We start from the raw sequence: 115343 nt of genomic DNA on the forward strand, positions 1-115343 counted from the left end.
GACGCCTTGCGTCAAGCTGGCGACCAATTCCGAGATGTACGCGCGCATGGCTGACGACATGGATCTGAACTGCGGCGACATCGTCACAGATGGCGTCAGCATCGAGGCCAAGGGCGAGGAATTGTTCGAGATTCTGATCCGTGTCGCCTCGGGCGAGAAAACCAAAAGCGAGGAACTTGGATTTGGCGGGGTCGAGTTCGTGCCCTGGCAGATCGGCGCAGTGATGTAGCCTGCGTCACGCCCTTGGGGAGAGGGGCAATATGGGAGAAGACATGACAAAACTGGTCGATATGAAGGGGATCGAAAAGTATTTCCCCGGCGTGCACGCGCTGAAATCCGTGCAGTTCGATCTGTTCCCGGGCGAAGTTCACGCGCTGATGGGCGAGAACGGGGCCGGGAAAAGTACGCTGATGAAAATCCTGTCGGGCATCTATCAGCGCGATGGCGGTGATCTGGTGATCGGGGGTCAGTCGGTCAGTCCGACCACCCCGCGCGAAGCGCAGGATCTGGGTATCGGCATCATCCATCAGGAACTGAGCCTGATGAACGATCTGACCGTGGCGCAGAACATCTTTATCGGACGCGAACCGCGCAAAAGCTTTGGGCGTTTGGATGAGGCCGCGCTGAATGCGCAAACGGCCGAAATCTTTGCCTCGATGAACCTGAATCTGGACCCCAGAACGCTGGTTGGCAGCCTGACCATCGCCAAACAGCAGATGGTCGAGATTGCCAAGGCACTGTCCTATCGGTCCAAGGTTCTGATCATGGACGAACCTACTGCGGCCCTGAATGACGCCGAGATTGCCGAGCTGTTCGTGATCATTCGCCGCCTCAAGGCCGAAGGCGTGGGGATCGTCTATATCAGCCACAAAATGGATGAGCTGAAGCAGATCGCCGATCGTGTCACCGTCATGCGCGACGGCGAATATGTGGGCACAGTTGGCGCCTCCGAGACACCGATCAGCCAGATCATCGCGATGATGGTGGGCCGCGAGGTGAACGAAGAACCGCTGGACGTTCCCGATCTGGGGGGTGCTGAGGTCTCATTGGAAATCAAGAGTCTGACCCGCGGTAAAGAGATCAGGGATGTCAGCTTTTCCGTTCAAAAGGGCGAGATTCTGGGCTTTGCCGGTTTGATGGGGGCAGGGCGCACCGAAGTTGCCCGCGCCATATTCGGGGCCGACCCGAAAGAGGGCGGCGAAATCCGGGTGCATGGCAAAGAGGTGTCGATCAAATCGCCCAAAGACGCCGTGCGCGCCGGGATCGGATACCTGTCCGAGGATCGCAAGCATTTTGGTCTGGCCACGGGTATGAACGTGCGTGACAACATCGCCTTGGCGTCGATGGACCTGTTCACCGGGACCGGAGGGGTTCTGAACGACAGTGAAATCAGCACCACCGCCAAAGGCTATATTGCCCAGCTGGGCATTCGCACCCCGTCAGATGTGCAAGAGGTGCGGCTGCTGTCAGGCGGCAACCAGCAAAAGGTTGTCATTGCAAAATGGCTGCTGCGCGATTGCGACATCCTGATCTTTGACGAACCGACTCGCGGCATCGACGTGGGTGCAAAGTCCGAGATCTACAAACTGCTCGAAGAACTGGCCGAACAGGGCAAGACCATCATCGTGATCTCGTCGGAACTGCCCGAGATCATGCGGCTGAGCCATCGTATCGCGGTGATGTGCGAAGGCCGCCTGACCGGCATCCTGCCCGGCGGAAAAGACACCACTCAGGAAGACATCATGCATCTGGCCACCCAGCGTGAGGCGGCGATGCAGGTAACAGGGACAGTCCAATGACCACAGCTACGGATATCGACAAAAAGAAACCCCTTGCGGGTCTGTCGGAAAGCGGCGCCTATCAAAAGCTGCTGGCCTTCGCCAGTCTGATCGCATTGCTGATCGGGTTTTCAATCGCGTCGCCGAATTTCATGCAAACCTCGAACATGATTGCGATTCTGCAGGCGACCTCGGTGAACGGAGTTTTGGCTGTGGCGGCCACTCTGGTCATCATCACCGGCGGGATCGACCTGTCCGTGGGGACGCTGATGACCTTCTGCGCAGTGATCGCGGGGGTCGTGCTGACCTATCTGGGAATGCCCTTGTTGCTGGGCGTCGCAGCAGCGATTGCGGCGGGGGCTTTCTGCGGGCTTTGCTCGGGTACATTCGTGGCCAAGATGAAAATCCCGCCCTTTATTGCCACACTAGGCATGATGCTGATCCTCAAGGGTCTGTCGCTGGTCATCTCGGGCACACGACCGATCTATTTCAATGACACGCCGGGATTCGACCAAATCTCGCGCGGGTCACTGATCGGAGAAGTGTTTCCGGCGCTGCCCATCCCGAACGGCGTGCTGATCCTGTTTCTGGTGGCGATTGCGGCATCCTACATCCTCAGCCGCACGGTTCTGGGCCGCTATACATTTGCGCTGGGATCGAACGAAGAGGCAGTGCGCCTGTCCGGTGTCAACACGGATGCGTGGAAGATGCGCATCTACGCTCTGGCGGGTGCAATCTGCGGTATCGGCGGCATCCTGATCGCTTCGCGCCTGAACTCGGCCCAGCCAGCGCTGGGTCTGGGGTATGAGCTTGAGGCCATCGCGGCTGTGGTGATTGGCGGCACGTCCCTGTCGGGTGGGCGCGGCACCATACTGGGCACGCTGATCGGGGCGCTGATCATGGCGGTGCTGACCAACGGACTGCGCGTGCTGTCCGTGGCGCAGGAATGGCAGACCGTTGTCACCGGCGCGATCATCATTCTGGCCGTCTATGCCGACATGGCGCGGCGCAAGAAATCCGGTTGAACAAAGCAAAGACACAACGACAAACAGTGGAGGAGAAAAACATGTTTACACGTCGTTTCCTATTGGGTGCGCTCAGCGCGGCCACGATTGCGGGCCCGGCCTCGATGGCGGCAGCTGAGGATATCTATATCCCGCTGGTCTCGAAAGGTTTCCAGCACCAGTTCTGGCAGGCGGTGAAGTCAGGGGCCGAACTGGCCGCGGATGAATACAACGTCACCATCACCTTTGAAGGCCCCGACAACGAGACCATGGTAGACCGCCAGATCGACATGCTGGCGGCAGCGCTTGCCAACAACCCCAAGGCCATCGGCTTTGCGGCACTGGACAGTCAGGCGGCAATCCCGCTGCTGAAGCAGGCCAATGACAAGGGTATTCCGATCATCGCCTTTGACAGTGGCGTCGACAGCGACATCCCGCTTTCGACCGCAACAACCGACAACCTTGCAGCGGCCGGTCTGGCCGCAGACAAGATGGCCGAGAAACTGGGCGGCAAAGGCAAAGTGGCCGTTGTGGCACATGACCAGACCAGCCGCACCGGGATCGACCGCCGCGACGGTTTCGTCAATCGCATGGCCGAGAAATACCCGGACATCGAAGTTGTCACCGTTCAATACGGACAGGGTGACCACCTGAAATCGACCGAGGTGACCAAGGCGATCCTGACCGCGAACCCGGACCTGAATGGCATCTTCGGCACCAACGAAGGCTCGGCCATCGGTGTGGTGAACGGTGTGCAGGAACTGGGCACCGAGGGTCTGGTCATCATCGGCTATGACAGCGGCAAGGCCCAGAAAGACGCAATCAAAAGCGGTCTGATGACGGGTGCGATCACGCAGAACCCGGTTGGCATCGGCTATGAAACGGTCAAGGCAGCGGTTGCCGCGCTGAACGGTGAAGAGGTTCCATCACTGATCGACACCGGCTTCTACTACTATGACGCGTCGAACATGGACGACCCGAAAATCTCGGCCGTTTTGTACGACTAAAGCTTTGGGGTTTTACCTGTCTAAGGTGAAACCCGAAATGCTAAAAAGACACATATAGCTCACGGTAGACTGGTCCGCCTGTTTCAGGCGGGCCGGTTTCCGTTTGGGCTTTGGTCCCCGAAAACCACGGTCGGTGCAATTCCGCCGGAACACTCATTTTGGGATTTCATGTTTTTCGGATAATTGTGTTAGGGTTGCGCCCATATTCTCAAAATTCATTTAAAGGTAGTTGATCCATTGCCAGATACATCCAGCAGCGTATTCAGAATGCGTCCATTGGAGAAGGCGGATCTAGAGGTCATTACACCCTGGTTTCAGAACATTGATGATCTGGCCAGATTTGACCGCACGTCCCGCATTCCATTCAACCAAGCCCAAACCGAAGATTCATGGTCCGATGCGTTTGACCCGTCCGGCAGCAAGGGAAAATCCTGGTTCGTCGTCGAGTCGGCAAATGGTGACCTGCTTGGGCTAACTGGTCTTGAGGCGATTTCGCCCATCAACCGCGACGCCATCATGGCCATGTTTGTCGAAAAATCATCGCGGCGTCTTGGAATTGCGATACGGGCAACCGCGCTATTGGTTGACTTCGCATTTCGGCAGCTTGGCTTGAACCGGCTAACGTCCTACTATCGGGATGACAATCATATCAGCCGTGATCTGGTAGAACGGTTGGGATGTCGGGTTGAAGGGACCATGCGGCAAGCCTGGTATACGGATGGGGCATTTCACGATATGGTCGTGGTCGGCATTCTCAGGCAGGACTGGCTGGACCGGCGCGCGGCTTTGGCGCAGGAGCTTGACCCGAAAACGGTCGTGACGTTTGGATCAGGCGACGCATCGACGTGGTCCTGGCCTCCGCAAATCGGCAATGGTTCGTAACAGGTGTGATTTTGCTCTCAGATTGCAAAAGCATTTCTTGTTATAAAATGACGGCAGGGTTCGAGTACGGACGACCAGACGAGTATCTATTGTGAACACTTCAAGTTCAAATCCATCAATTACACAAAAGCTGGGCGCGGTCTTGTTCGCCGATGTTGTCGGCTATTCTCGCCTCATGAGCGAGAATGAGCTCGATACATATAACGCGCTGAAATCACTGATGACGCAGCTGGAAGAAACCTGCGCGGCCTTTCAGGGCCGCGTGGTCGAGGTGCGCGGGGACGGCGTTCTGGCGCTGTTCGAAACGGCCACCAGCGCGGTGGAATTCGGTGTAGAGCTGCACCGCATCGCCAGCCAGCACAATCAATCCCGCCCCGATGATCAGCGAATCAATTTCCGGGCCGGTGTGCATCTGGGTGAAATCCTGATCGACGATCGCGGCATCCATGGCGACAACGTCAATATCGCCGCCCGACTTCAGGAAATCGCGGAACCGGAACGGGTCTATGTCAGCTCAGCTGTCTATGATCAGGTCTGCAACCGGCTGCGTTATGGTTATGAGTTTCTGGGGCCCAAGCAGCTCAAGAACATCCTCTCGCCCGTCTCGACCTACTGCGTCCGCAGCGAGGTCGCCGGGGCAACAATGGCCGGGACAATGCGTCCGGATGTGCCGGGCGACATTCTGGAACGCCCCGATACGCCCTCGGTCGCCATTCTGCCTTTCAGCAGCCAGGGCGGGGACGAATCCGACAGCTGGATTGCCGAAGGTCTGACCGACGACATCATCATGAACCTGTCCAAGTTCCGCAATCTTTTCGTCATTGCGCGGAACTCGTCATTTTTCTTCAAAACGCAGTCCATGTCGCCAAAGGAGGCCGCGCAAAAGCTGAACGTGCGCTATGTCGCCCGTGGCAGCGTCAGACGCTCGGCCAGCCGCATTCGCATCTCTGCAGAACTGGTGGACGCAACCTCGGAACGAACCATCTGGGGTGAGCGGTTTGACCGCAAGATCGACGATATTTTCGATATTCTGGACGAGGTGACAGAATGCATCGTCGCGGCCACAGCTGTGATGATCGAATCCCACGAAAAACAGCGCATGATCCAGTCGATCCCATCCGATCTTGAGGCATATGGGTCGGTGTTGCAGGGCCAGTATCATATTTTCAAATACACCCGGAACGACAATCGCAAAGCGCAGGATTTCTATCAGTCCGCTTTGGCGCGGGATGAAAACTATGCCCGCGCCGCCGCTGCGTTGTCACGTACGCTGAATATCGACTGGCGGTATTCCTGGACCGAGGACCCCTCAAGCGCGCTGGATCAGGCGCTGAGCTTTGCGCAGCGCGCGATCGAGCTGGACCCGACCGATGCCCGCGGTTTTGGAGAGCTGGGCTATGTGCATCTGTACCGCAAGGAACATGACGCCGCGCTACAGTCTTATCGCCGGGCCTTGGCGCTTAATCCCAACGATGCGGATATGCATTCCGACTTTGCCGATGCTCTGGCCCATTCGGGCGACAATGAAACGGCGATCACGCATATCCAGCAGGCGATGCGGCTGAACCCCTATTTCCCGGATCAGTACCTGTGGCATCTGGGTGGAGCCTACTACAATCTGCGCCGCTACGACGACGTGATTGCAACCGTCAACAAGATGAACAACCCGACGGAGGGGCAGCGGATGCTGGCCGCCAGCTACGCCCAGCTGGGTCAAACCGACCTGGCCCGTCAGATCGCGGACAAACACCGGGTTGCTCATCCCAACTTCTCGCTCGAACGTTGGGGCGCGGTTCTGCCGGATCGTCTTGAAGAAGACACCCAGCACTTTGTCGAAGGTCTGAAAAAGGCAGGGTTCTGAACAGAAAAGGGCGCGTGAACAACGCGCCCTTGGTCTGAAACTTGAACAGCCGGGCTTAGTCGCCGCCGCGCGCCTTGGCCCCGCTGACCTTCGCGCCGCTGACTTTGGCACCCGAGACCTTGGCCCCGGACACTTTCGCACCGCTCACCTTGGCACCCGATACTTTGGCGCCGCTGATTGCAGGACTGTCAAAGCCGAAATAGATGTCGAGCAGAACCTGTTCGAACTGGCCAGTCATCACGTCCATGCGGATGGTGAAATCGGCCTTGTCATAGTCCCAGACGCGGATATCGTTGGCCATCTGGTACTCGGCAGAAGCAACGCCTGAAAGAGTGGGCGAGACAGGCGCACGAGCCCCTTGAGTGTCTGGCGCGTTATCCATCGTGGCTGTTTCACCCTCACCATGCACAAGGAAAATGCAGGGCTCAGGCAATTCATAGTACGTGCCTTCATAGGCAAAGCCATAAATTCTGGCGAACCGGGCATCATCATCCAGTTGTTCGGCCAAATGATTGTTTTGACCGCGCCGTTTTCCGGGCTTGTCCGTTTCTTTGAATTTCTGTTCGCCCAGACCAAAGTTACCATCCTGTAACCAAAGACCTTTCTGGGTACCACGTCTAACCTTGATGACCGTGCCGCGTTTGAATTGCGTTTTGTTGAACCATGAATTGTCACCGTCATCTGCAACTGTGTAGATGCCGTTCTCTGACTCTTTGGCCTGGTTCTTGACCAGCACACGATCCCCGGCATTCAGCGGCACACCATCGACGGTGTCACCCTGCAAAGGGTCGAGCGGTGCCGTGGTCGCCGCTTTTACCTTGGTCTGCGTGTCGATTTTAATCTCTTCGACTGTTCGCCCAAACAATAACACTTCTGAAAAACTGAGAAGGGACTCAGACATAACACTCTCTCCCAATTGTGGGAGCGACGGAGTCCGAACCCTCATCTCCCCCTTTTTAAAATGCACCCGAACAAGAAAATCCGGGCTTATTATCCAAAAATCATCCTAGGTTTGCATGCCACAAAACGGTTCAAAAATAAAGGGAATTGGTCATTCACCCGGCACCTGCGTACGGACCGAGTTTGAGTGGCTGTCTTCTTCGGGATCAGGCACGCGCGGTCCTGCGGTTGTCAGGCCGATATCGCGCATTCGAAAGTTCCCTTCGATGATGCGGCGAAAGGCACCGCCGGTGATTTCCTGATCAACGGCCAACAGCGCTTTTTCTACCCCGAAATAGCTGAGCATATCCGCATCCAGACGTTCCCATGCATCGGCCAGATAGGTGCCAAGGTAATCCCGCGCCTCAAGCAGAGCGACGCGAAACCCTTCGGGGTTTTCTGCATACCTGGCGTCAAAAATGCCCTGCATCACCTCGCTGTAATTGGGCGAGTCCTCCAACTGGTCAGACAGGTGTTCTTCTTCGGCCGAGATCAGGTCATGCACCAGCAGCCGTTCGTGATAGATATCGACAAATATGTCGAACATGGCTCCGGTCAGCGGTTCTGACAGCGCGTGTTCGCTGGACCATCCTGAAGCGAACTCTGACAGCGATCGGGTATTGGCCGCCATACGGATCTGGGCGTTGTCCGACAATTCGGCAAAGCGGCTAAGACGATTGAACGAATACAGGTTTCCCTTCGTGTTCTCCAACAATGCGTCAACCACGGACCCGAAATGCAACGACGCCAGCAAAGCCACCAAATCTGCGGCAGATTCATGAAACCCGTAATACTCACCCCCCGCATCCCCGTCCGAGGGCATTCCGATCACGCTGTAAATGATGGCATGCCCGATTTCATGCGCGACCACATCGAAGTTCAGACTGTAGGGGCGGTATTCATTCCCATGTTCATGTGTTCCCCCGGTTTCCAGAAAGCCCCATCCGATATGCGCATTGTCGAGGCTGGGCAGCAGCGATAACTCCAGCCGGTCGAAATCCCGCGCGAAATGCCAGGGGATCGGGCGGTCGAAATAGCCTTGCCAGACATCCATGGTAAAATGGGCCGAGCCAAACAGATGGGCCGCTTCGAATGCGGGATCGGACGGATCTATATGGATGAAATTGCCAAGCTCATCCGGCATGGCAGGGGGATGAATGTATCCATCCCAGGGGGGTAGATACATACCGGGTCTGTTGGGCCCCGGAACAATCGCCCCATAGGGCGTGGTTTTTCCGACCGGGTTGACCGTGTACATGCGCGGGCCTGACGGACCCGGGCCAATACTGCCCTGCGGGGCGGAAATTTCGACAAGTTCCAGCGGTGCATCGGGTTCCAGAAAAGGAGACTGAGGGTAAAGTAAAAACCGGGTTCCCGGCTCCTCCTCGATCTGATCAGGGTCGTGCATGTAATACCCTCCGGTGCCGGGCCCCTAGTCGCAGGACCTCTGGCGATACAAATACTCGGCTTTTATCAATTCATAAAACGCATCGCGCCCGGTCAGACCCAGCGCCACTGCGTAAGAGTCAAGATCATCGGGCACCTCCTGGTCAAGATGAGATTCAAAATACCAAACCAAAAGGCTTAACCGATCCACGTCGGACTGACCGGCGGAACCGGTGTATCGGGCCTTGTTCCGGGCCCGGTCGCGCAATTCTGGATAGTCGTCCGACAGACGTAGCTGGGTCAACAGCTGCGTCTGTAACCTGTTGGCCCGCGCGGCGATGGCGGCCTCGGTCTGGGCACTTTCAGTCAACATTGCCTCATAGCGCTCGGGGGTCAGATCGTTGTCTTCGATCCAGCCCATCAGATCAGCGCGTCGTGTCAAACCCGCGGCGCCGCGATGGGCCTCCATCTGTCGGATCAGATCGGCACGGTCGGGCGTCTGACCGCGTCGGGTGGTCTCTTCGCGGGCCAGCAGCGCCAAAACGGCGCGGTCGCGAAATGAGGTATAAAGGTCAGGCCGCAGCCGCAGCTCATCGATCACGGCATCCGCATCTGATGCGGTTTCTCCATCGACGCGCGACCGCAGCGCCTTCCACATCACCGTTGGTTCGGTTCGGACCGTGTCAATGGGGGGCAGGGGAGTGCCTGCCAAATGATCAGCCATCTTTTGCAGCATGGCGACCGCATCCGTCGCCTTTGCATCAACGCGCCCATCTTTCAGCCAGTGCGCAAAATCATCCACGCCTGGCTGATCCTGAAGGGACCCAAGGATATCCGACCAGATGCGTTCGCGATAGTGCAATGCCTTTGCGCGGCTTAGCACTTGCGTGGCTGTATCGGGCGGCAATACACCGTCGCTTTGGGCCTTTGCCACCGTGGCCCGGATCGACACCATGGGTTCGCTGAGAGGTTGAAACCCAAGCTCAGCCGGGCTGTGCAGAACGGCCACTTCGTCATCATCCTGCAGCACATCGCTGCGGTAATCCTCAAAAATGGCACCAACACCGATCATACCGAAATCAGCCAGTTCGGCGGCGCGCAAAGCGCCCATGCTTGCACTGCCAAACACGGGGATGCCCTGTTCCATCGCCCAGAGAATTTCCTTGTGCCAGACCGAGGGCACGCCGTCGAAAAACCCATCGATAATGCCTATGGCCGGAGGGTTTTCTTTGACCACCCGATAGACATCCCCTTGCCGGACAGGCGGCAACAGCCTTGCATCCAAATGCTGGGACACGGCCTTGGGCGACAGGGTAGGGCCGACAAAAACAACGGGCTTCATAACTGACCTGCCAGAATACGCTCGGCCCGGGGGCCCGCTACATAATCGGGATCGTCATGGGGGGCCTCAAGACCCGGGATAACCGCACGCACCACGGCAACGTCAAACTCGGGCCGCGACAGATCGACCGAGACAACCTGCGTGATCCCAACCGCAGCCAGCCGTTGCAACAGCACGGCAAGGTCCTCTTCGAAAGAGCCTGTCGCAATGGAAGGACAGTCAAGAAAGCTCTGATCCGCTTTGGTGTCGTCGATCAGATCGCGTATGTATTGGGCCCGCTCTGTTTTCGCCTGATCGGTAAACTCAGCCGGGTCCAGATCATCACGCGCACCCGAGATATATGTCAGCCGCGTCTGGGCGGCCTCGGTCACGGCGCGCAGAAAGGCGATGGCCCGATCCGGGTGGCAGCCATCCCCGATCCCGATATGCCCCGGCTGTCCGTCGGACTCGCAGATCACACAGCGAAAACACGCAACCCCGATGTCCGAGGTCGTGTCCCAAACCCCAATCTCCAACCCTGCCTTTTTGATCATGCCGATCGCTTCAAGGCAGAGCGGATGGTCAACGCTGCTCAGATCAAGACGTGGCAGGCCCGGCTGATGACTCCATAGGGTAGTGGCATCCCGCTCAATGAGTTCGCAAATTGCGTGGCAGGTGGCCTCGATCCGGTTATTGCCCGAGGCCAGCCCGTTGGTCGTGCGTGGGAAAGCGCCTTGCCCTCCGGCAGGTGGCGACGTCGTATAATCCGTATCCACCATTTCCAGCGGCACCCAACACGGCTGATCCGCGGCCAAATCCGTGCCTTGAACCCAAAGTGTATCGCGGTTCGGATCAAATCGCCCACCCGTCACCCGGGGCAGGCCCGCGACGTCAACCACGGATGCCTCTTCGTTCAGATCTGAAAACCGGGCCAGACGCTGCGGGGCCTGAACACGTTCGGCATGCCACGCTTCAACCGCCTCCATCACGCCCGAGGCTCGGGCGGCCACCAAGGACAACCCTTTGCCCAGCGATACGGCGACGGACCTCGAATTGGGACGGGACACCATAACAGTCGGTAATCCAATCCGGTCCAGCCCGGTCAGGTTTGCGATCCGGGTAATGCCCATGGTTTTGAGAAACGGTTCGACGATCTGCAACGTCTGTTCAGGATCACGCAGCCTGTGTGTGTCCAACACATACTGCTTTTGCGAAATATCGGGCATAATATGACCTTGCTGAAATTCATAACCGCAACGTCAAAATCTCAGCGCCGGGCCAGTCTTTGTCTGTGCAGGATGATGGATCGCCGTGATCCGGTCAACTATCGCGTATATCGGGTAACGCGTATTATGTTAAATATATCGGGATAAGAACAAATCTACCGTGCTGCCGCGCTCGACCGTCTATCTTCGGCTGATAAGCTGGACACGCTGGTTCGGTGATCCCGCCGAAATCCGGGTTTGACTTAACCGGTTTGGGCATACTGATCACCGCAGGATTGGTATGGGGCTGGTATGGCTCAACCCCGACCACAGTCACCGGCGAAAGCATCATCGTGCGCCGCGCCGGGCTTGAAACACTCAGGAAATTGCCGATCTGACCCAAAGCGTCGACAACGCGCAGCACGAGATTGAGATCCTGCAACAGGCGATTGAACAGAACTCGATCCTGCGCTCGTGAACAGAACTCGATCCTGCGCTCGCCCTTTGCAGGGCGGATTGTCGAAGTCGGCAAAGGCGTCGGCGACCTTGTCAGCGCAGGCGAGCAGTTGCCCAAGCACCGGATTCCTCACGCCTGGCATCAGGTGAGGCAAACCTGACACTCAAAGCGATGGACGCTGGGCCGGGGCTGGTTTACCAGCCATGAATTGACGCGTAATAAGCGACCACCCAAATCAATTGGGCAACGGGTTTGAGGAGGCCGATCCATGACGGCGCAGCAGCAGCGGATTTCGATTCAGGACGCCTTTGCGATGGCCATGTCGCACTATGAGAAAGGCGCGCTGCAACAGTCGGTGTCGTTGTTGTCTGAAATCGTCAAAACCGCACCCAACCACGCGGACGCGCATCATATGCTGGGGCTTATTGCGTTCCAGACCGGCCAGAGCGATCCGGCGGTCAAGGCGGTGGCGCAAGCCATTCAACTGCGCCCCGACAATGCAAATTACCTGGCGAATTACACCGAGATTTTGCGCAGCGCAGGACAGCTGGACCAAGCCCGGACCACTGGTGAGCGGGCGGTACGTCTGGCCCCGGGGCATGCCGCCGCGCATTCGAACCTTGGCTTGGTCTACTACGACCTTGAAGAGCTGGAATCGGCCCGCCAGGCGCAGGAACGGGCCCTGGCTATATCGCCGGAATTTGACCGCGCACTGAATAACCTCGGCAGTATCGCCCGCGATCTGGGTGATCGTGCCAAAGCGACCGAGCGGTACCGGCAGGCCCTGCGTATCAACCCGGCCTCCTCCGAGACGGCAAATAACCTGATTTCCGTCCTGATCGAACTCGAAGACGTGGAGGCGGCGCGTTCCGTGGCCCAATCCCACGCCAAATCCGCACCGCACGATCCCGAGCTTCATCGCAATTTCGGCCGGATCTTCATGCTGCAAAGCGATCTGGACAAGGCCGAGAACGCATTTCGCAATGCGATTTCCCTGGATGGAAAGAAAGCCGACAGCTTTGTGGGCCTCTCGCAGGTTCTGTTTGAAAAGAACCATCCGAAACTGGCCCTGATCGAAGTCGAGCAGGCCCTGTCGCTGGACCCTGATAACGCCGCCGCCTGTCATCAAATGGCTTTGGTCAAGGCGCATCTGGGGGACGTAGAGGCCGCCAAGCGCCTTTATAACAGAGCGCTTGAGCTCAAACCGGACATGACCTCCAGCCGGCTGGCTCTGGGGCATCTGGCAATGGAACAGGGCGACTTCGACAGCGCGCGCGCAGTGTTCAATGCAGCAGCTGACGCCTCGGATGATCCGCTGAGCGCACAGATCGCGCTGGTGCGGCTGGACAAGATCACCGAAGACAGCCCCGTCTTTCAGGCGCTTGAGGCCGCGTTACCAAAGGCCGACGCAATGCTGCCGCAAAAGGCCGTATCCTATCATTTCGCGATGGGCGACAGTTATGAAAAGCTCAAACGCTATGACGAGGCGTTCGCGCAGTTCGAAAAAGGGGCCAAGCTGAAACGGTCGCTGATCGACTACGATCCGGCCGAGACCGAAAAGCTAACCGAGGCTCTGATCGCAACTTTCAACGCAGATCGCATCGCCGAACTGCGCCGCAGCGCCATTCCAAGCGCGAAGCCGATCTTTGTACTGGGCATGCCCCGCTCTGGCACCACTCTGACGGAATCCATTCTGGACGCCCATCCGCTGGTCACAGGGGCTGGCGAGTTGAACGATCTGCAGCAGCTTTTCGGCAACCTGCCCGACGGGCGCACCAATGTCCCGCAGGCAATTGCGGGTATGACAGGCGCTGACCTGACCCGGCGGGCCGAGGATTACGTCGCCATGCTCACGCGGCTTGGCGCCGATGCGCCGCATGTTGTCGACAAAATGCCCGCGAATTTCCAATTGGTCGGTCTGATCCACGCGTTGATGCCCAATGCCAGCATCATTCACATCACCCGCGATCCGCTGGATATCTGCCTGTCCTGCTACACCCGCCTGTTCGAACGCAGCCAGCTACACAGCTATGATCAGGTTGAGCTGGGTCAGTATTATAATTCTTATGTGCGGCTGATGCAGCACTGGCAGGCTGTTCTGCCCGAGGGCGCAATTCATACGATCCGGTACGAGGATCTGGTCGACGACATTGACACGGTCGCGCGCGGAATCACCGATTTTTGCGGGCTGGAATGGTCGGACAACTGCCTTGAGTTTTACACTGGAAAACGCCGGGTACGCACGGCCAGCGTTCAGCAAGTACGCCAGCCGCTTTATGCCACCTCAAAAGAGAAATGGCGCCGCTACGAGGCCCACTTGCAACCGCTGATCGAAACAATTGGGGATAACCGCCTCTGACCGTCTTTTACCGCGGGCAGTGTGCGTTTGCAGTGAATCCTACATCCTGAACCGGATTGCGTCCGCCTGGGCAGCCGTCTCACCAGTATAGGCCCGCACTGCTTTGTCCAACAAATCGGAAACGGTCCGTTCCAGATAGGTCAAAAAATCCCTGTCCTCGATGGTACGCAATGCGACGTCCTGCGGCAGGAACCGCCGCATCTCCGAAGCAAACGCGCCTTCCTGCAAATACGCGGGCAACATGGATTTCGTCCTGTCTATGCGCTCGGGGTAATCCTGAAGACCAAATTCATCGACCCGTGCCCTAAGCCAATCGGGGTTCAGCGTAGCCTGATTTTGTTGCAGCCAGCCAAGGTCCCAGATATCGCGAAAGCGAATGCGCCTTTGATGCACAGACGCCGGAAGCGAGACGAGCTTGTTCGAAAATATCTCGTCCTTGCTCATCGTGGGAACCAGAAGATTTCCAAGACCGGTCGGGAGCACCGGGTAATTGCTAAGGATGGCTTGGGCATCGCGGGTCTGCGCAACCATTGTTGCGATGTCGATCTTGATCTTCTGCCGCGGCAGGTTCCTTCGGCCGGAATCCGTAATGACCGAGATCTGCCAGGTGTCCACTTCGACGGGTCGGCCATCCTCAGTCCGCGCCTTTGGATCGCGCACCGACACCTCAAGCCCATACCGGGCCGTCAGATGTTTTTCGAGCGCCGCCCCAACGCCGTCGATTTGCGCCTGACTAAAGTCCGGTCCTCCGGTGAAATCCAAGTCCTCACTTAACCGGTTGCCACCATAACACAGACGCAGGGCAGTCCCGCCATGAAACACCAGATCTTTCAGGAAACCCTCGCGATCCAGACACCACAGGATTTCATAATGTATCAGCTCTTTGGTCACGACAGGCGCAAGGCCGGCCATGTCAGGCTGTTCCCTTAGGGCCAGCGTAACCAACGCCTTCAGGTCAACCTGCTCAACCATCGTTCATCACGTCTTCATAGGCCTCTTCATCAATCAAATGCGTGTTGCGCCCGACACGCAGCAAATCCCGCCGAGCGGCGGTAGGTGTGGCAAGACGCAAGGGCCGACCCACATCCACCGTGTTTTCCAAAATGTCCAAGGGGCTGCGCTTGGTGTTCGTGAACTCTATGCGGCCAAAAGGGGTTTGAAATACCCCGGACCGGCCTGTGGTCATCACAGTAATTCCCGCCAGTGGTATCTGAGAAATGATACCATACTCCGACAAAGCAGATTCCAGGCTGAGATAACAATAGCTGCCCCTGCGGATGGCGACAGCGATCTCTTCGATAAGGTCGACGCCTGTCCTGTTTGATCTGGTATGGACAAAAACACCATTGGCCGCCCGCACGAGGTCACCCGACTTTATCAGGCGTTCAAGCCCCTTGCGAAAAGCCCGATCCGTGTCATCCGGGAACAATTTGCGCAAGTCAGCTGTGGTAAAGACCACCCGGCCCTTACGTCCCCAATCTGATAAAATCCGATGCGCGTCTGTGCTTTTCATAGATCAAGTATACCTGAATATCCCTTTTATGGGATATTTTTGTATACTTGTAAAGAGCATCGTCGTGACCTGACCATCCCGCCTTTGACGGCAGCAAACGTCAACCGAACGTCTGGGTGTTGACTCCGTTATCGACCTGCCCTTAATTTCTGTTATGACAGAAATAACAGATATATCCGAATCGTCCGCCCGATCCAAATTCATTTTATATTGGGGCGACATGGGCAGCCAATGGGGCGTGAACCGTTCGGTCGCGCAGATTCACGCGCTCTTGTACCTCAGCGATACGCCTTTGAATGCCGAACAAATCTCGCAAGAGTTGGGCATTGCCCGGTCGAACGTATCAAACTCGCTCAAGGAACTGGTCGGATGGCGGCTGATCCACCGTGTTCCGGTTCCCGGTGATCGACGCGAGCATTTTGGCGCTGAAACCGACGTTTGGGAGATGGCCCTGCTCATCGCCAAAGGCCGCAAAGAGCGCGAGATTGACCCCGCGATGCGCGCCATTGATTTGTGCGTGTCGCAGGCCGAGACGGAACGGAATCTGAATCCCGTCGTGCTTGAGCGTATGCAGAACATGCAAGACTTTTTGAACACCGCAGACAAATGGTCGGATCAGATGTTGTCTGTGCCGAAATCCAAACTCTCGACCTTGATGAAAATGGGCGACAAGGTCGTCTCTCTTTTGAAAATTGGTGGAAAGAAAACCAAGACGTAAAAAATTTTGGATACTTATTTCTGTTTATACAGAAATATCAGGAGATATTGAATGATGTACCAAGACAGTTTCTCGCGACATGCAGTCGGAACCGAAGACACCCGCTTTCGCGACCTGATCGGTGCCGCCGCATGGTCCACTCTGCCCCGATCCGTACAGCGCCGGTTTGGCCACCGCCTGAGCGATGGCGCAAGCGTGGTTTACCAGGGCAAGGTGATGTCCATGCGCATGTCATTCATGGGCAAGGTATTGGCGCAAATCGCCAGGCTGATCGGTGGCCCCCTGCCAATTGACACAACCTGCGTCGGGCAACCCGCTATTGTCACCGTGACTGAAGATCGCGCGGGCTGTGGCCAGTTCTGGGTACGCCAATACGGCCGCAAAGGAGGGTTCCCGCAGGTTATACACAGTTCAAAACGCTTCGCAGGTCCAACTGGGATCGAGGAATACATCGGGGCCGGTATTGGAATGGCCCTGCGGGTCAGCGCAAATCCCAAAGGTATCCGCTTTCACAGCGTGCATTACTTTTTGCACATCGGGTCCCGCAAGATGCGGCTGCCCCGTTGGTTGCAACCCGGTCATCTGACCATAACGCATGAGGACAAGGGCAATGGGCAATTCCTGTTTTCCCTATCCCTGCACGGCCGCCTGTTCGGAGAACTCATCCGGCAAGACGCCCTTTTTCACGACAGATAAGGATTTACCATGGACAACCCCCTGCTTTGGACATTGATCTCCATCCAGATTTTCATGGGCGCGTTTGACACTCTGGTGCATCATGAAGGCACAGAAAGGTTGGCCTGGCGTCCTTCACAAAAGACCGAGCTGCGCCTGCATGCGATCCGCAATGCCTTCTATGCGGTCATCTTCCTGTCTCTGGCCTGGTTTGAGCCTCATGGCGCATTTGCCATCGCATTGACCGCGATCCTGATCCTTGAGGTGCTGATCACCCTTTGAGATTTCGTAGAAGAGGATCTGACCCGCCGTCTGCCCGCCACCGAGCGGGTCAACCATACCCTTCTGGCGCTGAACTATGGTGCCATTCTGGCATTGGCCGCGCCCTATCTTTGGGCGTGGTCCGCCCTGCCTTCGGCCCTGATACTGGTCAGCTATGGGGGTTGGAGCGCAATGGCCACGCTGGCCGCGCTGGGTGTCGGTCTGTTCAGCTTGCGCGATTTTATGGCCGCTGAACGCAGCGCGCGGCTGGTCACTGGCGAACCTGCGGCACTGGTCGCAAGCCTGGCGCCCCATCAGCACCTGCTGATCACCGGAGGGACCGGCTTTATTGGCCAACGGTTGGTGCAGGCGTTGGTCGTGGCGGGGCATCACGTCACCATTCTGACTCGCAACCCATGCCGGGCCGAGGGCCTGCCCCACCCGGTGCGTCTGATCTCTGATCTTAGCCAGATCAGCACTACGGAACGCTTTGATGCCATCATCAATCTGGCCGGAGAACCTGTGGCGAATGGGTTGTGGACGGCCCGCAAGCGAAAGCGCATCATCCAGTCGCGGGTTTATACAACGCAGGCACTGAATGCCCTGATCCGACGGCTGAACCACAAACCGTCCAGCCTGATCAACGGATCGGCGGTTGGCTGGTACGGGCTTGGGGGTGACGAGCCTCTGACCGAGGCCGCACCCCCCTCCCCCGCCTTTGTGCATCAGGTCTGTGACGCATTGGAAACGGCGGCCAGCGCGATCGCAGAGCAAGGGGTGCGCGTTGTCTACTTGCGCATTGGGCTTGTTCTGGGCGTTCAGGGCGGAATACTGGGCCGCCTGCTGACCCCGTTCGAGTTTGGCGGCGGTTGCCAATTGGGGGACGGGCGGCAATGGATGCCGTGGATTGAATTGGATGACCTTGTGCGGGCCATCGCCTTTACCCTGTCGCGCCCGGATATCAGTGGCCCTGTCAACGCAACGGCCCCTCATCCGGTGCGAAACTCCGATTTCACCCGCGCACTGGCCAGGGCACTGCGCCGCCCTGTCTTTTTGCGGGCACCCGGCTGGTTGATCACTTCGCTTGCAGGTGAAATGGGGCGCGAAACCCTATTGAGCGGTCAGCGTGTCCTGCCTAATGTGTTGCAGGCCAAAGGCTTTGTTTTCATTCACCCGTATCTGGCCCCTGCCCTGGCCACGCTTACGGGGGCAAAAGTGGTCAAAGGCCACCCTGCCCCTCAAAAGCGGCCAATCTAGCGTGACCCTTGCCACGCAACGCCGGGCTCCAACTGATAGCCCCACGGCAATCCGGCGTTGCGCCACCCGTTGACTGAGCGGCGACCAGAAGCGTCCCTGTCGCCCTCGAACCCTTCAATCAGGTTCCAGACATTCGTGTAGCCCGCCTGGGCCAACAAGCGCACAGCAACCGCCGATCGCGCGCCAGACCGGCAGGTGACAAAGATCGGTTCGTCTTTGGATTTTCCCTGTTCGGTCAGAACAGCATCGAATTCCACCACCAGATTGGCGTTGTTCCGCATCCGGTATTGACCGCTGACCGGGTCCACCTGATGTGTCACAAGACCCAGCGGGATGATCTTGTCCAAGCCCTCGGGATGGCCGACAAACGAAATCTCGATTGGATCGCGCACATCCACGAACAGGATGTCCGGATCGCGCTGCAACGCGTTATGTGCCTCGGATGGGGTCAGATACAGCCCCAGCGGGGTGCGTTGCCGATCCGACAATTGCCCCGGATCGACCTTGGTTTCTATCGGATTGGCAGCCAGCAAAGGCGAGCCAAACAAGGCGCTGGCCAATCCCAGTTTCAGAATCGACCGCCGTGACGGATAGACACGCCCTGTCATTGGCTGGCCTTTTTGTCAGTGCACAAACCCAGCATTGCATAGATCGGGCAGAACTTGATGAAGGCCGTCACAACGAATACCGCGCCCAGCCAACCCCAAAGCCCAATGGTTCCGGTCAACGCCAGAACGATCAGGGCAAAGCCCAGAATCAAACGCAACACCCGGTCAATCGAGCCTACATTGGATGTGAATTGCATGGTCGAATCTCCTTGATCATCTGACCGGAGAATCGCAGGTTTCCCGCGGGCGATATGTGACCAGATCACACAGACCCAGTTTTGGCATGAAACCGCAGGGCTGCGCGGTCCTGCAAATGGATCACCCCCCGTTCCAGCGACACCCATCCGCGATGTTCAAAATCCTTGAGGATACGGGACATGACCTCGCGCGCGCTGCCAAGCTCGGTTGCGATGCGTTGATGCGTGGTATGGATTTCTGGCGCATCCGCGCTGCGCTCCAGCAACCAAAGCGCCAGCTTCTGATCCATCCGGTTCAACAGCAGGTCATCAATGACCTGGGACAGTTCGACTATGCGCTGCGAAAAGGCCATAAAGACAGCCGCCCGAAACGCCTCATCCTCGGCCAGCAACGTGTTGAACCGTTCCCGACCGATGGCCAGCGCAGTCACGGGCCCCTCGGCATAGCCAAACCCGGAATAAGGTATGTCGGACAGCATGCATGAGGTCGTCATCACACAGCTTTCATTCGGCCCCACACGATACAAAACGACTGTGCGGCCAGATGGGCTGGTCTGTTCAACACGAACAATACCCGCCCGCACGATCAGGAACACCTCACCATAGGCTCCAGGGGCGAACAGCCGAGCGCCGTCCTTGATTTCGATCTGCTTTCCCTCAGCCTCAAGCCGATCAAGGATCGCGTTGCTCCAGTGTTGCAAAGTCATGGGGTTGCCCGTTTTTTTGAGCTCTGTTCCACCGGTTTTACTCGACCAAAACCGCCTTTTGAACCCGCTGAAATTCGACGAACCGACACAGCGCTATTGCCCGGCCAGTTTGTGACGATGACCACGGACGAAGATGGCCGCAGTTCACAATCAACTTTCAGTTCTGTGGCGAATTTCTTCACACTCCAGTTTGATTTGAAACCCTTCTGATAGTTGATCCGCAACGCAGGGGTTTGACCGCTCGATCAGGTTCGCAAGTCGCTCAACGATCTTTGCATTGCCACGATCAATGCGTCCCGCTCTGCCGCCAGTTCCCGAGTGGATCGGCCGTTTGCTTCGCTTTGAACACCCTGCACCAGCGTCTCGATGACCTCATCCGTGAGGTGGGGCTGACCCAGATCGTCCCACCACCCGTTGAACGTATCGCGGAAATGGTCGCAAAATGCGCGCAGGCCGCCATCACCCGCACCGAGGTTGAACAGCATCGTAGGACCCATGGCCGCCCACCTCAGACCCGGGCCGGCCCACATTGCCTTGTCGATGTCTTCGACCGAGGCCACGCCTTCCACCGCCATATGCACCGCTTCGCGCCAGACGGCGGCTTGCAGGCGGTTGGCCACATGGCCGGGCATTCCCTTATTGATCCGGATCGTGACCTTTCCGATATCCTGATAGAATGCCTCTGTACGCTCCAATACGCCCTGCCCTGTCCGGTCATTTGCTGTCAGCTCCACCAATGGGATCAGATGAGGCGGGTTGAAAGGGTGGCCCAGGACCAACGGCGCCGGGTCGGCCCAACCGGCCTGCAAGGCCTCTAAGGTCATTCCCGACGTGGAGCTGGAGACAATCGCATCCGCGCCTAAGGCGGGCTCGATTTCGGCATAAAGCGCGCGTTTGATCCCGGCGCGTTCGGGCACGTTTTCCTGCGTGAAAGCCGCGCCCTCAACCGCCTCAGCAGCGGTGGTCGCAAAATACAGCGCGTCTGGTGTGCCGCGCTTGGTCAGTCCCAACTTGTCCAAAGTGGGCCAGGCGTTTTCGATCGCGGCGCGGATGGTTTCTTCGGTGTCCGGTGCGGGGTCATACACGGTGACCGAGCGGCCTGCGGCCAGAAACAGGGCCGCCCAGCTGGCCCCGATCACTCCGCCCCCAAGAACAGCTGTATGCGAGACATCAGACATCAAAATAACCCGGGATTTAGGGGGGACGCGGCGGTCATGCCCCCGTCGACAGTGAAAAGCTGACCGGTGGCAAAACCTGCCTCGTCTGACGCCAGCCAAACCGCCATTGATGCAATATCACGCGGCTGGCCGAACCGGCGCGCAGGATGCCGCGCAATCGCGTCGCGTTTTGCGGCAGCGGGATTGTCTGCAAGGTCGAACCCGGCTTCTAGCATGCCTGTGTTGATCCAGCCCGGGCAAATGGCATTGCACCGAGTTTCCGGGCCATGATCCACAGCGATGGAGCGTGTCAGCCCGTGAACAAAGGCTTTTGACGCGTTGTAAAGCGCCATGCACGGGTCCGCGACCTGACCCGAAATTGAGCCGATATTGATGATGCTTGCACCGGGTTGCATGGTCGGGATGAAAGCCCGGCAACAGTTAAAAACGCCCCGGCAGTTCGCATCGACAACCAGGCTCCAATCCGCATCTGTACTGTCGGTCACTGTCTTTTCGACCTGCACCCCCGCGTTGTTCACCAGGATATCCAAAGCACCCAGATGATGGGCCGCCTGATCCACTGCAGCCGGGTCAGTTACATCAAGGCTCAGCCAATCACAGGGCAAATCCGCCGGCCCTGCCCCGCGCCCACAGGTGGTCACCTCTGCGCCTTCGGTCAGAAAAGCCTCGACAATGGCGCGTCCGATCCCCTGGCGTCCGCCGGTGACAAAAGCCCGCTTTCCAGCCAGCCGCATCATAGCCGCATCTGCTGAACCTGCGCGCTCAGCCCGCCGTCCAGAACCCAGAGCTGGCCGCTGGCATAGCGCGCCTCGTCGCTGGCCAACCAGTTGACGAGGTTTGCGATATCCTGCGGCGTGCCGTAGGTGCGCATGGGATGCACGTCGCGGACCGCCTGCTGCAACTGATCGATGGTCTGGCCACCCCCGCCCGACCCGTCACCGGTAAAAAAGCTCTGCAGCATGGGCGTGTCGATATACCCCGGACAGATCGCATTGACCCGAATACCTTCCGGCCCATGATCGCAGGCCATGGCCCGGGTCAGCGCGTGAACGGCCCCTTTGGTGGCGCAATAGGCGGCCAGACCGGGATCGGCGATGAACCCGTCATATGAACCGAAATTGATCAGTGATGCCGAGTGACCCTCTTTCGCGGCTACCCGCATCAGGGGCAGCGCATGTTTCGAGGTCAGAAACGTGCCGGTCACGTTGACCGCGAAAGAGCGGTTCCATTCTTCAAGGGTGGTCTCCTCGATGGTCTTTTCGATCTCGATCCCTGCGGCATTCACCAGAATGTCCAGCTTACCCTGTTCCTTGCGAACCTGCCCCATCGCGGCGATGGTTTCGGGTTCCGACGTAACATCCAGCTGGACAAAACGGCTCGCCGACTCACCCGCATTTGACATCGAGCCGCTTTCGCTGAGGTCTGCTGCGTAGACGACCGCCCCTTCCTGTGTCAGCCGATCAACGATGGCGCGTCCAATGCCGCCGCGCCCACCGGTCACAAGCGCCACTTTGCCTGTCTGCATGCCCATCATGATGTTTCTTCGGTGGGCGGATAGCGATAACGCGCGGCGGCCACAGTCCAATCCATATGGTTGCGCACATATTCCTGACTGGCATCACGCGGCGGGTTATAGTCCCATGGCTCGCACGCACCTGCCTCCATCGCGGCATGCAGGGCGCGGCGGGATTTTTGGGTTCGCATGACGTCCTGCCGCAGCGCGGTACTGTCCCAACGCTCGGCCACCTCAGCCGCGAAACCGGCGGCAACGGCTGCATAATCCGGGTGAACGGCAAGATTGGTCCGTTCCTCAGGGTCGCGGGTCAGGTCATATAATTGCGGCGGGTCCACGTCGCAATGGATGTACTTCAACGTTCCTCGCCGGATCATGAAAACGGGCCAGGGCGTCATCTCGGCGCAGTATTCAGCAATCGCTTCGTCCTCTGCTGCAGGTTCGCCGCGCGCAAGGGGCATGAGGGATCGGCCATCGATAGGCTCGCCCAGCATATCGCGCCCACCCCCGGCGAGTTCCAGAAATGTCGGCAACAGATCGACAAGGGAACAGGCATTGGAAACCGATCCCTGCGCCACATCGGGACCGGCAAATATCAGCGGTACCCGAGCCGAGTGTTCAAAGAAGGTCATCTTGTACCACAACCCTCGCTCACCCAGCATGTCCCCGTGATCAGCCGTCACAATGATCACCGTGTTGTCGATCTGGCCGGTCTCCTCCAACGCCTTGACCATCGCGCCGACCTTGCTGTCGAAATAGCTGACATTGGCCAGATAGGCACGACGGGCGCGGCGGACCTCTTCCTCGGTCAGTGCGACGGTCGAGGCCTCGATCCCCTCCATTACCCGGCGTGAAAACGGGTCATGCTGGTCCAAAGGCAGCCCTTCGGGCATGTCGATCTCATCATCGTTGTAGAGATCCCAGAATTCCGGCTTGGCCACATAGGGGTCATGCGGGTGGATAAAGCTGGCCACCAAACAGAACGGCGTAGCCCGCCCCGCGGCATGATCGCGGCCCCGGTCTATCAGCCACCTTCGGGCGGCGAACTCAACCTCGTCATCGTAGTCGGTCTGATAGGTGGCGACGGCCACGCCGCTTTCCTTGACCGTCTGCATGTTGTGGTACCACTTGTCGATCCGCTCATCATGGGCCTCCCAATCGGGGGTCCAGGCGAAATCCGCAGGATAGATATCCGTGGTGATGCGGTCCTGAAACCCGTGCATCTGATCGGGGCCGACAAAATGCATCTTGCCGGACAGGCAGGTGCGGTACCCCAGTGATTTCAGGTAATGGGCAAAGGTTGGCACGCTGGCTCGGAATTCAGAGGCATTGTCATAGGCCGCGATCCGGCTGACCAACTGGCCCGACATGAAAGCAAACCTTGAGGGCGCGCAAAGCGGCGAATTGCAATAGGCCGCATCGAACCGCACCCCCCGCGCCGCCAGCGCATCTATGTTGGGTGTTTTGGCGGTTTTATGGCCATATGCGCCGATGAAGTGTGGGGCCAGCTGGTCGGCCATCACGACGACGATATTGGGCCGCGTCACGGGGACACCTGCGCATAGGCATCCAGAACCAGCCCGTGGAAATGGTGCACGGCATGTTCCGACTTACCCGACCCCGACGGGTCTGAGACGATCCGACCCTGGGTAAAGGCAGGTGCCTCCATCCCGCGCTGCACGCTTTCGACAAGGCTGATGTCTTCAACCTGGAGCACTTCGTCCAGATAGCGCATGGCATCTACCTCCATTGCGTCGGGTTCGGGTGTTTCAAGGAAGAAATCATAAGTCTCCAAGGTGCGATCAGGGCCCACCGGGATAATGTTCAGCACAATCATGCTGGACCTGCCGGGATAGCGCATCAGGCACGTGGTCGGCCAAAGCCACCAGACCGCGTGGGTTCGCACTGTCGCGTTTGAAACGTCATAGGCGGAATTGGGGCTCTGCCCGGCCTCGGCCATATGGCTGGAATAGATGCCGTAGGTCGTAACTTTGTAAGTATCCATATCCACCAGATCGCAGAAATCCTTGTGCGCGGTTGGGCAATGGTAGCATTCCAGAAAGTTATCGACGACGTTTTTCCAGTTCGACCGGATGTCATAGGTCAGGCGCTTGCCAAAGGTAAGCTGCTCAATATCCGGTGCCCAATGGCGGATTTCGGTTTCCAGATTGCCCGATTGCGCGGCCAGCGGTGCGGCGTCGGGATCGAGATTCACAAAAATGAACCCAGCAAACACGGCGACCTGCACCGAATCCAGGCAAATTTCGCGCGGGTTGAACCCCTCCAGATGCTCGGTCTCAGGCGCGCGGACAAGCTGGCCATCCAACTTATAAACCCAGGCATGATAGGGGCACATGATGCGCGTGGTTTCACCCTCGCCGCTTAACAACTCGTGCGCGCGGTGTTTGCAGACATTGTAGAAGGCCCGCAGCTCGCCCTCACGATCACGCAGGACAGCGATGGGGTGCCCTGCGATCTGCGTCGTCACATAAGAACCCGGCGTGCGCAGTTTTTCCACGTGGCAGACCCACTGCCAGGACGTGGCGAGGATGGCCTTGCGATCGACCTCATACCATTCTGGGTCAACATATGCTTCTTTGCGCAGCGAAAGGGCACGGTTTGGGTCTGGATCGTAGCCCTGTTTGATAATCTCAAACGCGCGCTGATCTGGAAGCTGAGCCATGTGCTGTCCTTGTGACGAGAATCAGAATTTCTGCCTGTCAGCATTTCCCGTATCAGCGTCAGAGGCTTTACATGGCTGGCCATCTGTTGTTCTTAATTCGCCACACCCCTGGGGGCGCGGTGCATCGGCCACGCCCGGAACTCGAACGGTATACGGCCTTGTATCCGGTCTTTGCTGGGGGGAAGACCAAACCGATCCTTATAGGCGCGGCTGAAATGGACCTGGCTGGAAAAGCCGCTGGCAAAGGCGATCTCGGACATGGTCAGATCGGTCTGCGTGACAAAGCCCCGTGCCCGATCAAGGCGAATATCGCGATAGTACAACCTGGGGGTTTTGCGCACACATTGGGCAAATAAGCGATCCAGTTGCCGATGGGACAGGCCCACGCGCTGACAGACATCAGCAATCGACAAGGGGTTCTCAAGGTTGGTCTCCATCACCTGAATAGCCGCCCGCACGGCGGAAGGCACCGAATTCCCCAAAGGCTCAGCGTCTTGGGGAAATTGCCGCGCGCCATGGCCGCGCACCGGCGGTGCAAACACATAGCGCGCGGCAGCATTGGCCAAGGCGCTGCCATGGGATTGCTGAATCAGATGTAACGCCAGATCAAGTGACGCCGCCCCACCGCAACAGGTCACACGTCGGCGATCAATGACCCACAACGCCTCGCTGATACCGGTGTTGGGGAACAGTTCCTGAAACGAGTCTATGTGTTCGTAATGCACTGTTGCCGTATAGTTTTCCAGCAAACCGGCGCGGGCCAGAATGTAGGCACCGGTATCTATGCCCCCCAGAATGGCCTGCCGCTTGGCAGCATCTCTCAGACACGCACGTAACGCAGAAGAGACATGCCGCTCCGGTTCCCAACTGCTAGAGACAAAGACAATATCGGCCTTGTTCATTTCCGCTTTGGTGAACCCGCTGGTCCTGATATCCACGCCGTTACTGGCAACCACCATACCCCCGGACTCGGATACGATCTTCCAGCGGAACAGTGGCATACCTTCCAGATAGTTGGCGGCACGAAACGGGTCGAGAAACGACATCGTGGCAGCCATGTTAAAATACGGCGTGACCGCGATCCGCAATTCGGTTGTTTTTAGAGTGTCATCGTGACCAGCCATTGTGTCAGCTCCGATTGACTGAGCTGCAACCGTAAATGGCATGGCCAGTGATGTAAAACTAATGGCGAGATAAATTCACTGGGAAGAAACGCCCGTCCCTTCAGCCCTCACGCAGACCCAGCTTGGACAGCAGCCGGTCGCGTTTCATCAGCCACCAGCCAGCCTCAATCGGCCAGAGCGCATGATTGTCGCCCTCGCCCAGCTGTGCGGCGGCGTGCAGCGGCCAGTTGGGATCGTCCAGCAACTCTCGGGCAAGGGCGATCATGTCGGCATCCCCGCGTTCGATCACCGCGTTACATGTGTTGGTGTCCCACAGAAACCCGACGGCCATGGTCGGCATGTCTGCCTGTGCCCGTACCTGCGCGGCAAAGGGTACCTGAAAACCCTGGGTGATTGTCATCCGCTGCGGGCGTTCTTTGCCCCCGATCCCGCCCGAGCTGCAATCGATCAGGTCCACCCCCGCAGATTTCAGTGCTTTGGCAATGTCCACAGTGTCTTCGATGGTCAGACCGGCCTCAAGCCAGTCGGTGGCGGACAGTCGAAAAGCCAGCGGCAAATCCTCGGGCCAGTTTCGGCGGATCGCGCGCGCGACCTCAACGGCGAACCGCATCCGATTTTCGGCCGTTCCCCCCCATTTGTCGTGCCTTTGGTTGGTGATTGGGGACAGGAATTGATGCACCAGAAAACCATGGGCCGCGTAGACCTCAATCACTTTGAACCCCGCGCGATGGGCGCGCCCGGCGGCGTTACCGAAGGCTTCGATGACAGTTTCGATGTCCTCTTCGGTCATCTCACGCGGGGTCGGCCATCCATCGGCATAAGGCAGGGCCGAGGGTGCAAATGCGGGCCACGCCTCTTCGCCCCGGTCTGAGGCGTCCACATCATCCAGTGGCGTTTCCCCGTGCCAGGGGCGACGCTCAGACGCTTTGCGACCCGCATGGCTCAGTTGTATCCCCGGCACTGCGCCTTCCTGTTCAATAAAGGCGCTGATGCGTTTCAGCGGTTCGACCTGGCTGTCATCCCACAGCCCCAGATCGCCGACAGTGCGGCGTCCGTCGCGCGTGACCGCGGTGGCCTCGGCATAGACCAGCGCCGCACCACCCATGGCAAACCGTCCCAGATGCACAAGATGCCAGTCATTGGCCTGCCCTTCCTGCGCGCGATACTGGCTCATTGGGGAGACCGCGATGCGGTTCTTGAAGGTGACATCGCGAAGCTGGAGGCTGCTGAAAAGATTGGGCATTTCGTTGTTCAAACCTGTTCTTACGCCTCTGCGGCGGTCGGATTAATCCTCAATCATGCTGGGTGTCTGGCCATAGGTCCTGTCACGCAGCATGGCGTTCGACACGGACAGCAGATGCGATTGCATGACCTCGGCAGCGGCCTGACTGTCCCGCGCTGCGATGCTGCTGAACAGCTGCTCGTGCTGTTCGCCCAGACGCACGAGTGTCGAGGGCGAGTAATGTGTTTCCCGTTGTTGGGTCCAGGCCGATTGCTTGCGCACGGCGCGGATTGAATCATAGACCGTCAGGAACAGCGGGTTATGGGCAAGCTCGGCGATCTTGTAGTGAAACACGTCATCCGCGACCCCGTAGGCCTGAGTATCTGCCGCGTCCAAAGTGGCCCGCGTTAGCTGTTCCAGCGTGCGCAACTCTTTGGCCGTGGCGCGCTGTGCCGCAAGGGCCGCAAGGGCCGGTTCGATTTCCAGTCGCACCTCCATCACATCGCGGGGCATCACCTTGGCCGCAACGGTGCGAAAGGGACTGGCACCCACAGCAGGGGGCGGCGACACAAATGTACCCTGCCCGTGCCTGCGAAACACGGTGCCGTCTTCCTCAAGCTGGTCCAGAATGCGACGCATGCGGGCGCGGGTCACGGCCAGCGCCTCGGCCAAGGCGCGTTCAGGCAGCAGTTTGCCGTTCTTCAGGAAATCGCCAGTGTCGATCCCCGCACGCAGGGCAGCGGTCAGCTCGGTATCGGTAGGACAGGTCCCCAAGGTCAGAACGCTCCGATCAGGTCGTAAAACATGCGCAGCGACGTAAGCATCAGGAAGCCCCCAAAGGCAAGGCGCAAAGCACGTTGCGAGATCGTATGCGCAATGCGAACCCCCACATGGGCAAAGCTGGTGGTCAGCGGAATGATCAGCGCCGCGGCGATCAGGTTGACATAACCGACGGAGAATGGCGGCAAGCCGGTTTGCCCCAGCCCCGTCGCCGCATAGATCAGCGCCCCCGGTAGGCCGATAACGAACCCGATCGCGGCCGAGGTCCCAACGGCGCGGCGGATGTCATAGCCCAGAAAGTTCAGAACCGGCACACAGACCGTACCGCCACCAATGCCCATCATTGCCGAAATCGCCCCGGCAAAGACACCGGTTGCGGCCCAGACACGAGGCGAAAAGCTGCGCGGCGTGTCGGAGTTGCCGGGTTTGCGAAAGATCATGTCCAGCGCCACCAGCGCGGCGACCGTGGCGAAGACGGCCACCAGAATATAGCCGCTGACCACACCGCCCAGCAGCCCGCCGATGATCACGCCCACCAGAATGGCCGGAGCCCAGCGTTTCAGCAGAGCCATGTCCAGTGCGCCGCGTTTGTAATGGCCCCAGCTGGAGGACAAGGCTGTAAAGACGATGGTGGCCAAAGAGGTCCCGACCGCCACCTGCATGGTCAGCGCCGGATCGCTGCCGGTCAGGGACAGCGCGAAATACAGCGCCGGGACGATGACGATGCCGCCGCCAACCCCCAGCAGGCCAGCCAGAATGCCACCGAACACGCCGGCGGCACCCGCTATGGCGATCAGGGTCGCAAGGGTTGAAAGCTCAATCCCGCCCATGCATCACGCGGGATCGCTGGCCAGCGAGCGGCTGACCCGCCCCTCGGCCCGCCGTTTCGCTTCGGCCTCCGCAATCGCGGCATCCAGTGCGGTCCGGTCGGGGTTGCCCGAAAAATTCTGTTCGCTGGGCATCGCCTCGACAAAATGCAGATACCGTTCTCCGGCCACATCATACAGCCGCCGCAGCTCGGCCAATGGGTCGGCGTGATCGTCGCTGCGCATATCCAGCCACGCGTGCGATTGACCCCGGTGGATGACCAGACCGGCGGCTTGTTTGCCGCGCTTGTCACCACCTGCGCGCTCGCCCGCCTCCATCGCGGTCATGAGGCGTTCGGGAAAGGGCATCGCGGTCTCGGCGGCGTAGGTTTCAAAGGTGGCATCCACAACGTCCGGCCCGGCCAGCATATTGCCCGCAACCGAATGCTGCGCCCCGATCCGATGCCCGGCCCAGTCGATGCAATCTGCCCCGGTAAAGGCGGCGAAGCGCCCTTGGCTGTCCATCAGATGCGCCTGGCGTGCAGCGCGCCCCTCGTCGCGCTGCACAAGGTCATCGAGAACATCCTGGGCTGCTTCGCCTGCCTCCAGACGTCTCAACCCTTCGGTCCCCCAGACCGGGTTGGAAAACGCCTGAGAGGCAATCGCGCTGCGCGCGCCAACGCAGGGCACCCGCGCTCCGCAGGCGAAGAAACGGCTGGCCACGATCAGGCCAATGGCACCGGTTTCGGGGTCTTTTGCGATCAGGGAATAGGTCATGTCACCGCCCCACCGCATAAGCCTGCATCAACCGCGGCGTCGCCGCCGCGCGCAGGGTTCCATCCGTTTCGCGCAAGGCGGCGGTCAGGCGGCCCACCGTCCATGGCTCGGCCACGGTGACTTTGTGGCCGCGCGCGCGCAGGTCCTCGATCACGGTCTCGCCGAAACTCGCTTCGATCATCATCTCGCCGGGGGCGGCGGCACGGGGATAGAACGAACCCTGAAAGTGCATCGAATGGAACAGCGGCGCGTCCATGCATTCCTGCAAACCCAAGCCGAAATGCACAAAGCGCAGGAACCAGATCAGCTGCCACTGATCCTGCTGATCGCCGCCGGGTGTGCCGAACACCAGTTGCACCCCGTCCTTTTCCGCCAAACTGGGCGTCAGCGTCGTGCGCGGTCTGCGCCCGGGTGCCAGAGAGGTTGGCAGGCCCGGTTCCAACCAGAACATCTGCGCCCGGCTATTCAGCGGAAAACCCAGCCCCGGAATGACCGGCGAGCTTTGCAGCCACCCGCCCGAGGGCGTCGCGGCCACCATGTTGCCCCAACGGTCGATCACATCCAGATGCACGGTGTCACCGCGTTTCTCGGATAAGTGCGACATGGTGGGTTCCCCCGCACTGGCCCCGGTTCTGGCCGAGAAATCGCGCGCCGCACGGGCGATATAGGCGTCGGCCAGATGTTCATATCCCGGCACCCGGCCCGGGCGTTGTTCCTGCGAGGCATCCGCAGTGATCAGCGCGCGCCGTTCGGCAGCGTAAGCGTCGCTCAGCAGATACTCCATCGGGATGTCGCTGTGATCGGGATCACCGTAATAGGCCTCGCGATCCGCATAGGCGAGCTTCATCGCTTCGATGATTGTGTGGACGAATTCGGCCCCGTTGGGGTCCATCGACCCAAGGTCGATGCCCTTAAGGATCGCCAAGGCCTGCAACAGAACCGGACCCTGGCTCCAGGCGTGGGTCTTGTGGACGGTCCAGCCGTGATAGTCGTAGGTCAGCGTATCCTCATAGGTCGCCTGCCAATCGGCCATATCCGCGCGCGTCATGACACCGGCGTTCCGCTGGCCTGAGACATCCATGATCTTGGCATCGGCCAGATAGTCAAAGATGCGGTCGGCCACGAACCCTTCGCGCCACGCCCGGCGGGCGGCGTCGATCTGATCTGCGCGATCCTCATGGGCAGCCTCGGCATCCGTCACAAGCCGCTCATAGGTCGCCGCCAGCGCGGGGTTGGCAAAGTTGCTGTGCGGCTCGGGGGCTTTGCCATCCGGCATCCATGTTTCGGCAGATGAAGGCCACTCGTCCTCAAAGAAGTCAGACAATCCATCAATCGTGTGCGCGACGCGCGGCAGAACCGGGTGGCCGTCGCGGGCATAGGCGATGGCAGGCTCCATCACTTCGCGCAGCGGCAGTTGCCCGTGATCGCGCAGCATCAGCATCCAGCCATCAAAGGCTCCGGGGATCACGGTCGCCAACAGGCCCGAACCAGGGATCAGGTTCAGGCCCAGCCCGGTGTAATGCTCAATCGTTGCCGCTGCGGGTGCGGGGCCTTGCGCGCACAGCACCTGCGTTTTACCGGTCTTGGCCGAGTGGAAAAGGGCTGGCATGTCGCCTGCCGGGCCGTTCAGATGCGGCTCGACCACTTGCAGTGTCATCGCGGTGGCCACGGCGGCGTCAAAGGCGTTGCCGCCCTTTTCCAGAATACCGAACCCCACAGCCGAGGCGATCCAGTGGGTCGAGGTGACGACGCCGAAAGTGCCTCGGATCTCGGGGCGGGTGGTGAATTCAGTCATGGTAGCTCTCCGAAATCAATGTTCGCGCGGGTCCAGCGCATCGCGCAGCCCGTCGCCCAAAAGGTTGAACCCCAGCACCACGAGGAAGATCGCGATGCCCGGCCACATGGCCATCCACGGGGCCTGGTTGAGGAAGTTCTTGGCGGTGTTCAGCATCGATCCCCAGCTTGGCGCGGGCGGTTGCTGGCCGAGGCCAAGGAAAGATAGCGACGCCTCGGCAATGATGGCGGTGGCAATGGTCAGCGTCGCCTGCACCAGCACAGGTGGCAGCACGTTGGGGAAGATGTAGCGGCTGAGGATTTTCAACGTCGGCAAACCGATGGCACGTGCCGAGGTCACGTAGTCTTCGGCCCGTACCGACAGGACCTGCCCTCGGGTGAGGCGGATGAAGATCGGGGTGGCCGACAGGCCAATCGCAATCATCGCATTGGTCAAAGATGGGCCCAGAAACGCCGCCAGCGCGATGGCGAGGATCAGGAACGGCGCGGCCAGCAACGCCTCGGTGCAGCGTGAGATGATCGCGTCAATCCAGCCGCCGAAATAGCCCGCGACGATGCCCAGCGGGACGCCCAGAAGGACGGCGATTCCGACCGAGACCACGCCAGCCAGCAAAGACGCCTGTGCGCCCCAGATCATGCGGGACAGCACGTCCCGCCCGATCTCATCGGTGCCAAACGGATGCGCTGCGGTGGGTGGTTTGCGCACCGCGCCCCAGTCGGTGGCCGCCGGGTCGGGCACTGGCAGGATCGGGGCCAGAAGGGCGATCAGCACAAAGAACGTGACCAGAAAACCGCCCAGCATGGCGCTTTTGTGGGTGCGGAATTTCTTCCAGACCCGGTTTTCGGGACGCCGCGCGAGGATGGGATCGGCTAGGGCCATGTCAGGCGTTCCTCAGACGGGGGTTCAGCAGCACGTAGGCCACATCCGCCAGCAGGTTCATCACAATGAACCCCACGGCCGTGACCAGAACGATGCCCTGCACCACGGCATAGTCACGATTGAACACCGCATCGACGACCATCTTGCCGAAGCCGGGGATGGTAAAGATTTGCTCGGTCAGAACGGCGCCTGCAATCAGCTCTCCGAACAGCAGCGCGGTCAGCGTGACAATCGGGGTCAGCGCATTGCGAAAAGCGTGTTTCAGAACCACGCGGCGTTCATAGAGACCCTTGGCGCGCGCGGTGCGCACGTAATCGGATTTCAGCACGCCCAGCATCGCCGACCGTGTATGCCGCATCAGTGTCGCGGCCAGCGCGGTGCCCAATACAAAGGCGGGCATCAGCATGGTGGTGATCGATTTCACCGGGTCCTCGGACAGCGGCACATAGCCCGAGGCTGGCAGAAGGTTCAGTTTCACCGACACCAGCAGGATCAGCATGATCCCCAGCCAGAAATTCGGAATCGACAGCCCGGACAGGGCCACGATATTGGCGATGTAGTCTGTCACGGTGCCTTTTTTGACTGCGGACAGGATCCCAGCGGGTATCCCGATCACCAGTGCAAACAGGATCGCCATGACGGCCAGTTGGATCGTCACCGGCAGCTTTTCGGCAATCAACTCGGTCACCGGCTGATTGGTCCGCAGCGAAATCCCCAGATCGCCCTGCAACGCGTTGCCCACCCATGTGAGGTATTGCACCGGGATCGGATCGTTCAGGCGGTATTTCTCGCGCAGGAATTCCAGCACTTCGGGATCGCGCTCCTCACCTGCCATGGCAAGGACCGGGTCACCGGGCAGCAGTTTTTGCAGGCTGAACACAAAGACCGAGATCAGCAGGATCGTCGGGATCGCAATCAGAATGCGGCGGAGGATGAAAGACAGCATAAGATCAGGGCTTTCGGTCAAAGGTACCCGCCCGGCCACAGGACCGGGCGGGGGGTGAGAGGCTTATTTCTCCAGCTTCACGCCTTCCAGACGGATCATGCCGTCGGGGTAAGGGGTGAACCCTTTGAGGCCATCATCCAGCGCCCAGATCCATGTCTGGTGGTAGAGGTACACAATGGGCATATCCTGCGCCAGAATGTCCCGCGCGCTGTCATATTCCGCCTTGCGCGCATCGAAATCGGTCGAGGCGCGGGCGTTGTTCAGCATCTCATCCACTTTCGGATCGGAATAGTGGCTGTCATTGATGCCGCCGCCGGTGGTCATGAACTGGTGGATATTGCCATCGGGGTCCACGCGGCCCGACCATCCGATCTGGCTGGCCTGATAGTCACCGGCGCTTTGATCGGCCAGCAGGGTGGCGAATTCCTTGGACGTGATCTCGATATTGATCCCGGCCTCGGCGGCCATGGCCTGCACCACCTGCATCAATTGCAGCGGAACGGTGGTGTTGGGCACCTGAACCTCAAGATCGATGCCGTCGGGATAGCCCGCCTCGGCCAGCAGGGCCTTGGCCTTGTCCACATCGCGCGCAGGCACCGGGTGATCGGCGTCATACCAAGGGGACGTGGGCGGGAAAGGTTGGTTGCCCGGTGCGAACGCACCCTCGAACACGACTTGGTTGATTGCATCGCGGTCCAGAGCGTAGCTGAGCGCCTGACGCAAACGTTTGTCATTGCCCCAAGGGTTGTCGCCCTTGTCGCCATTGTTCACGTTCATAGTAATGCCTTGATACCCCAACGAAACAGCGCGTTCGACGTTGATACCACCATCGCCTTCGGCCTGCGCCAGATCGGTCGCGGCCAGACGTTCCAGCATGTCAATGTCACCCGATTGCAGGTTGGCCAGACGCACAGTGGTGTCCGGGATCGGCAGGAAGGTGACGCTATCGAAATGGATTTCTTCCGCGTTCCAATAGTCGGGGAACCGTTCCAGCGCGATCCGGTCCTGTGCCACGCGTTCCTTGAATTTGAACGGGCCGGAGCAGACCGGGTTCAGGCCAAAATCGGCCCCGGCCGCCTTGGCTGCGGTGGGGGAAACCATCATGCCCGACCGGTCGGCGAATTGTGCCAGAAGGGTCGCATCAGGTGCGGCCATGTTGAAGCGGACGGTATAGTCATCGACCACATCCACACCGGTGACCGATTTCAACTCGGACTTGCGGCGCGATTCCTCAAGGTTTTGCGAGCGGTCGATATTGTCCGCCACGGCCTGCGCGTTGAACGGCGTGCCGTCATGGAACACCACGCCTTCGCGCAGCGTCATGGTCAGGGATGTGCCATCCTCGCTCCATTCCCAGCCAGTCGCCAATTGCGGGATCAGTTCCAGATCAGGGGTGATGTCGACCAGCTTGTCGCACATCGAGGCATAGACAATGCGCCCCACGAAAGTACGTGACTGATCAGGGTCCAGCACATCGGCATCCGATTGTAGGGCGATACGCAGATCGGCAGCCTGGGCGGATAGTGCCGTGGCGCCAAGTAATCCGGCTATCAGTCCGGTTTTCAAGACATTCATGATAATTCCTCTCTGTTTTTGGCAGAATTCTGCGAAGATTGGACAGCCGCGCGATACAGCGCGAACCGCTCTTCTGCTCCGGCGCTGCGACGCCGTGGCGGGGCCGGTTTTCCGGCCTCTGGTATGGTTTTCCAGTGATGGCAGGCGACGTGATGGTCCCCGCCTGCGTCATCCAGAACCGGGGCCTGCGCCCGGCAATCATCCTGTGCAAAGGGGCAACGCGTATGAAACCGGCACCCCGATGGCGGAGAAGACGGGCTGGGCGTTTCCCCCGTCAGAGCCATGTGATTACGCGCGCGGCCCGGTTCGGGTTCCGGGATCGCCGACAACAACGCGTGGGTATAGGGGTGGCGCGGCTCTTCGAACACCTGATCCGCCGGGCCGGTTTCGACCACCTGTCCCAGATACATCACCGCGATTCGGTCGCTCATATGCCGGATCACGGCCAGATCATGGGCGATGATCACCAGCGTCAGGTCCAGATCTTGTTTCAGATCGTTCAGCAGATTGACCACCTGCGCCTGCACAGACACATCAAGCGCTGAGACAGGTTCATCCCCGATCAACAGCTCCGGCCCCGAGGCCAGCGCACGGGCGATCCCGATCCGCTGCCTTTGACCGCCCGAGAATTCGTGCGGGTAACGGTTTGCGTGGTCCGGCAAAAGCCCGACCTGCGCCAACAGCGCGGCCACTTTCTGACGGCGCGCGCCTTCGTCCAGTTCCGGCGCGTGGATCTCCAGTGGTTCACCAACCAGCTTGCCCACGGTCATGCGCGGGTTGAGCGAGGAAAACGGGTCCTGGAACACGAACTGCATCTTTTGGCGCAGCGGGGCCATGTCGCGGCGCGCGAGGTCCTGAACCTCTTGCCCGTCAAAAAGAACTTGGCCGGATGTCGGGCGATCCAGACGCATCAGCAGGCGGGCAAGCGTGGATTTCCCGCAGCCGGATTCCCCGACGATGGCAAAGGTCTCGCCCTTGCGCACCGACAAGGATACCCCATCAACCGCGCGCACAACCGTCTTGCGTTCGAACAACCCTGCGCCCAGCGTGAAATGACGGGTGAGGTTCCGCGCCTCAAGGATTACATCGCGCATCGGACCCCCTTGAGCTGTTCCAGCGGGGCATAGTGGCAGGCAACGGCATGCTCTCCCTGCGCTATCTCTGACAGGCTTGGACGTTCGGCACAGTCATCGGTGGCAAAGGGACAGCGCGTGCGAAACCGGCACCCTTTCGGCATATCGGCCAGTGACGGCACCGTCCCCGGAACGGTGATCAACCGATCCCGCGCGCCGGCCATCCGTGGAACCGAACTCATGAGGCCAATCGTATAGGGGTGTTGTGGGTCGTCGAACACCGCATCCACCGGGCCGCTTTCGACGATCTGGCCACCATACATCACGGCTACATTGGTCGCGATTTCAGCCACGACACCAAGGTCGTGGGTGATGAACACAGCGCCCATGCCGGTTTCGGCCTGAAGTTCCCGGATCAGGTCCAGAATCTGCGCCTGAATGGTCACGTCCAACGCCGTTGTTGGCTCATCTGCGATCAGCAGCGACGGGTTGTTGATCAGCGCCATCGCGATCATCACCCGTTGCCGCATGCCACCCGAAAGCTGATGCGGATATTCATTCAAACGTTGTTCCGGAGCCGGGATACCAACGCGGCGCAGCATGGCAAGCGCGCTTGCGTCCGCCTCAGCCCGACTGCAGTTGCGATGATGCAGGACGGCCTCGGTGATCTGATCGCCGACCTTGAACGCGGGGTTGAGCGAGGTCATCGGCTCCTGAAAGATCATCGCCATCCGGTCGCCCCGCGTTTCCGCGTCAACCTGCTGGGTGCGCAGGTCATAGGTGTGGCCCTCAAACTCCAACTGCCCCGAGGGGATGTCGATCACGTCGCGCGGCAGCAACCCCATCAATGCCATTGCTGTAACCGATTTCCCGCAACCGGACTCGCCCACGATGCACAGGGTTTCGCCAGCCTGGACCGACAGGCTCAGCCCGTCAACCGCCGCCGCTGGCTGACCACGAAATGACAGGCTGAAGGCGGACAGTTTCAGGATCGAACCGTCCGATACTGGCTGAGAACTGGTGGCGCGGTCGGGCAACGATTGCAACCTTTTCATGTAACCTTTATGCGATTGGTTGCATTTTTGAAATCTGCTTGTCAACGCATGATCGTCTTTTTTCGCCCCGCCTCGCCCGATTGCGGTGGAATGCCTTTGATTTGAGCAACGCGAATACCGAACGGCCCAACGCTTTGCGCTGGCATCAGAATCCGTGATTTATGATGGTCTCAGACGAAACAAGGCGGCCAAAAGACGCCTTTTTCTAAGCCGAACAGGCCAAACTATGCGCCGTTGGGTTAGAAGTCACAGGTAACTGGCGCGGGGGAATCAGCAACCAAAGGTGAGGGCAGCTGATTCCGGGTTTGTTGGTTTGCAGGTCTTCACTTGGCGCGAAGATCGGCGTCCGCCTGGTCCAGGAACCACGCATAAGTTTCGCGAATACCATCTTCCAGGCCAACACGCGCGCGCCAGCCCATATCCGCCAGACGGGACACATCCATCAGCTTGCGCAGGGTGCCATCGGGTTTGCTGGTATCCTGCGTTATCTTGCCGTTAAATCCGGTGGTTTTCGCCACCAATGCTGCCAGTTCCGCGATCGACACATCTTCGCCGCAGCCAACATTGATATGGCTCAGCATCGGTTCCGTGTTTGCCGCGTAGACATCGTGGGGAAGGTCGAGCACGAACAAGGATGCCTCGGCCATGTCATCCACATGCAGGAATTCGCGCCGAGGTTTGCCGGTGCCCCAGATTACCACCTCGTCCAGACCGTCCCGCTGCGCCTCGTGGAACCGGCGGATCAGGGCGGGCAGAACATGGCTGTTTTCGGGGTGGAAATTATCCCCCGGCCCATAAAGGTTGGTCGGCATGACCGAGCGGTAATCGACCCCGTGCTGCCGGTTATAGCTTTCGCACAGCTTGATCCCGGCGATCTTGGCCACTGCATAGGGTTCATTGGTCGGCTCAAGAACACCGGTCAGCAGGGCATCCTCGCGCATGGGCTGCGGTACAGCGCGCGGGTAGATGCAGGAACTGCCCAGTTGCAGCAAATGTTTTACACCCGCCGCAAACGCCTGATGGATCACGTTACATTCGATCATCAGGTTGTCGTAGATGAAATCCGCCGGATAGGTGTTATTGGCGTGAATCCCACCCACCTTTGCGGCGGCCAGGATCACAACATCGGGGCGTTCAGCCTGCATGAACTCCCGCACGGCGGCCTGATCGGTCAGGTCCAGCTCGGCATGGGTGCGGGTGATCAGCTCCAGCGCTTCGCCGGCGTCTTTGCGGTCTTGCAAACGGCGCAGGATCGCGCCGCCAACCATGCCACGGTGGCCTGCTACATAGATCTTGCGCATGGGGCTCTCCTCAGCCGTTCTCCAGACTTACCGGCAACTCATAGCCATGCTCTTTCAGCAGAGCGTGGCGTTTGGCGGTTTTCAGGTCTTCGACAACCATCTCGGCACACATTTCCTGAACGGTCAGTTCCGGCTCCCAGCCCAGTTTGGTCTTGGCGTTGGTCGGATCGCCCAGCAGCGTTTCCACCTCAGCCGGACGGAAATACTGCGGATCGATGCGCATGATCACGTCGCCGGGTTTCAGGGCAGGCGCGTTGTCGCCCTCGATCGATTTGACGGTTGCAATCTCATCCACACCCTCACCGGTGAAGTCCAGCGTTACGCCCAGCTCGGCCGCCGACCATTCGATGAACTGACGAACGGAATACTGCACGCCGGTTGCGATCACGAAATCTTCGGGCGTGTCCTGTTGCAGCATCAGCCACTGCATCCGCACATAGTCTTTGGCGTGGCCCCAATCGCGCAGGCTGTCGATATTGCCCATATAGAGACACTGTTCCAGCCCCTGCGCGATGTTCGCCAGACCACGGGTGATCTTGCGGGTCACAAAGGTCTCGCCCCGGCGGGGGCTTTCGTGATTGAACAGGATGCCGTTGCAGGCATACATCCCATAGGCTTCGCGGTAGTTCACCGTGATCCAGTAGGAATAGAGCTTGGCCACCGCATAGGGTGAGCGCGGGTGGAACGGTGTCGTTTCACGCTGCGGGATTTCCTGCACCAGACCGTAAAGCTCTGAGGTCGACGCCTGATAGAACCGGGTCTTTTTTTCCAGCCCCAGAAAGCGGATCGCTTCCAGCAGGCGCAGCGTGCCGATGGCGTCGACATCGGCGGTGTATTCGGGGGATTCAAAGCTGACCGCCACATGCGATTGCGCGCCGAGGTTGTAAACCTCATCCGGCTGCACTTCCTGAATGATACGTGTCAGGTTCGACGTGTCGCTCAGATCACCGTAGTGCAGGTGCAGTTTCGGGTTCGGAACATGCGGGTCCTGATAGATATGGTCGATCCGCTGGGTGTTGAACGACGATGCCCGGCGCTTGATCCCGTGAACTTCATATCCTTTTTCAAGCAGAAATTCGGCCAGATAAGATCCGTCCTGCCCGGTAATTCCAGTAATCAAAGCCTTTTTTGTCATCTTTTCGTCCCACGGAATATTGGTGCGTCTTTGACGGCTCAAAAACAGCAAGAATGGGCGAATTGCAACCCAAGACCACCTTGAACCCGTTCCACTGACGGCAACTTCCTGCTTTTCCCCCTAAATCCGGTCTGCTTCGTCAAAGCGACGCTGTCCAGACTCGGTAGCGGCCCTGCCCTGTCACCTCGCGGATCAGGCCACGCCGGGTAAAGCGATCGATGTTGCGCTGAACGGCGGCGCGCGAGGCTTTGGTCAATTCCTCGGCCAACGGCGCCGAGACCATGGGCCAGGCCGTCAACACGTCGATCAGCAAGGGCGGCGTGCGCCCGCTGAGCCCGCTTGTGGCTTCGCGCGCGCGCTGTTCCCAGGCGCTTACACGGTCCAGATGCATCAATGCGGCCAACGCGGCCTGCCCCGAACCGCGCACCCAGGCGGAAAGCTTTTCATCCACTTCCCCGACCCCGCGCAGCGCGCCCGGGCCGGACAGGGCCAGCGGCATGAACATGGCACCGCCGCGACCCATCGTGGCCGCGTGACGGGCGGCAATGATGGCAGCTTCGGTGTCCTGACCAATTCCTGGTGACAGGGCCCGCCAGGCGTGAAAGGCTATTGCGGCCTGGGTGACAGGGTGCAGCCCTTCGGTGTTGCCCATAACCTCGGCCAGATCGGCAACCGCTTCGGGGATGTCATCGATCCCCTGCGCCATACGGTCCAGAAACGCTGTCAGCCCGGTTTCCCAGCCGCCGTCAGATGGGCCAGAACCCGCCGTCAAGCGACGCACAGCCCAACCGGCGCGGAACAGGGCCTGCACGTCATCCCCGGTCGCCCCGATCCGTAGACCTGTCCACAAAGCCAGCCGGTCCACGCTGATCCGGTCGCCGGTCCACCAGCCCAGATCAGACACATCCATCAAAGCAAGACGATGCCCCCATCCTTTTGGACCTGCGCGCAAACGCTCATCCAGCGCTCCGAAGATCGCGGCAAGATCGGCAAGCTCATAAGACAGTTCTGCCTGTGCCGCGCGCCATTCCCTTGGATCGAACAGCAGACGCCGGTCCGCCTTTGGGCCCGGCGGCAGAAACTCATCAATCGCCTCTTCATCCGAAGGCGGTAAGAACCACAGATCGTCGTCCTCGGGCGGGTCCACGTCATAAATACTGGCGGGACCGACCGCATCCGCGTCGTCTTCTGGATCAGGCAGGGCAGGTTTCGGCGTCATACCCCGTATATTTCGAGGATTTGCCGCGGTTCACAAGGCGTTTTTACAGCCCCGGCCCTCAGCCCGCGAAAGTCTTGCTCAGCAGGTCCAGCTGACCGCTCAGATCGGATTGCCCTTTGCTGCCAATCAGCATGTAGCCATATCCGTCCTGCGCCCATGTTGCCGTGGCCAAGCCGCTCAGAACCGCCTGTTTTACATCCTTGCTGGGGGCGCCTTCGCCCTGGCGGATCACACAGAAGGCAAAGGGCTGCCCCTGCTCATCAGCAAACACCACCTGAATAAGCGGCTTGCCTTTAAAGGACAGAACCTGCGCGCGTTTCAGCTCCATCCCCGGCAGCGCCTCAAGCGCCTCACGGTTCAGCGAACGGCCCAGTTCCGCCTCGGCCAGCGCAAACTGTGCGTCCAGCGCCTCGGGTGAACTGTCTAGCGAAGCAATTGTGTCGGGCACGTAAAGCGACTGGTAAATGGCCGCCTGCTGTGCCCATCCCAGTGGCTCCGGCCGGGTGAACCAGACCGTGGTCGACACAGCGACAATGGCCACCGAGGCGGCGACCGCCAGCAGGCGCAACCCGCCGCCCGCAGCGCGTACTGGTGCCGCTGGCACCGGGTCAGGCAGATCAACAACAGGTGCCTCGGCGGGCACATGCTCAAAGACCGATTGCACAACTTGCGCAAACGGGTCCAGCGCCATCAGACGCTGCTCAAGCTCGGGGTCGGCCTCGACTGCTGCTTCAATCGCGGTCGCTTCGGCCTCTTCCAGTGTGCCTTCCAGATACGCTGTCAGCGCCTCATCGGAAAACTTCATTTGCCACTCCGTCGAACGGCGTCCGCAGCATCGTGCTGCATCACGGATTTCAGTTTCTGCCGGGCGTTGGACAACCGGCTCATGATGGTTCCTATCGGCACCTCCAACAACGCAGCGGCTTCGCGGTAGCTATAGCCTTCGACAAACACAAGCATAACTGTCTCTCGTTGCGCTTCTGGCAGGTGCATCACTTCTGTAAACACCTCAGCCGCGAAAATATTCGTTTCAGAATCCGGTCCGGGTGCAATTAATTCCACCTCGGGCGTGACAGACAGCGCCTGCGCCTTGCGAACCGAACGCGCGCGCACCTCATTCAACCAGATCGAGCGGCAAATCGTCATCAGCCAACTGTCCAGCCGATCATGCGAGGTGACCTGATGGTGGCGCTCCAACGCGCGCAGACAAGTGGATTGTAGCAGATCATCGGCCACGTCGGACGCCCCCGACAGGGCCAGCCCGAACCGCCAGACACGTTTCGAATGTGTCTGGATCGCGCCGCGCACCGCCTGTTCGGAATTCATTTCAACGTCCATCGAATAAATTGCGACCTATGTGTGTTTGTCTTTCACGGACCGGGCCCGCGGGGTCAGGACTGACATATACTTTGGAGGAAAGAAATGAAACTTCTGTTGAAGGCAGTCACAATTGCGTCGGCAATTGTTGCAACCCCAACGCTGGCGGAAACCTGGACCCTGGCCCCTGACGCATCGCATTTGGCCTATGGCACCGTAAAGAAAGACACCGTTGGCGAGGTCAATTCTTTCACCAATCTGAGCGGCCATGTCAGCCCCGACGGCAAGGCCGAGATCGAGATCGACCTGTCCTCGGTCGAGACCAATATCGACATCCGCAACGAGCGCATGATCGAACATGTGTTCCGCAATGCGGGCACCGCTGCCCTGACGGCTCAGTTCGATATGGATGAAGTCAAGGCGCTGGCCGTCGGTGAAACCGCCGTCATCGACGTCGAGGCCGCTCTGTCACTGGTGGGCACAGATGTCGAGTTTGATGCCGAGATGTTCGTGCTTCGTATTTCTGACACATCGGTGATGGTTTCAACCAACGACATGGTCTTCCTCAGCACCGAAGATGCCGGGGTGAATGCCGGAGTGGACAAGTTGATGGAGCTGGCCAGCCTGCCCGGTATTACCCGAACCGTTCCGATCACCGCCCGTCTGGTGTTCAACCTGGATGACAAAGAGGCCGCAGCAGCATCCGCTGCTCCGGTCGCGATCGCCGCATTAGAGGGTGATCTCAAAGCCGGTAAAAAAGTGTTTCGCAAATGCAAGGCTTGCCACCAGCTGAAAGAGGGTCGCAATGCCGTCGGCCCGTCACTGCACGGGATCATCGGCGCAACTGCAGGTCAGGTCGAGGGCTTTCGCTATTCAGGGCCCTTGCAAGAGTCGGGCCTTGTCTGGACCCCGGAAACTCTGACGGCGTTTCTGACCGACCCCAAGGGCACCGTACCGGGTAACAAAATGCAGTTTCCCGGCCTGAAAAAAGACGAAGATGTGGTTAACGTCATCGCCTACATCCAGGCCGAGTCTCAGGACTAAGGTCACCTATATGCGTCTCCTGTGGCGCGGCGCTTTGCCGGGGCCACAGGGCGCGGAGGGTCGGTAAATGGCTACAGAGCTGAAACACATCATCCTTGCCGCCCCAATAGAACTATTCGTTTCCAAAAGGTTAACGCTGGAACAGTTTTTTGAGAAAATTGCATCAAACTATGAGGTCCAGGCTCAGCAAAACCTGCTCTCGCTTTGTATGCCCGGACAGTAATTATCTGTTTTTTAACACACAAAGTAACAATCAAGACCATCAGTAAAGCCTAGTTATACTCGGTCCCGTCGAAGACCAATCTTGTGTTGAAACAACACTTTTCATTGCCGACCTTCTGCAAAGACGAGAACTGGTAGCCAATTTTACGCGGGCCTTTATTTATGTCGTGCAGCCATGCAGAGAGCACAATCGCAACAGTGTTGCGCCCTTCCGCACTCAGGATTTTGACTTTGAAATGAAGCAAACGCCAATCAACGAAGCGCAATTCCAATCCATCCCCGCTTCGATGAACGATGTCTCCGAAAACGACTCGATTGACCTTATGGCCCTGCTGGGAACGCTGTGGCGCGACAAATGGATCATTGGCTTGGCGACCATCGCGACCCTTTTGATTGGTGTTTACTATGCCTATGTCGCTGCGGTCCCGCTCTATCGTTCCACAGCCGTTGTCATGCTTGAAACCGAACAGGCCAGCGTGGTGGATTTGCAAAGCGTCGTAGGCGGTCTGGCCGGTGACACGGTCGAGGTCAATTCCGAACTGGAAGTGCTGAAATCCCGTGGTCTGATGGGGAAAGTCGTCGACAGGCTGAACCTGATCTCGGACCCTGAATTCAATAGTGACTTGCGGCCTGTTTCGACCATCCATCAGGCCAAATTGTTCATCAAATCCACGCTTGGAGCACAGCCCGAGCAACCTCAGCTTCCCGAGGCATTGTCGGCACAACTGACACGGGACAGCGTGATCAGCGCCTTGTTGGACAGGGTATCGGTCCAGAACATACGCCAGAGTCTGGTGTTCAACGTCACCGTAGAAACGGAACAGGCCCGCAAATCCGCCTTGATCGCAGACACGATCGTCGAACTCTATGTCCTCAACCAGATCGAAGTGAAGTTTGACGCCACCGAACAGGCCACCGAATGGCTGACCGGGCGCGTGTCCGAATTGCAGGTTGATCTGGAAACCGCCGAAGCGAAGGTGAATGAGTTCAATGCGACCACCGCTTTGATCTCACCCGAGGCGCTGCAATTGCAGGAAGTTCAGCTTAAGGAACTGCGCGAACGGCGGGTCTCGGCCGAGGCGACCCGGGTTGCGGCTCAGGCGCGGTACGACGCCCTGCAAGTGGCAGACAGCCGGGCTGCGCAAGCCGAGGCGAGCGACGATCCGCAGCTGCGACGCCTCTACGCTCAGGTCGAGAACAACGGATCGGGTGAGGCCGCCTTTGACATCGCGTTTCAGCGGCTGGTCGCGCGCACCGCGCTTGAGGCACAACGGGCCACCCAACAGGCGCAGACCCTATCGCAATCCGCCGATGAACTGAGCCGACAGATCGGCCAGCAAAGTGCCGACTTGATCACCCTTCAGCAACTCGTCCGCGAAGCCGAGGCCGTTCGGCTCCTATACGAGTATTTTCTGGCCCGCTTGAAAGAGACCTCGGCGCAGGAAGGTATCCAGAAAGCAGACAGCCGCCAATTGTCGAACGCGGTCATTCCCTCTGTGCCCGCTTCTCCGCAGAAATCACGCATTCTGGCGCTGTCGGGCATTCTGGGCCTGATGCTGGGTGCCGGTATCGTGTTGCTGATCGAAATGCGCCGCAAAGGCTATCGTTCGGCGCAAGAGTTGGAGCGCAAGACAGGCTACAGCGTTCTGGGTCAAATCCCCACATTCCCGGCCCGCAACCGCCACAAAGTTCTGCAATATCTGGCCGACAAGCCCTCATCCGCCACGGCCGAGGCGGTTCGAAATCTACGCACGTCGCTGATGCTGTCCAATGTGGACCAGCCGCCACAGGTTGTTGTGATCACCTCCTCCTTGCCGGGTGAAGGGAAAACCACCAATGCTCTGGCGTTGGCGCAGAACTTTGTCGGTATTGGCAAGAAAGTCCTTCTAGTTGAGGGCGACATCCGCCGCCTGACCCTGACCGGACAGCTTGAGGGCGCGCCCGAGCGTGGGATCGTGTCGGTTTTGTCCGGTGATATCCCAGCGCCCGCAGCGATCTTTCAGGACCCCCTTCTGGGCTGTGATATTATGGCTGGCGAAAAGACCTCGGCCAATGCCGCGGACCTGTTTGCCTCGGACCGGTTCCGCCATTTTCTGGAAGAGGTGCGCAAGCACTACGACATCATCCTGATCGACACGCCGCCGGTGCTGTTGGTATCAGACGCGCGCCTGATCGCACGCAACGCAGATGCGGTGCTGTTGACCGTCAAATGGGATGCAACATCCGAACAGGACATCGCCGAGGCCATGCGCCTGTTCCACACCGACAACCAGCGCCTGACCGGTCTGGTTCTGGGACAGATCAATGCCCGAACGGCCAAACATTACAGGTATTCCTACGGCAGTTACGCGAACAAGTACTACAATAACTGACGTCTGGTTCCGAACCGGCAAAACAAATCTGCCTCGCCTACAGAAGGTCTGGTTTGCGTTTCCCCAGCCGCACTGAACGCGTGTGCGCCGCCGACAGGTTTCAGGCGTCAATCGGCAACATGATCGATCACTGCCGTCATACGCACACGTAAGTACATACATTATTAACCAAAAGTTCACTTTTTTCTTAAATCTTTCATAACACTGGCCTGTCCGGGTCAGCGTTTGAAACCCGTCTTGGCCAGCCAAGATCGGGTTCAGGTCTGAGAGCGTTTTGTGATGTTGGACTTTTCTCAATCTGTGCATCCGCACGATTTTTCCCTGAAACCGGCTACCCCACCCAGATCCGTTTCAAAAATCTACACATGGGTTGGAAAACGTATTTTTGACATCATGCTGGCCTTGCTTTTGGTACCGATAGTCGCCCCTGCGGTTCTTTTTCTATGGTATCTGGTGCGTCGTGACGGGGGGCCGGGTTTCTTCGCCCACACCCGCGTTGGACAGAACGGCAGACTGTTCAAGTGCTGGAAAATCCGCAGCATGGTCGTGGATGCAGACACCCAGCTAAAGCACCATCTTGAAACGAACCCCAAAGCGGCGGCGGAATGGGACCGCGACCATAAACTCAGCGATGACCCCCGGATTCATCGCTTGGGTCATATCTTGCGCAAAACCAGCCTCGATGAGTTGCCGCAAATCTGGAACGTGCTGAAAGGAGACATGAGCTTTGTCGGCCCGCGCCCTGTGGTTGCAGTAGAACTGCTGAAATATGGCAGATCTGCTCCGGCATATATTGCACAGAAACCGGGAATTACGGGAGTTTGGCAGGTTTCGGGAAGAAATGGCATAAGCTACCGCGAACGGGTTGCAATGGATGTCAGCTATGTCGCCAAACAGAGTTTCCTTTTCGACATCGTCATCCTTGCCAAAACTCTGGTCGCAGTGTTCTTAAAAACAGGTCGGTAAGGCCTGGCAGACGTAAAATGCTGAAGGGCCCTCATTTCAGTTTACACTTCACAAAGATCATTCCGAACCGCCTACCGAAAGCTCGATCACTTCACCTTCTGCCGCTTCGGCATCCGCAGCATCATGTGTCACTAGAATCACAGGCAGCCTCGCGGCCTTTGCACGCTGAAATACAAGGGCGCGCATCTGCGCACGCAGAGTGATATCCAATCGGGAAAAAGGTTCATCCAACAGCAGCGCCTCGGGTTCGGACAACAACATCCGCATAAGGGCCACCCTGGCGCGTTGACCTCCCGACAAGGTGGCTGGGTCGCGATCTTCGAACCCTTCCAACTCGATCTCAGACAAGGCTGTCCGGATCTTGTCTCGGCGATCAGCAGTACGGTGCGGCAAGCCGAACCCGATATTTTGCCCAACAGACAAATGCGGGAACAATAGATGTTCTTGAAACAGAATACCCACCTTGCGGTTTTGCGGTGGCAAACCGTTCAGGATACGACCGTTCAAAGCAATCGTGCCCTCGGCCTGAAAGGTCGGTGGCAGCGTGCCCGAGATCGCTGCCAAAATCGTTGACTTCCCAACCCCTGACGGGCCCATCAGGCTGACGACGCCTCCCTGCGGTACAGTTGTGTGAACCGAAATCAGTGGCCGACCATCTGCATAGCGGATCACCAGATGATCCAGACTCAGACCCGGTTTAGTCATGTCGCAATCCGATCCTGTTTCTGAATACGATCCGTGGGATCAGCAATGCCAGCGCAAAAGGCAGCCAGGCCGCCAAGGCCAGCGCCAATGTCCAGATTCCGATGGCCCGGCGGTCGCCGCCAGAAAACAGAGCAAGCGCCTCGGTCGTCAAGGTGCTGACACGCCCGCCCGAGGTTAATAGCGTGGCGAGGTATTGGCCCACCGACACCGCCATCCCGACCGCGAGCGCCGTCAGGATCGGGGCAAGCAGCATGGGCAGGCGAATGCGGAACAAAATCTGGGTTTCGCCTATCCCCATACTGGCGCCGATACGGGCATAGCGGCTGTCCAATGCGCGGAACGGACCAGCCAGCGCGAGAAAAACATAAGGCAGGACAAATACAAGGTGGGTCAGGATCACAGGGACCAGGCCCTGCGCCGCGCCAATCTGGATCATCAGAATCTGCAATCCGGGCAGAAACGCGATCTGAGGCAGGATCAGCGGCAGATACAAGATCAGCAACCCGGTTCGGTTCATCGCCTGCCCGCGCCGTGTCTCCGCCTCAAGGCAGCTGACCACAAGGATCAGCGCAATGAAAGCGGTGGCAAAGGCGAGGCCAAGCGTCAGCCGGGTCAGGTCCAAGGCATCCGGACCGTACCTGTCCCAGGCAGTCAGGTTGAATGTCTGCGGCAGCCCCTCGGGAAAGCGCCAGCGGCCGGCGAAGGACCAAACCAACTGGCTGAGCAGCCCACCGAAAATCGCCAACCCGGCCGCACCACAGACGATCAGCGCCGCACCCCGCGACAGGTGATCGCGCAATCCTGCGCTGCGCTTGCCGCTTTCGACTGCGCGATGGACCAGAACCGCCACCAGCTTTTCTCCGCCACGCCACAGGATGATTGCGCCGGCGACCAACCCCAGTTGCACCAATGCGGCAGCGGCAGCCGGGGCGCGCAAAGCCAGATCGGGATCAGTCATCCAGCGCAGAATGAAAATCGACAGCGTCGGCGGGCGCGACGGACCCAGAACCATTGCCACGTCCACATTCGACATCGCATAGGCCAGCACCGCGTAAATCGGCAAACGGATCTGCGCATAAAGCGTCGGCATAACAGCCAGAAACCACCCTCGCACTTTTCCATATCCCAGTGCCTGAGCCACTTTCATCCGATCCGCAGCGTTGATCTGAGGCAACGCGGCCAATGCCATCAGCAAAAGAAAGGGCAGCTCTTTCACCAGCAATCCGGCCATCAGGGCCCAACCACCCGGGTCTTGAACGATCAGCACATCGGGCGGCCGATCCCAGCCCGTCAGCCAGGGTGAGGACAAGCGTGCGATCCAGCCCGAAGGGGCAATCAGAAAGGCCAGCCCCAAAGCCGCCGCTGCATGCGGCACGGACAACAAAGGGGATAACAGCCGCTCAATCCGGATGAAGATCCGCGTGCCATGCCAGCCAGCGATCAGAAACAGACAGCATAAAAGCGCGCCGAGGGTGGATAGAATCCCGGTCTTCAACGACAGCCAACCGGCTTGTACAAACCCCGGCTCAGCCCACATCTGACGCCACGGATCGACAGAAAGTGCATTATTGCCGTCAAAACGCATGCCACCGAAGGCCGGGACAATCGTGCCGAACAATCCGGCGGCGATCGGCCCCAGCAGAACGGCGATGGTCACAGCCGGCGCAAGGCCAAGCCCTACGCCGGATTTGGTTTTAATTGCCAACGCCGTAACGCTCGGCCCAGTCTTTTTCGATCTTGGTCATCCAGCTTGGATGCGGCTCAGGCAGAACCTGACCCAGCTCAGCCGGGGACAAGGTGGCGACGCCAAGCTCCAACCCATCAAAGGCGGCGCGATCTTCGGCAGGCAAAGCGTCCATGTCCAGCACCGTGCCATAGCCCAGAACATCAGGGCGCTGTGCCCGCAGTTGGGCTTCGGGGCTCAGCAGGAAATTGGCGACGACCATAGCTCCGGCCTTGGCGGAGGCATTATAGGGGATGGCTACGAAACTGGCATTGCCCAAGGTGCCGCCGTCCAGCACAAAGGTGCGAGCGCTTTCGGGCAATTGCTGGTTTTCGATGGCGGCGGTTGCCTCACCCGGCGAAAAGCTGATCGCCATGTCAACCTCACCATCATTGATCAATTGCAACTGGCGCGGTCCGGTTTGCGGATAGGCCCGACCCGAGCGCCACAGGTCTGGCGTGACATCTTTGAGCCAGCCCCACAAAGGAGCTGTGACCTCGGCATAGTTCTCTCCGGCCGGTTGCTGCAGTACCGCAGGGTCCTCGACCAGTTCGATCAGCATCTGTTTCAGGAAGGTGGTGCCCAGAAAATCGGGTGGCTGCGGAAAGGTGAAACGCCCGGGATTCGCGGCGATCCATTCGCGAAGGGCGGCTGCGGATTTCGGTGGTTCCGGCAGAACCTCACTGTCATAGATGAAGACCACCTGCGCCATGGCCCACGGGCTTTCAAACCCTTCGGTGGGGACGGTGAAATCGGTGGTGACAGTCTTGCCGTCAACATCCACAAACTGCCAGTTGGGCAAGGCTTCGGCGAAGGGGCCGAACAGCAGATTGGCCTGTTTCATCGCATTGAAATTGGCCCCGTTAATCCAGATGAGATCAATGGCGCCGCCGCTGTCCTTGCCACTGGATTTCTCGGCAATCACGCGGCTGACCGCATCTGCCGTGTCCGTCAGTTTCACATGTTCCAGCGTGACGCCGTGGTCTTCTTTGACGCGGGTTCCAACCCATTCGATGAAGTCGTTGGTCGTGGTCGATCCACCCCAGGCGTTCCAATAGACCGTCTGACCGTCTGCCTCGGACAGCACATCCTCCCAATTGGCAGGGTCGGGTTCCGCCCAGGCGGCTCCGGCCAAAACGGTAAGAGCGGCGGCAATAAAGTGTTTCATGGACGTTCCTTCATTCCAGAGGGGGCCTTAGTGTCTGAGGGGGCGAATTCCTGACGGGCCAGCAGGATGCGCGAGGCAGCAGTGATAAAACACGCCGCGCCAAACACCCAGGCCATTGGGGCAAACCAGGCGGGCAACAGGCAGATCAGGACAAAGAAGGCTATGGTCTCGGTCCCTTCTAACAGCCCGCCGGTGAAATACAGCGACTTTGAGCCGTGCTTGCGGGATTTCATCCCATGCTTTTCAGCCAAGATCGCGTAGGCCAGAAATGTTGCCCCGTTGAAGTAAAAGCTGGTCAGCAGCCATGCGCCCGCAATCGCATTTACGGCCGTATCGGCCCAGATAAAAGCCATCGGAATGACGCCGTAAAACAGGAAATCGCAGGTGATATCCAGATAGCCGCCAAAGTCCGTTTTTTGCTGCGCCCGTGCGACGGCCCCATCCAGCCCGTCGGCCAGGCGGGACAGCAAAATCAGCACAACCGCCACACCGGGGAAGCCCGCAGCAATCGACGCGGCTGCAAGCAGGCCAAAGCCCAGACCGACCAGAGTGACCGTATTGGCCGACATGCCCCGTGCCGCAAGCCTCTGGCCCAACGCGTTCAAAGGCGGGTCGATCAGAGGGCGGATATGGGTGTCAAGCATCAGCGGTTTTCGAACTGTGTCGGGTCAGGGGGACATACTGAAAGCCTGACCCATAGACAATGAATTACAAAGCCGCACGCCAACCGCTTACGCAGTTGTGATCAGGTGTTGCAAACACCTGACAGGTCTGGGCTGAGCCACATGGTTTTACGCGCAGCAGGCCGCTTTGAACGGCTCGTATATCTCGTTGAGCCGCAGACACGCCCCGAAGATCTGCCCAGGATGACCCGTGCACGTCTCAGACGATGTCAAAAATCAGATCATTGGTTCCTTGCTGAACCCTTTGACCATCCTGATTTAGGACGTCGAACCTGAAGGCAATAATCCCCCTCCGGCCCGAAGAGGTTTCGCGCTTTGACACGACATGCAGTTCGGCCCGGATCGTGTCGCCCGCAAAAACGGGCTGCTCAAACCGCCAGTTCCAGCCCAGCGACGCCAGGCCGTCTGGGCGCGCTGCGGACTGGAACTTCAACCCGTCGACCACGGACAGGACCAGCAACCCATGTGCCACGCGCGCCTTGTAACCCAGCTGTCGCGCGGCCTTATCATCCAGATGCAGGTGGTATTTGTCGCCGGTCAGCTCGGCAAAGGCCTTGATCAGGTCCGCCGATATTTCGGCAGACCCGGTTTTCATCACATCCCCGACCTGCAGGTCGTGATACCCATAAACCCCTGCCGTCAGAGGGTCGGCGCTCATACCGGAACCGGAGCGTCTTCGCGCAGCAGACCCTTGGTTTTCAGGTCGGCCCAGAATTCGGCCGGGATGTCGTGGCTGAACCAGTTCAGGTTCTGGTCCAGCTGTTCAACCGTCCGGGTTCCGGCCATGAAGGTCGGCACCGCCGGATGGGCGACGACAAATTGCAGCGCAGCGGCGGGCAGGGGCACGTTGTATTCGGCGCAAACGGCCTCAATCTTGCTGACTTTGTCCATGATGTCCGCCGGGGCCGGAGCGTAGTTGTACTTGGCGCCTTCTTTGGCCCCCGTCGCCAGAATGCCCGAGTTGAAGCCACCGCCGACAACAACCGCCGCGCCGCGTTCTTCACACAAGGGCAGGAATTTATCCAAGGCATCCTGTTCCAGCAGGGTATAGCGGCCCGCCAGCAGGAAGCAGTCAAAGTCGCGCTGTTCCAGCGCGGCATGGCAGACCTCCCATTCGTTGACGCCAACGCCGATGGCCTTGACAACGCCCTGATCGCGCAGGCTCTCCAGCGCCTTCCACGCGCCGTCCATGGCCTGTTTGAACACTTCGGGCTGTTCATCGCCGCGGGTGAACACGTCAATGTCATGGATAAAGCAGATGTCCATCCGCTCCAGCGCCATACGGTGCAGGCTGTCCTCGAACGAGCGCATGATGCCATCATAGCTATAGTCGAAATGCATGGTGAACGGGGCAGCGTTCGTCCATGGCTCAAAGTTGATGTCCTGACGGCGCGCTGGCTTCAGCACCCGGCCAACTTTGGAAGACAGGATAAAGTCGTCGCGGTTCTTCCAGCGCAGGCTGTGTCCCGTGCGCATTTCAGACAGGCCGTGACCATACATCGGGGCGGTGTCGAAATAGCGCACACCTTTGTCCCAGGCATGCTGGATCATCGCGTCCGAGGTCTGCTCATCAATCTCGCGAAAGATGTTGCCAATCGGCGCGGTGCCAAAGCCAAAGGCCGAGACGTTCAGGTCCACCCGGCCAAATTTGTTCATCGTATTCGGATTCATGCAAGCCTCCCAAATGCAAACCGGATCGCCGAAATTTGCACAGTCATTAAGTAACTGTTTGGTTATTTAACCTATTCGGTCAAACCGATCAACCCACTTGACGAGTGCTCTATGGGTCGCATATTAGTAACTAATTGGTTACATTACGGGGCGCTACAATGTTTCTGACGGAAACCCACATTCAGGTCCGCGATATGACCCGCCAGTTTGCCGAGGATGTTATCCGACCTGCGGCCGAGGAGCTGGATCGGGACTCACGCTTTCCGGCCGAGATTTACGAACAAATGGCCGAGCTTGGCCTGTTTGGCATCGGCGTCCCCGAAGAGTTGGGCGGCCCCGGCTTTGACACCATCACCTATGCGCTGGTGATGGAGGAATTGTCGCGCGGCTATGCCTCGATCGCGGATCAATGTGGGCTGCTGGAACTGGTCACCACCTTGCTGGTACGGCACGGGACGCCGGACCAGCAAAGCAGATGGCTGGGCGATCTGCTGTCTGCGAAAGTCCGGCCCGCCTATTGCATCACCGAGCCCGAGGCGGGCACCGACGTATCCGGCATTCGCACCACGGCGGTGCGAGACGGCGATGGCTGGGTGTTGAATGGCGGCAAGATCTGGATTCACAACGCGCCCGTGGCCGATGTGGGCTTTGTTCTGGCCCGCACCGACCCCGAGGCCGGGCATCGGGGCATGTCGATCTTTCTGGTCGATCTGCACGCCGATGGCGTCACCCGCGGCCCGAAAGAGATCAAGATGGGTCAGCGCGCCAGCCAGGTTGGGCCGCTCTCCTTTGATGATGTCCGCCTGCCCGCCGATGCCCTGCTGGGCACCGAAGGGCGCGGGTTCCACATGATGATGAGCGTTCTGGACAAGGGCCGCGTCGGCATCGCCGCATTGGCGGTTGGCATCGGTCAGGCGGGGCTTGAGGCCGCAACAGATTATGCCCAACAGCGCAAGCAATTCGGAAAATCCATCGCCGATTTCCAAGGGGTTCAATGGTTGCTGGCCGATATTGCCAAGGATGTCGAGGCCGCCCGTCTGCTGGTGCAATCGGCAGCGTACAAAATCGACACCGGACAGGACGCGACCAAAGCGTGTTCGATGGCCAAGTGCTTTGCCGGGGATATGGCGGTACAGCGGTCCTCGGATGCGGTGCAGGTCTTTGGCGGATCGGGCTATATTCGCGGGTTTGAGGTTGAACGCCTGTACCGGGATGCCAAAATCACGCAGATCTACGAAGGGACCAACCAGATTCAACGCATGATCATCGCCCGCGAGCTTCTGGCAAAAGGGGCCGCCGCATGAGCCGCCCCGCAGCACTTGTCACGGGTTCGTCCCGTGGGATCGGATTGGCCGCCGCCGTCGCATTGGCCCGCGAAGGGTTCGCCATCGCGGTAAACGGCCCCGTGATGGATGCGGAACTGCAAGGCGCCTTAGACATTATCCGCGACCTTGGCGTGCCCGCCGTCGCCGCCGCGTTTGATGTGTCGGACATCGACATCCACGACGCCCAGCTGGACGCCATTGAGGCTGAAATCGGCCCGCTCACCACGCTGGTCAACAATGCCGGCGTCGGCGTCTTGCAACGCGGCGATTTGCTTGAGGTGACCGAAGACAGCTATGACCGCTGCATGGCGATCAACACCAAGGCCATGTTCTTTCTGTCACAAGCCTTTGCCAAACGGTTGGTGGCACGCGACCGGGACGCTGGTTTGTTCCACAGCATTGTCAATGTGACCTCGTCAAACGCAGTCGCCGTCGCCGTGCCACGCGCGGAATATTGCGCGTCGAAAGCCGCAGCCGCGATGATCTCGAAAACCTTTGCGGTTCGGCTAGGGCAGGAAAACATCGCCGTCTATGACGTGCAACCCGGCCTGATTGCAACCGACATGACCGCCCCGGTGATCGAGATGTATGACCAGCGCGCCAAGGATGGGCTGACGCTGTTCCCACGCGTCGGCCAGCCCGAGGATATGGGCAATATCATCGCCTCTCTGGCCAGCGGCAAACTCCCCTACACAACCGGTCAGGCAATCTCCGCCGATGCCGGAATGCTCGTTCCCCGTTTCTGAGGTGCTTTCATGAAAATTCAGCTGCCTGATACCACCGGAAAACTGCATGACTACGCGCTGGTTGGCACCCCGGTTGCGCCTTCCAAACTGACACCGAATTCGGCGCGGGTCCTGTATTCCGCCGCACATGTCGTTGCTGATCCCTTCGGCGACCACGATCCCACCGGCCCAGCCCATGTGGACTGGGCCAAGACCATGGAATTCCGCCACTATCTGGCCGGAATGGGAATGGGCATTGCCGAGGCAATGGACACCGCGCAGCGTGGCATGGGGCTGGACTGGAACGGCGCACTGGAACTGATCCGGCGCACCAAGGAAGAGCTGCCCGACGCGCTGGTCGGCAACGGCTGCGGCACGGATCATCTGGACCCGGCTGACGCCAAATCGCTAGACGACGTGCGCCGCGCCTATCTGGAACAGGTCGAGGCGATCCAGAAACTGGGCGGGCGCATCATCCTGATGGCATCGCGCGCTTTGGCAAAAGTGGCGACCGGACCGGACGACTATATTGCGGTCTACAACGATGTTCTGGCCGCCTGTGATGAACCCGTCATCCTGCATTGGCTGGGGGAGATGTTTGACCCGCAGCTTGCCAGGTACTGGGGATCGGACAATTTCGAAGACGCGTTGGAAACCGTGCTGTCGATCATCGGCGCCAATGTAGACAAGGTGGACGGGATTAAGATCTCGCTTCTGGACGCCGGGAAAGAGATCATCATGCGCCGCCGCCTGCCCGAAGGCGTCCGCATGTATACGGGGGATGATTTCAACTATCCCGAACTGATCGAAGGCGATGATCAGGGGTATTCGCATGCGCTACTGGGCATTTTCGACCCCCTCGCCCCGGCCGCTGCTTATGCAGTCAGCAAGCTGAGCGAAGGGGATGCCAAGACCTTCCGCGCGACGCTGGACCCAACCGTGCCGCTGGCGCGGCATATCTTCCGCGCACCGACCCAGTACTACAAAACCGGGGTCGTGTTTCTGGCCTGGCTGAACGGATTCCAAGATCACTTCATCATGCTGAACGGCGCGCAGGCGGCGCGCTCTTTGCCGTATTTCGCGGATTGCTTCAAAATTGCGGATGAATGCGGCCTGCTGCGTGACCCGGATTTGGCGGTTCAGCGCATGGGCCACATGCTGAAACTCTACGGGGTGTAGCCCGGATGCGCGATTTCTCGCAGGATCACTCGGCGCTGGCACTGAACACCGCAACGCTGGGCCACAATCTCGATGGCTATGGTGCGGGGTGGAGCCCTGAGCAGGTCATCGATGCCTGCGCGGCACGTGGCTATGGCGGGATCACCTTTTGGCGGCGTGAACTGGACAAGCGTGCCACCCAGATCGGCCAGCGGGTGCGGGAGGCCGGCATGCAGGTGGTAGGCCTGTGCCGCACGCCGTTCCTGACGGGGCCTCTGGCGCTGCCGACCGATCGGGAAATCATGGATGATTTTCACCTGTCGATCGATCAGGCCGCCGCGCTGGAAACCGATGTGCTGACCATCGTCACCGGCGGGCCAGAGCCGGGCACAAAGGGCGTTTTGGAAAGTCAGAAAATCCTTGCGGACCGCGTTGCGCGTGCTGCGCCCTACGCTGCAGAGCGTGGGGTTAAACTGGCGCTAGAGCCGCTGAATCCGGCAACCGCCGGAAACCGCACCTGCCTGATGACTGCGGCGGATGCGTTGAATGTCTGTGATGCGGTTGGTGCAGTGAATGTCGGCGTGGCCATAGATGTCTATCACGTCTGGTGGGACACGACACTTGCCGACACCCTGGCGGCCCGTGGCAAAGGGCGCATCTACGGCTATCATCTGTGCGACTGGCTGGCCGACACCACGGACGTCCTACTGGACCGGGGGATGATGGGCGATGGCGTGGCAGATTTGCGAGCCTTGCGAGAGGCGGTGGAAAACGCGGGCTATGATGGCTTGTGTGAGGTCGAGATATTCTCGGCAGAAAACTGGTGGAAACGCGACCCAAACGAGGTTTTGGACGTTATCGTCGACCGGTTCCGCCGCTGCTGCTAGGCGCCAAGATTTTTCGTCGAAAAATCTCAGCCAGCCCAAGTGTCATATTTCAATATCGCAGACAAAAACGCCGTCCAGCCCACCGGCAGTTTTGGCAACGATCCGACCGCCAATTTCCTGATGGGTCGGGTCAACCAGATAGGCATCCCGCACAGCCGCATCGCGGAAATCGAACCAGAACATATCATTGAAATCCCGCACCAGATCAGTCTCGACCGAGACGTTCCGGCGGCTTTGAAAATCGAGAATGCCGTCGATATGCGCCTTCAACCCCTCCAGATCATTGTAAATCGCTGTCTTCTCTGCCTCGGAAACATCTGTTTCAAAGCGCACATGCACCAGATGACGTATCATAATTGTCTTCCTCTGTTGGGGAATTACCAGAAATCCGCTTTCTTACGGTTTTTGAACGCGGTCAGCCCGATCTGCAGTTCGGGCTGGGCAATGGCAACGCGACCGGCCAGCGCGTCATAGACCCGTTCACGCTCTTCGCCTTCGGCGGCATTGATCAGCATTTTCACCAGCTCGGTCGCAACAGGTCCACGATGGCGCATACGATTGGCCAGCTCGGTCGCAGCAGCCATGCCCTGACCTTTCTCAGCCACCTCATCAACCAACCCAACCGACAGGGCGTCACTGGCCGAAAACTCCTGTCCAAATACAGCCATCCGCCGCACCAATCGCGAGCCAAAGCGGCGCACGGTCCGCTGTGTACCAGACCAGCCGGGCACAATCCCCAGCGCGGGTTCGGGCTGTCCAATGCGGATGTGATCTTCTGCAATTCTGTAGTCAGCGCAGGCCGCCAGCTCCAGCCCGCCACCCAGGACATGGCCGTTCAACACGGCGATGATCGGTTGCCGCAAGCGGGTCAGAGCGTCCAATGCCTGATGACCGTCCCGCAGCCAATGCCGTCCGAAACCGTCAGCCGTATGCGCCGCCCAGGCATCAATATCACCCCCGGCGCAAAAGGCTTTGCCCGCCCCGGTCAGGATCACCACATGCGCACCCTCGGCGCGTTCGATCTGACGGCACAGGGCCATCAGCTCATCCATCATGGATTCGGTCAGGGCGTTTAGCCGTTCGGGCCGGTTCAGCGTCAGACGGGCGATACCATCGGTGATATCCAGCAGGAAATTCTCCATCACGCAGACGCCAGTTCCAGCCCCATCAACGCGGGGTCAAACAGGGACGCGTCCATCGTTTTCAGGTCATCTGACACCAATAAAGGTGTCGCCGCCTGATCCAGCACATCGCGCTGAACATCCAGACCGGGCGCGATTTCCGTGACCATCAGCCCCTGATCCGTCAGCTTGATGACGCAGCGCTCGGTCACATAGGTCACATCCTGCCCCTGTGCCTTTGCGCGCTTGCCCGAGAAAGAAATCTGGTCGACCTCATCCACGAATTTGGCCACTTTGCCCTCTTGCAGGATTTTCAGCTGACCGTTTTCGATCTCCATCTTGGCCCCGGCGTTGAAATTGCCCGAGAAGACGATCTTGCGCGCCCGCGCCGTGATGTCGACAAAGCCCCCTGCCCCTGCGGTCCGGTGCGGGATGGCCGACAGGCGCGAGACGTTGACCGAGCCATTCTTGTCCACCTCAAGAAAGGACAGCAGCGAGGCGTCAAACCCACCCGCCTGAAAATAGCAGAACTGGTGGGGCGAGGCGACGAAGGCTTCGGCATTGGCTGAGCAGCCGAACTTAAAGTCCAGCAGCGGCACACCACCCACGGCGCCCTGTTCGATCATCCAGGTGACCGAGCCATGCAGCCCTTCCTCGACAAGAATGCGGGGAACATTGGCCGAGATGCCAAAGCCGATGTTTACGGCCCACCCATCCTTAAGCTCGTGCGCGACGCGGCGCGCGATCACCTTGCCAACGTTGAATTCGGCGGTGCGGAAGCTTTCGATGGGGCGCGTCAATTCACCCGAAATGGCCGGGTCGTATTCGGTGGCCGTGGTTTGCAGTTGATCCGGGGCTTCGACAATAGCGTCCACCAGAATGCCCGGCACATGCACGTCATGGGGGCGGATACTGCCCGCCGCCGCAATGCGTTTTGCCTGCGCGATCACGACACCACCGTTGTTACGGGCGGCCAGGGCCATTTCCATCGCGCCCAGATAGGCGCCTTCGTGTTCAAAGCTCAGATTGCCTTTTTCATCCGCTGTCGTTGCACGGATGATGGCAACATTCGGGGCCATGGATTTGAAATACAGCCACTCATCGCCCTCGAACTCCATCCGTTTGACGATGGGCTCGGCCCGGGCAGAGGCGTTCATGGCGCAGCCTTCGATGTCGGGATCGACAAACGTGTCCATCCCCACCTTGGTCAGAACACCAGGGCGCTTGGCGGCGGCTTCGCGCAGCATGTCAAAGATGATGCCCGAGGGCACGTTATAGGCCCGCACTTGTTCCGCGGTGATCATCTGCCAAATCAATGGCGGCTCGGCTTTGCTGGGCCCCGAGGGGTACGAGCCCCCGATGATCCGCGTGATAAGGCCCGGCTTGGCGATATGATCCACGCCTTTGGTGCCAAACATATCCCCGGCGGCAATCGGGTGGATCGTTGTCAGATCGCGCGGTGCGCCTTCGGCCTCAAAACGTTCGCCAAGGCCCTTTAGCACCGCATCCGGACAGCACAGACCGCTTGACGAATTCACCGCGACGGTTGCCCCGTCCGGCACAAGATTTGCTGCTTCGCGCGCCGTCATCTGCTTGCTCATGCGATCCTCACCAAAGTAACTAAATGGTTATTAAGTTATGCCGCGATGGCGTTCGGAAATCAACAGGAATTAGTATGCCACGGCAATTGACCTGACATTAAGTAACTATTAGGTTACTTTCAAATTTGTTCTTTGGGAGGACCACCGTGAACATTTACTTTGAAAAAACCAATCAGCGTACATTTGGCACATTCCCCCTGACCGGCAGCGAGCTTCGCGACGCGATGAGGATCGCCGCCGAGGTCGGGTACCGGTCTTTCGATACCGCGCAAATGTATGGAAACGAAAAAGAAACCGGCGATGCGCTGGCTGAGCTGGGTTTGAACCGGGACGAGATTTGCGTCACCACCAAGGTTCACCCCGACAATTTCACCGAAGAGGCCTTTCTTCCGTCAGTTGAAGAAAGCCTGAAAAAGCTGCAACTGGACTATGTCGACGTATTGCTGCTGCACTGGCCCCCGATTGGCGGGGACATTGCGCCCTCGCTGAAACTGCTGGAACAGGCGCATGCCAAGGGCTTAGCCAAGAACATCGGTGTGTCGAATTATACCGCGCAGATGATGCGCGATGCTGTCAAAATCATCGATACACCCCTGGTGACCAATCAGGTTGAATTCCACCCGCTGCTCAATCAGGACACCCTGCTGGCCGCGGCGACCGAGACGGGTATTCCGCTGTCATCCTATTGCTCGGTCGCGCGTGGCGAGGTCTTTAAACACCCGATTTTCGAAGAGATCGGCAAAACCTATGGCAAAACAGCCGGTCAGATCGTGTTGCGATGGATTTTGCAAAAAGGCGTGTCGATCAACACCATGTCGACCAAACGCGCCAATATCGACGCGAATTTCGACGTGATGGATTTCACCCTGTCCAGCAACGACATGGACCGGATCGATGCCAAAACCCACACTGGTTTCCGGATCGTGGGCGAAGACCTGGTGCCCTGGGCACCCAAGTGGGACTGAACAAAAAAGGCGGTGCCCTGAGCAGCACCGCCTTTTTTCGGGAACACACTAAGCCGTTGAGAGCGTAATGGCTTAGTGATTTCCCCGGATCATGTCCGATGCCTTTTCCGCCATCATGATGGTCGGCGCATTGGTGTTGGACCCGATCAGGCTGGGCATGGCCGAGCTGTCGCAAATCCGCAGACCATCGATCCCATGCACCCGCATCTGCGGGTCAACCACGGCCATTTCATCCACACCCATCTTGCAAGTGCAGGACGGGTGATAAGACGTGCGACCGTATTGACGGGCATATGCCTCGTAATCGGCCTGCGTTTTCACGCTGTCATCGGGAAAGCGGATCTGCCGGACATATTGCTGCAAGCTTTTCTGACGGAAGATCTCAATACTATGCTTCACCCCCTCGACCGAGGTTTTCAGGTCATCCGGGTGGCCAAGGAAGTTGGGATCGACCAGCGGCATGTCCTCAACCCGGTTTGACCTCAGGCGTACGGTTCCACGTGCCTTGGGCCGCAACGTATAGGAATTCAGCGTGATGCCCGAGCTGCCCTTGGGCACGCTGGGCACGCCAGCCTCGGCCCCTGCCCCGGCCAGGAAGTGGAATTGCAGGTCGGGCACCGGTGCGGATGTATCGCCGTACCAAAAAGCCCCGCCCTCAACCACGTTTGACGCCACGGGGCCTGAGCCAAACAGGTAATACTGAATACCCGCCCATGCCGCCCAATGGGGCTTGTTGTATTTGTCCAGACTGTGGTGGCCGTTCAACTCGGCTACGATGTCGATGCCGAAATGATCGTTGAGGTTTTCGCCCACACCCGGCAGGTCGTGTTGGACTGTGATCCCGTGTTCCTGCAGATGCGCCGCGGGTCCGACGCCCGACAGCAGCATCAGCTTCGGCGTTCCGATGGCGCCCGAGGTCACCAGAACCTCCTGATCCGCCGTCACGGTCTCCACCTGCCCGCCCTGATCGAACGCAACGCCGGTGGCGCGGCCGTTCTCGATGACGACCCGGTGCACCTGACAGCCGGTTTTCACGGTCAGGTTCGGGCGCGACAATACCGGCCTGAGATACCCAACCGCAGCCGAGCACCGTTTGGCCTTCCATGTCGTTGTCTGATAAACGCCCGCCCCTTCCTGAACAGGACCGTTGAAATCAGGGTTGTATGGAATGCCCGCCTCTTGGCACGAGCGCACGAAGGCCCGGGTCATTTCCTGCGGTGAATCCAGATTCGAGACACCCAAAGGCCCCTCGGTGCCATGCCAGTCACCCGACAGGATGGCGTTGCGTTCGGACCGGATGAAGTATTTCTTGATGTCGTCGAAAGACCAGCCTTCGCAGCCTTCCTCATTGGCCCAGCGGTCATAGTCGACGGGATTGCCGCGCGTGAACACCTCGGCATTGATCGAACTGCCGCCCCCCAAGACGCGCCCCTGTGCATAGGGGATCTCACGGTTATTCGCATTGACCTGCGGGACAGTGTTGAACCCCCATGTGTGCGGGCCATCCGTCATCTTGGCAAAGCCGACCGGCATGTGGATCAGCGGGTGGCTGTCCTTGCCGCCCGCCTCCAGCATCAGGACCTGAACACTGCTGTCCTCGGACAGGCGATTGGCCAGAACGCACCCGGCCGAACCCCCGCCGACGATGATAAAGTCGTATCCGTTTGACGCCATTATTCCACCCAATGCGTGCGCTTGCCGATCTCAACATGGATCGACTTGATCTGCGTGTACTCCTCGACGCCGTGCATCCCTGCCTCACGCCCCCAGCCCGAGGCTTTGAACCCGCCAATCGGCAGTTCGGGGCCACCGGCCAGCGTGGTATTCACCCAGAACCGGCCCGCCTGAACGCGCCGCGAGATGGTCAGCGCCTTGTCGATATTCTTGGTCCAGACGCTGGCGGCCAGACCATATTCGGTATCGTTGGCGATCGAGATCGCCTCGTCAATCGTGTCAAACGGGATGACGACCAGAACCGGGCCGAAAATCTCTTCGCGCGCGATCACCATGTCGTTGGTCACATCGGTAAAGACAACGGGATCAATGTACTGACCGCCCGAGATTTCGGGTGTTGTACCGCCGGTCAGCAGGGTCGCGCCCTCTTCCTGACCTTTGGCGATGTAGGACAGAATGGTACGGTTCTGCGCATCGGTCGTGATCGCGCCCGCCTGTGTGCGTTCGTCCAGCGGGTCGCCCACGCGGACCTTACGCAGTTTGTCGACGACCATCTGGGCGAATGTGTCCGCGACCGAGCGTTCGACCAACAGACGCGCGCCAGAGACACAACATTGCCCGGTATTGAACGCGATGCCAAAGGCCACGCCGTCTGCGGCATCCTCCAGATCGGCATCGGCAAAGACGATCTGCGGGTTCTTGCCGCCCAGCTCCAGCCCCAGTTTCTTGAAATTGCTCTGCCCCGAAGCGGCCACGACCGACCGACCTACGCTGGTCGATCCGGTGAAGGACAGCATGTCCACATCCATATGCTCGGCCAGTTTCTGACCGATCACGCTGCCCGAACCCGTGACCACGTTGAACACGCCATCGGGCAATCCGGCCTCGGACAGGATTTCAGCCAGCATCAGGGTCGTGGCGCTGGTCACCTCGGACGGTTTCGCGACGATGGTGCACCCCGACGCAAGGATATACGGCACCCGTTCGCACAGGATCAGGAACGGGAAGTTCCACGGCGTGATCAACCCCACAACGCCGACCGGCTCACGCGTGACGATGCCCATAGCGCCGTCACCGCTGTTGTTGAAACTGTCGCCATGCAGTCCGCGCGCCAGACCTGCGGCGAACTCAAACATGCCAATACAACCCGAAACCTCGGCCCGCGCCTGGCTGATCGGTTTGCCGTTTTCCAGCGTTTCCCAATAGGCGATTTCATCCACGCGCGCCCGGATCAGTTCAGCCGCTTTCAACAGCACCGCCGCGCGGTCCGCCCCGGACAGGCCACACCAGCGCCGGTCGTCAAACGCCGTCCGGGCCGAGGTAACGGCGGCGTTCAGGTCATCCTCGGTGCAGCGCGGAATACGTGTAACGGGGACGCCGTGACCGGGGGACGCGCGTTCAAACACGTCGCGATCCCCGGCGGGCACCCAGTTGCCGTCCATAAAGAACCCGAATGTGCGCGGCTCGGAGGGCGGTGTCAGAATGTGGCTTTGTTGGTCCATCAGAAGGGCTCCAGAATTGGGGCGAGAGGTTACGCCGAAGCGTCCAACCCGTCGCGGAAATCGTTCCAGCCGCCGTCCACAGACGACGGCGCGTCATGCCATTGATGCAGGATCTCACCGGTGGCGGGGTCCTTGTCGGGGATCGGCAGCATCATGATCCGCTTGACCGCCGCCTGAAACATCTCGGGCGTCAGGTGGGCTTCTTGAATGTTGTCCCAGTCACGTCCACCTGCATAACCGCCGACCATCATGATGTCGTCGGAATGGCCCACCATTTCATGGCTGACACCCGCGGGCATGACGATCACGTCGCCTGCCGAAATCCGAACCTTGGTCCAGCCTTCGACCGACAGGTTGAACTCCATCCAGCCGGTTGCGCAGCCAAGGCATTCATGCGTGGTGGAATGGAAATGCGGGTATTCGTAGACCCCCGGGTATTCCCAGTTGTTGCCCCACCCGTTCGCGCGAAACCGCGTCTTGACCGCTTCGACCCCGCCACCGGGAATTGCGCCCCGGTGGATCAACAGCGGAAACCGGCTGTTGGGGATCATGCCTTCGGGTTTGGATGTATAAACTTCGACAGTCATGTGCGCTCCTCCCAATTTGGCTAGTCTGTCAAAACGATCTGAGTCTTCAGGTCCTGTGGCCGGTCAGCAAAACTGTCGAAGGCCAGTTGTATCTGCTCCAACGGATAGGATGCGCCGGTAAAGCGCCCGGTCTTGATCCGCCCATGGGTCAACAGCGTCAGCGCATCGTGCATATCCTGCCCCATGCCCGCGACGGACCCTTTGATCGAGTTTTCCTGCAGGATGGTTTGCAAGATATCGACCGGCAGCGTTTCGCCTGCACCGGTGATCCCGAACGCCGCGATATGTCCGCCCTTGCGGATGAGGCGTGTGGCTTGCTGATAGAGCGCGGGCAATCCCACGCTTTCGATCACCACATCCGCGCCGCGCCCGTCCGTGTATTGCAACACAACTTCTTCAAGCGTGGCGGGGTCGGTCACACCAATATCCGCCCCGGCCTCAAGCGCCATGTTGACGCGATCCTCGGACAGATCGGCCACGATGATCGGGGCGGCCCCAATCGTGCGCAGCAACTGAACATGCAGATTGCCGATGGGCCCTGCCCCCAACACCACGACGGACTGACCAAAGGTGATGTTTGCCTTGCGCGCGCAACGCACGACACAGGCCAGCGGCTCGGTCAACGCCAGAACCTCAGCCGAAACCGCGTCGGAGGCCGGGATCACCAGTCGGGCAGGCACCGAGATATACTCGGCGAATGCCCCGTCCATCGTGATGCCCATCTGTTGCATCTCGGGGCAGTTCAGAACCTCATTTCGGCGGCACCAATAACAAGTGCCACACCCGATATTCATATCGACCACAACCGGCGCACCGACGGTCAAGCCGCTGACGCCCTCGCCCAGTTCGGAAATCGTGCCCGTGAACTCGTGACCAGGGATCATCGGCAGGTTCTCGGCTGCGTAATGCCCGTTGAAAATGTGAATATCCGTGCCGCAAATCCCGACCCGAGTGATGCGCACCAACACCTCGTTCTGGCCGGGTACGGGGCGCGGGACATCCCGCACCTCGAACACACCCGGTTTCACCAGAACGGCGGCGCGCATGGTCTGTGTCATTTGACCACCCTCAGCTTGGTGCGGTCGATGGTCAGCGCAATCGCGACAATCAGGATCAGGCCGAACACCATCTGCTGCTGGGTCGCGTCCACCTCGAAATACAGCATCGAGGACCGGATCACCGCCACGATCAGCGTGCCGATCAGCGTGTTGATGACACCGCCAACGCCACCGGTCAGCGGTGTACCACCAACCAGAACCGCGACGATTGCAGGCAGCAGGAACCCGTTCGCCAGTGTGGGAGAACCACCGGAGAGTTTTACCGAGAACAGCAGACCCGCAATCGCCGCCAGTCCGCCGGACAGAGCAAAAGCCATGATCTTGATGCGATTGACATTCAGGCCCGAGGCCACGGCGGCAGGCTCCCCCGCCCCCACGGCCTTGAGAGCACGGCCAAAGGTGGTCCGCGATTGCAGGAACCACGCGCCCAGAACAAGCGCGGCTGCGATGAACAACTCGCTGGGGATGCCCGCCAAAGAGCCAGTCATCCAGCCAAAGGTCGAATCCCGCAAGGTGGCATCCATGAACAACGCCCGCTGACCCGACATGTATTGCGCGGCGGAAAAGGCGATACCGCCTACAGCCAGGGTCGAGATAAAGGACGGCACGAACAAACGCGTCGTGACAAAGCCCGAGATCCCGCCCAGAACGACGCCGGCCAGAATACAGATCAAAGCTGCGCCAATGCCAAAGGTCGGCAGGGCAATCGTGGCCACAACCGTGGTCATATTGGCCACCGACTGCGCCGACAGGTCGATCCCGCCGATATAGATCGCGAAAGTCATCCCCAGCGCCATGATGAACAGGGGCACGATGTCGGCGGCCATCGAGATCAGGTTGGCGGGCCGCAGAAAGTTGGAATCCGCAGCGCCAACAACCAGCACCAGAACCAGCAAGGTGATCCAGGGCAGATGGGGTTTGATACGTTCAAAACTCATGAGATCGGCCTCAGATCATGTGGTGGACAAGGTCGTACAGCGACGGCTTGTCCCCCGGGCTGCAATCGAAACGTTTTTGGGCGACACCGTCTTTCAAAACGATGATCGTGTGGCTGAGGCCGATGGCCTCTTCCAGCGTGTCGGCCACCAGAACGATGCCGACGCCGTCATCTGACATCTCGCGCACCATGTCATAGACATCTTCCTTGGCGCCAATATCCAGACCGCGCGTCGGGTGATCCAGCAGGATGATGTCCGACCCGGCCGAACGCCACTTGGCCAGAACCACCTTTTGCTGGTTGCCGCCCGACAACCCGCCGCAATCCTTGTAGACATCGGGGGTTTTGATTGCGAGGCGATCAATCCACTGGTTGGCCAGAGATTTCTCCTCACCAATGCGCAGCACGCCCGAATTCGCGTAATTGCCCATCTGACTGAGGGTCATGTTCTCATACACATTCATGCCCGCCACGATGCCTTCGACCTTACGTTCGCGGGGGATATAGCCGACGCCCTTGGCGACCCCGGCCTGCGCGTTGAACCTGGTGATCGTTTCCCCCTTGAGGGCGACCATTCCCGAAGACGGGGTTTCCAGACCAAAGATCGTGCGCAGGATCGCCTCACGCCCCGATCCTTCGGTCCCGACCAGGCACAGGACCTCTCCGGGGCGCAGGTCGAAAGAGATGTTCGAATACTTGCCCGCCACCGACACATCGTCAAAGGCAACCAGCGGCTTCGCTTCGGCCTGATAGGGTTTCTGCTTTTGCTCGCGATAGTATTCCTTGTCGACGTCGCGGCCGACCATCTTGTGCTGGATCGCATCCACATCGGCGTCGTCATGGGCAACAACGTCCACGACCTCACCATCTTTCATCACGTAGATACGGTCTGACAGGTCCAGAACCTCATCCATACGGTGGCTGACAAAGATAAAGGACGCCCGCTTGGTCAGTTCGCGGACAAGGCTGAACAGCAGTTCCACCTCTTCCTTGGCCAAAACGCTGGTCGGTTCATCCAGCAGGATGACCAGATCGCCATCGATCCGTTCCTCCAGCGTCAGAACCTTGGCCAGCTCCACCAGCTGTCGCTGCGCAAAGGAAAGTTTCGACGTTGTGGTGCCCGGATCGATATCCAGCTTGACCTTGGCCAGCTGCTTGCGCGCAGCCTCGGCCATGGCCTTCCAGTTAATCACGCCGTAGCTGACGAATTGCTGCTCGAACCCCAGAAAGATATTTTCCATCACGGTCAGGTTGGTGATCAGGGATTGTTCCTGAAACACCATGCCGATGCCGTGATCCATCGCCTGACGCGGGTTCTGGAACCGGACTTTGGTGCCGTCGATGGTGATGTCGCCGCCATCAGGCTGGTAGGCGCCATAGATGACCTTCATCAGCGTGGACTTGCCCGCGCCGTTTTCACCGACGAGGCCCACGATCTCACCGCGTCCGATCTTGAAATCCACCGATTTCAGAGCGTGAACGCCGGGGAATTTCTTGTCGACATTGATCAGTTCGTACATCTGCCCGCCCCTATTTCACGAAGGTTACGGATTTGCGGTCGGTCGACAGAACCACCGCGGCGATGACCAACACGCCCAGAACACCGTCCTGCACGTAGCCGGGCAACCCGATCACAACCATGCCGTTATTGATGACATTGACGATCAGCACCCCGATCAGAGTGTTCCACACTCCCCCGATCCCGCCCCACAGCGCGGTACCGCCGACCACAACAGACGTGATCGAGACAAACATGAAATTCGACCCGGTCGCGGTTTCCGCAATCCCGATCCGGCCCACAGCCAGCAGCGCGCCAACGGCATAGAAAACACCGGCCAAAGCGAACCCCATGACGCGCACGCGGTTGACGTTCAGACCCGAGGCATGGGCCAGTTCCTCACCCCCGCCCACGGCATAGAAATTGCGTCCCAGCGTCGTACGCGACTGGATGAACCACGCGATCAGCAGGAACAACAGCGCGACATAGCACATGATGGGAAATCCGAACCAACGCTCGGTCAGCAGGGATCGGAACAGGTCATCCTCAACACGTATCCTGTCACCGCCGGTCAGCAGCAGCGCAAAACCGGTGCCGACAAAGCCCATCGCCAGCGACGCCATGAAAGACGGGATTTTCAGCAGGACATGCACCAACCCGTTCACAAACCCGATGGCCGCCCCCACCAACAGCGCCAGCGGGATCGCCAGCCACGCCCAAGAGGCCAGCGTGCCGCCCAAGGCGATAAAGGCAAAGGCAAAGACCACGGCACAGACCGAAACCGTGCCCTCCATCGACAGGTCAATCGACCCCATGATGATGATAAAGGTCACGCCGATGGCGACCATCAGCGCCGGCGCGGACGAAATCCCGATCCGCGCAAAGTTGCGCAGCGAAAAGAAACGGGGCTCCATCGCCGTAAAGAACAGGACCAGAACCAAAAGGACGATCAGGGGCGCCCATTTGATCAGAACATCCCGTGTCAGCACATTGCTCACGTGCTTCCTCCCACTGAGTGATTTGGTGGGGTCGCGTGTACCGCAGACCCGAGTGAGCGGGCCAGCCCAAAGACCGGCCCGCAATCACATTACTTGTACTGAATCTGACCGTTCGACGTGGACCAGAAGTCTTTCCAGTCATAGGTCGGAACGCTGTCCAAAAACTCGGCCTTGAACGCCAGCGCGTCTTCAGGTCTGACCATGATGGTCGGGCCATAGAACTCGCGGTGTTCGTTCGGCTCGTCCGACGGCTTGAAGTGGCCGGTGGCCGCGTAATAGGCCAGCGCCGCCGTGATGCCGCCGCCCCAATGCGGGTTGGTGAATACGGTAGCCAGAATCTTGCCCTCGCCGACCAGTTCAACCGCCTGCGGGTTGCCGTCATAGGATACGATGGGCATGTCCTCGATCCCTTCGGCGCGCAGCGCCTCAAGCACACCATAAGCGATGGTGTCGTTGGCACAGTGGACGCCTTTGATCTCATCACCGTAACGGGTGAGGAAGGCGCTCATGACTTGGTTGGCCTTCTGCGTATCCCAATCCGCTGGTTCTGCGGCCAGCAGCTCGACATCGGGATAATCCAGCAGCGCGGTCTTCAGACCGGCCAGACGCTCAATCGCAGGGTTGTTCGAGGCGATACCGCCCAGATGGACAACGCCGCCGGTTCCGCCCATCGCATCCAGCAGAATGCGCGCGGTTTGCTCGGCCGGGCCTTCGTCGGACCAGCTCATGTGGCTGACATAGTTGTCGCCGAAATCCCACGGATGCAGGTCATCGGTCTTGTTCCAAAGGGTCGAGACATAGGCCCCGGCCTCAACACAGCTTTCCACCACCGGGCGGGCGTTGGGCGCGTCGTTGGTATCGATCGCCAGCGCCAGTTCACCATTGGTTTTCGACAGCAGCGCCTTGACGTCGGCCAGCGACTTCTCGGATGAACCTTCATTGATCAGGTGGGTCAGGAAATCCTTGGGCTTGCCCAGGCTTTCCACAAACGCCTCACCGCCCGAGACGATTTCGTTCCAATACGGGTTGGTCCGGTTACGATAGGACCACGCAACGGTCGGGTCCGTGATCGCCGCGCGCGCCATGCCGCCCAGCATGGACGAAATCGCCGCGCCGCCGACGCCATAGGCCGAGGCCAGCAGCAGGTTCCGACGGGTTATCGTCTCCTGTTCGATGTATTTCTTGATGAATGACATGACGTCCTCCCTTTTCCATCAGCATATGGGATCAAAGGCATCCGCATATCTGCCCCTCCCCGGCGACGATCCCGCACAGCGGTATTGTCCGCCCTTAATGCACTAACTAGTTACTTCTTTACGAAACGCTGTGTCAAGCGTTAAGACTGTAAAAGACAACGGTCTGAAATGATCTGCGGACAGGCAGTTGAAGAACACCTGCCTTCTGTGCGACATGCATTTACTACATGTGCTGTGGCAGGACAGCTGCATGGCAAGGGAGGCGGCTTTGGACGAAAAGACGACAATCAAAAAGAAAAGAGACGCCGAAGCGACCAAGGCGCGAATTCTGCGGGCCGCCAAGAAAGAATTTGCCAAACACGGGCTGGGCGGCGCGCGGGTGGATGAAATCGCCGAACGCGCCAATGCCAACAAACGGATGCTGTACCATTATTTCGGCAGCAAAGAGGGGCTGTTCCGCACCGTGCTTGAGGCCGCTTATCTGGACATTCGTAGCGCCGAACGCAAGCTGAACCTCGAATCCCTGTCACCCTCGGACGCGTTGGAATCGCTGGTGCGGTTCACCTGGGATTATTACCTCAAGAACCCCGAATTCATCACGCTGGTGAACAGTGAAAACCTGCACCGCGCCCGCCACATCAAAGCGCTGGACAGCCTGCCCGAAACCACCCGCGGGCTGGTCGAGATGGTCGAAGGCATTCTGAAACGCGGCGAGGCCAGTGGTGAGTTTCGGTCCGGCATCGATGCCACGCAGCTCAACATCACCATCGCTGCCATCGGGTATTACTACCTGACGAACCGCTTCACCGGCTCCTACCTGTTTCAGCGCGATATGATGGATAAACAGGCCCTGAACGAACGGCTGGACTTCAACGTCGAAAGCATCATGCGGATCGTGCGCAAAGACTAAAACCCGCAGGCAAAACGGCTGTGCATTGTTGATCCGGCATGCTGCCGACCGTTCGGCGGTTGCATTCGCCCGCGACTTGCAAACCAGTGGCCGCATCAGGTAGTGCTGGTTTCAGCCCGGTCTATCTACCTTAAACCAATAGCTAAATTGAACCTCTGTGATTCAATTCCGGCCACAATTAATAGACTTGCAAATAAGCCGTATACTCAACCTTTCAGGAGGGCAAAATATGAAGAGAGTTTTCAAAACTATTGGTCTTGGCGCGGTCGCATTGGTGTCTTTGGCCGCCTCAGCCAGCGCTGAAGAGTGGCGTTTCAACAACTTCCTGCCGGAAACCCGGCCTGAAACCGCAGAACTGGAGCAATTCGTTGCGGATGTGAATGGGGCTCTGGGCGGTGAGACCGAGCTGAAACTGTACAGCGGCGGCTCACTGGGCCTGCCGAACACAGACACGCTGCGGTTCCTGCCGAAAGGTGCGGTGGAAATGAGCCTGATCTGGGCGAATTACCTTGGACGTGACGCACCCGCGCTCAGCTCGGTCGTGGTTCAGGGTACTATCGGATCCATTGAAGAGTTCGAAAAGGCGATCCCGACCGTTCGCGAGATCTATCAGGAAGAATTCACCGACTGGGGCGTGACCTCGGTAGGATATGTGCCCATACCGATGCTGTCAGTGTCGGTCTTCTGCCGGGATGAGCCGGTGAACACCATCGAGGCGTTGAAATCCAAGAAACTGCGCGTCTGGGCCCGCGATCAGGTCGAAACCTTCACCCGTCTTGGCGTGGCCGCCCAGATCATTCCGCAGGAAGAGATGTATGTGGCCCTGAAAACCGGCGTGGTCGACTGCGCGCTGTATCCTGCGCTCTATGCCGATACGGTTTCCCTGCAGGAGGTCGCCAAATATGCCTCGTTCCTGTATCCGATGGCATCTGGGCCGTATGTGATCGGCGTGGCCAGTGACAAATGGGACGCCACCGACGACGCCACGAAAGAGGCGATTGCAACGGCAGCAGATGCCCTGTGGGAGCGTACCAACCAATACGAGGACGATTACGAGCGCGAGCTTGCAGCCCGTGACAAGCTGGTCGAACAGGGCGTGACCTGGGGCGCGGATTTCTCGCAAGAGGACCGGGATCTGTTCGTATCCAACGTCACTGAAATCTGGGCCGAACTGGCAGAAGAGGCCGGCGGCAATGCACCTGAATATCGTCAACGTGTGCTGACAGCCCTGGGTCGCTGATCGCCAGATGGCTTTGAAAGTGAAAGAAATATTTGCGTGGGGGCTGGACCGCCTGGCCCTTGCGTGTGCGGCGGCATCCGCACTGGGCATGATCGCCATTGTCGGCATCATCGTCACCAGCGTGTTGATGCGCAAATTCGCCAATACTCCGCTGCATATCACCGAAGAGGTGGTTGGGCTGCTGCTCAGCGTCTCGCTGTTTCTGGGCCTGCCGATGGTAACCTTGCAGGCCAAGCATGTGCGCGTCTCGCTTATAGCCGATATGCTGAAGGGCCCGGCGCAAACCCTGCTGCAAATCGCGGCCCTGCTGATCGGTATCGCGTTTTTCCTATGGCTGATCATTGAGACGATCCCGTGGTTCGAGTTCGCCTTCAAACGCAACCTAAAGACCGAAACGACGCGTATTCTGCTCTATCCCTGGATGGCGCTGATGCCGCTTTCGCTCACCCTGACCCTGTCCATCTTTGTGGCGCGTCTGGTCGGCATACTGGACCGCGTTGACGATGCCAAAGCTGACATAGAATGAACCATGACTAAAAAGGCGCTTTGATGTCGTTCTGGCTTACTTTGACAGGTGCTTTGGTGGTCACTGCCGGCACCGGTGTGGCGCTGGGGGCCGCATTGGGCCTGACCGGGCTTTTGATCCTGTACTTCTTCTCGAACGGGGCCACGTCGCTGGCGGTGGACGCGATCTGGAGCGTGTTCAACTCGTTCACCCTCAGCGCAGTGCCGATGTTCATCCTGCTGGGTGAGATTCTGCTGCGCAGCGGGATCAGCGAAAAGGCGTATACCGCGTTCTCGCCGCTGTTTCGGCGTATCCCCGGCGGGCTGCTGCACACCAATATCGCGGTCTGCACCCTGTTCGGGGCGGTCAGCGGCTCCAGCCTGTCGACGGCGGCGGCTGTGGGTTCGGTCGCGTATCCCGAGATGTCGAAACGCGGCTATGACAAGGATACCATCGTTGGCAGTCTGGCAGGTGGCGGCACGCTGGGTCTGCTGATCCCGCCCAGCCTGTCCTTTCTGATCTACGGCGCGCTGACGGAAACCTCGATCGGACGCCTGTTCGCGGCAGGGATCATCCCGGGCATTCTGGTCGGCCTGATGTTCATGACCTATCTGCTGATCAAAAGCACCCGCAACCCCGCCATCGCACCCCGGGACGAGAGCGCCGCCTCCGTGTGGGAGATACTGGCCGGTTTCCGGCATATCTGGCCCCTGCTTGCATTGATCATCGCGGTGATCGGCAGCATCGTCGGCGGATTGGCCACCCCGACCGAGGCCGCCGGGGTCGGCGTGGTGCTGGCCGCCATCATCTCATCGCTGTGGGGCGACCTGACGTGGAAGAAACTGGTCGAGGCGGTCTATCACTCGGTCCTGCTGTTTGCCTCGGTCGGGTTTCTGGTTCTGGGGGCGACGATTCTGGCCAAGTCGACCAGCATTCTGGGCGTGCCGCAGCAAATCCTTGAGGTCGTGGCCGAAAGCGGCATGGGCACCTACAGCGTGTTGCTGATCGTTGTGCTGATCTATCTGGTTCTGGGCTGTTTCTTTGACGGGCTGTCCCTGATGATCATGACCCTGCCGGTCGTGTTTCCCTTGCTGACCGGGCTGGGGTTCGATCCGATCTGGATCGGGGTCATCATCACCATCGTCATCGAAATCGGACAGGTCACCCCTCCGGTCGGGCTGAACCTGTCTGTTCTGACCGCGCTGACCAATAACGAGGTCAGCCTGGGCCGCGTCGCAATCGCAACCGTGCCCTATTGGCTGATCCACCTGTTCGCAATCCTGATCCTGACGCTTTTCCCGGCATTGGCGCTGTTTCTGCCAAACCTGTTGTTCTGACCCCAGCGCACATGCCCGAACTTACTTCAGCTTTGCAACGCCCAGCCCGACATTGAACTTTTCACACCAGATCCAGATCTCATTCATCTTCGAGACGTCGACGCCTGCGGGAACCTGAAAGGACTGCGCACCCGAGTTGCTTTTCAACAGCCCCATCAGGGTCGAACTGTCATAGCCATTTCGACCCAACGCCACTTTGGGGTCCGGCGCACCATCGAACCAGAAATCACCCTGCAACTCGACAAAGGACTTGCCGCCCTTGGTCACCAGTTTCGCCTGACCCTTTGTGACGTGGCCATTCACACCCTTGAACTTGCCCGCACGCCCGTCAGCCGCCAGTGCCGGTGCTGCGATTGCCATCCCCAGAAATGAGGTGCCTGATATCAAAAGTGCTCTACGATTTACCATTTTCCAGACCTTATATTGGTTGCAATTGTGGCAAGCCTAACCGCAAAAAATGGGGATGGAACACGCCTGACGGCCACGTGAACCAATGCGATTGCATTGTGTTATCTGCGCGGACGCACCGGGGGACGGGCAGGAATTTCTTTCCGCGTGATCAATGATCTGTCAAAAAGTCGCGTGCTAACCTTGTGTTGATTGGCCATCCTCGGTGCGATGAGACATCATGCTGCGAATAACCGAACTGTCCGGCCAATGCGCTTTTTGAAACACGGAGAAGACGTGACAGTTAAACGAGTATCATTGCCCCGGGCATGGATGGTTGGCCTGATGGTCCTGATGTCCCATCCCGCAGCCGCGCAGCCGGACATCCTTGTGCTGGGCGACAGTCAGATTTCGTTCGGTGCGGGCAAGGAATACCTGCGGTTTTTCGATGATCTGGCCGAAAACTGCGACATGACCCCCCAGCGCAAAAAAGCACTGGACAAGCTGGGCGCGCGCAAAGCCGCGGCCATCGGGGTCAGATCGACCTCTTTGCAATCCTGGACATCCACCAGCGGCGCAACCAAGGGCGCGATTTGTGATGTGGACAAGAAATACGGGGTCAATGCCGGGGCCTATGGTATCGATGGCAACCCTGATCGGGTCTTCATCCAGATCGGCAAAGGCGCATCCTATCAGTTCTGCAAACCGAAAGAGACCGCCTTTGAGGCGATGTTTGCAGATGGCTATTACAAACCAGACCTGCTGATCCTGACTTTTCTTGGCAACTCGGCAGATCGGTGGGCCAACTCTCGGGACGCGGCCGAAGAAGATGCGCGCAAGACGGCAGCCCAAATCCCAAAGGATGTGCCGTGTGTCTTCATCTCAAGCGCGCCGGTCTATCTGAAAGCCACGAATGACAAACGGATGAAAGCCCAGACCGAAATCGCCCGCGCCTTTGAGCGGGTGGGCGACAAATGCCACGTGGTCGAAGGATTTAACGCTGAAACGCGGGCTGCAATCGAAGGCAAGCCCAAGTTCTTTCGGCGCAATGATGCGGGGCGCGTAAAGGACCCGCATCACCCAAGCCCGGCAGCCATCCGGAGCTTTCTCAAGATCAATGCACCCGCGCTGTGTGATGCAGTGTTTTCGGCATTGGAATAGACGCATAGGCAGGGGGAAACAATGCGACTACTCAGACAGGTTTTCGGCATCGTGTGCGCACTCGGGGTTTGGGGGGTGGCCGCCCAGGCGAACGAATTTGAATCGCCGGAAATCCTGATTGTCGGCGACAGTCAGATCTCCTTTGGCTCTGGCCCCGCTTTTCTGGAGTTTTTCAGCGATATCAAACAGCATTGCCATCCGAATGCGCAGCAAAAGGAAAACCTCAAGCGTCTTGGAAAAATGCGCGTCGGTGTCATAGGTGTGCGTTCCAGTTCGATCGATTCCTGGACAGCACGTTCGGGCAAATCAAAAGACACGATCTGCAAAGTGGACCCGAAATGGAGAGTGAATGCAGGGACCTATGGGTTCGTGAACCAAACCGACAAGAAATTCGTGCAGATTGGGCAGGGGAAAGAATATCAGTTCTGTACTCCCAATGCCTCTCCCCTCGAAGCGATGCTGCGTGAGGACTATTACGAACCCAAGCTGATCCTCATGTCATTTCTGGGCAATTCGGCAAAACGATGGGCCAATAACCCAAGTGCTGCGACTAGGGACGTCGAAAAGCTGATGGCCCAGTTGCCACCCGATCTGCCCTGCATCTTCATGACCACGGCCCCGGCCTATAAGAAAAAGATCGTTGAACTGCGCCTGCGCGCGCAAAAGAACCTGATGGATGCGTTCAAAACGACCGGGCTGCGCTGCAGCTTTGTTCCCGGCGCGACCCCCGAAACGGTGGCTGCCAATCAAGGGAACAAAGACTATTTCCGCCTGAACAAAAAGGGCCTGGTCAAAGACCCGTACCACCCAAACGAAGCCGCGGCCAAGAACTTCTTTGCGCTTGAGATGAAACAGATCTGCACAGCGATTTTCGATCAGATCGCGCCATCGAAAGAGCAAAGCTAAGGTCCTTAACCTCGCATATAAGGAAGCCGCGCCAGAACATCCAAACCCTGCTGTTTCCAGAAATGCAGCAGGTCGATGAAAATCCAGTTCTCGGTCAGTTTGTCGCCCGAGCGCCGATACATGTCGATCACCCGCATGTCGCCGGGTTTGCCCGTCGCCGGCATCCCCATGAACCCGCCTGACGGCGTCAATGTCAGGTTCGGCCAACCGAAAAATCCGCCGAAATTACCCTCGGCAATCCGTGCGACATGGCCATTGAAAATGCGATCCGTGAACCCTTCGCGGAAGGGACCCGCATGTTGTTGGGCATAGCGCTCGATCGTGTAGGTCGCGCCGATCCCCGTCGGGCCCCACCAGATCATGTCGTCATTCCAACTGCGCGGCAGTTCGGTCAGCAGGCCCTGCTCTTCCCTGCCCTTCCAGTCGCGAATGTCGTTGATCATGAACTCGATGGCGTCCAGCGTCTTTTGACCCTCGGCCGGGTCCTGTTCGTCAAACATCACGCCGTCATGCGTCATCGGTCCGGGCTGTACCAACTGCGCGCCGGTCTGGGGCGGAAACGGGTTCAGCCCCGCCTGCATCATCAGGTGCGGGATGTCGAAGAACATCGCTGTGTCAGTGATTTTGTCGCCCTCGACCCGAATGAACTCGGCATAGCGCAGCATGACAATCTTGTTGGTGGGCGGAATATCCAGCCATGGGTGATCGAACAGGCCCATCAGATGCCCCATCGAGGCCACCCAAATGCCGCCATCCTCCAAACCGTTTTCTCCGGCCATAAACAGGTCCAGCCGCCGTTGCAGACGTGTCACCGAGCTTTGCAGAGGCACCCAGAACGTATTGGCCACCTCGACCGGGTCGTGAATTTCGTTGAAAGGATGATAGCCGCGCCAGATGGCATCAGGCGCGCAGTATTTCCAGGCCGCCGCGACGGGGTTTTCATCGATCGCAGCATAATAGTCGCGCACAAGCGCTTTGGCAGATTGCAGAGTGGTCATATATCCGGTTCTTTGTTTTGAGTAAGCTTTACAGTCTCAGTCCGGCCTCAGCCGGGCTTTGGCGATCTGCATCATGAGATCAAATTCGTTAAACAGCTGCCATTCCTGTTCCACACGCCCTGCCTTGACCCGCCATTGGGTGATACCCCAGATCTGACAGCGTGCGCCGGTGGGCGATTTGTACATATCCGTCTGGCCGGTATGCGTTGCCTCGGCGCTCCAGCGGGTGGAAACAAGCCAACCCTCAAGATCCGAGCCCATCCAGTAGACTTCGTCGACCTGCAGGGCCAAATCCGGAAAGGCTGCCCTCAGTCCCGAGACATAATCCGCATAGGCTGATCGTCCGGCAAAGGCGCGCTCGGTGGTACCTTCGAACGGCATCCTTTCGGCATAGTCCGTCTGCAACGCCTCCATGTCGCCGTTCCAGATGTTATCGTGCACCCGCCGCGCAAAAGCGTCCGGGTCAAAGCCGTCAACCGGTTCGGATACCGACAAGGGCTGCTGTGGCGCCGTTGCCCGGCGCAGCTCGTCCCAGGTGGCCTGGCTGCGTGGCCATCCAGCCGGGGGATCGGCGGCAAGGCGCTCTGCCTCGGCCCACAGGTCCAAACCCAGCTGCTGCAGCATGGCCGAGGTGTTGTAGAGGACATGCTCCAGGAAAATGTCATTCTCCAGCGCCACGCAATTGGCGATGACCATCACATTGATCTTGCGCCCCGTGGCACCCCCATAGCGGCTGGGGTTCGTATTGGTACCCATGATCCGCGTCAGGTGAGAGGTATGAAACCCGATCTCATCATCCCCGGCCCAGATGACCTCTTCGGCGTCCAGCACGATATCGGGAAACGCGCCGGTCGTATGATGTGTGTCCGCGATGATTTTCTGATTTCCGATTTGCAGACCGTAATCGTCATAGACCAACGAGGTTGGGGCATAGCAATCACCGATATAGTCGACGCCCTGCTTGTCGGTTTCCCAGATGCGATGGGTAATCCGCACGATGTAGTCGATGATGTTTCGATACTCCGGGTCAAAGCCTCTCAGGCTCTGACCCATGCCGAAATCATCAGGGATACGGACGGTTCGTTTCTGCGTATAGGCCCCCAGCGAAATATCATAGCTTTGCGGCATATGATGCCGGGCCAGGGGTTGCGCAGGTCCGTATGTTCGCGACATGTCCCCTCCTCTATCAGCCTTTCACGGCCCCTGCGGTCAGGCCGCTGACGATCTGACGCTGGAAGAACAGAACCAGGAAGAACAGCGGAACCAGAGCACTTACAGCTGCTGCGACGGCGAACATGACGTCTCCGGTTTCGCGCACGGTTCCCAAGAAGCTGGCAATTTTCGGCACCATCGTCTGGTTTTCCGAATTCAGCAGAACAGCCCCGATGGCAAAGTCGTTATAGGCCAGCAGGAAACTGAACAGACCCGTCGTGATCACGCCCGGCCACATGACCGGAATGATCACATAGCGGAAGGCTTGGAAGCGCGTGCAACCATCGACCATGGCGCTTTCGTCCATGTCCTTGGGAATGTTCAAAAAGAACGAATGCAGCATCCACAGGGTAAAGGGCTGGTTGATCGCCACGAGCACGATGATTGTCGTGCTGAGCCGCCCCCAGATATTCCATTCAAAGAATGGCAGCAGGTAACCCGCAACCAAAGTCATGTGCGGCATGGCCCGGAATACAAGGGCAATCATAAGCAACCAGAACGCGTACCGATAGCCGGACCGGGCCAACGCATAGCCGCCCAGCGTTCCGAGAGTCAGAGAAATCACAACCGTGAAGAACACAACAATTGCTGTGTTCAGACTGTTGCGCCAGAACTCTTGTTCAACCCAGGCCCCTTGATAACCCGCCCCAGTAAAGGCACTGCCGGTTTCGGCTTTGGTCATCACACCATAGATCGCGTTCGTCCAGTCTGTCTTGGAAAAGAAGTCAGGCTGAACTTTGAACGACCCCCAGAGTGTCCAGAGGAACGGGCCAGCGGCGATGAAAATCCACAGGACCACAAAGCTTGTCGTGAACCAGATCAAGCCTTTTGAACGTCTGTCGGCGACGGATGATGACATGATCAGACCCTTTTCCGGTTAAAGTCGCGCCAGGTGCGGATCAGCACGGGTGTCAGCAGGATGGCCACCCCAATAATCGTCATGATCGAAGAGGCCCCTGCCGAACCGAATTGCGGAATGTCGCCGCCACGCAGGTCATTGTAGATGATATACGACAGAGAGGTTGCTTTGGCCGAAGCCTGAAACGCAAGGATGGGTTCCAGCATCCGGAAGTTATCCATCAACTGCATCAAGGTGATGAACACGACCAAAGGCATCATATAAGGTACGACCACAAACCGAATGGACTGCCAGCGTGTGGCACCATCGATCTTGGCAGCCTCAAGCGTTTCCTTCGGAACTGTCTGCAGCCCCGCATAAAAAACGATGAAGCTGAACGGGGTCGAGCTCCAGATGCCATAGACAATCAGCATGATCCACGTCAGCGGCGTTGACGCCTTGAGCGACAGGTTCGGGTCATTGAACACCCACTGCAGGGTCGCGCCGATGATACCGTCCGCATCCACCATCCAGAATATGATCAGCGCCCCAACCAGCGGCGTTACGATCATAGGCAGCAGGGACACGAAAATCGTCGGACCCTTCAACAAGGTCGGCACCCGGTTCACGGCCAGCGCAACGCCCAGCCCAAAAACAACGACCAGCGGCGTCACAACAAATGTGTAGGTCAGGGTAAAGATCAACGCTTTGTAGAAGGGCAGGTTCAGCAGTTCCGAAAAAAACTCGCCCATTGTGGCGCTTTCAGACCAGGCGACACCGACCTGTTCAAACGCAAGGTGCTTGCGGTTTGTATATGTCCCCAGCCCGTTGAACCGACCCAACGGGGCCTCTTCCCGCAAAGCGGCTGTCGCCTCGGTATCGACCTGCAAGACCGTGTCGCAATTGAAAGGGGTACAGTTTTCAACCTCGACCATGACCTGTTCGTGCTCGACAAACAGGGACTGGATCGCAACCGACACGGTAGGCAGCGCAATAAACAGGATCATTGCGGCCAACGATGGCAGGATAAACCAGAAAAACGTACGATGTTTCATTTCCAGACACCTCTGTCAACGTCGCGACGGGGAAGACCCGGGGCAGGCATATCCGCCCCGGTTCAAGTGCTTAGAGGTAACCGGCCTCTTTGGCAGCAGCGATATAGGCCGCTTCGATGTCCGCCAGTGTCTGCTCGGCGCTTTCATTGCCTTGCAGGAAGTCGGGCAGCTCTTCGAAGAAGGCCTGATGCAGCAGGCCCATATAGGGCAGCATCGGATAGGGTTTGGCTCCGCCGGATGCGGTTTCAGCCACACCAACAGCCGCTGGGCCCGGCTTGTACGAGTCCATCAGCCAGACTGCCGCGTCGTTATTGGCCTCGACCATCTTGGGCGAAATACCGTTCATCATGGCGATAAAGGTCGCCTCGGCATCCTCATCCGAGATGTTTTTCGAGATCGTGAACCCATCCCACCACAGCGTGGAGGACGGAGTATCCCCTCCGGCAACTGAAGGTGCCGCCGCCAGTACGGTGTTTTCTGCAACGCCACCTTCCGCGCCTTCACCGGACAGCAACTCGCCACTGCTGGAGCCCCAGAGCTGCGCCATCGCCAGATCGCCTGATTTCCAGATCGGAACGACGGTTGCGGTGTTATAGGTCAGGAAATCCGGGTTCGACAAAGACACCAGATCTTTCATCATATTCAGCGTGGCTACACCGGTTTCGTTGTTGATCGCCGGCTCGGCCGTTCCGGGTTTAAAGAATTCGCCACCATGGCCCAGATACATGTTCACGAACTCTTCGCCCAGGTTCCAGTCAGACATGCTGAGGAAGGCAAAAGGGTGATCCATGATGCCGGCATCCTTGATGGCCTTGCCGGTTTCGACAACTTCTTCCCAAGACCCAGGAACAGGCTTTCCAACCTGATCCAGAATGTCTTGACGCACGAACAGGTGCTGCGCGTTGGCCATGAACGCAATCGCCATGATCTTGCCGTCGATGGTGATCAACTGGTTCTTGCCCAGGCTTTGGCCGTGCTTCGCCACCAGATCATCCAGCGGCCGGATCAGACCTTCGTTCAATAGCGGCACGATCGAGGAATTCGCAACGATGACCGACGTGTATTCGGCCGGATTTGCGGTCAGTGCCTGAACCGTGATGTTGCGGAAATCCTTATTGTGGTTGGCGGCGACGGTCACGCCGCCTGTGCATTCAGCCGCCGCAGATGTAATCGCCTTGAGCGCGGGGAAGTCGTTGGCCAGCACGTTGACGTTGCCGCTGGCAATCTCACATTCGGCATAAGCTGCTGTCGTCAAAAGCGTCGCAACTGCGCCGACCGCAAAGCTTTTCATGAAAGACATACTAAGAACCCTCCGGTTGGACCCTGTTACGCAGGCAGTCGCCTGCAAGTTTAGAATCACCATTTACTGGTGTATTGTGCATTCGCATTCATCATTATGCCAATTCAGCAGCATCTGACAAGAAATTCCTTTCTGAGCGCTAAATCTTATCAATTATTCAAAATAAGCGGCTAGTTTTTATCCGCTCGCATCCCCAAACCAGACGTGAGTAAAAGTTCCGCTTGCCAATTTATGCATTCACTGACAGTATTTTTGCGTACGCATGCAATTGATGAGATCGAGATGGCCGAGATTCAGCTTAAAAACATCTCCAAGCGTTGGGGATCGTTCGTCGGGGTGCAAAACTTTGACCTGACGATCGCGGATAAAGAGTTTCTGGTCCTCCTCGGGCCTTCAGGCTGCGGCAAGACCACCACAATGCGCATGATTGCCGGGCTTGAGGATGTCACCGAGGGCGAAATCACCATTGATGGCCGTGTCGTCAACGATCTTGACCCCAAAGACCGCGATGTCGCGATGGTGTTTCAAAGCTATGCGCTTTATCCGAACCTGGATGTCTATGAGAACATCCGCTTTCCACTGAAAGTTCGCAAAATCGACCCCGCGAACCACGATGCGAGGGTGCGTCGGGCGGCGGAAATGGTCGAGCTGACGGATTTCCTGCATCGCCGCCCTGCTGAGCTGTCTGGCGGCCAACGTCAGCGCGTCGCTCTGGCCCGCGCCATTGTGCGCGAACCGAACGTTTTTCTAATGGACGAACCGCTGTCCAATCTGGATGCCAAACTGCGCGTCTCGACCCGTCACCAGATCAAGAACCTCAGCCATGAACTGCAGGTGACGACGATCTACGTAACCCACGACCAGATCGAAGCAATGACCCTTGCTGATCGCGTTGTCGTCATGAGCAAAGGTGTGGTGCAGCAAGTCGGCACCCCGACGGATATCTACGACAGGCCCGCCAATACTTTCGTGGCCAGTTTTATCGGCAGCCCCGCCATGAACCTGCTGGAAGGCGAGATTTCAAACGGCACCTTTACAGGGCAGAACACAACGATCAGCGGTCTTCCGACGCAGCACTCGGGCAAGATCACTCTTGGGTTCCGCGCAGAAGATGCCACGCTGGATCCCAACGGCACATCGTCAGCACCGCTCTATTCGCTGGAACTGTTGGGGGATGCCACGGTGGCAACCATGAAACTGGGCGGCACCCTGGCCTCTGTCCGGGCGGGCAAGGAATACCGCGCAGAAATCGGTGACCAGACGGCAGTCCACATCCCTGCCGACGTGTGCCACCTGTTTGATGCCAATACCGGCGAGCGATTGGACTGACACACCATGTCCACCAGATTGGAATACGATTTTATCGTGATCGGCGCAGGTTCGGCCGGATGCGCGGTGGCAGCAGGCTTGATTGACGCCAAGGTCGGCAGCGTTCTTGTTCTGGAAGCCGGACCATCCGACAAATGGCCCCTTGTCCGCATGCCGTTTGGCCTGATCTGGATGATGGGCAGCAAAACCCGCGACTGGCGTTACAAGACGGTCGGCATGCAGGGGATCAACGGGCGATCTCTGGCTGTACCGCGTGGCAAGATGATCGGGGGGTCAGGCTCGATCAATTCGATGGTCTGGTATCGTGGCTGCCGTTCGGATTTCGATGATTGGAATGTGCCCGGTTGGGGTTGGGATCAGGTCGGCCCCGCCTTTGAAGGTATTGAGGCGAAAATTGCACCGGCGCGGATGGACACGCCTCACCCGCTGACCCGATCGCTGGGGTATGTGTTCGACAATGACCCCGACGCCGAGGTGACGCCCGAGCGTGAAAGCAGCGGACCCTGCCGGTTCAACATGCATAACGGGCGCCGGTGGTCCGCCGCTGATGCGTTCCTGCGCCCTGCCCTGTCAAAAGGCGGGCATGTCCGGCAAAAAAGCAACGTTCAACGCATCCTGCTGGATGGCGACCCCGCCAAAAAGGTCGAACTGACTGACGGCACGCTTTTGACCGCGCGCAAGGGCATTGTTCTGTCGGCAGGCGCGATTGGATCGCCCGAAATTCTGATGCGGTCCGGGATTGGTCCGGCGGATGATCTGCGGCGCGCGGGCTATGACGTCGTGCGCGATGTCGCTGGTGTCGGAGAGAACCTGCACGATCATCCCGGCTGTGGTATCCACTATTCGGGCCCCAATTCAGGTTATGGTCTGAATATCAATGACGCCTGGAAATGGCTGTCGGGGCCCGTGAACTGGCTGACCACGGGGCGCGGCATTCTGGCCTCATCCACCTGTGAAGGCGGGTTGTTTTTCGACAGCACCGGGCAAGGCAACCGGCCCGATATTCAAAGCCATTTCATTCCGTTCTACATGGATTGGAAGGGGCGGCGCTACACCATGGGCTCGGGTTATTTTGCCGATGCCGTGGTGTGTCGCCCAAAGTCGCGCGGCCGTCTGAGCATGACGCGCGAAGGGCTGGCGATCGACTTTGGTCTGTTCAATGACCCCGACGATCTGGATCGCCTGACCCGCGGCTGGCTGCGCCTGCGCGACATCATGGCGAACGCCGATCTGTCCCCACATGCCGCGCCAGAGGCTTTCCCCGGCCCCGCCGTTCAATCCGAGGACGAAGCACGCGCCTATATTCAGGATCGGGCGGCGACGGCATATCATCCTGTCGGAACGCTGCGTATGGGTACAGACTCGGATGCGCCCGTAAACGAGCGCCTGCGCTTCCGGGGTGTTGACGGGCTTTGGGTTGCCGATGCCTCGATCATGCCCAGCATCACCAGCGCCAACACCAATGCCCCATCCATGATGATTGGTCACCGCGCCGGTCAGTTGATTTCAGAGGACGCCGCATGAAAGGTTCCCGCCCCGAGCAAGCTGTTCTGACCCGTGACACGGACCTGAGCAAAACCGAAGACACGCGCCGCGTGATCGAAACCATGGTGGATGGTCTGAACGACCACCGCATTGACGATATTGGTGAGTTTTTCAGCCAAGGGTTTCGCTGGATTGGCAATCAGGGCTGCGGCACCAAAACCGGGCTGCAAGAGTTTCAGGACAACTGGCAACGCCCATTTCAGGCCGCGTTCTCGGACAAGACCTGCATTGATGAGGCGCGACTTTACATGGGCGAATGGGCCGCTGCGTTCGGTCGACAAGAGGCAACACATTCCGGCGAATTTCTGGGGATCGCGCCCACCGGCAAACGGGTCGAAATTCGCTACATGGATTTCTGGAAAGTGGTCGATGGCAAGATTGTCGACAACTGGGTGAATGTGGATTTCGCCCATGTCGCCGCACAGCTGGGCGTCGATCTGTTCAATGGCGAAGGCTGGGAAGCCTATGACCGGGGGGAAAAGACACCGCCCCGTCCTGCAAACTGAGGGTTGAAACAATGGCAATTGAGTATCTGAAACGCGGTAAATCTGACGCGGACCGGGCCGAGGACGACGCCAAGACCCGCGCTGTGGTGGAAGCCACCCTGAAAGACATCGAAACCCACGGCGATGCCGCCGTGCGTGAGTTGAGCGAAAAGTTCGACAATTACTCGCCCGCCTCATTCCGTCTGTCGCAGGATCAGATTGACGATCTGATGGCCCAGCTGACCGAGCGTGAACTGGCAGACATCAAGTTCGCGCAGGAACAAGTGCGCAACTTTGCGCAGGCACAGCGCGATTCGATGCTGGATATCGAGGTTGAGACCCTGCCCGGCGTGATCCTGGGCCATAAGAACATCCCGGTGCAATCGGTGGGCTGCTACGTCCCCGGCGGCAAGTTCCCGATGGTGGCCTCGGCCCATATGTCGGTGGCCACGGCCAGCGTTGCGGGTGTGCCGCGTATCATCGCCTGTACGCCGCCTTTCAATGGCAAGCCCAACCCTGCCGTGATTGCGGCCATGCATCTGGGCGGCGCGCATGAGATTTACGTTATGGGCGGCATTCAGGCCATTGGCGCCATGGCGCTGGGGACCGAGACCATTGATCCCGTCCACATGCTGGTCGGCCCCGGCAACGCGTTTGTGGCTGAGGCCAAGCGTCAGCTGTTTGGTCGCGTCGGCATTGATCTGTTTGCTGGCCCGACAGAGACGATGGTGATCGCCGATGAAACAGCCGCCGACGCCGAGCTGTGCGCCACCGACCTGCTGGGTCAGGCCGAACATGGCTATAACAGCCCCTGCGTGCTGCTGACCAATTCGCGAAAGCTGGCCGAAGAAACCCTGGCTGAGGTTGACCGCTTGCTGGGTATCCTGCCCACTGCGGGCACGGCGAAAGTGTCATGGGATGAATATGGTGAGGTGATTGTTTGCGACACCTATAATGAGATGTTGCAGGTGGCCGATGACATTGCCTCGGAACATGTGCAGGTGATGACCGACCGCGATGACTGGTTCCTTGAGAATATGACCTGCTACGGCGCACTGTTCCTTGGCCCGCGCACCAATGTGTCGAACGGGGACAAGGTGATTGGCACAAACCACACCCTGCCAACCAAAAAGGCGGGGCGCTATACGGGCGGTCTGTGGGTTGGGAAATACCTGAAAACACACAGCTATCAGAAGGTTCTGACCGATGAAGCAGCAACGCTGATCGGTGAGTACGGCTCGCGCCTGTGCATGCTGGAAGGCTTTGTGGGCCATGCCGAGCAATGCAATGTGCGTGTGCGCCGCTATGGTGGAATCAACGTTCCCTACGGCGAACCTGCCCCTTACCGTGAGGCCGCTGAATGAGCGACGTGCATTCAGCGAACAAGGCGCTGATGGCACCGCTTCGGGCGGCGATGTACGACTTTGACAGTGTCCGTGTTCAGGCCGCGTTGAACGGCGCGATTTCTGCAGATGCAGTCATTCACATGCCTTATCCTTTCGGTGATTTGACGGGCCCGCAGAACTTGTACGACACCTGCTACGCGCCGTTGCTGAATGCCATGCCGGACCTTGAGCGGCGGGATTGGATCGTAATTGGTGGGAGAACCGAGCACGGAGACGATTGGATCGGTTGTGGCGGGCACTATTTTGGCACGTTCGTCGCCCCCTGGCTGGACATTCCGCCTACCGGACATTTGACTCATATGCGGTTTCATGAATTCTACCGCATTCGGGCAGGCGAAGTGGTCGAGGTTCAGACCCTTTGGGACATTCCCGAAGTGATGATGCAGGCGGGCGCATGGCCCATGGCCCCATCCCTTGGGCTGGAATTCTGCGTTCCGGGTCCAGCGTCGCAGGATGGAATTGTCGCAGGCCAACGGGACGAGGCCAACTCTCAGGCATCCTGCGACCATATCGTTGAAATGCTTGAGTATCTAAAGAAGCATCCCAGTCAGGGCGGCCCCGAAGTGATGGAGATGGAACGCTTCTGGCATCCGCGTATGAACTGGTATGGTCCAGCCGGCATCGGCACCGGGCGCGGCATTGCCGGGTTTCGCAATTGGCACCAGATTCCATTTCTGTCGGGCATGCCGGATCGTGGGCAATATGTGGATGACATCACCTATCACTTCTTCAGCGACGGGGACTATGCCGCCGTCACCGGCTGGCCCAACATGATCCAGACCGTAACGCATGATGGGTGGATGGGCATCGCGCCATCAGGAAAACGGATCACCATGCGCAGTCTGGATTTCTGGCGGCTGGAGGGTGGGAAAATCCGTGAAAACTGGGTTCTGGTCGATCTTCTGGATGCCTATGCACAGCTGGGCGTTGACGTTTTCGCCCGCCTGCGCGAGTTCAATAAGGCCCGCGTGCCGGGCCGTGTGCCCTTTCCCGTAGGAGATGTCTGATGGACCTGCCCCCTGCCCCTTCGTTCCGTCTTGATGGCAAACGCGCGCTGGTGGCCGGGGCGTCCTCGGGGATAGGGCTTGCCTGCGCGGTAGCTCTTGCCAGCCATGGGGCGCATGTGACACTGGCCGCGCGCCGGGCAGACAAGCTGGCCGAAATCGCGGACGCGTTTGCCGCAAAGGGCTGGGCGGCTGAGGCGCTATCTTTGGACGTGCAAGACGTAACTGCGACCGAGGCTGCGGTCGACGCAAACGGGCCCTTTGGCATCCTGATCAATTCGGCGGGGCTAGCCCGTCACACCCCGGCTCTGGACACCACCGAGGCGGATTTTGACGCGGTGAACGGCCTGAACTTCAAAGGTGCCTACTTTCTGACGCGCGCGGTGGCACGTGGGCTGATTGCAGCTGACAAACCCGGCAGCCTGATCAACATCACCAGCCAGATGGGACAGGTCGGCGGCATCGACCGCGCGGTCTATTGCGGCACCAAACACGCGGTCGAAGGCTTCACCAAATCGATGGCAATCGAATGGGGCCCGCATGGCATCCGCGTCAACACGCTGGCCCCGACCTTTATCCGCACCCCCCTTGGGGAACAAACGCTGGCCATCCCCGAACGCCGGGCCTGGATCGAGGACAAGATCAAGCTGGGCCGGGTGGGCGAACTGGACGACATCACCGGCGCTGCGGTCTATCTGGCCTCGGACGCGTCAAGCCTTGTGACCGGCACGGCGCTGCTGGTCGATGGCGGCTGGACGGCAGACTGATGGCGGACAAGGTGACATCATTTGACGTGGCCCGCCTTGCGGGTGTCAGCCAATCTGCGGTCAGCCGGGTATTCACGCCCGGCGCCTCGGCCTCGGCGGCGACCCGGCGCAAGGTCACAAAGGCCGCCGAAGAGCTTGGCTATCGCCCCAACACATTGGCCCGCGCGATGGTATCTGGCAAAAGCCGGGTAATTGGTCTGGTCGTTGCCTATCTGGAAAATCAGTTCTACCCCATGGCGCTGGAGTATTTGGACCGTGTTCTGAAAGAGCGCGGGTATCACATCCTTCTGTTCATGGCCAAGAACGATGACAACGTAGCCGATATTGTCGATGAACTGATGTCCTATCAGGTGGACGGGATCATTACTGCCTCGGTCGACATGTCCAATGACATTGCCAAACGCTGCGATGATGCCGGCATTCCGGTGGTGATGTTCAACCGCGGCCAAGAAACTGGAAACCTCGCCCAGGTCACATCGGACAACCTGCAGGGCGGGCAGACGGTCGCGCATTTTCTGGCAGGCGGCAATCACAGGAAAATCGCGCATATCTCAGGCTGGCAGGAATCCTCGACCGGGCTGGACCGCATGCGCGGCTTTGTACAGGGCCTCAAGGACCACGGGCTTGAGCCCTTTGCCATCGAAGACGGCGCTTACAATCAGGAAAAAGCCTCGGCCATTGCGCGTGCGATGTGTGGCGGTCCAAACCGTCCGGATGCGATCTTTGTCGGGAACGATCACATGGCCTTTGCCGTCATGGACACGCTCAGGTTCGAACTGGGGCTATCCGTTCCAAACGATGTCAGCATCGTGGGCTATGACGATGTCCCCATGTCGGCCTGGCCCGCCTATGACCTGACGACGATCCGGCAGCCGATCAACAAGATGGTCAACGCCACCGTCGACGTCTTGCTGGCGCGGATCGAAAACGGCGCAGCCTCGCAACGCATTCAGATTCCCGGCCCGCTCAAAATCCGGGGCTCGGCCCGAAAACCACAAGGCTTCAACTCATGACCTATGCAAACAAATGGACGGACTTTCCCGATTACATCCTTGGGATCACCAAGGAGATCTGGGAAGATCGCGGCACCGAGACGCTGAACCGCTATTACGCGCCTGACATTCCGGTGCGCACACCGATGGGGGTCAGCCATGGAAATCAGGGCGTGATTGCCGCGACCATGGCCACCTGCCACGAGTTTCCCGACCGCCAGCTTTACGGTGAGGATGTGATCTGGTCCTACTCGGACGAACATGGGCATCTGTCGTCGCACCGTCTTCTGACCACCGCGACGCATCTTCAGGATGGGCAGTTCGGCAAGGCCAGCGGTAAGAAATGGGTGGTGCGCGTCATCGCAGATTGCGCCGCCAAGGGTGAGACGATCTATGACGAATGGCTGGTGCGCGACTATGGTGGCCTCGTCCGCCAACTGGGGCTGGAGCCCGAAGAGTACACCCGAGATCTGATCGCAGCCGAAGGTGGGCCGGACAAAGCCGCGCGCCCTTTTACCCCCGAGATCGACGTGGATGGCGGTTATCACGGGACCGGCAATGATAACGAATGGGGCGCCCGCTATGCCGAGACGCTGACGCGCATCATGAACAAGGATTTCAACCATATTCTGACCGATTACGACCGGGCCGTAATCGGGGAATATGCGGGCGCGCAACAGGCCATCGGGCGTGAGGCGGTCAGCCGGTTCTGGGTCGGCCTGCGCTCGTCCTTTCCAAATGCCGCGTTCAAAATCCACCACCAGATCGGCATGGACGGGAACATGATGTCACCACGAGCCTCGGTGCGCTGGTCGCTGGACGGCACCCATGACGGCTGGGGCGCCTTTGGCCGCCCGACCGGGGCCAAGGTGCATGTGATGGGCATGTCCCATGCCGAGTTCGGCCCCTGGGGCCTGCGCCGCGAATTCAGCCTGTATGACGAAGTGGCGATCTGGAAACAGATCCTGCTGCACACCGGGACTGTCTGAGTGAACCACCGGGTCTCATATCTGGATGCCAGTCAGGCGACGCGGCGTTTTCACGCCCACCGGGCCAGCCTGCGGGCGCGACGGCTGAACAACCGACCTCCCGGAGGGTTGGTTTGATTTCGTCAAACCAACCCCTTTCAAGGAGAAAAAGACCATGAGCACTATTGAACAACGCATCGTCCGCTATGGCGAGCTTCAGCCCTGCAAAACCGCCTTTATCGACGCCCATACGCCGGGATCGGACCAGAAGGAAAACTTTACCATCGTCGGCGGCGGGGTCTCTGAGAGCCCCGACCAGCATGTCCATATCACCGACAAGATCGGCTTTAACATTGGCGCGGCGGGGCAACCTCCGAAATGCCGCAACTCGCTGCACAGCCACACCACGGCCGAGGTGTTCTTTGTCGCCAAGGGCCGCTGGCGGTTCTTCTGGGGCCGTTATGGCACGGCGGGCGAGTTCATTGCCGAGGAAGGCGATATTTTCAACATCCCCACCGGCATCTTCCGGGGCTTTGAAAACGTGGGTCAGGATTACGGCATGATCATGTCGATTCTGGGCGGCGACGATGCCGGCGGTGGCGTGACATGGGCCCCGCAGGTCATCGAGGACGCGCAGGCCCATGGTCTGATGCTGGGCAATAACGGTGTGCTCTACGACAGCAAAAAGGGCGAAGAGCTGCCCCATAACGTGCAGCCGATGCCTCTGCTGACCGAAGACCAGCTGAAAGCTTATCCCGAGGTTCCGGTCGAAGATGTCGTGGGCAAATATGTCGCCCGCTATTGGGACCTGATGGCGCTGGGGGCCAACAAACCCGCCGTGGTGATCGGTGAAAACGGACTGATCAAGGATAAGCCGGGGTTTGAGGTTGATTTCCTGACCCGCGGCTCTGGCGTTGAGGTCCCGGTCGAAGCCACCAAACCCGTGGTTCTGATGCCCGCCAGCGGCCACTGGCGCATTGGCATCGACGATGTGGTTGTCACCCTGTCCAGCGGTGACACGGCGCTGGTTCTGCCCGGCGAACGCTATAGCGTGACGCCGTCGATGACCGGTCAGGCGGGTCTTTACCGGATCACCGCAACCGACGATCCGGCAGGCGCGACCTGGACCGGCGCCTAAACCAACAGGTGGTCGCAGGCCAAAGCGCTGCGGCCACCCTGACGACCAAGATCAAGGAGACAAAGATGACCCGCGTTCTGACGACCCATGTGGGTAGCCTGCCCCGCACGCAAGAGGTGGTGGATTTCATCTTTGCCCGCGAGCGTGACGAGCCTTACAACCCCGCTGCCTTTGATGCCTGCATGACGGCAGCGGTTTCACAGACGGTGAAACAGCAAAAGGACGCGGGGATCGACATCGTCTCGGATGGTGAGACGTCAAAAATCAGCTACGCGACCTATGTCAAGGATCGCTACACCGGGTTTTCCGGCGACAGCCCCCGCAACGCGCCCGCCGATCTGAAAATGTTCCCCAGCTTTCTGCAACGTCTGGCCGATGCTGGCGGCACGCCCCAATATGCCCGCCCGATGTGCACCGGAGAGGTCCGCTCCAAAGGGCAGGATGAGCTGCAGAAGGACATTGCCAACCTCAAGGCGGCGATGGCCGAACACGGGATTCAGCGCGGCTTCATGAACGCCGCCAGCCCCGGTGTGGTGTCGCTGTTCCTGCAAAACGACTATTACAAATCGCGTGAGGCTTATTTGGCCGCCCTCGCAGATGCGATGAAAGAGGAATATGAAACCATCGTCGCGGCGGGTCTGGACCTGCAGTTGGATTGCCCCGATCTGGCCCTGTCGCGCCATATGCTGTTCACCGACATGTCGGATGAGGAATTCCTCAAGATCGCGCAGATGCATGTGGACGCGATGAACCATGCCCTGTCCGATGTGCCCGCCGAGAACGTGCGCGTGCATATCTGTTGGGGCAATTACGAAGGCCCGCATCTGTGCGATATTCCCATGTCCAAGATGTTCGACACGCTGATGGCCACCAAGTCGCGCTATGTCCTGTTCGAAACCTCGAACCCCCGGCATGGTCATGAATGGACCGTTTTCCGTGATCGCAAGGCGGATATTCCCGACGACAAGGTACTGGTCCCCGGTGTGGTCGATACAACGACCAACTTCGTTGAGCACCCCGAGCTGGTGGCGCAACGCATTGCCCGGTTCACCGATATTGTCGGCGCTGACCGCGTGATCGCAGGCAGCGATTGCGGTTTTGGCACTTTTGCGGGCTTTGGCGCGGTCGACCCGTCGATTGCCTATGCCAAACTGACCGCTTTGTCCGAAGGTGCGGCCTCCCTGCCGGAGGCGTAGATGACACCCCTGCTGCTGCTGCCGGGGATGATGTGCGATGCCCGGCTTTTTGCCCCTCAGATCCACGCCTTTGCGCCCGCGCGCGCCGTATCCGTGCCCGCGCTGTCGGGCCGGGATTCGATGGAAGATCTGGCCCGACAGATCCTTCAGTCCGCGCCGGACCGGTTTGCCCTGGGCGGGCTGTCCATGGGCGGTATCGTCGCGATGGAGATCGTCCGGCAGGCCCCGGATCGGGTTGCCGGTCTGGCCTTGCTGGACACCAACCCTCTGGCCGAATTGCCCGAAATTCAGGCCCGGCGCGCCCCGCAGATGGACAAGGCCCGCGCCGGCAATCTGGAAAGCGTCATGCGCGACGAGATGAAGCCGAACTATCTGAGCGTGGGCGAAAACAGGGCAGAAATTCTGGACCTGTGCATGAAGATGGCGATGACCCTCGGGCCTGATGTGTTTTGCGATCAGTCCGCTGCATTGCGGGATCGACCGGATCAAAGCGCCACTTTGCGCGGGTATCACAATCCCGCGCTGGTGCTGTGTGGGCGCGAGGATAAGCTGTGCCCGGTCTCACGACACGAGCTGATGCACGACCTTCTGCCTCAGTCGGAACTGGTCATTATCGAGGGCGCAGGCCATCTGCCGACCCTTGAGAAACCCGATGAAACCACCACCGCGCTTGGTCACTGGTTAAAGGACGTTGATGATGAACGATGAATTGCTGACCCTGCTGAAATCGGTGGATACACCGACCGTCTGCAACGCAATTGAGGTCGCGCAGGGCGGGCGCGGGTTTGATCAGTTCACCCGAGGCACGGTTCTGTGCAGCGACCCAGACGCCGGTGCCATTGTCGGCTATGCAAGGACTGCGAAAATCGCCGCCGTCGCGCCGCCGTCAGAACCGGCGGATGTCATCAAGGCCCGCCGGATGGACTATTACCGCCACATGGCCGAAGGCCCCCGCCCCGGCATTGCCGTAGTCGAAGACCTGGACGGTGAAAACGCCGTTGGCGCCTATTGGGGTGAGATCAACACAACCGTGCACAAGGGGTTTGGCCTGTCCGGTGCCCTGACCAATGGCGTCATGCGCGATCTGGGCGATCTGCCCGATGGCTTTCCGGTCATTGCAGGTTCGGTCGGGCCCAGCCACGCCTTTGTCCATGTACGTGAAATTGGAACACCTGTGACGGTCTTTGGTATGCGCGTCGAAGATGGCGATCTGATCCACGCGGACCGCCACGGCGCGCTGGTGATCCCTAAGGGCGACATCTCCAAACTGGCTGAGGCCATTCACAAATTGCTGGACACCGAAAAACTGGTGCTGGACCCCGCCCGCGCCGAAGGCTTTGATTTTGCCGCCTTTGAAGCAGCGTGGAGCGCCTTTGAAAAAGCCCGGACATGAAAAGGCCCATCACTGGGACGGGCCTTAGAGCATTTTTTAGTACCTAGTCCGACCCGATTGTCAGGTTGGACGGGGTGCCGACTGGATCACAAAAGCGCCCGCACCTTTTCCAGCAACGCCGCGTTGACGGCGACGCCTTCGGTGGCGGCGCGTGTGCGCTTGTTCAACCGCCCGTCACCGGGCAGGCGCGCGCCGTCCTGATCGCGGAAAGACGCAATCAATTCAGCCAGCTTGCCCTGAAACGCCCCGCCTGAGGTTGCTTGCGGGTCAACAGCGATAAAGAACTGCCCGGTTTTCGGCGGGCCACCTGCGGTGCCCGAGAACGGGCTGGCCACCGCGCCAAGGGTCGCGCCGGTCATGGCAGCGGCCATCAGCTCAACAGTCAGGGCGATGCCAACGCCTTTGTAGCCGCCTGATGGGACCATCGACCCTTTCAGACCCGCTTCGGGGTCGGTGGTGGGCTGCCCATCAGCGTCCAGCACCCAGCCTTCTGGCACAGGCTGACCTTCGCGGGCATGTTTCATCACTTCGCTTTTTGCGATTGTGCTGGCGGATTGATCGATCAGCAGTGCGGCATTGCCATCCGCGTCGGGAGCCGAGATCGAGAACGGGTTGGTGCCGACAACGGGCTTTGCGCCGCCCGACGGCGCAATCGAGGCCGGGGCGTTGGTGAACCCGATCCCCAGCAGACCTGCCTGCGCCAGACGCTGTGTGTGCACGCCCAAAACACCACAGTTATACGAGTTGTTGATGGCCAGAACCGCAACACCCTGTTCGCGCGCCAGCGGGATCAGTTTTTCAAAACCCAGATCAATTGCGCTGTGGGCAAAACCGGTGGCGGCATCCACGGTAACCACCGCAGGGCGCGGCTGTTCGACAACAGGTTTTGCAGCCCCGTCCACCTTGCCGCATTCCACATGCTGCGCGTAGATCGGGATATAGGCCAGACCGTGCGACGCCACGCCATCCGCCTCGGTCATCGCCGTGGCAACCGCCAGGGGGCGTGCATTTTCTTCCGATGTTCCGGCTTTGACGAGCGCGCGGAAGGCGAGGTCTTCAATTTCGGACAGAGACAGGGTTTCGGTGGCGGTCATAGTTCGTTCCCGTTCGTAGATGTTGTTGCCCCGATCAGGGGGCGGTGTTTCAGTCGTTATCGCTCAGACCCGCGCCTGCACCGCGCAGGCGGCTTTCCTCGGTCGCGGGCGCGAAAGTGCGGTGCGCAAAGGCACTGAGCCGCTGCCAGTTGCCGTCCGAAACCTCGGCGCGCAGCACCGCTTCGCGGCGGCCTGTCATGCTGGCAGGCGCGCTGAAAACCATCTTGTCCGCATGACGCGCCTCAAGCGCCTCGGGCGTGGCCTGCACGCAGATCTGACGCCCGTCCGTTGCCAACCGCGCGTCTTGCCATTCCGCGGCAACCGGCACGCCCAAACGCAACGCAGCACCCCCCATGAACGGCACAGCCAGCAGCGGCAGGCTGACATTTTCCATGATGATCGATCCGCGATCCATCAAACGCACGGCGCAATCGCTAAGGGACGCGCCCGCGATCAGAGGGCTCATCCGACGGGTCGGCGCATGCCAGATCTCAGCGCTGAGCGATACGGGCGACACGTCAATCGACGGGATACGATCATTCATCTCAAGAAGATCGGCCAACAGGCCCGCACCCGAAAACCCGAAAGCAGACAGCCAGCGCGTCCCCTTGGCGGCCTCTTCCGCCAGTCCCCAGGACAGGCCCGCGCCACGCGCGGCGCGTTTGCTCATGGCTTCGATTTCATTCAGCGAGTGGCTCATGCAGCGGCCTCTTCAATTTCCGGGAAAACCCAGTAGTCAGCATTCTCGGATGTCAGCTCATGCGGCAGGGGCGCGTTTCCGTACATGCAAATGCGCACCCAGCGGTCCGAGCGGGGATCAAATTTGGTCGCGCCAAAGAACGACAGCTTGCACCGCAGCATGTCGATGGGCAGCACCCGGTCGGAAATCGTGTTATCCCGAATTTCCGCATAAGGCGCGCGGCCTACGATCTGCACCCGGCGCAGAACATGGCGATGTTCGGGGTGGCGCAGCAGGAAATCCGCGACCTGCGCATCATCCGACCAATGAGCCAGAGCCTGATAAAGCAGTGCAGCATCCCGGCCCGGGGCCAAGGGTTGCTCGTATTCCTCGATAGGTTCTTCGAACCGTTCGCCCAGACGTGGCTCAAGCTTTTCTTCGGATACATACCAGGCGCGGGCCTTGCTGGCCGGAGCGGCCCAATCCGTCTCAATGGCCCAGCCGTAGATATCCTTCATCAATGCCCGCAGATCGCCGATCTTCATCGCGCCCGCGATGCGGAATGTGGCGGTGTTGTCTGCCGCCATGCCCTCGGCAAACTCGTCAACCAGCGCCCCGTAAGGCTCTAGCATCAACGAGGCAATCCACTCCTGCCCTTCCAGGCTCAGGGTCTGTTCGGCCCAGCAATACAGCGCATCCCAGGGGGCGTCCGCTGTCAGATCAGCGGTCTTAAGATAGTCGGTGATCTTGGCGATATCAGCGCGCAGGGCGGCCAGTTTTTCGATCTGGATCGGATGCTCGGAATGCCATGTCCCGACAATCTGCATGTTCCGCGACAGCACATCCCGGAACAGCGCGATCTCAGCCTCGCTGGCGTTTTGCACACCGCGCACCACCTGAATGGCGCCTTCGCGGGCAGCCATCCAGTTGTTGAACAGCACGGGATGGTTCAACAGAAACGGCGCCATGCCCAAACCTGTTGAGTTGCCAATTCCCATGGACCGCGCAATCGCGCCATCCAGCTGGGCGGCCTGCGTTCCATTCTGGGCAGCGCGCGCATTGGCCATGTACTGGACCAGGTCGGTCACGAACCAGCGCGTCAGGTAGACCGACAGCATCTCAACCTGGAACGGGGCGCGGAATTCGGGACGGTCGGCGATCATTTCCCGGTCAGCAGCGCCCAGTTTACCCGACCCGTAAACGGCGGTGGTGCGCATCAGATAGCCTACGTCGTCAATTTTCTCGGTCGAGGGCTGGCGGCCCTCGGCCAACTCGCTGACCACATGTTCCCACAGCCGCACCGAGCGGTTGGCGCGCGACACGGACAGCTCGCTTCCTGTGACGCGACCGGCTTCCTGAACGGGGATGTTATGCGACAGGCGTTCGATGTCATCTGCGGATGGCACGCCATCGAACAGGGTGAATGTGGCATCCCAGGCCTCGGCGATCACCCGGTCCGAGCGTTTCTCGGGCGGCAGGTCATGGGCATAGGCGATCAGGGAATAGGACCGCTCGGGCCCATGTGCGGTATAGACGGCATGACCGACACCGTTGGCATCAATCTCGAACGCGGTTTGTTCAAACCGCCAGTTTTCCCGGGCCAGTCGTCGCGTCAGAATACGCATGAACGAAAGGCGCGACTGATGCATAGAGCCGAGGCGCGCAAGGCGCATGACGGTGTTCGGGTCGCGTCGGGAAACGTCAGTCATTCGAGTATGCCTCCTCAGGTCGGTTAATCACTGGTCTCCTGAAATCTTCAGGGAAGTTGTCGGGCCGGACAAGCCGGCCCAACCTAGCGTCGTTAGCTTTCCTTGCCTTTCGCCAGCGTGATGCGCAGCGCATCCCACAGCGACGGTAGCAAGATCAGCGACACCGGAACAGCGGTCACCACGATAAAGCTCTGCAGCTTGGACACACCGCCCGATCCGACCGAGATCAGGATGATGGCCATAATGCCCATTGCGATGCCCCAGAATACGCGCAGCGCGGCGGGCGGGTTGTTCTCGTTGCTCATGGTCGCAGAGATGACATAGCTCATCGAGTCGCCGGTGGTAGCCACAAAAATCGTGGTCAGGATCAGGAACAGGATCGAGATCAAAAAGCCCATCGGCAGGTTGTTGGTGATGGCCAGCAGCGCGGCAGGCAAGTTGAACCCTTCGAACGCGGCAGCAATGATGCCGGGGTTTTCCAGTTCCATCGCGATGCCGGTGCCACCGATGATGGTGAACCAGAAGTTGGTCACGATCGGCGCAATGATCGACAGCATGATGATGATCGAGCGGATCGACCGGCCCCGCGACACCCGCGCGATGAACATTGCCATCAGCGGGCCATAGCCCATGAACCAGCCCCAGAAGAACACGGTCCACCAGCCCAGCCAGCCGGGTTCGCCGAACAGACCGGCCTCACCACGGTACAGAGCCATCTGGAAGAAGTTGCCCACATAAGTACCAAAGCCCGAGAAGAACGAGCCGAAGATGAACCCGGTCGGACCCGCGATCAGAACGAACAGCAGCAGGAACGCCGCCAGGATCACGTTGACCTTGGACAGAATCTGAATGCCGCGCGACAGACCGGTCATGGCCGAGATCGTGTAGATCGCGGCCAGACCCGCGATCACGGTCGCCTGCAGGGCAAACGTATCCGAGAAACCGAACAGATCGGCCAGGCCATAGCTGACCTGCAGTCCCAAGAAGCCAATCGGTCCAACCGTGCCCGCAACCACAGCGATGATCGAGGACGCGTCGGCAATCAGACCGATGGGGCCGTTGATCGCCTTGTCCCCAAAGACCGGGTACAGCAGCGTGCGCGGGGCCAGCGGCAGACCTTTTTCATAGTGATAATACATCAGCATGACCGTGGTCAGCGATCCCAGAATGGCCCAAGCCAGGAAACCCCAGTGCATAAACGCCTGTGCAATGGCCGGGTTGACGGCCTCGGCAGTTGCACCTTCACCACCGTAAAGCGGCGCGGGGTACAGGAAATGGGCAATCGGTTCACCTGCCGCCCAGAAGACGCCGCCGCCGGCCAGCAGCGTGCACATGACCATCGATCCCCACTGGAAGGTGGTGAATTCAGGCGCGGCGAGACCGCCCATGATCGCCCGACCGCCGGGCAGAATGCACAGCAGCAGACCGATCAGGAACGTGGCCAGCAACAGCACCTGCCAGTACAGGCCGAAATAGGTGGCTGCGATGGTGAAACCCCAATCCACCGCACCTGACAGTGCGTCAAGATTAACCAGTGCCGCGATGCAGAACAGCGCGATAAATCCACCCGAGATCAGGAAAAGCGGCTTGTTCACGCGGCTTTCCTGTACGGGGGCAGTGTTCAAAGATGCCTCAGACATCTTTCCTCCGTTAAAAGTAGTCAGGCCAGCTTGTTTTGAGTTGCGGCCATGGCTTCGTTGATTGGCTGACCTGCATCAGGCGAGCGGTTTGAAGTTCTCGTCAAAGAAACGGTACCAGTTGCCACCCATGATCCCGGCGACTTCGTCGTCGTTCATGCCTGTGGCGCGCAGTCCTGCTTCGATGTTTCCGAAATCGCGGTTGTCGTTGAACCAGCCTGGCATGGGCGGGAAACCGGGGGCCGAGGCCGAGCCTTCGCCATAGTCGATTTCTTTCGTCCAACGGCCCACGCGCATCCATTCCACGATGCTGTCGGGCTGGTCCTGACACAGGTCGGTGCCGATCCCCAGATGCTGTGCACCGTATTTATCCGCCGAGCGCGCGATCATCTCGCAAAAGCTTTCCAACGTGCAGTCGGACTTGTCTTTCAGGTGATGCGGATAGACCGAGAAGCCCAGCATGCCGCCATTTTCCGTCACCGCGCGGATCACCTCTTCGCGTTTGTTGCGCAGGGCGGGCGACCATTCATGCGGGTTGGCATGGGTGATGGCGATGGGGCGTTCGGAAAGCTCAGCCGCCTCGATGGTCGAGCGGTCCGCCGAATGGCTCATGTCCACCACCAGACCCACGCGGTTCATCTCTTTGATGACCTGCTTGCCCATGCGGGTGATGCCGGTGTCTTCGGCCTCATAACAGCCCGTGGCCAGCAGCGACTGGTTGTTATAGGTCAGCTGCATGAAGCGCGCGCCCAGATCGTGCAGAATCTCGATCAGGCCGATATCGTCTTCCATCGGGGACGGGTTCTGAAAGCCGAAGAACACCGCCGTGCGCCCGGTTTTGCGGGCCACGTCGATGTCGCTGGCCCAGCGGCCTTTCATGATCAGGTCCGGGTATTGCTCGAACCAGCGGTTCCACTTTTCAAAGTTCAGAACCGTTTCGCGAAAGTTTTCGTGATAGGCGATGGTGACGTGGATCGCGTCCACGCCCCCCTCGCGCAACTGGCGGAAAACCTTTTCCGACCAGTTCACATACTGAAGACAATCGATCAGCATCAGACAGGACCGGCGCTGATATAGGCGGTTTTGACCGTGGTGTAGAACTCGGCCGCAGCCTTGCCCTGCTCACGCGGGCCATACGAGCTGTCGCCGCGACCACCGAAGGGTACGTGATAGTCGGTGCCTGCGGTGGGCAGGTTCACGGTGACAACACCGGTGCGCGCGTTGCGGCGGAAGTGCGTGGCGCGGGCCAGCGACTTGGTGACGATGCCCGAGGTCAGACCAAAGTTGGTGTCGTTGACGACGCTCAGCGCCTCGTCATAGCTGCCGACCTTGATGACGCTGGTCAGCGGCGCGAACATTTCTTCGCGGTTGATGCGCATGTCGTTGGTGGTGTTCAGGAACACGCCCGGCGACATGTAGAAACCTTCGTGCGGCATCTCCAGACGCGCACCGCCACAGGCCAGTTCCGCGCCCTCGGACTTGCCGATACCGACATAGGCCAGGTTTTCGTCCAGCTGCTGCTGGCTGACGACGGGGCCCATCTGAACGCCTGCTTCCAGCGCGTGGCCCACTTTCATCGCCTGCGCACCGGCGACCAGCTTTTCTACGAAGGCATCGTGGATGCCCGCGTGGACAACCAGACGCGACGAGGCGGTGCATTTCTGACCGGTGCCACCAAACGCACCACCAAGGGCCAGCGTCACCGCCAGATCCAGATCGGCATCGTCCATGACGGCAAGAGCGTTCTTCGATCCCATTTCCATCTGAACCTTGGTCAGGTTCTGGATGGCAGCGGCAGCAATGCCCTTGCCCACCGGAACCGACCCGGTGAAGGAAATTGCGTTGACCTTGGGGCTTTCGACCAGACGCTGACCGATCGAACGGCCCGAGCCCATCACAAGGCTGAACAGACCCTTGGGAATGTCCTGACGGTTGATGATCTCGGTCAGGGCCACAGCCGAGGCCGGGGTGATGTTGGCAGGTTTCCAGACAACCGCGTTGCCATAGCACAGCGCCGGCGCAATCTTCCACGATGCGGTCGCGGTGGGGAAATTCCACGGGCTGATGATGGCGACAACGCCAACGGCCTCACGGCGCACGTCCACCTCGATATCAGGGCGCACGGAATCCGCATTCTCACCGATCTGACGCAGGCACTCGGCGGCGTAATAGGTAAAGAACTGACCGGCGCGGTAGACTTCGCCCTTGCCTTCGGCCAGCGGCTTGCCTTCTTCGCGGCTCAGCAACGTGCCCAGTTCCTCGGCGCGGGCCATCAGTTCATTACCGATGGCGTTCAGAACAGCCTGCTTGCGCTCCAGCCCATAGGCGGCCCACTCTGCCTGCGCTACGCGCGCCTGATCCAGAGTTGCCTCAAGCTGATCCGCGCTGGCTTGTGCAAACACACCGACCAGATCGCTCAGATCCGACGGGTTGCGGTTCTCTACTTCGCCTTCGCCAGCCAGCCATTCGCCAGCGATCAGGTTTTTTTGAATGTCAGCCATAACGGTGTCGCCTCATCAGGAATTAGTCGATTGGATATGGACTCTTTTGCATACATCAATCAAACTAAATTTATTGAATGATACTTCAACAAAACTGAAACACCTCACATGGCTCTCAAAATCGAAATGCTTCGCGGCTTTGTCGCTGTTGCACGCAGCGGAAATCTGACGGACGCTGCCGACACCCTGAAACGCACCCCGTCCGCTGTTTCGATGATGCTCAAACAGCTTGAGACCCATCTGGGCGAGCCCCTGTTTGAAACGGATCGGAAAAACAAACTGACCGCGTTGGGCGAGTTTGTGTTCGCACAATCAGAGCAAGAATTGCAGCATTTCGACAATACGGTCCGCGCCATCGAAAACTACGCCGACGCCACGCTTGGCCATGTTCGGATCGCCACGGTTCCTTCTGTGGCCGGGATGATCATACCGCGGGTTTTTGCAAGAAGCATAAACGCTTATGACGGCGTTCGGGTCGACTTGCGCGACATGGATTCCAAATCCGTCCTGCACGAACTGTCCCGTGGCCGGATCGATATCGGCATCGCGACGGTCGGTGCAAACGGCTCTGGGTTGCAAAGCCAACTTTTGCTGACCGACTGGTTCGGAGTGCTGCTGGCCCCGGACCATCCGTTGGCGCAAAGTCAGGCGCCGATCAGCTGGGACGCGCTGAGGCACGAGCGGCTGATTGCAAACAGCCTGTCCGAGAATATAACCGGCGCCGAGGCACGGGACCTGCATGCCAGGTCCCGCTTTTCCGCCCACAACCTGACGTCGATTTTGGGGATGGTCAGGGCCGGTCTCGGCGTGACGATCCTGCCGGAAATGGCCGCGAATTCTTCGGGGCAGACCGACTTGGTCTTCCGACCGCTGGCGGATAAAACGGTAAAACGCGAAATCCATCTGTTGCGCAAAGCTGATTCTGCCCTGTCTCCGGCGGCGCGCAAACTGGAACATGACATCCTTGAAACGGTTGCCGAGATGACCAAAGAGCATCGGACATGACGGAAAACAAAGATAGGATCACGCTGGGCATCCTGGTCTTTCCCGGCTTTCCCATGGCGTGCCTGACATCGTGCATTGAACCCCTGCGCGCCGCGAATGAAATCTCGGGGCAGGATGCGTTTTCGTGGACCGTGATCGCGGAAAAAGACGCGCCCGTGCAGTCTTCGGCGGGGGTGTCATTTTCGCCGGATATCGTGCTGTCGGATGTTAAGGCGCTGGACCATCTGTTATTTGCCGCAAGTCCGAACAGCGTGTTTGACAGCCCGTCCAAGGCAAACGCCGCCCTGCAGCGGCTGATCCGGGCCAACACACGCGTCGGCGCCATCAGCGGCGGCGTTTTTCCCCTGGCCCGCAGCCGCCTGACCGGCGACAACCCGTTGTCAGTGCACTGGTGCTACGAGGCCGCCTTTCAGGCCGAATTCCCCGACATTCCGATCCATGGCACCGTGATCTGCGAAGAGGGCGCTTTTACCACCATTTCCGGGGCGTCAGCCGTGTTTGATCACATGCTGACGCTGATCGAAAACCGCCTTGGCGGCGACATCATGGCCGAGGTTGCCTGCTGGTTCCAGCACCCCTTTATCCGCAGCGGTACAATGGCGCAGAAAGTGCCCGCAATCTCGACCGCGCAAAGCCAGGACCTGCTGCCGAAACAGGTGGCCCGCGCCATTCAGCACTTTGCCGAGCATATCGAGAACCCGATACAGATCAGCGAGGTCGCCGACGCCGTTGGCCTGTCCGCGCGGTCGCTGGAGCGCAGCTTCAAAAAGGCGACAGGGCAAAGCCCGTTGACCTATTACCGTCGGATGAGGATGAATCAGGCGCGGCAACTGGTTTTGTATACCAATGACCCGATTGCCGAGGTCGCCTATATGGTCGGCTACGCCACCCCCGGTGCATTCATGCGCCACTACCGGGAAACGTTTGGGGTCACGCCGATCAGTGACCGGCGTGCCAAGAACTCGATGCGGGTGGGCAGCGATGATGTGCTGCCCTCGGGCTGAGGGTCAGGCGACCGACTTTGCCGCCCCCAGCAGACCGTGATGCAGCGAGGCCGCCGATGACCGGGGCGCGATGATAGCCATGCGGTCCTCGGCCAGACGCCACAGGAAGACGCCCAGATGCTCTGCCGTGGTACGGATCGCCGCGCCGGGTTCCATCGTGCGGACCGGAGCGTTGGTCAGCCGTTCGAACAGATCGCACAGCGCCGCGCCCTGCACGTCGAACCGGCACCAGCCGTCCGTCTGTTCAACCACCGAGGCGCTGTCGCCCACAACGGCCTTCAATTCAGAGGCCAGCAATTCGTGGCTGTCGTGGGACGCGGTGATCATCCACTGATCCGGGCCCGTCCAGAAGGCGGCATGTTCTGCGGCCTCGGCGGATTGGCCGACACCGGGCAGCGTTAGACCGATCTTGTCGGCCAGCGCCTTTTGCACGGCATTCGCCTGATCGTTGCGCGCTGCGACCGAAGCCAGCGCCTGATCCACGACCTCGGTGATGGTGATTGTGCCAATGGTGTCGGTGCGCGGCGTGTCGCCGCCCAGCGGGGTGATGGGTTTCAGTTTATGCACGAAGCTTCTCCCCTTCCGGGTCCACGAAATGAGCGCTGACAATCTCGACCATGACTTCCTGGCCTTCAAGCGGGTTCACCAGACGCAGTTTTTCACCCATCCGGTCCGAGCCACCTTTAACAAAAGCCAGCCCGATTGAGCTTTGCAGGATCGGCGAATAGGCGGCCGAGGTGACATAGCCCTGATCATGGGCCGCATCGACCGGCCCGGTGGCTTTCATCAGATGGCCGCCCGCAGGCACGCTGTCCTTGGCGTCTACCGGTTTGAGACCGACCAGCGCCAGCGCATCAGGGGTGTTCATCCCCTCACGACGGCTGAGAACATTGCCGATACAGTCCTTTTTGGTGCTGACCATACGCGCCATGCCAAGGTTCAGAGCCGTGGTCGTACCGTTCAGCTCATTGCCGGTCGCATGACCCTTTTCGATCCGCATGACGCCCAAGGCTTCGGTGCCATAGGGCATCACGTCGAACTCTTCGCCCGCCTCCATCAGCGCGCGCATCAGCCCGTCGCCGTAACGTGTGGGCACCGCGATCTCATAGGCCAGCTCGCCCGAGAACGAGATACGGAACAGCCGCGCCCGCAGCCCGCCGCACACGGTGATCTCACCACAGCCCATGAAGGGGAACGCCTCGTTCGAGATGTCGAACTCGGGGTCCACGATCTTTTGCAGCAGCTTGCGGCTGTTGGGACCGGCCACGGCATATTGCGCCCAGGCCTCAGTGGTCGAAATCAGTTGTACGTCCATATCCGGGCAAAGGCATTGGCGCACGAATTCCATGTTGCGATAGACCAGAACCGCGTTGGCGGTGGTGGTGGTCACGACAAAATGGTCCTCGGCAAACCGCGCAGCGGTGCCGTCGTCATAGGCAATGCCATCCTCGCGCAGCATCAGGCCATAGCGGACCTTGCCCACGGGCAGTTTCGCAAAGGCGTTCGAATAGATCATGTTCAGGAACGCGGCAGCATCTGCACCCTGCACATCAATCTTGCCCAGCGTGGTCACATCGCACACACCGACCGAGTTACGGGTCTGCAGCACTTCGCGATCCACCGATTGCCGCCAATGGGTCTCACCCTTGCGCGGGAACCATTGGGCGCGCAGCCAGTTGCCGACCTCGACAAACACGGCGCCCTGTTCCTCGGCCCATGTGTGGCTGGGCGTCAGGCGGGTCGGGTGGAAATCCTTGCCCACCGCGCGGCCACCGAACGCACCCATCGCCACAGGCGTATAAGGCGGGCGGAAGATGGTCGTGCCGGTTTCGGGGATGGATTTGCCCGTCAGCTCGGCCATCACAGCCAGCGCACCCACGTTCGAGGTTTTGCCCTGATCAGTCGCCATGCCCAATGTGGTATAGCGTTTCAGGTGCTCGACCGAGGTAAAGTTCTCCTGATGCGCCAGTTTGACGTCCTTGACGGTCACGTCGTTCTGGTAATCCAGCCACGCGCGTTTTGCGCCTTTGACGTGCCAGAACGGGCTGATCGAAACCGGTGCATCCGCCGCTGCGGGCAGGTCGGCAGGGGATGCGGTGATCCCCAGATCGCCCAACGCAGTTACAGCCGCAGCCGCACCGCCCTGTAGCGCCGCGTCGGTGGTCAACTCACCTTTGGCCGCGCCAGCCACGATCTGGCCGACGGGCAGGCCGTCGCCCGGCACAAAGGCGTGGATATCCGCGTTCCAGACCGGGCGACCCCGCTGATGGCAGGTCAGGCCAAGGTTCGGGTTCCAGCCGCCGGACATCGCCAGCGCCTCGCAGTGCAGATCGCGGGTATAGCCCTTGTCGGTGCGCACCTGAACCGAGGTCAGACCCAGACGGCCCGAGGTGTTGATGATCTCGGCCCCTTTCAGAACCTCGGTGCCCTCAACATCCGCAGCGTCCGCGCGGGTATCGACAATGGCCGGAACCTTGACGCCCTGCGCCATCAGATCGCGCGCCGTCTGGTGCGCGTCGTCGTTATTGGCAAAAACCACAACCGATTGCCCGGGCGTTGCGGCCCAGCGGTTGGCATAGGCCCGCACCGCGCCGGCCAGCAGGATACCGGGCCGGTCGTTGTTTTCGAACGCGATGGGGCGTTCGATGGCCCCGGTCGCGATCAGCGCACGTTTGGAATAGATGCGCCACAAGGTCTGACGCGGCTTGTCCGCTTCGGGCGCGATCAGGTGATCCGCGTTGCGTTCGACGGCACCATAAATGCCGTGGTCATAGGCCCCGAACACGGTCGTGCGCGGCATGACCCGCACGTTGTTCATCGACGCCAGTTCAGCCAGAGCCTGCGAAACCCAATCCGCGCCGGACATATCGGCCAGCGCGCCGGTCTCGGCAATCAGACGACCGCCCATGTGGAAATCTTCATCGGCGATAATGACCTGAGCGCCCGCGCGCCCGGCCGTCAGCGCCGCCGCCAGACCGGTCGGACCCGCACCGATGATCAGCAGATCGCAATGCAGGAAACCTTTGTCATAGAGGTCGGGATCATCCTCACCGGTCAGGCTGCCCAGACCGGCGGCTTTGCGGATGATCGGCTCATACAGCTTTTCCCAGAACGCCTTGGGCCACATGAAGGTCTTGTAATAAAACCCGGCGGTCAGGAAGTTCGAGAACCGGTCATTGATCGCCATGAAATCGCGTTCCAGCGACGGCCAGCGGTTCTGGGAATTGGCGCTCAGGCCCTCATACAGCTCGGCCACGGTGGCGCGAGTGTTGGGTTCCTGCCGCCCGCCCGAGCGCAGCTCGACCAGGGCGTTCGGTTCCTCGCTGCCCGCGGTCAGCGGGCCGCGCGGGCGGTGGTATTTGAACGACCGGCCCATTAGGCGCACACCATTGGCCAGCAGGGCCGAGGCCAGCGTGTCGCCCTGATAGCCCTGATAGGATTTGCCGTCGAAAGTGAAACTCAGGCTGGCGTCACGGTTGATCAGCCCGCCGTTCAGACGATTGCTTTGCGTCATTGTTCTGCCTTTCTGGCCGCCTTGGCGACATCGCGCGCCAGTTCGACATTCAGAATTTCATGCGTCAGCGTGTTGCGCGTGACCACCAGCCACGACCGGTCGCCCTGTTCGTGATACCAAAGCTCACGGTGTTCGCCCGCCGGATTGTCGCGCAGGTACAGGTAATCGTGAAACGCCTGCGCCGCGTCTTCGGCCTGCCAGTCGGGGCGGTTGATCAAGGTCGCATCACCCAGATAGGTGAATTCCTGTGCGTCGCGCGGCCCAAGGAGGGGATGGTTGATCAGCATGCTTCGACCTCCGACCCTTTGTGAATGATGTTAATGTCGCGCACACGCTGCATCCATTTGGCGCGCAGATCCTCGCTTGTGGCACCGATGTCATAGGCCGGTGTCGCCAGCGGTTTGCAGGCCGTCACGTTGATTACGACAAAGCCTGAAAACTCGGGCTCAAGATCGGGCCAGCGGTTGGTGTAAACCGGGCGCAGCGACGGGTAACGCGGATTGTCGCGCGGTACATAGGTTGCCTCACCCTGAACAAGCAGACCGCGGCGGGTCAGAATGTCGACGAAATTCACCTCGACCTGCGGGCGAACCGCGATATTGGCCAAGGTATCCGGCGACCGGATTTCAGCGAAGCTGATCGTGGTGTCGTCATGAACCACAAAGGTCCCCTTGGGGGATACGTTCGGGTTTCCGTCGGCATCAGCAGTGGCGACAAAGCCCAGATGCCAATGCTCGATCAGGTCGCGTGCAAACTTGTTGATCATGGCCTTGTTCCTCAGTGCAGGTTGGGTTGGGCGCCCTGCCCTTTTTCGTCGATCATGTGGCCGGTCATGAACCGGTCCAGCCGATAGGCGGTCGCGGTTTCATGCGGACGGTCGGTTTTCAGAAGATGGGCAAAGCAATAGCCGGACGCGGGCGTGGCCTTGAACCCGCCATAGCACCAGCCGCCATTAAAAAAGAGCCCATCGATATGCGTCTTGTCGATAAAGGGCGAGCCGTCCATGGACATATCCATGATCCCGCCCCAGCTGCGCAGCAGGCGCGCACGACCCAGCGCCGGGATCAGCGACATGCCGCTTTCGATCACATCCTCGACCACCGGCAGATTCCCGCGTTGGGCATAGGTGTTGTACATGTCGATGTCACCGCCAAAGACCAGACCACCCTTGTCGGACTGGCTGCAATAGAAGTGACCCGCACCATAGGTGATGACGCCCGGAATAAACGGCTTGAGCCCCTCGGACACAAACGCCTGCAACACATGGCTTTCGATGGGCAGGCGCATCCCGGCCTTCTCCATCACGCGGCTGGAGCTGCCCGCAACCGCGACGCCGACCTTCTTGGCGCCGATGAACCCACGACTTGTATCCACACCCAAGATCTTGCCGTTTTCAATGCGGAACCCGGTGACTTCACAGTTCTGAATGATGTCTACGCCGCGCATATCCGCACCGCGCGCATAGCCCCATGCCACCGCATCGTGACGCACAGTACCGCCCCGGCGATGCAACAGACCGCCCTTGATCGGGAACCGCGCATCGTCAAAGTTCAGGAAGGGATACATCGCGCGCACACCGTCGGTATCCAGCAGCTCGGCATCCGATCCGTTCAGGATCATCGCATTGCCCCGCCGCCGCGCCGCATCGCGCTGTGCATCGGTGTGAACCAGATTCAGAATACCGCGCTGGCTGACCATCGCGTTGTAATTGAAGTCCTGTTCAAGGTTTTCCCACAGCTTCAGCGAGAACTCATAAAACGGCTCATTCCCGTCCAGCAGATAGTTCGAACGGATGATCGTCGTGTTCCGCCCCACATTGCCGCCGCCGATCCAGCCCTTTTCCAGAACCGCAATCCGCGCCCCGCCAAATTCCTTGGCCAGATAATAAGCCGTGGCCAGACCATGCCCGCCGCCACCGACGATGACATAGTCATACGCATCTGCTGGCGCAGGGTCGCGCCATTGAGGGCCCCAGCCCTTGTGGCCGGTTACGGCCTCTTTGAAAAGTCGCAGCGCCGAGTATCGCATGAAGGCTCCTATTCGTTGCAGTCTTTAATCTGCGTCACGACGGGCCAAGTTTTCACTAGCGGTTTCGGACACAAAGACTCTCAGAACCGACAAAATAGGCCCGCCCACCTGTCGCAACTGCGATCAAACAGCAAGCCGGGTGGCCTCTCATCACTATAAATAAGTTTTACTTATCTTTTTATGTCTCTTGGTCATTTTTGTTTACGAAATAAAGAATCACCGCTAGAACCCGGGAAAGCGCGACAGAGGAGTAGCGAGAAATGTTTGACGCCAGCACGACACACAAAGTGGTCTTGGGAGTGATCGGCGCAGATTGCCACGCCGTTGGAAACAAGATCCTGGACAGCCTTTTGACCCGGGCCGGAATTCAGGTCGTCAACTTGGGCGTTATGGTCAGCCAAGAGGAATTCGTGACCGCCGCTCTGGCAGAAAACGCCGACGCGATCCTGGTCTCATCGATCTACGGGCATGGCGAAATTGATTGCCAGGGCCTGCGCGACCGCTGCGAGGCTGCGGGCATCGGCAACATCCTTCTCTACGTCGGCGGTAACCTTGTGATCGGAAAGCAGGATTTCGCCACCGTCGTCACCCGCTTCAAGGACATGGGTTATGACCGCGTCTTTCCGGCGTCGGTGAATATCGATCAAGTTGTGGCACTGCTGAAAGATGATATCGACATGCGCCGCCTTCCGAATATCGGCCACAACTCGGGTGCCTTCGCACCAGAGTTCGCCGACTGGGCCGCAATCTAGCAAAGGCAGATGGTGACATGACCGGCACGCCAGAAATCACGAACTCCAAGCTGCCCGATTCCGTTTTCGACGCCGAGCGTGAGGGCGTTCTGCAATCCTGGCACACCGGTGCCGATGTGGATTTTGAAGCAGGTCTGGCCCGCCAACAGGCGCTGCCCGTGGAAAAGCGGTTTTCGGCGGCCTTGGCGGATGCGGATGAAAATGGCAAGACGCTGCTGCAACCCCGCGCGGGCGTCGCGCTGTTGCGGGAACACACCGCGCTGATGGAGGGGCTGGCCCCGTTCTGCGACGTGCTGCCCACAACAATTGACGCCTATACCCGCCACAACCGCTATGACGAGGCGCAGAATGGCATCGACCGGTCTCGCGCGGCGGGCACCTCGCTGCTGAACGGATTCCCGGCGGTCAACCATGGTGTGGAAGGCTGCACGCGACTGGTCGAGGCTGTGTCGAAACCCATTCAGGTGCGTCACGGCACGCCCGATGCGCGCCTGCTGGCGGAAGTCACGCTCAGCTCGGGCTTTTCGTCTTACGAGGGCGGCGGGATTTCCTATAACATCCCCTATGCAAAGAACATTCCGCTGGAGCAGTCGATCCGCCACTGGCAGTACTGCGACCGTCTGGTGGGCCGCTTCGAAGAACAGGGCATCCGTATCAACCGCGAGCCTTTTGGCCCTCTGACCGGGACGCTGGTGCCGCCTTTTGTCTCGCATGTGGTGGCCATCATCGAGGGTCTGCTGGCGCTGGAACAGGGCGTGCGCTGTATCACACTGGGCTATGGTCAGGCGGGCAATCTGGTGCAGGACGTCGCCGCGCTGCGGTCACTGCGGCGGCTGGGGCACCACTATTTCCAGAACGCGGGCTATGACGATTACCAACTGACCACCGTGTTCCACCAGTGGATGGGCGGCTTCCCCGAGGATGAGGCCAAGGCAACCGCTGTCATCTGTCTGGGCGCACTGGCCGCGAAACAGGCGCGCGCCACCAAGATCATCGTCAAAACCCCGCATGAGGCCAGCGGCATTCCCTCGCTTGAGGCGAACCAGGCCGGGCTTAAAGCGACCCGCCAGATGGTCAACATGATCGCGGACCAGAACCGCAATGACGGCAACGAGATCCTGACCGAGGTCGAGGTGATCGAGGCCGAGGTTCACGCCGTCATGCGCGCCGTCCTGAAACTGGGCAAAGGCGATATCGCGCGCGGTGCCGTACTGGCCTTTGAATCCGGCGTCATGGACATCCCCTTTGCGCCAGCCATCGGCAACGCGGGCAAACTGACGCCGGTGCGCGACAACCACGGCGCGCTGCGGATTTTTGAAACCGGAAATGTACCGCTGCCCAAGGATGTCATGGCCTTCCACCGGGACCGCATCGCGGAACGCGCAAGGTCCGAGGGGCGTGAGGTGTCGTTTGACATGGTGGTCGATGACGTCCGCGCCATCTCGGCCAGTAAACTCATCGGTCGGCCCTCAGTTGCCGCTTAACGCACAGAGAGTGTCATGAAGATCAAAAACGTTGTTTTCGCGCCGGGGCTGGCCTCGTACTATTTCGACGATCAGGCGGCGATCAAACAGGGGGCCAAGCAGGACGGGTTTGTCTATTGCGGTCAGGCCCTGACCGACGGCTTCGCCCGCGTCCGGCAATATGGTGAGAGTGTCTCGATCCTGCTGGAACTGGAAAACGGCCAGATCGCCGAGGGCGATTGCGCTGCCGTTCAGTACTCCGGTGCCGCCGGGCGGGATCCGCTGTTTCTGGCCTCATCCGTCATTCCGTTCCTGCAGGAACATCTGGCCCCTGAATTGATCGGGCATGACGTACGCAGCTTCCGCGAAAGTGCCGAATTCTTCGATACGCTGATCGTAGATGGCCAACCCCTGCACACCGCCGTGCGCTATGGCTTGTCGCAGGCTTTGTTGTCGGCAGCGTCGATTGCCAAAGGCAAAATGAAGTTCGAGGTCATCTGCGACGAATGGGGGCTGGAGGCCATCGCTTCCCCTCTGCGCCTGTTCGGGCAAAGCGGTGACAACCGCTATGAGGCCGTGGACAAGATGGTGTTGAAACAGGTCGACGCCCTGCCCCACGGCCTGATCAACAACATCCCGCAGAAGCTGGGTGAAAATGGTGGCAAGCTGGCCGAATATGTCACATGGCTGTCGCGCCGCATTCAGGATCTGCGCACCGATGACAGCTATCACCCGGTGCTGCATATCGACGTCTACGGCACGGTCGGCATGATTTTTGACAATGACGCGGTAAAGATCGCCAACTATCTGGCGTCGCTGGAACAACGCGCGGCCCCGTTTGATCTGTATATCGAAGGGCCTGCCGATGCTGGTTCGAAAGAGGGTCAGATCACCCTGCTGCGCGACATTCGTGCCTCGCTGCAGGCGCTTGGCAGCAACGTCAAAATCGTGGCCGACGAATGGTGCAACACCTATCAAGACGTGGTCGATTTCGTCGACGCCGATTGCTGTGACATGGTTCAGATCAAGACCCCCGATCTGGGATCGCTGCACAATACGGTCGATGCGGTTCTCTACTGCAAAGCCAATGGTGTCGCCGCGTATCAGGGCGGCACCTGTAATGAGACCGACATCTCGGCCCGCGCCTGCCTGCACGCGGCCATGGCCACCCGCCCCGACCGCGTGCTGGTCAAACCCGGCATGGGCTTTGACGAAGGCATGACCATCGTTGCCAACGAAATGCACCGCACCCTTGCGCTTTTGAACACACGAGCTGCCGCATGACCGATACCCCTCTGAAACCTTACGACGGCCTGCTGGTCGTATCTCTGGAACAGGCCGTCGCTGCCCCCCTCGCGTCGTGCCACTTTGCCCAGGGCGGCGCGCGCGTCATCAAGATCGAGCGTGATACCGGCGATTTCGCCCGCAAATACGATGGTGCGGTCAAAGGCTCAGCGTCCTATTTCGTCTGGGCCAATCACGGCAAGGAAAGCCTGTGTCTGGACATCAAAAACCCCGACGATGCCGTCCTGCTGCACCGCATTCTGGACAAGGCGGATGTGTTCATCCAGAACCTCGCCCCCGGGGCCATCGCCCGCGCCGGGTTTGGCGAGGACGTCCTGCGCAAACGCAACCCGCGGCTGATTACCTGCGATATCAGCGGATATGGTGAGGATGGGCGCTATAGCGACATGAAAGCCTATGACTTTCTGGTGCAATGCGAAAGCGGGCTGGTGTCCGTGAACGGTGCGCCCGGACATCCCGGTCGGATTGGCGTTTCGGTCTGCGATATCGGCGCCAGCATGAACGCAATCATCGGCATCCAAAAGGCGCTGATCGCGCGCAGCATCAGCGGTAAGGGCAGCGCGGTTAAACTGTCCCTGTTCGACACCGCCGCTGACTGGATGACGGTGCCGTTGATGCATACGGTTTATGCGGGTAAAGCGCCGCAGCCGGTTGGCCTGCACCATCCCTCCATCGCGCCTTATGGCGGGTTTACCACGAAGGATGATGAGATTCTGGCAATCTCGATCCAGAACGAACGCGAATGGAAGCGCCTCTGCGCCGATGTGATCGGGCAACCCGAACTGGCCACCGATCCACGGTTCTGCGACGCGGCCCAACGGGTCGCCAACCGTGCCGAACTGGATGCCATCGTCGCCGGGTTTTTTGCCGGTCACGGCCGGGCCGAACTGGAGGGCAAACTGTTTGCGGCGGCCATCGCCTACGGGGCCGTGAACTCGGTCGGCACCTTTGCCGAACACCCGCAGCTGCGCCGCACGCCGGTCACGCTGGAAAACGGGGACGAAGCGCATCTGGTCGCCGCCCCCGTGCGCCACAGCTTTGATCCCGAAACGCCGCGTTTTGGCAGGGTGCCTGCACTTGGGGAACACACCGATACCATCCGGTCCGAGTTCGCCCAGACGGCCGCCGCATGATCCGATCCTACCTGTTCACCCCCGCGCACCGGCCCGAACTGGTGGCCCGCGCGCATGAACGGGGGGCGGATGCGATCCTGCTGGATCTGGAAGACAGCGTGCCGCGCGACCACAAACAGGCCGCGCGCGACGGGCTGGCCGACGCCGTTGCTGCGCTAAAACAGCATGGCATGTCGGTTGCAATCCGGGTGAATGCTGATCTGGGCGAGTGCGTTCGCGATCTTGAAGCTGCAATCCTGCCCGGCGTTGATGCGATCATGCTGCCCAAGGTCATCGGAGGGGATCACCTGCGTCTGGTGGACGACTACCTGTCGATGCTGGAACGTCAGGCCAAACTGCCCGACGGCCAGATCAAACTGATCGCGCTGATCGAAACGGCCCAAGCCCTGCAAAACGCAGCAGACATCGCCAACTCAACCCCCCGCCTGACCGCATTGGCTTTCGGGACCGAGGATTTCTCGACCGATTGCGGCCATGCGCCTTCAGTCGAAGCGCTGCAAGCCCCAGCTCAGACACTTATTCTGGCGGCCAAAAGCGCCGGTCTGCGCGCCATTGGCCTGCCCGGCAGCATCGCTGAGATCAAGGATATGGATGCCTTTGGCACCTGCGTCACCCTGGGTCGCGCCATCGGGTTTGACGCCGTGATGTGTATCCATCCCCGGCAGGTCGAGGTGGTGAATGCTGCCTTTACCCCCAGCGCCACTGAGATCGACCATGCGACCCGAGTGGTTCAGGCGTTTGATGCGGCTGTGGCACAGGGCCTTGGTGCGGTGATGCTGGACGGCAAGATGATCGACCCGCCCATCGTCGCGCGGGCGCAGGTTATGTTGCAATCCCTGCGTCCTTGAAGAACTCCGCCATGAAGGCAGGGCCTTTCTGATCCACAAAATCCCGAAACGCCCGCGCCGCCGGGCGCAGGGGTTTGTCGCGCATGTGCAGAACGAACCAGTCGCGGAATTCGGGCATGCCTTCGACGCTCAGGATTTTCAGCTTACCGGCCATCGCCTCAAGCGCAATCGTGTGGGCCGAGATAAAGGCCAGCCCCATATTCGCCATCACCGCCTGTTTGATATTGGCATTGCTGTCCATTTCCTGCGCCTTGGGCTGTGGCAGGTCGGAATCGGAAAAGAAGAACTCGTGGACCATCC

At 59.4% G+C, this 115343-nt stretch carries 111 protein-coding genes (2 of these 111 running past the window's edge); 45 read left to right on the forward strand and 66 right to left on the reverse strand.

What is annotated here, in order from left to right; genetic code table 11:
• The 6 genes from ACR0J5_RS13915 to ACR0J5_RS13940 all read left to right on the forward strand — a co-directional run.
• On the forward strand, nt 1-229 hold the end of the coding sequence (locus tag ACR0J5_RS13915; RefSeq protein ID WP_480654296.1) for a UxaA family hydrolase. It extends 1325 nt beyond the left edge of the window; 229 of the gene's 1554 nt are visible here — the last part of the coding sequence; its start codon lies beyond the left edge, outside the window; it ends in the stop codon at nt 227-229.
• A 43-nt stretch (nt 230-272) separates the two neighbouring features.
• Nucleotides 273-1799: a sugar ABC transporter ATP-binding protein gene (locus ACR0J5_RS13920; protein ID WP_480654298.1), complete on the forward strand. Its 1527-nt coding sequence runs from the start codon at nt 273-275 to the stop codon at nt 1797-1799.
• A complete protein-coding gene (locus ACR0J5_RS13925; protein WP_480654300.1) occupies nt 1796-2803 on the forward strand; it encodes an ABC transporter permease in 1008 nt (335 codons plus the stop codon). The genes ACR0J5_RS13920 and ACR0J5_RS13925 overlap by 4 nt, the downstream gene beginning before the upstream one ends.
• Nucleotides 2804-2844: 41 nt before the next feature.
• Nucleotides 2845-3789 (forward strand): substrate-binding domain-containing protein, encoded by a 945-nt coding sequence (locus ACR0J5_RS13930; RefSeq protein WP_480654302.1) that lies wholly within the window; start codon nt 2845-2847, stop codon nt 3787-3789.
• 267 nt (nt 3790-4056) lie between these two features.
• Complete coding sequence (locus ACR0J5_RS13935) at nt 4057-4671, forward strand: GNAT family N-acetyltransferase (protein ID WP_480654304.1); 615 nt, start codon at nt 4057-4059, stop codon at nt 4669-4671.
• A 91-nt stretch (nt 4672-4762) separates the two neighbouring features.
• Nucleotides 4763-6532, forward strand: coding sequence for an adenylate/guanylate cyclase domain-containing protein (locus ACR0J5_RS13940; protein WP_480654306.1), 1770 nt, complete (start codon nt 4763-4765; stop codon nt 6530-6532).
• A 55-nt stretch (nt 6533-6587) separates the two neighbouring features.
• Here ACR0J5_RS13940 and ACR0J5_RS13945 read toward each other — a convergent pair whose 3' ends face one another.
• From ACR0J5_RS13945 to ACR0J5_RS13965, 5 genes are all read right to left on the reverse strand, one after another.
• Entirely contained in the window at nt 6588-7499 is a 912-nt protein-coding gene (locus ACR0J5_RS13945) for a hypothetical protein (RefSeq protein WP_480654308.1), read from the reverse strand.
• 84 nt (nt 7500-7583) lie between these two features.
• Complete coding sequence (locus tag ACR0J5_RS13950) at nt 7584-8879, reverse strand: gluzincin family metallopeptidase (protein ID WP_480654310.1); 1296 nt, start codon at nt 8877-8879, stop codon at nt 7584-7586.
• Nucleotides 8880-8903: 24 nt separating this feature from the next.
• Nucleotides 8904-10199 (reverse strand): TfuA-like protein, encoded by a 1296-nt coding sequence (locus tag ACR0J5_RS13955; protein ID WP_480654312.1) that lies wholly within the window; start codon nt 10197-10199, stop codon nt 8904-8906.
• Nucleotides 10196-11404 carry a YcaO-like family protein gene (locus ACR0J5_RS13960; protein ID WP_480654314.1) on the reverse strand — a complete coding sequence of 403 codons (1209 nt, stop codon included), beginning with the start codon at nt 11402-11404 and terminating at the stop codon, nt 10196-10198. Before ACR0J5_RS13960 ends, ACR0J5_RS13955 begins: the two co-directional genes overlap by 4 nt.
• A gap of 124 nt (nt 11405-11528) precedes the next feature.
• Nucleotides 11529-11957 (reverse strand): hypothetical protein, encoded by a 429-nt coding sequence (locus ACR0J5_RS13965; RefSeq protein ID WP_480654316.1) that lies wholly within the window; start codon nt 11955-11957, stop codon nt 11529-11531.
• Nucleotides 11958-12108: 151 nt separating this feature from the next.
• Here ACR0J5_RS13965 and ACR0J5_RS13970 point away from each other — a divergent pair, with 151 nt between their 5' ends.
• The gene (locus tag ACR0J5_RS13970) at nt 12109-14199 is read left to right on the forward strand and encodes a tetratricopeptide repeat protein (protein ID WP_480654318.1); all 2091 of its coding nucleotides are present in this window, start codon (nt 12109-12111) and stop codon (nt 14197-14199) included.
• Nucleotides 14200-14238: 39 nt separating this feature from the next.
• Here the strand turns inward: ACR0J5_RS13970 and ACR0J5_RS13975 are convergent, their stop codons facing one another.
• The gene (locus tag ACR0J5_RS13975) at nt 14239-15171 is read right to left on the reverse strand and encodes a nucleotidyl transferase AbiEii/AbiGii toxin family protein (RefSeq protein ID WP_480654320.1); all 933 of its coding nucleotides are present in this window, start codon (nt 15169-15171) and stop codon (nt 14239-14241) included.
• On the reverse strand, nt 15164-15712 hold the full coding sequence (gene abiEi, locus ACR0J5_RS13980; protein ID WP_480654322.1) for a type IV toxin-antitoxin system AbiEi family antitoxin: 549 nt from the start codon (nt 15710-15712) through the stop codon (nt 15164-15166). Before abiEi ends, ACR0J5_RS13975 begins: the two co-directional genes overlap by 8 nt.
• Before the next feature lie 154 nt (nt 15713-15866).
• On the opposite strand from abiEi, the gene ACR0J5_RS13985 reads away from it, so the two are divergent.
• The 4 genes from ACR0J5_RS13985 (at nt 15867) to ACR0J5_RS14000 (ending at nt 18623) form a co-directional block, all read left to right on the forward strand.
• Nucleotides 15867-16430 carry a GbsR/MarR family transcriptional regulator gene (locus ACR0J5_RS13985; protein WP_480654323.1) on the forward strand — a complete coding sequence of 188 codons (564 nt, stop codon included), beginning with the start codon at nt 15867-15869 and terminating at the stop codon, nt 16428-16430.
• Nucleotides 16431-16481: 51 nt separating this feature from the next.
• Complete coding sequence (locus tag ACR0J5_RS13990; protein ID WP_480654325.1) at nt 16482-17126, forward strand: DUF4166 domain-containing protein; 645 nt, start codon at nt 16482-16484, stop codon at nt 17124-17126.
• 9 nt (nt 17127-17135) lie between these two features.
• On the forward strand, nt 17136-17387 hold the full coding sequence (locus tag ACR0J5_RS13995; RefSeq protein WP_480654327.1) for a hypothetical protein: 252 nt from the start codon (nt 17136-17138) through the stop codon (nt 17385-17387).
• A 93-nt stretch (nt 17388-17480) separates the two neighbouring features.
• On the forward strand, nt 17481-18623 hold the full coding sequence (locus tag ACR0J5_RS14000; RefSeq protein ID WP_480654329.1) for a TIGR01777 family oxidoreductase: 1143 nt from the start codon (nt 17481-17483) through the stop codon (nt 18621-18623).
• Here ACR0J5_RS14000 and ACR0J5_RS14005 read toward each other — a convergent pair.
• From ACR0J5_RS14005 to ACR0J5_RS14120, 24 genes are all read right to left on the reverse strand, one after another.
• The gene (locus tag ACR0J5_RS14005) at nt 18620-19231 is read right to left on the reverse strand and encodes a rhodanese-like domain-containing protein (RefSeq protein WP_480654331.1); all 612 of its coding nucleotides are present in this window, start codon (nt 19229-19231) and stop codon (nt 18620-18622) included. The genes ACR0J5_RS14000 and ACR0J5_RS14005 overlap by 4 nt on opposite strands.
• On the reverse strand, nt 19228-19428 hold the full coding sequence (locus tag ACR0J5_RS14010; RefSeq protein WP_480654333.1) for a YgaP family membrane protein: 201 nt from the start codon (nt 19426-19428) through the stop codon (nt 19228-19230). The genes ACR0J5_RS14005 and ACR0J5_RS14010 overlap by 4 nt, the downstream gene beginning before the upstream one ends.
• A 65-nt stretch (nt 19429-19493) precedes the next feature.
• Entirely contained in the window at nt 19494-20135 is a 642-nt protein-coding gene (locus ACR0J5_RS14015; protein WP_480654335.1) for a Crp/Fnr family transcriptional regulator, read from the reverse strand.
• Between the two features lie 245 nt (nt 20136-20380).
• Complete coding sequence (locus tag ACR0J5_RS14020; RefSeq protein ID WP_480654337.1) at nt 20381-21313, reverse strand: 3-hydroxyacyl-CoA dehydrogenase NAD-binding domain-containing protein; 933 nt, start codon at nt 21311-21313, stop codon at nt 20381-20383.
• Nucleotides 21313-22047, reverse strand: coding sequence for an SDR family NAD(P)-dependent oxidoreductase (locus ACR0J5_RS14025; protein ID WP_480654339.1), 735 nt, complete (start codon nt 22045-22047; stop codon nt 21313-21315). Before ACR0J5_RS14025 ends, ACR0J5_RS14020 begins: the two co-directional genes overlap by 1 nt.
• Nucleotides 22047-22844, reverse strand: a complete 798-nt coding sequence (locus ACR0J5_RS14030; RefSeq protein ID WP_480654341.1) for an SDR family NAD(P)-dependent oxidoreductase — start codon at nt 22842-22844, stop codon at nt 22047-22049. Before ACR0J5_RS14030 ends, ACR0J5_RS14025 begins: the two co-directional genes overlap by 1 nt.
• Nucleotides 22844-24373 (reverse strand): choline-sulfatase, encoded by a 1530-nt coding sequence (gene betC / locus ACR0J5_RS14035; protein ID WP_480654343.1) that lies wholly within the window; start codon nt 24371-24373, stop codon nt 22844-22846. The genes ACR0J5_RS14030 and betC overlap by 1 nt, the downstream gene beginning before the upstream one ends.
• Complete coding sequence (locus ACR0J5_RS14040) at nt 24370-25509, reverse strand: aromatic ring-hydroxylating oxygenase subunit alpha (protein WP_480654345.1); 1140 nt, start codon at nt 25507-25509, stop codon at nt 24370-24372. Before ACR0J5_RS14040 ends, betC begins: the two co-directional genes overlap by 4 nt.
• 92 nt (nt 25510-25601) lie before the next feature.
• Entirely contained in the window at nt 25602-26633 is a 1032-nt protein-coding gene (locus tag ACR0J5_RS14045) for a GlxA family transcriptional regulator (protein ID WP_480654347.1), read from the reverse strand.
• 100 nt (nt 26634-26733) lie between these two features.
• A complete protein-coding gene (locus ACR0J5_RS14050) occupies nt 26734-27876 on the reverse strand; it encodes an NADH:flavin oxidoreductase/NADH oxidase (protein ID WP_480654349.1) in 1143 nt (380 codons plus the stop codon).
• Nucleotides 27877-27918: 42 nt separating this feature from the next.
• Nucleotides 27919-28629: a FadR/GntR family transcriptional regulator gene (locus ACR0J5_RS14055; RefSeq protein WP_480654351.1), complete on the reverse strand. Its 711-nt coding sequence runs from the start codon at nt 28627-28629 to the stop codon at nt 27919-27921.
• A 2-nt stretch (nt 28630-28631) separates the two neighbouring features.
• Nucleotides 28632-29465 carry a sulfite exporter TauE/SafE family protein gene (locus tag ACR0J5_RS14060; protein WP_480654353.1) on the reverse strand — a complete coding sequence of 278 codons (834 nt, stop codon included), beginning with the start codon at nt 29463-29465 and terminating at the stop codon, nt 28632-28634.
• A 3-nt stretch (nt 29466-29468) separates the two neighbouring features.
• Nucleotides 29469-30218, reverse strand: a complete 750-nt coding sequence (locus ACR0J5_RS14065; protein WP_480654355.1) for a DUF1028 domain-containing protein — start codon at nt 30216-30218, stop codon at nt 29469-29471.
• 1 nt (nt 30219) lies between these two features.
• A complete protein-coding gene (locus ACR0J5_RS14070; RefSeq protein ID WP_480654357.1) occupies nt 30220-32013 on the reverse strand; it encodes a gamma-glutamyltransferase family protein in 1794 nt (597 codons plus the stop codon).
• 15 nt (nt 32014-32028) lie between these two features.
• Complete coding sequence (locus ACR0J5_RS14075; protein WP_480654359.1) at nt 32029-32892, reverse strand: ABC transporter permease; 864 nt, start codon at nt 32890-32892, stop codon at nt 32029-32031.
• 1 nt (nt 32893) lies between these two features.
• Nucleotides 32894-33838 (reverse strand): ABC transporter permease, encoded by a 945-nt coding sequence (locus ACR0J5_RS14080; RefSeq protein WP_480654361.1) that lies wholly within the window; start codon nt 33836-33838, stop codon nt 32894-32896.
• A gap of 63 nt (nt 33839-33901) precedes the next feature.
• Nucleotides 33902-35413 carry an ABC transporter substrate-binding protein gene (locus ACR0J5_RS14085; RefSeq protein WP_480654363.1) on the reverse strand — a complete coding sequence of 504 codons (1512 nt, stop codon included), beginning with the start codon at nt 35411-35413 and terminating at the stop codon, nt 33902-33904.
• Nucleotides 35410-36507 (reverse strand): ABC transporter ATP-binding protein, encoded by a 1098-nt coding sequence (locus ACR0J5_RS14090; RefSeq protein ID WP_480654365.1) that lies wholly within the window; start codon nt 36505-36507, stop codon nt 35410-35412. Before ACR0J5_RS14090 ends, ACR0J5_RS14085 begins: the two co-directional genes overlap by 4 nt.
• Nucleotides 36495-37541: an ABC transporter ATP-binding protein gene (locus ACR0J5_RS14095; protein ID WP_480654366.1), complete on the reverse strand. Its 1047-nt coding sequence runs from the start codon at nt 37539-37541 to the stop codon at nt 36495-36497. Before ACR0J5_RS14095 ends, ACR0J5_RS14090 begins: the two co-directional genes overlap by 13 nt.
• A 323-nt stretch (nt 37542-37864) precedes the next feature.
• Nucleotides 37865-38842 carry a GDP-L-fucose synthase gene (gene fcl, locus ACR0J5_RS14100; RefSeq protein ID WP_480654368.1) on the reverse strand — a complete coding sequence of 326 codons (978 nt, stop codon included), beginning with the start codon at nt 38840-38842 and terminating at the stop codon, nt 37865-37867.
• A 10-nt stretch (nt 38843-38852) separates the two neighbouring features.
• A complete protein-coding gene (gmd, locus tag ACR0J5_RS14105; protein WP_480654370.1) occupies nt 38853-39977 on the reverse strand; it encodes a GDP-mannose 4,6-dehydratase in 1125 nt (374 codons plus the stop codon).
• A gap of 139 nt (nt 39978-40116) precedes the next feature.
• On the reverse strand, nt 40117-41196 hold the full coding sequence (locus tag ACR0J5_RS14110) for a helix-turn-helix domain-containing protein (protein WP_480654372.1): 1080 nt from the start codon (nt 41194-41196) through the stop codon (nt 40117-40119).
• Between the two features lie 58 nt (nt 41197-41254).
• Nucleotides 41255-42001: a hypothetical protein gene (locus tag ACR0J5_RS14115; protein WP_480654374.1), complete on the reverse strand. Its 747-nt coding sequence runs from the start codon at nt 41999-42001 to the stop codon at nt 41255-41257.
• The gene (locus tag ACR0J5_RS14120) at nt 41998-42522 is read right to left on the reverse strand and encodes an RNA polymerase sigma factor (protein WP_480654376.1); all 525 of its coding nucleotides are present in this window, start codon (nt 42520-42522) and stop codon (nt 41998-42000) included. The genes ACR0J5_RS14115 and ACR0J5_RS14120 overlap by 4 nt, the downstream gene beginning before the upstream one ends.
• Before the next feature lie 96 nt (nt 42523-42618).
• Here ACR0J5_RS14120 and ACR0J5_RS14125 point away from each other — a divergent pair, with 96 nt between their 5' ends.
• The 4 genes from ACR0J5_RS14125 (at nt 42619) to ACR0J5_RS14140 (ending at nt 47117) form a co-directional block, all read left to right on the forward strand.
• A complete protein-coding gene (locus ACR0J5_RS14125) occupies nt 42619-43557 on the forward strand; it encodes a c-type cytochrome (protein WP_480654378.1) in 939 nt (312 codons plus the stop codon).
• A 67-nt stretch (nt 43558-43624) separates the two neighbouring features.
• Complete coding sequence (locus ACR0J5_RS14130) at nt 43625-43780, forward strand: hypothetical protein (RefSeq protein ID WP_480654380.1); 156 nt, start codon at nt 43625-43627, stop codon at nt 43778-43780.
• Between the two features lie 235 nt (nt 43781-44015).
• Nucleotides 44016-46151 (forward strand): polysaccharide biosynthesis tyrosine autokinase, encoded by a 2136-nt coding sequence (locus ACR0J5_RS14135; protein WP_480654382.1) that lies wholly within the window; start codon nt 44016-44018, stop codon nt 46149-46151.
• Nucleotides 46152-46430: 279 nt separating this feature from the next.
• Nucleotides 46431-47117, forward strand: a complete 687-nt coding sequence (locus tag ACR0J5_RS14140) for a sugar transferase (RefSeq protein WP_480654384.1) — start codon at nt 46431-46433, stop codon at nt 47115-47117.
• A 57-nt stretch (nt 47118-47174) separates the two neighbouring features.
• Here the strand turns inward: ACR0J5_RS14140 and ACR0J5_RS14145 are convergent, their stop codons facing one another.
• The 6 genes from ACR0J5_RS14145 to ACR0J5_RS14170 form a co-directional block, all read right to left on the reverse strand.
• Complete coding sequence (locus ACR0J5_RS14145; RefSeq protein ID WP_480654386.1) at nt 47175-47822, reverse strand: ATP-binding cassette domain-containing protein; 648 nt, start codon at nt 47820-47822, stop codon at nt 47175-47177.
• A complete protein-coding gene (locus ACR0J5_RS14150) occupies nt 47815-49527 on the reverse strand; it encodes an ABC transporter permease (RefSeq protein WP_480654388.1) in 1713 nt (570 codons plus the stop codon). Before ACR0J5_RS14150 ends, ACR0J5_RS14145 begins: the two co-directional genes overlap by 8 nt.
• Nucleotides 49517-50713, reverse strand: a complete 1197-nt coding sequence (locus ACR0J5_RS14155; protein WP_480654390.1) for an ABC transporter substrate-binding protein — start codon at nt 50711-50713, stop codon at nt 49517-49519. Before ACR0J5_RS14155 ends, ACR0J5_RS14150 begins: the two co-directional genes overlap by 11 nt.
• A complete protein-coding gene (locus ACR0J5_RS14160; RefSeq protein ID WP_480654392.1) occupies nt 50710-51357 on the reverse strand; it encodes a CDP-alcohol phosphatidyltransferase family protein in 648 nt (215 codons plus the stop codon). Before ACR0J5_RS14160 ends, ACR0J5_RS14155 begins: the two co-directional genes overlap by 4 nt.
• A 238-nt stretch (nt 51358-51595) precedes the next feature.
• Nucleotides 51596-52054 (reverse strand): MaoC family dehydratase, encoded by a 459-nt coding sequence (locus tag ACR0J5_RS14165; RefSeq protein WP_480654394.1) that lies wholly within the window; start codon nt 52052-52054, stop codon nt 51596-51598.
• Entirely contained in the window at nt 52051-53067 is a 1017-nt protein-coding gene (locus tag ACR0J5_RS14170) for an aldo/keto reductase (RefSeq protein WP_480654396.1), read from the reverse strand. The genes ACR0J5_RS14165 and ACR0J5_RS14170 overlap by 4 nt, the downstream gene beginning before the upstream one ends.
• Nucleotides 53068-53225: 158 nt before the next feature.
• Here ACR0J5_RS14170 and ACR0J5_RS14175 point away from each other — a divergent pair, with 158 nt between their 5' ends.
• The 4 genes from ACR0J5_RS14175 to ACR0J5_RS14190 are packed head-to-tail and all read left to right on the forward strand — an operon-like array spanning nt 53226 to nt 57162.
• On the forward strand, nt 53226-54371 hold the full coding sequence (locus ACR0J5_RS14175) for an acyl-CoA dehydrogenase family protein (protein ID WP_480654398.1): 1146 nt from the start codon (nt 53226-53228) through the stop codon (nt 54369-54371).
• Nucleotides 54368-55138 carry a 3-ketoacyl-ACP reductase gene (locus ACR0J5_RS14180; protein WP_480654400.1) on the forward strand — a complete coding sequence of 257 codons (771 nt, stop codon included), beginning with the start codon at nt 54368-54370 and terminating at the stop codon, nt 55136-55138. The genes ACR0J5_RS14175 and ACR0J5_RS14180 overlap by 4 nt, the downstream gene beginning before the upstream one ends.
• A gap of 9 nt (nt 55139-55147) precedes the next feature.
• The gene (locus ACR0J5_RS14185; protein WP_480654402.1) at nt 55148-56296 is read left to right on the forward strand and encodes a dihydrodipicolinate synthase family protein; all 1149 of its coding nucleotides are present in this window, start codon (nt 55148-55150) and stop codon (nt 56294-56296) included.
• Nucleotides 56297-56301: 5 nt separating this feature from the next.
• Nucleotides 56302-57162: a sugar phosphate isomerase/epimerase family protein gene (locus ACR0J5_RS14190; RefSeq protein WP_480654404.1), complete on the forward strand. Its 861-nt coding sequence runs from the start codon at nt 56302-56304 to the stop codon at nt 57160-57162.
• A 42-nt stretch (nt 57163-57204) separates the two neighbouring features.
• Here ACR0J5_RS14190 and ACR0J5_RS14195 read toward each other — a convergent pair whose 3' ends face one another.
• The 3 genes from ACR0J5_RS14195 to ACR0J5_RS14205 are packed head-to-tail and all read right to left on the reverse strand — an operon-like array spanning nt 57205 to nt 59884.
• Nucleotides 57205-57516, reverse strand: coding sequence for a Dabb family protein (locus tag ACR0J5_RS14195; protein ID WP_480654406.1), 312 nt, complete (start codon nt 57514-57516; stop codon nt 57205-57207).
• 23 nt (nt 57517-57539) lie between these two features.
• Nucleotides 57540-58304, reverse strand: coding sequence for an enoyl-CoA hydratase/isomerase family protein (locus ACR0J5_RS14200; RefSeq protein ID WP_480654707.1), 765 nt, complete (start codon nt 58302-58304; stop codon nt 57540-57542).
• Nucleotides 58304-59884 carry an acyl CoA:acetate/3-ketoacid CoA transferase gene (locus ACR0J5_RS14205; protein ID WP_480654408.1) on the reverse strand — a complete coding sequence of 527 codons (1581 nt, stop codon included), beginning with the start codon at nt 59882-59884 and terminating at the stop codon, nt 58304-58306. The genes ACR0J5_RS14200 and ACR0J5_RS14205 overlap by 1 nt, the downstream gene beginning before the upstream one ends.
• Before the next feature lie 146 nt (nt 59885-60030).
• Between ACR0J5_RS14205 and ACR0J5_RS14210 the strand changes: the two genes are divergently transcribed.
• Nucleotides 60031-60849, forward strand: coding sequence for an aldo/keto reductase (locus tag ACR0J5_RS14210; protein ID WP_480654410.1), 819 nt, complete (start codon nt 60031-60033; stop codon nt 60847-60849).
• Nucleotides 60850-60921: 72 nt separating this feature from the next.
• On the opposite strand, the gene ACR0J5_RS14215 is transcribed toward ACR0J5_RS14210, so the two are convergent.
• The 8 genes from ACR0J5_RS14215 to ACR0J5_RS14250 all read right to left on the reverse strand — a co-directional run bounded on the left by ACR0J5_RS14215 (nt 60922) and on the right by ACR0J5_RS14250 (nt 70299).
• Nucleotides 60922-62523, reverse strand: coding sequence for a GMC family oxidoreductase (locus tag ACR0J5_RS14215; RefSeq protein WP_480654412.1), 1602 nt, complete (start codon nt 62521-62523; stop codon nt 60922-60924).
• Nucleotides 62523-64025, reverse strand: coding sequence for an aldehyde dehydrogenase family protein (locus ACR0J5_RS14220; RefSeq protein ID WP_480654414.1), 1503 nt, complete (start codon nt 64023-64025; stop codon nt 62523-62525). Before ACR0J5_RS14220 ends, ACR0J5_RS14215 begins: the two co-directional genes overlap by 1 nt.
• A 29-nt stretch (nt 64026-64054) precedes the next feature.
• The gene (locus tag ACR0J5_RS14225) at nt 64055-64612 is read right to left on the reverse strand and encodes a hypothetical protein (protein ID WP_480654416.1); all 558 of its coding nucleotides are present in this window, start codon (nt 64610-64612) and stop codon (nt 64055-64057) included.
• A 20-nt stretch (nt 64613-64632) separates the two neighbouring features.
• Nucleotides 64633-65670: a zinc-dependent alcohol dehydrogenase gene (locus ACR0J5_RS14230; RefSeq protein ID WP_480654418.1), complete on the reverse strand. Its 1038-nt coding sequence runs from the start codon at nt 65668-65670 to the stop codon at nt 64633-64635.
• On the reverse strand, nt 65667-66608 hold the full coding sequence (locus ACR0J5_RS14235) for an ABC transporter permease (RefSeq protein WP_480654420.1): 942 nt from the start codon (nt 66606-66608) through the stop codon (nt 65667-65669). The genes ACR0J5_RS14230 and ACR0J5_RS14235 overlap by 4 nt, the downstream gene beginning before the upstream one ends.
• 10 nt (nt 66609-66618) lie before the next feature.
• On the reverse strand, nt 66619-68127 hold the full coding sequence (locus ACR0J5_RS14240) for a sugar ABC transporter ATP-binding protein (RefSeq protein WP_480654421.1): 1509 nt from the start codon (nt 68125-68127) through the stop codon (nt 66619-66621).
• A gap of 10 nt (nt 68128-68137) precedes the next feature.
• Nucleotides 68138-69103 (reverse strand): ABC transporter permease, encoded by a 966-nt coding sequence (locus ACR0J5_RS14245; RefSeq protein WP_480654423.1) that lies wholly within the window; start codon nt 69101-69103, stop codon nt 68138-68140.
• An 89-nt stretch (nt 69104-69192) separates the two neighbouring features.
• Nucleotides 69193-70299, reverse strand: coding sequence for a sugar ABC transporter substrate-binding protein (locus tag ACR0J5_RS14250; protein ID WP_480654425.1), 1107 nt, complete (start codon nt 70297-70299; stop codon nt 69193-69195).
• 214 nt (nt 70300-70513) lie between these two features.
• Here ACR0J5_RS14250 and ACR0J5_RS14255 point away from each other — a divergent pair, with 214 nt between their 5' ends.
• The 4 genes from ACR0J5_RS14255 (at nt 70514) to ACR0J5_RS14270 (ending at nt 74291) form a co-directional block, all read left to right on the forward strand.
• Nucleotides 70514-71209 carry a TetR/AcrR family transcriptional regulator gene (locus ACR0J5_RS14255; RefSeq protein ID WP_480654427.1) on the forward strand — a complete coding sequence of 232 codons (696 nt, stop codon included), beginning with the start codon at nt 70514-70516 and terminating at the stop codon, nt 71207-71209.
• Between the two features lie 229 nt (nt 71210-71438).
• Nucleotides 71439-72449 carry a TRAP transporter substrate-binding protein DctP gene (gene dctP, locus ACR0J5_RS14260; protein WP_480654429.1) on the forward strand — a complete coding sequence of 337 codons (1011 nt, stop codon included), beginning with the start codon at nt 71439-71441 and terminating at the stop codon, nt 72447-72449.
• Between the two features lie 19 nt (nt 72450-72468).
• The gene (locus ACR0J5_RS14265) at nt 72469-72975 is read left to right on the forward strand and encodes a TRAP transporter small permease (protein WP_480654430.1); all 507 of its coding nucleotides are present in this window, start codon (nt 72469-72471) and stop codon (nt 72973-72975) included.
• Nucleotides 72976-72998: 23 nt separating this feature from the next.
• Nucleotides 72999-74291 (forward strand): TRAP transporter large permease, encoded by a 1293-nt coding sequence (locus ACR0J5_RS14270; protein ID WP_480654432.1) that lies wholly within the window; start codon nt 72999-73001, stop codon nt 74289-74291.
• A gap of 21 nt (nt 74292-74312) precedes the next feature.
• Here ACR0J5_RS14270 and ACR0J5_RS14275 read toward each other — a convergent pair whose 3' ends face one another.
• The gene (locus ACR0J5_RS14275) at nt 74313-74651 is read right to left on the reverse strand and encodes a DM13 domain-containing protein (protein WP_480654434.1); all 339 of its coding nucleotides are present in this window, start codon (nt 74649-74651) and stop codon (nt 74313-74315) included.
• A 324-nt stretch (nt 74652-74975) separates the two neighbouring features.
• Between ACR0J5_RS14275 and ACR0J5_RS14280 the strand changes: the two genes are divergently transcribed.
• Both ACR0J5_RS14280 and ACR0J5_RS14285 read left to right on the forward strand, forming a co-directional pair.
• The gene (locus ACR0J5_RS14280; protein WP_480654436.1) at nt 74976-75839 is read left to right on the forward strand and encodes an SGNH/GDSL hydrolase family protein; all 864 of its coding nucleotides are present in this window, start codon (nt 74976-74978) and stop codon (nt 75837-75839) included.
• Between the two features lie 21 nt (nt 75840-75860).
• Nucleotides 75861-76745: an SGNH/GDSL hydrolase family protein gene (locus ACR0J5_RS14285; RefSeq protein WP_480654438.1), complete on the forward strand. Its 885-nt coding sequence runs from the start codon at nt 75861-75863 to the stop codon at nt 76743-76745.
• A 5-nt stretch (nt 76746-76750) separates the two neighbouring features.
• Here the strand turns inward: ACR0J5_RS14285 and ACR0J5_RS14290 are convergent, their stop codons facing one another.
• The 5 genes from ACR0J5_RS14290 to ACR0J5_RS14310 form a co-directional block, all read right to left on the reverse strand.
• Nucleotides 76751-77743 (reverse strand): nuclear transport factor 2 family protein, encoded by a 993-nt coding sequence (locus ACR0J5_RS14290; RefSeq protein WP_480654440.1) that lies wholly within the window; start codon nt 77741-77743, stop codon nt 76751-76753.
• Nucleotides 77744-77779: 36 nt separating this feature from the next.
• Entirely contained in the window at nt 77780-78916 is a 1137-nt protein-coding gene (locus ACR0J5_RS14295) for a nuclear transport factor 2 family protein (protein WP_480654442.1), read from the reverse strand.
• Between the two features lie 13 nt (nt 78917-78929).
• A complete protein-coding gene (locus ACR0J5_RS14300) occupies nt 78930-79814 on the reverse strand; it encodes a carbohydrate ABC transporter permease (protein WP_480654444.1) in 885 nt (294 codons plus the stop codon).
• Between the two features lie 2 nt (nt 79815-79816).
• Nucleotides 79817-80848, reverse strand: coding sequence for a carbohydrate ABC transporter permease (locus ACR0J5_RS14305; RefSeq protein ID WP_480654446.1), 1032 nt, complete (start codon nt 80846-80848; stop codon nt 79817-79819).
• A 70-nt stretch (nt 80849-80918) separates the two neighbouring features.
• Entirely contained in the window at nt 80919-82148 is a 1230-nt protein-coding gene (locus ACR0J5_RS14310; protein ID WP_480654448.1) for an ABC transporter substrate-binding protein, read from the reverse strand.
• A gap of 282 nt (nt 82149-82430) precedes the next feature.
• On the opposite strand from ACR0J5_RS14310, the gene ACR0J5_RS14315 reads away from it, so the two are divergent.
• The 12 genes from ACR0J5_RS14315 (at nt 82431) to ACR0J5_RS14370 (ending at nt 94371) form a co-directional block, all read left to right on the forward strand.
• Nucleotides 82431-83477: an ABC transporter ATP-binding protein gene (locus ACR0J5_RS14315; protein WP_480654709.1), complete on the forward strand. Its 1047-nt coding sequence runs from the start codon at nt 82431-82433 to the stop codon at nt 83475-83477.
• Nucleotides 83478-83483: 6 nt separating this feature from the next.
• The gene (locus ACR0J5_RS14320) at nt 83484-85001 is read left to right on the forward strand and encodes a GMC family oxidoreductase (protein WP_480654450.1); all 1518 of its coding nucleotides are present in this window, start codon (nt 83484-83486) and stop codon (nt 84999-85001) included.
• The gene (locus ACR0J5_RS14325; RefSeq protein ID WP_480654451.1) at nt 84998-85528 is read left to right on the forward strand and encodes an ester cyclase; all 531 of its coding nucleotides are present in this window, start codon (nt 84998-85000) and stop codon (nt 85526-85528) included. The genes ACR0J5_RS14320 and ACR0J5_RS14325 overlap by 4 nt, the downstream gene beginning before the upstream one ends.
• A gap of 11 nt (nt 85529-85539) precedes the next feature.
• Nucleotides 85540-86871 carry a histidinol dehydrogenase gene (hisD, locus tag ACR0J5_RS14330; protein WP_480654453.1) on the forward strand — a complete coding sequence of 444 codons (1332 nt, stop codon included), beginning with the start codon at nt 85540-85542 and terminating at the stop codon, nt 86869-86871.
• Complete coding sequence (locus tag ACR0J5_RS14335) at nt 86868-87920, forward strand: ester cyclase (protein ID WP_480654455.1); 1053 nt, start codon at nt 86868-86870, stop codon at nt 87918-87920. Before hisD ends, ACR0J5_RS14335 begins: the two co-directional genes overlap by 4 nt.
• Nucleotides 87920-88684: an SDR family NAD(P)-dependent oxidoreductase gene (locus ACR0J5_RS14340; RefSeq protein ID WP_480654457.1), complete on the forward strand. Its 765-nt coding sequence runs from the start codon at nt 87920-87922 to the stop codon at nt 88682-88684. The genes ACR0J5_RS14335 and ACR0J5_RS14340 overlap by 1 nt, the downstream gene beginning before the upstream one ends.
• Nucleotides 88681-89697, forward strand: a complete 1017-nt coding sequence (locus tag ACR0J5_RS14345) for a LacI family DNA-binding transcriptional regulator (protein WP_480654711.1) — start codon at nt 88681-88683, stop codon at nt 89695-89697. Before ACR0J5_RS14340 ends, ACR0J5_RS14345 begins: the two co-directional genes overlap by 4 nt.
• A complete protein-coding gene (locus ACR0J5_RS14350) occupies nt 89694-90665 on the forward strand; it encodes a nuclear transport factor 2 family protein (protein ID WP_480654459.1) in 972 nt (323 codons plus the stop codon). Before ACR0J5_RS14345 ends, ACR0J5_RS14350 begins: the two co-directional genes overlap by 4 nt.
• A gap of 154 nt (nt 90666-90819) precedes the next feature.
• Nucleotides 90820-91782, forward strand: a complete 963-nt coding sequence (locus tag ACR0J5_RS14355) for a cupin domain-containing protein (RefSeq protein WP_480654461.1) — start codon at nt 90820-90822, stop codon at nt 91780-91782.
• Between the two features lie 65 nt (nt 91783-91847).
• Nucleotides 91848-92978 (forward strand): cobalamin-independent methionine synthase II family protein, encoded by a 1131-nt coding sequence (locus ACR0J5_RS14360; protein WP_480654463.1) that lies wholly within the window; start codon nt 91848-91850, stop codon nt 92976-92978.
• A complete protein-coding gene (locus ACR0J5_RS14365) occupies nt 92979-93686 on the forward strand; it encodes an alpha/beta fold hydrolase (protein WP_480654465.1) in 708 nt (235 codons plus the stop codon). It begins immediately after the preceding gene.
• Entirely contained in the window at nt 93676-94371 is a 696-nt protein-coding gene (locus ACR0J5_RS14370; protein WP_480654467.1) for an RraA family protein, read from the forward strand. The genes ACR0J5_RS14365 and ACR0J5_RS14370 overlap by 11 nt, the downstream gene beginning before the upstream one ends.
• An 86-nt stretch (nt 94372-94457) precedes the next feature.
• Here ACR0J5_RS14370 and ACR0J5_RS14375 read toward each other — a convergent pair whose 3' ends face one another.
• From ACR0J5_RS14375 to ACR0J5_RS14400, 6 genes are all read right to left on the reverse strand, one after another.
• Nucleotides 94458-95465 carry an Ldh family oxidoreductase gene (locus tag ACR0J5_RS14375; protein ID WP_480654469.1) on the reverse strand — a complete coding sequence of 336 codons (1008 nt, stop codon included), beginning with the start codon at nt 95463-95465 and terminating at the stop codon, nt 94458-94460.
• A 49-nt stretch (nt 95466-95514) separates the two neighbouring features.
• A complete protein-coding gene (locus ACR0J5_RS14380; protein ID WP_480654470.1) occupies nt 95515-96165 on the reverse strand; it encodes a DUF3726 domain-containing protein in 651 nt (216 codons plus the stop codon).
• Nucleotides 96162-97853, reverse strand: a complete 1692-nt coding sequence (locus ACR0J5_RS14385) for a hypothetical protein (protein WP_480654472.1) — start codon at nt 97851-97853, stop codon at nt 96162-96164. The genes ACR0J5_RS14380 and ACR0J5_RS14385 overlap by 4 nt, the downstream gene beginning before the upstream one ends.
• 92 nt (nt 97854-97945) lie before the next feature.
• A complete protein-coding gene (locus tag ACR0J5_RS14390) occupies nt 97946-99493 on the reverse strand; it encodes a BCCT family transporter (RefSeq protein WP_480654474.1) in 1548 nt (515 codons plus the stop codon).
• Nucleotides 99494-99568: 75 nt separating this feature from the next.
• A complete protein-coding gene (locus ACR0J5_RS14395; RefSeq protein ID WP_480654476.1) occupies nt 99569-100543 on the reverse strand; it encodes a membrane dipeptidase in 975 nt (324 codons plus the stop codon).
• Complete coding sequence (locus ACR0J5_RS14400) at nt 100543-101991, reverse strand: aldehyde dehydrogenase family protein (RefSeq protein WP_480654478.1); 1449 nt, start codon at nt 101989-101991, stop codon at nt 100543-100545. Before ACR0J5_RS14400 ends, ACR0J5_RS14395 begins: the two co-directional genes overlap by 1 nt.
• A gap of 108 nt (nt 101992-102099) precedes the next feature.
• Between ACR0J5_RS14400 and ACR0J5_RS14405 the strand changes: the two genes are divergently transcribed.
• Both ACR0J5_RS14405 and ACR0J5_RS14410 read left to right on the forward strand, forming a co-directional pair.
• Nucleotides 102100-102996 (forward strand): LysR family transcriptional regulator, encoded by an 897-nt coding sequence (locus tag ACR0J5_RS14405; RefSeq protein ID WP_480654480.1) that lies wholly within the window; start codon nt 102100-102102, stop codon nt 102994-102996.
• Nucleotides 102993-104000 carry a GlxA family transcriptional regulator gene (locus ACR0J5_RS14410; protein WP_480654482.1) on the forward strand — a complete coding sequence of 336 codons (1008 nt, stop codon included), beginning with the start codon at nt 102993-102995 and terminating at the stop codon, nt 103998-104000. Before ACR0J5_RS14405 ends, ACR0J5_RS14410 begins: the two co-directional genes overlap by 4 nt.
• A gap of 3 nt (nt 104001-104003) precedes the next feature.
• Here ACR0J5_RS14410 and ACR0J5_RS14415 read toward each other — a convergent pair whose 3' ends face one another.
• Genes ACR0J5_RS14415 through ACR0J5_RS14435 form a run of 5 tightly spaced genes read right to left on the reverse strand, consistent with a single transcriptional unit; the run spans nt 104004 to nt 109542 of the window.
• Nucleotides 104004-104567, reverse strand: coding sequence for a sarcosine oxidase subunit gamma (locus ACR0J5_RS14415; RefSeq protein WP_480654484.1), 564 nt, complete (start codon nt 104565-104567; stop codon nt 104004-104006).
• Entirely contained in the window at nt 104560-107514 is a 2955-nt protein-coding gene (locus ACR0J5_RS14420) for a sarcosine oxidase subunit alpha family protein (protein WP_480654486.1), read from the reverse strand. Before ACR0J5_RS14420 ends, ACR0J5_RS14415 begins: the two co-directional genes overlap by 8 nt.
• On the reverse strand, nt 107511-107801 hold the full coding sequence (locus ACR0J5_RS14425; RefSeq protein WP_480654488.1) for a sarcosine oxidase subunit delta: 291 nt from the start codon (nt 107799-107801) through the stop codon (nt 107511-107513). The genes ACR0J5_RS14420 and ACR0J5_RS14425 overlap by 4 nt, the downstream gene beginning before the upstream one ends.
• Nucleotides 107795-108280: a pyridoxamine 5'-phosphate oxidase family protein gene (locus tag ACR0J5_RS14430; protein WP_480654490.1), complete on the reverse strand. Its 486-nt coding sequence runs from the start codon at nt 108278-108280 to the stop codon at nt 107795-107797. Before ACR0J5_RS14430 ends, ACR0J5_RS14425 begins: the two co-directional genes overlap by 7 nt.
• Nucleotides 108281-108291: 11 nt before the next feature.
• Nucleotides 108292-109542 (reverse strand): sarcosine oxidase subunit beta family protein, encoded by a 1251-nt coding sequence (locus ACR0J5_RS14435; RefSeq protein ID WP_480654491.1) that lies wholly within the window; start codon nt 109540-109542, stop codon nt 108292-108294.
• Nucleotides 109543-109802: 260 nt separating this feature from the next.
• Between ACR0J5_RS14435 and glmS the strand changes: the two genes are divergently transcribed.
• The 5 genes from glmS to ACR0J5_RS14460 are packed head-to-tail and all read left to right on the forward strand — an operon-like array spanning nt 109803 to nt 115043.
• Nucleotides 109803-110294: a methylaspartate mutase subunit S gene (gene glmS, locus ACR0J5_RS14440; protein ID WP_480654493.1), complete on the forward strand. Its 492-nt coding sequence runs from the start codon at nt 109803-109805 to the stop codon at nt 110292-110294.
• Nucleotides 110295-110311: 17 nt separating this feature from the next.
• Complete coding sequence (locus tag ACR0J5_RS14445; protein ID WP_480654494.1) at nt 110312-111778, forward strand: methylaspartate mutase subunit E; 1467 nt, start codon at nt 110312-110314, stop codon at nt 111776-111778.
• 15 nt (nt 111779-111793) lie between these two features.
• Nucleotides 111794-113041 carry a methylaspartate ammonia-lyase gene (locus ACR0J5_RS14450; protein ID WP_480654495.1) on the forward strand — a complete coding sequence of 416 codons (1248 nt, stop codon included), beginning with the start codon at nt 111794-111796 and terminating at the stop codon, nt 113039-113041.
• Nucleotides 113038-114195, forward strand: a complete 1158-nt coding sequence (locus ACR0J5_RS14455; protein ID WP_480654497.1) for a CaiB/BaiF CoA transferase family protein — start codon at nt 113038-113040, stop codon at nt 114193-114195. The genes ACR0J5_RS14450 and ACR0J5_RS14455 overlap by 4 nt, the downstream gene beginning before the upstream one ends.
• Nucleotides 114192-115043, forward strand: a complete 852-nt coding sequence (locus ACR0J5_RS14460) for an HpcH/HpaI aldolase/citrate lyase family protein (protein WP_480654499.1) — start codon at nt 114192-114194, stop codon at nt 115041-115043. The genes ACR0J5_RS14455 and ACR0J5_RS14460 overlap by 4 nt, the downstream gene beginning before the upstream one ends.
• Here ACR0J5_RS14460 and ACR0J5_RS14465 read toward each other — a convergent pair.
• Nucleotides 115018-115343, reverse strand: partial view of a LysR family transcriptional regulator gene (locus tag ACR0J5_RS14465; RefSeq protein ID WP_480654501.1) — the 3' end only. It continues 619 nt past the right edge of the window; only the last 326 of its 945 coding nucleotides appear in the window; the start codon falls outside the window, past its right edge — the gene reads right to left on this strand; its stop codon occupies nt 115018-115020. The two genes, ACR0J5_RS14460 and ACR0J5_RS14465, sit on opposite strands and share 26 nt — an antisense overlap.

The sequence above is a fragment of the Ruegeria sp. BE1 genome (assembly GCF_056538885.1).

Coding starts and splice junctions, on each gene's coding strand:
- ACR0J5_RS13920 (WP_480654298.1), top strand. CDS start 273: ATGACAAAACTGGTCGATATGAAGGGGATCGAAAAGTATTTCCCCGGC.
- ACR0J5_RS13925 (WP_480654300.1), top strand. CDS start 1,796: ATGACCACAGCTACGGATATCGACAAAAAGAAACCCCTTGCGGGTCTG.
- ACR0J5_RS13930 (WP_480654302.1), top strand. CDS start 2,845: ATGTTTACACGTCGTTTCCTATTGGGTGCGCTCAGCGCGGCCACGATT.
- ACR0J5_RS13935 (WP_480654304.1), top strand. CDS start 4,057: ATGCGTCCATTGGAGAAGGCGGATCTAGAGGTCATTACACCCTGGTTT.
- ACR0J5_RS13950 (WP_480654310.1), bottom strand. CDS start 8,879: ATGCACGACCCTGATCAGATCGAGGAGGAGCCGGGAACCCGGTTTTTA.
- ACR0J5_RS13955 (WP_480654312.1), bottom strand. CDS start 10,199: ATGAAGCCCGTTGTTTTTGTCGGCCCTACCCTGTCGCCCAAGGCCGTG.
- ACR0J5_RS13960 (WP_480654314.1), bottom strand. CDS start 11,404: ATGCCCGATATTTCGCAAAAGCAGTATGTGTTGGACACACACAGGCTG.
- ACR0J5_RS13970 (WP_480654318.1), top strand. CDS start 12,109: ATGACGGCGCAGCAGCAGCGGATTTCGATTCAGGACGCCTTTGCGATG.
- ACR0J5_RS13975 (WP_480654320.1), bottom strand. CDS start 15,171: ATGGTTGAGCAGGTTGACCTGAAGGCGTTGGTTACGCTGGCCCTAAGG.
- abiEi (WP_480654322.1), bottom strand. CDS start 15,712: ATGAAAAGCACAGACGCGCATCGGATTTTATCAGATTGGGGACGTAAG.
- ACR0J5_RS13985 (WP_480654323.1), top strand. CDS start 15,867: ATGACAGAAATAACAGATATATCCGAATCGTCCGCCCGATCCAAATTC.
- ACR0J5_RS13990 (WP_480654325.1), top strand. CDS start 16,482: ATGATGTACCAAGACAGTTTCTCGCGACATGCAGTCGGAACCGAAGAC.
- ACR0J5_RS13995 (WP_480654327.1), top strand. CDS start 17,136: ATGGACAACCCCCTGCTTTGGACATTGATCTCCATCCAGATTTTCATG.
- ACR0J5_RS14005 (WP_480654331.1), bottom strand. CDS start 19,231: ATGACAGGGCGTGTCTATCCGTCACGGCGGTCGATTCTGAAACTGGGA.
- ACR0J5_RS14010 (WP_480654333.1), bottom strand. CDS start 19,428: ATGCAATTCACATCCAATGTAGGCTCGATTGACCGGGTGTTGCGTTTG.
- ACR0J5_RS14015 (WP_480654335.1), bottom strand. CDS start 20,135: ATGACTTTGCAACACTGGAGCAACGCGATCCTTGATCGGCTTGAGGCT.
- ACR0J5_RS14020 (WP_480654337.1), bottom strand. CDS start 21,313: ATGTCTGATGTCTCGCATACAGCTGTTCTTGGGGGCGGAGTGATCGGG.
- ACR0J5_RS14025 (WP_480654339.1), bottom strand. CDS start 22,047: ATGCGGCTGGCTGGAAAGCGGGCTTTTGTCACCGGCGGACGCCAGGGG.
- ACR0J5_RS14030 (WP_480654341.1), bottom strand. CDS start 22,844: ATGGGCATGCAGACAGGCAAAGTGGCGCTTGTGACCGGTGGGCGCGGC.
- ACR0J5_RS14040 (WP_480654345.1), bottom strand. CDS start 25,509: ATGGCTCAGCTTCCAGATCAGCGCGCGTTTGAGATTATCAAACAGGGC.
- ACR0J5_RS14045 (WP_480654347.1), bottom strand. CDS start 26,633: ATGGCTGGTCACGATGACACTCTAAAAACAACCGAATTGCGGATCGCG.
- ACR0J5_RS14050 (WP_480654349.1), bottom strand. CDS start 27,876: ATGCCCAATCTTTTCAGCAGCCTCCAGCTTCGCGATGTCACCTTCAAG.
- ACR0J5_RS14060 (WP_480654353.1), bottom strand. CDS start 29,465: ATGGGCGGGATTGAGCTTTCAACCCTTGCGACCCTGATCGCCATAGCG.
- ACR0J5_RS14065 (WP_480654355.1), bottom strand. CDS start 30,218: ATGACCTATTCCCTGATCGCAAAAGACCCCGAAACCGGTGCCATTGGC.
- ACR0J5_RS14070 (WP_480654357.1), bottom strand. CDS start 32,013: ATGACTGAATTCACCACCCGCCCCGAGATCCGAGGCACTTTCGGCGTC.
- ACR0J5_RS14075 (WP_480654359.1), bottom strand. CDS start 32,892: ATGGCCCTAGCCGATCCCATCCTCGCGCGGCGTCCCGAAAACCGGGTC.
- ACR0J5_RS14080 (WP_480654361.1), bottom strand. CDS start 33,838: ATGCTGTCTTTCATCCTCCGCCGCATTCTGATTGCGATCCCGACGATC.
- ACR0J5_RS14085 (WP_480654363.1), bottom strand. CDS start 35,413: ATGAATGTCTTGAAAACCGGACTGATAGCCGGATTACTTGGCGCCACG.
- ACR0J5_RS14090 (WP_480654365.1), bottom strand. CDS start 36,507: ATGCGCGATGTAATCCTTGAGGCGCGGAACCTCACCCGTCATTTCACG.
- ACR0J5_RS14095 (WP_480654366.1), bottom strand. CDS start 37,541: ATGAAAAGGTTGCAATCGTTGCCCGACCGCGCCACCAGTTCTCAGCCA.
- fcl (WP_480654368.1), bottom strand. CDS start 38,842: ATGCGCAAGATCTATGTAGCAGGCCACCGTGGCATGGTTGGCGGCGCG.
- gmd (WP_480654370.1), bottom strand. CDS start 39,977: ATGACAAAAAAGGCTTTGATTACTGGAATTACCGGGCAGGACGGATCT.
- ACR0J5_RS14110 (WP_480654372.1), bottom strand. CDS start 41,196: ATGACGCCGAAACCTGCCCTGCCTGATCCAGAAGACGACGCGGATGCG.
- ACR0J5_RS14115 (WP_480654374.1), bottom strand. CDS start 42,001: ATGAAGTTTTCCGATGAGGCGCTGACAGCGTATCTGGAAGGCACACTG.
- ACR0J5_RS14120 (WP_480654376.1), bottom strand. CDS start 42,522: ATGAATTCCGAACAGGCGGTGCGCGGCGCGATCCAGACACATTCGAAA.
- ACR0J5_RS14125 (WP_480654378.1), top strand. CDS start 42,619: ATGAAACTTCTGTTGAAGGCAGTCACAATTGCGTCGGCAATTGTTGCA.
- ACR0J5_RS14130 (WP_480654380.1), top strand. CDS start 43,625: ATGGCTACAGAGCTGAAACACATCATCCTTGCCGCCCCAATAGAACTA.
- ACR0J5_RS14135 (WP_480654382.1), top strand. CDS start 44,016: ATGAAGCAAACGCCAATCAACGAAGCGCAATTCCAATCCATCCCCGCT.
- ACR0J5_RS14140 (WP_480654384.1), top strand. CDS start 46,431: ATGTTGGACTTTTCTCAATCTGTGCATCCGCACGATTTTTCCCTGAAA.
- ACR0J5_RS14145 (WP_480654386.1), bottom strand. CDS start 47,822: ATGACTAAACCGGGTCTGAGTCTGGATCATCTGGTGATCCGCTATGCA.
- ACR0J5_RS14155 (WP_480654390.1), bottom strand. CDS start 50,713: ATGAAACACTTTATTGCCGCCGCTCTTACCGTTTTGGCCGGAGCCGCC.
- ACR0J5_RS14160 (WP_480654392.1), bottom strand. CDS start 51,357: ATGCTTGACACCCATATCCGCCCTCTGATCGACCCGCCTTTGAACGCG.
- ACR0J5_RS14165 (WP_480654394.1), bottom strand. CDS start 52,054: ATGAGCGCCGACCCTCTGACGGCAGGGGTTTATGGGTATCACGACCTG.
- ACR0J5_RS14170 (WP_480654396.1), bottom strand. CDS start 53,067: ATGAATCCGAATACGATGAACAAATTTGGCCGGGTGGACCTGAACGTC.
- ACR0J5_RS14175 (WP_480654398.1), top strand. CDS start 53,226: ATGTTTCTGACGGAAACCCACATTCAGGTCCGCGATATGACCCGCCAG.
- ACR0J5_RS14180 (WP_480654400.1), top strand. CDS start 54,368: ATGAGCCGCCCCGCAGCACTTGTCACGGGTTCGTCCCGTGGGATCGGA.
- ACR0J5_RS14185 (WP_480654402.1), top strand. CDS start 55,148: ATGAAAATTCAGCTGCCTGATACCACCGGAAAACTGCATGACTACGCG.
- ACR0J5_RS14190 (WP_480654404.1), top strand. CDS start 56,302: ATGCGCGATTTCTCGCAGGATCACTCGGCGCTGGCACTGAACACCGCA.
- ACR0J5_RS14195 (WP_480654406.1), bottom strand. CDS start 57,516: ATGATACGTCATCTGGTGCATGTGCGCTTTGAAACAGATGTTTCCGAG.
- ACR0J5_RS14200 (WP_480654707.1), bottom strand. CDS start 58,304: ATGGAGAATTTCCTGCTGGATATCACCGATGGTATCGCCCGTCTGACG.
- ACR0J5_RS14205 (WP_480654408.1), bottom strand. CDS start 59,884: ATGAGCAAGCAGATGACGGCGCGCGAAGCAGCAAATCTTGTGCCGGAC.
- ACR0J5_RS14215 (WP_480654412.1), bottom strand. CDS start 62,523: ATGGCGTCAAACGGATACGACTTTATCATCGTCGGCGGGGGTTCGGCC.
- ACR0J5_RS14220 (WP_480654414.1), bottom strand. CDS start 64,025: ATGGACCAACAAAGCCACATTCTGACACCGCCCTCCGAGCCGCGCACA.
- ACR0J5_RS14225 (WP_480654416.1), bottom strand. CDS start 64,612: ATGACTGTCGAAGTTTATACATCCAAACCCGAAGGCATGATCCCCAAC.
- ACR0J5_RS14230 (WP_480654418.1), bottom strand. CDS start 65,670: ATGACACAGACCATGCGCGCCGCCGTTCTGGTGAAACCGGGTGTGTTC.
- ACR0J5_RS14235 (WP_480654420.1), bottom strand. CDS start 66,608: ATGAGTTTTGAACGTATCAAACCCCATCTGCCCTGGATCACCTTGCTG.
- ACR0J5_RS14240 (WP_480654421.1), bottom strand. CDS start 68,127: ATGTACGAACTGATCAATGTCGACAAGAAATTCCCCGGCGTTCACGCT.
- ACR0J5_RS14250 (WP_480654425.1), bottom strand. CDS start 70,299: ATGTCATTCATCAAGAAATACATCGAACAGGAGACGATAACCCGTCGG.
- ACR0J5_RS14255 (WP_480654427.1), top strand. CDS start 70,514: ATGCATTTACTACATGTGCTGTGGCAGGACAGCTGCATGGCAAGGGAG.
- dctP (WP_480654429.1), top strand. CDS start 71,439: ATGAAGAGAGTTTTCAAAACTATTGGTCTTGGCGCGGTCGCATTGGTG.
- ACR0J5_RS14270 (WP_480654432.1), top strand. CDS start 72,999: ATGTCGTTCTGGCTTACTTTGACAGGTGCTTTGGTGGTCACTGCCGGC.
- ACR0J5_RS14275 (WP_480654434.1), bottom strand. CDS start 74,651: ATGGCAATCGCAGCACCGGCACTGGCGGCTGACGGGCGTGCGGGCAAG.
- ACR0J5_RS14285 (WP_480654438.1), top strand. CDS start 75,861: ATGCGACTACTCAGACAGGTTTTCGGCATCGTGTGCGCACTCGGGGTT.
- ACR0J5_RS14290 (WP_480654440.1), bottom strand. CDS start 77,743: ATGACCACTCTGCAATCTGCCAAAGCGCTTGTGCGCGACTATTATGCT.
- ACR0J5_RS14295 (WP_480654442.1), bottom strand. CDS start 78,916: ATGTCGCGAACATACGGACCTGCGCAACCCCTGGCCCGGCATCATATG.
- ACR0J5_RS14300 (WP_480654444.1), bottom strand. CDS start 79,814: ATGTCATCATCCGTCGCCGACAGACGTTCAAAAGGCTTGATCTGGTTC.
- ACR0J5_RS14305 (WP_480654446.1), bottom strand. CDS start 80,848: ATGAAACATCGTACGTTTTTCTGGTTTATCCTGCCATCGTTGGCCGCA.
- ACR0J5_RS14310 (WP_480654448.1), bottom strand. CDS start 82,148: ATGTCTTTCATGAAAAGCTTTGCGGTCGGCGCAGTTGCGACGCTTTTG.
- ACR0J5_RS14315 (WP_480654709.1), top strand. CDS start 82,431: ATGGCCGAGATTCAGCTTAAAAACATCTCCAAGCGTTGGGGATCGTTC.
- ACR0J5_RS14320 (WP_480654450.1), top strand. CDS start 83,484: ATGTCCACCAGATTGGAATACGATTTTATCGTGATCGGCGCAGGTTCG.
- ACR0J5_RS14325 (WP_480654451.1), top strand. CDS start 84,998: ATGAAAGGTTCCCGCCCCGAGCAAGCTGTTCTGACCCGTGACACGGAC.
- hisD (WP_480654453.1), top strand. CDS start 85,540: ATGGCAATTGAGTATCTGAAACGCGGTAAATCTGACGCGGACCGGGCC.
- ACR0J5_RS14335 (WP_480654455.1), top strand. CDS start 86,868: ATGAGCGACGTGCATTCAGCGAACAAGGCGCTGATGGCACCGCTTCGG.
- ACR0J5_RS14340 (WP_480654457.1), top strand. CDS start 87,920: ATGGACCTGCCCCCTGCCCCTTCGTTCCGTCTTGATGGCAAACGCGCG.
- ACR0J5_RS14350 (WP_480654459.1), top strand. CDS start 89,694: ATGACCTATGCAAACAAATGGACGGACTTTCCCGATTACATCCTTGGG.
- ACR0J5_RS14355 (WP_480654461.1), top strand. CDS start 90,820: ATGAGCACTATTGAACAACGCATCGTCCGCTATGGCGAGCTTCAGCCC.
- ACR0J5_RS14360 (WP_480654463.1), top strand. CDS start 91,848: ATGACCCGCGTTCTGACGACCCATGTGGGTAGCCTGCCCCGCACGCAA.
- ACR0J5_RS14365 (WP_480654465.1), top strand. CDS start 92,979: ATGACACCCCTGCTGCTGCTGCCGGGGATGATGTGCGATGCCCGGCTT.
- ACR0J5_RS14370 (WP_480654467.1), top strand. CDS start 93,676: ATGAACGATGAATTGCTGACCCTGCTGAAATCGGTGGATACACCGACC.
- ACR0J5_RS14375 (WP_480654469.1), bottom strand. CDS start 95,465: ATGACCGCCACCGAAACCCTGTCTCTGTCCGAAATTGAAGACCTCGCC.
- ACR0J5_RS14380 (WP_480654470.1), bottom strand. CDS start 96,165: ATGAGCCACTCGCTGAATGAAATCGAAGCCATGAGCAAACGCGCCGCG.
- ACR0J5_RS14385 (WP_480654472.1), bottom strand. CDS start 97,853: ATGACTGACGTTTCCCGACGCGACCCGAACACCGTCATGCGCCTTGCG.
- ACR0J5_RS14390 (WP_480654474.1), bottom strand. CDS start 99,493: ATGTCTGAGGCATCTTTGAACACTGCCCCCGTACAGGAAAGCCGCGTG.
- ACR0J5_RS14395 (WP_480654476.1), bottom strand. CDS start 100,543: ATGCTGATCGATTGTCTTCAGTATGTGAACTGGTCGGAAAAGGTTTTC.
- ACR0J5_RS14400 (WP_480654478.1), bottom strand. CDS start 101,991: ATGGCTGACATTCAAAAAAACCTGATCGCTGGCGAATGGCTGGCTGGC.
- ACR0J5_RS14405 (WP_480654480.1), top strand. CDS start 102,100: ATGGCTCTCAAAATCGAAATGCTTCGCGGCTTTGTCGCTGTTGCACGC.
- ACR0J5_RS14410 (WP_480654482.1), top strand. CDS start 102,993: ATGACGGAAAACAAAGATAGGATCACGCTGGGCATCCTGGTCTTTCCC.
- ACR0J5_RS14420 (WP_480654486.1), bottom strand. CDS start 107,514: ATGACGCAAAGCAATCGTCTGAACGGCGGGCTGATCAACCGTGACGCC.
- ACR0J5_RS14425 (WP_480654488.1), bottom strand. CDS start 107,801: ATGCTGATCAACCATCCCCTCCTTGGGCCGCGCGACGCACAGGAATTC.
- ACR0J5_RS14430 (WP_480654490.1), bottom strand. CDS start 108,280: ATGATCAACAAGTTTGCACGCGACCTGATCGAGCATTGGCATCTGGGC.
- ACR0J5_RS14435 (WP_480654491.1), bottom strand. CDS start 109,542: ATGCGATACTCGGCGCTGCGACTTTTCAAAGAGGCCGTAACCGGCCAC.
- glmS (WP_480654493.1), top strand. CDS start 109,803: ATGTTTGACGCCAGCACGACACACAAAGTGGTCTTGGGAGTGATCGGC.
- ACR0J5_RS14445 (WP_480654494.1), top strand. CDS start 110,312: ATGACCGGCACGCCAGAAATCACGAACTCCAAGCTGCCCGATTCCGTT.
- ACR0J5_RS14450 (WP_480654495.1), top strand. CDS start 111,794: ATGAAGATCAAAAACGTTGTTTTCGCGCCGGGGCTGGCCTCGTACTAT.
- ACR0J5_RS14455 (WP_480654497.1), top strand. CDS start 113,038: ATGACCGATACCCCTCTGAAACCTTACGACGGCCTGCTGGTCGTATCT.
- ACR0J5_RS14460 (WP_480654499.1), top strand. CDS start 114,192: ATGATCCGATCCTACCTGTTCACCCCCGCGCACCGGCCCGAACTGGTG.